Here is a 93730-nt window from a genome sequence, read left to right on the forward strand (position 1 = left end):
CACGTTCAAAACACGACTGGCCTGAATGAAATCGGCGGGTGAGAGTTCGTCGTCCATACGAAAGGCCCCCAAAATGTCGTTTTCAAATATCATAGGTAATAATCACATCAGGCGCGGACCAATTTAACCGGGCCATTTCCAGCATAAAACTAAGGTGGCCTCCCAAAAGGTCAAGGTCTTTGGTTGTATTTTAGAAAAAGAACAAAAAATATGGTTGCACAAATGAATTGAGCGAACGCATCCTTTGGAGTGATCCATCTCGACATTTTGTTGCGAAAACCCTCTGCCTTGTCAGAGTGATGGTGACGGCCGCATCCTCGAACGTTGGCAATACGTTTCATCTCTTGTTCTTGCTCGCGGCGCAGCTCAAGCGGATCTTTCCCATCATCGATAACGCCGCTTGCCGCTTACGGGTGAAACGAAGCGCAAGATTCACTTTCCGGAGCCGGGCGTTCCAATCGGAACGAGATACAAGCCGGACACCGTTCCATCGGAAACGGGTTTGTCGTTTGGTTCAGCTTCCGGGCTTTCGCGTCGCTCAGCACGTTTCAAATCCATTTTCATGTCGATGCAAATCGCCTTAGCCCGCCACAATAGATGAGATTTTCTGTTACGACATGAAATGAACTGAGAAGGATATTTCGAATAAAATATAATAAAATCAATTTATTAAACTTACAAAATGATCCGACATGAGATTGATTGAGATACTAATTATGGCAGACTTCCTCGCCGCCATTGTTTTTCAAATCATTCCTTATCAATAAATGGTCTAAACGCTCCGGCCGTGACGCCACTCTTGTGAGTTAAAGGGTGGATATAACTCCACCCTTATGAGAGAAGCTGCTTAAGGTCGCTTTGGGCATCGCGCAGCACGGCTTTTTCCGGGGTTTTGCCCATTTCCAGCAATTTTTTGCCCGTAACGTAAGCGCGCGCATCATTGATGGCGTCGACGGCGATGAATGTTTCGTTCCGGTAGTACCAGATCGATATGCTTCCCTCGCGAACGCCGGGGCGCAGGATGGTTTCGTCATAACCGAGGTTTAGGCCGGCGATTTGCAGCTTGAGATCATATTGGTCGGACCAGAACCAGGGCTTGGGCTGATACGGTTGATTGCCACCCGCGAGGATTGCGGCTACCGCCTCTGCCTGATCGACCGCATTTTGAACTGATTCGAGTCGAATCTCTGCGCCTTGCCATGGCTGCAGCGCACAATCGCCAACAGCAAAAATATCAGGATCGGAGGTTCTTGCGAACGTATCAACCAGAATGCCATTGCGAACCGAAAGGCCAGCACGCGCTGCCAGTGCATCATTTGGCGACACGCCAATGCCCACAATCACCATATCGATATCCAAACGGCTGCCATCAGACAATTCGGCGGCAACAACACGGCCATTGGCACCGATCAAGCGCAACAATCCCATGCCTTCGCGAATCATCACACCATGGCCGGTGTGGACAGCGCGAATAAAATCTGCCGTTTCCTTGGCCGCAACACGCGCCAAAATGCGCTCTGCCATCTCGATCAATGTCACCTCAAGGCCGAGGTGGCGGGCAACAGCCGCCGCTTCAAGTCCGATGTATCCGCCACCGATGATCAAAAGGCGACGGCCGGGCTTCATTTCAGCACTCAAGCGGTCTGCATCATCCTTATTGCGAACCGTGAAAACACCGGAGAGATCGCCGCCAATATCTTGTGGCAAATGGCGCGGTGTTGCGCCGGTTGCCAGAACCAGTTGATCGTAGGCCAGCGTCGATCCATTTTGCAAAACAAGCTGTTTCGCTTGCCGGTCTATCTCTTCCACCCAGGTCGAGTGGCGCAGTTCGACATTATTGTCCTGGTACCATTGCTCCGGGCGCAGCAGCAGTCGGTCAAAACTCATCTCGCCCAGCAGATATTTCTTGGAAAGCGGCGGACGTTGGTAAGGGGCATGTGCTTCCAAACCGACAATGGTAATCGGACGATCATCTTTGAGACTGCGCAGCTTTGACGCTGTTGAGAAAGCGGCCTGTCCCGCACCCACGATCACCAAACCCTGCACCAAATCTGCCTCCAACGTTACCAAACAATCCGTGCTTTTGATTATCCCATAACCTACAAGAACCCAACTCCCTTGAAACCCGCAGGCCTGAAAATCTATTTCACGCTTCCCAAAACTGACAGAATGCAACCGATGTTTCAGGCAAGAGGCCGGGAATGACACCGCTGCGGGTGCTGTGTGAAGACAACGCAATTTTACGTCACAATGGAACAATCCATTAGGGAAAATGCGCTAAAATGCGTCCATTAAAGACATAGAGAGGACGGGTGTCATGCCGTTGCAGAACATTCCCGACACAAAAAAAGGCCTGCCAGAGGAAAAAATCTATCAGAAATTCACGATAGACCGCCCCGGCAAAATTATATTTGTTGGACATCATCTCAGCACCAAAACCACGGTGCGCTGTCTTGTGCGTAAAATTTCGCTCCATGGTGCCGAGTTGGAGGTCAGCCGTTACCTTCCCGTTCCCAAGAATTTCTTTCTGGAGATTCTGGGCATTCGTGATGAAATCGGCTGCACGCTGATCAGGCGTGAGCAGGAAACCGCAGTGGTTGGCTTTAACATGCTGATCGACCCGGAATTTTTACACCATGTTGTGAAGTTGTCCTTCGAATTTGGCCATTGAGGACCGGACTTTAAGTGTGCGACAGGTAAGGCACCGGCAGAAGATTGAAAACATCTCCATAACAGACTTCAATCATGTCGATTGCTATCGGAAAATACTACTTTAAATTTCAAATCCAGCCATAAAAAAACAGATTATTTACAACTTTAGCAGATATATTAAGCGACAAGAAAGTTGCCCGTAGCAAAGTCGCAAAGCGTGAACCGCGCCGGAGCACAAGGAGTTGCAATGGAGTCTGGAAATCATCTGAGTGGCGTCACATCGGAGATGTATGAACGCCGTTGGGATCGCTTTCAAGTCAAGCGTCCGGCGCGCATTATGGCCGTGCGTCCGGGCTTGAGCGGAACTGTGTCGCGCAGTGCAACGGTGCTGGATATTTCGCGTGGCGGTGCGGGTATAGAAATTGATGGCACGATGGGCCTTGGCTCTCATTACTATCTTGAAATTTTAGGCCTTGGTACACGCATTGGATGTGCTGAGGCATTTCGAAAAGGAAATCGCGCCGGCGTCAAATTCATTTTGCCCATCTCGGAGCCGCTGTTGCAGCGCGTGGTGCGTGCCGATTTCATGATGGGCAACAATCTCGACGATGTCAGCAAATCCGTGCAGCCGGGCATGGGTCGCCTTGCGCGTTAACGTGCGTTTTTTGGTAGCACACGCTTTCTGTTTGAAATAAATCACAATGTGCTGCCCGTGGCAGGGCAGGACTGAGCCTTGCTCTGCCGCCTCGGCTTACCCAAGTGTTGTTATCACACATGTTGCTATCACACTTGGAAAGCAAGTTGTGTTCATCAATCCGCTTTCGACAGTTGTTTTCGCGCCGAATCGCGTTCAAAAGCAGTGGGTGGTCTTGGCCACACACTGTCATTTGTTCTCTATCCGCAAATTCGGCTCAGAAAGTGTTTGAATGTCCATGTTTTCACGGTTCACGCCGCTCATCAGCCGCCTGCCATCCACTGTGCCTTTTGTTGGCCCTGAAGCGATTGAGCGCGGCCGTGGTGCGGTTGTGGCAGCCCGCATTGGTGCCAACGAAAGCGGATTTGGCCCTTCCCCACACGCGCTGCAGGCGCTGAGAGAAGCGGCAACAGACATTTGGAAATATGCGGATCCGGAAAATTTTGATCTCAAGGCAGCGCTTGCCGCCCATTATCATCTCAAAGCCGAGAATTTCGCCATTGGCGAAGGGGTCGACGATCTCTTGGGACTGGTGGTGAGAATGATTGTCGAGCAGGACACGCCAGTCGTGACCTCGTTTGGCGGATACCCGACCTTTAATTTCCATGTCACTGGTTTTGGCGGAAAGCTGATCACCACGCCCTATGTCGATGATCGCGAGGATCTGGACGGTTTGCTGGCCTGTGTTGTGCGCGAAAATGCACCCTTGGTGTATCTGGCCAATCCCGATAACCCCATGGGCAGTTGGCACGAGGCCGATGCCATTGTGGCTTTTGCCAAGGCTTTGCCGCCCACATGCCTGCTGGTGCTGGACGAAGCCTATAGTGAAACGGCACCGAAAAGCGCCATACCAGCCATCGACGCGTTGATTGATCTGCCAAATGTGTTGCGTATGCGCACATTTTCCAAAGCCTACGGGCTGGCGGGCGCGCGGATTGGCTATGCCATTGGCGCGCCTGAGAACACAGCCGTTTTTGATCGAATCCGCAACCATTTTGGCATGGTGCGCACCTCGATTGCCGCAGCATGTGCGGCGCTTGCCGATCAGGCTTATCTGCAAAATGTACTTGAACAGATTGCCGGTGCCAAGGCGCGGATTGCCCGAATTGCGCGAGACAATGGCTTGCAACCCCTGCCATCGGCCACCAATTTTGTTGCCATCGATTGCGGACGCGATGCGCTGTATGCCCGCGCCATTGTTGACGGGTTAATGGAGCACGGTGTGTTTATTCGCATGCCCGGCGTGGCACCCCTGAACCGGTGCATCCGCGTCAGTGCTGGCGTGACAGCAGATCTCGACCTGTTTGAAAAGGCGCTTCCTGCCGTACTAAAGGGCATCGAATAAAAGAAAACCGCGCCAGCCTTGTGTCTGCTGGTCGCGGTTTCAATCTTTTGGAGATGCTGTTTTTTGGAAATGGTCGTCTTTTGGATGATTGCGGTGGATCAGTGACAGGTCATCCATTCACGCGCATCTCTCAGCGCTTCAGCAAGCTGCGATTTTGACATGGTCGCGGCCAGATTGGCGCGCAGGCCCACAGACCGGTCACATCCCTTGATCGCTGCAATGTTGAGCCATTTGTGGGCGGCAACAATGTTTTGATCGCAGCCGCGCCCTGTGGCATACATCAAGCCGAGGATGCGAAAGACATCAGTCTGTTTTTCGCCACTCATTGCGGCCATATCTGCTTCATGCGCGTCAAAATGTGCCATCGGTCTGTCCTGTTTCAACGTTTTCGTTTTTCACCTTCGCTTTTGCGCAGCACGCGGCGTTTCAAGCACAAAGGTCGTCTTTTTATCATCTCATCGTCTCACCGGCGGCTTGGTTCGCAGCCAATGAGACCATGCTTAAGTCCCTGTTTTCATATCTGAAACCTAAAACCCTTGTGAGCATCTGCGGCTTCTTTTCGGGCTTTCGGTCCGGCCAGTTTTCCCGGCTCGTTTGATGTCCCCACTATGCCAAAGGGAATTCAAAATCACCTTAAAAGGCGTGCTTAACGACAGGCAAACGCATTGAAAACCCTTTGTAAACTTGTCTTTCTGTTAAGCATCACAGGGGCTGATTTCCCGGCAATTTCAGGTTAATTTTACAGGATGTTTACGGATCACTTTTTACCAATCATTCACCATGATCCGGAAAGGCGAAAAAACAATGCCTTGTTTGGTGATGAGCCAGGGCCAAAAAGTCACTGTCGAAAGCCTATTTACCTTTACGTGCGCGTCACTTATTTTGGCTGTCGGAGACGGTGAATTTCACCGCACTTTCGGGGAGCGATCAGGAGGAAAGAATGAAGCGAATTTTGATGGTGGCGGGGGCCGTGGTTTTGTGTGCATCAAGCGTGCTTGCTGCCGAACCAATCGAAGGCAAATGGAAAACAGAAAGCGGCGAAACGGCCGACATCAGCAGTTGCGGCACAAACTTCTGCATCAGCCTTAAAACCGGCAAATACGCAGGTAAGCAGATTGGCAAGCTCAACGGTGAGGCTGACGCCTACACCGGCGAGGTCACGGATCCTGCCGCAGACAAAACCTATTCCGGCTCTGCAAAAATCAGTGGCAATACGCTCAAGCTCAAGGGCTGCGTTTTATCGATCTTCTGCAAAAGCCAGACCTGGCGGCGCATGTAATGGCTACATGACAGCGCCTTGCAGGGATATTGCAAGATAAAACCCAAGGCGCTGTCATGCGGATCGCCAGTACCTCAGACGAAAACCTCAGACCATGCCAGCACCATTCAGTCTGGGTTCAGGCAAATGTGCCATATTAAGGCATTCGCTCAGGTCGGGAGATAGTCATGGTCGATATTGCAAAACGCCTCACTGCAATCAGTGTCATTATGACCCTTTTTGCCATGCTGTTTCTTGCCATGATCAATGACCATAATCCTGCGATGCGCATGCGCCAGCAGAGTCAGATCTCGGCGACCTACAACCTCATTCCATCGGCATAAAAGACAAACAAGACGGCTTTGTTGCATCTGTCGTTTGCTTGTTAAAAAGAGCGCTCTATAATGTCTCATGAGCAATCGAATCGTTAGTCCAATCCCTATGAATTGCATCAGCCCGCCTGCCTACGAGGCTCGGTATTTTACTGACGCGGCCAAGGCCGTTGATGCCATTACAGAAATTTATGAACGCAACACCAGCTTTCTGATTGATGCGTTCACCGCCTTGGGCAAGGGTGCCGCCATAGAGGGACGCTACCGCGCTTTCTATCCGCAAGTCAGCCTTGAAACCAGCAGCTTCGGCCATTTGGATACCCGCCTTTCCTATGGGCATGTGACCTCTCCGGGCGTTTACACCACCACGCTGACAAGACCCGCGCTGTTTCGCCATTATCTGAAGGAACAGCTGAGCCTCTTGATGCGCAATCATCAGGTGCCGGTGCGGGTGAGCGAATCCACCACACCCATTCCCTTGCATTTTGCCTTTGGTGAAGGTGCGCATGTGGAAGCCGCAGCCAGCGGGCTTTCCGATATCCCGCTGCGGGATCTGTTTGATACGCCCGATCTTTCGACCACAGATGATGAAATTGCCAATGGCGAATACGAGCCACCGGCAGGCGAGCCTTTTCCTCTGGCCCCGTTTACGGCGCAGCGGATTGATTATTCCCTTGCACGGCTTTCCCATTACACCGCAACAGGTGCCAATCACTTCCAGAATTTTGTGATTTTCACCAATTACCAGTTCTATGTCGATGAATTCTGCGCCTACGCTCGCGCTCTGATGGCAAAGGGTGGCGACGACTATAGCGCGTTTGTCGAGCCCGGCAATGTGGTGACACGGGCGGGAGAAACCGCACCATCCTCTGGCACACCGCTGGGTCGTCTGCCGCAAATGCCTGCCTATCACTTGAAAAAGAAGGGGCACGCGGGGATTACCATGGTCAATATTGGCGTTGGTCCGTCGAATGCCAAAACCATAACAGACCATATTGCCGTGCTTCGACCACATGCTTGGTTGATGCTGGGCCATTGTGCTGGCCTTCGCAACAGCCAGCGGCTGGGCGATTACGTCTTGGCCCATGCCTATATGCGTGAAGACCACGTGCTGGATGACGACTTACCGGTTTGGGTGCCCATTCCGGCTCTGGCCGAAGTGCAGTTGGCGCTGGAAGATGCGGTGGAAGAAGTGACCGGCTATGAGGGCTTTGAGCTGAAACGCATCATGCGCACCGGCACCGTGGCCACCATTGACAACCGAAACTGGGAATTGCGCGACCAGCGCGGCCCGGTGAAACGGCTCTCACAAGCGCGCGCCATTGCGCTCGATATGGAATCAGCCACCATCGCCGCCAATGGTTTTCGCTTCCGTGTGCCTTATGGCACGCTGCTCTGCGTGTCTGACAAACCCTTGCATGGCGAGTTGAAGCTGCCGGGCATGGCGACAAACTTTTACAAAACGCAAGTGAGCCAACATTTGCAAATTGGCATTTGCGCCATGCAAAAGCTGGCGGCAATGCCACAGGAAAAGCTGCATTCGCGCAAACTTAGAAGCTTTTTTGAGACGGCGTTTCAATAGACAGGAGCGCATCGCTCTTAAAGCAATGTTCCTTTTTCAAATCATGCCCGGCCTTGTGTCGGGCATTTTGTTTTCAGGCACGGCCAAAAAAATCATCACGGCCCTCTTGATTCGAGTGTTATAAGATATATCTTAGACCCATCAAGAAACGTTGGAGATAATCAATGAGACATTTTCACAAAGAGCATGGCGATGACCATCACGGCCGCGGACGTCATCACATTCTTCACAGCATGATGCATGCGATGCGCGGTGGTGCCTTTGGCCCCGGCGGACCAGATGGCAGACGCGGGCGCGGCCGTGATGGCGAACGCCGCCGCATGTTTGAATCGGGCGAGTTGCGGCTTGTGCTGCTCAAGCTGATTTCAGAACAGCCACGCCATGGCTATGACCTGATCCGGGAAATCGAGAGCCTTTCTGGCGGCGCTTATGCGCCCAGCCCCGGCGTGGTCTATCCCACCATGACCCTTTTGATCGATATGGGTCTGGCGGAAGAACAGCAGAGTGAGGGTGCACGCAAGCTGTTGGGAATCACACCCGATGGCGTCATTCACCTGCAAGACAACGCGCAGGCGCTGGACGTTGCCATGGCGCGGCTGACCGCTCTTGCCAAAGTGTCTGAGCGCACAGATTCAGGCCCGGTTCGCCGCGCCATTCACAATATGCGCGCAGTCATCCACGACAGGCTCTCCCAAGAGGGCGTTTCGCGCGAAACCCAGCTTGAGGTCGCACGCATTCTCGATGAAGCCGCCAGCAAGATTGAAAGGCTGTAAGCATGAGCAAAACCATGGCCGTCGTGCCCACAGACCATGCCTGGAAATATATTCAACAGCTGTGCAAACACTGGAGCCACAAGCTCACCGTCGATCTCTCGGACAACAAGGGCATCGTATCCTTTGACAATGCCACAGCGGTTATGACCTCCGATGAAAAAGCGCTGACAGTGATCATTGAAGCACCATCGGACGAGGTGCTGGAGCGGCTCAAAGGCGTCGTCTCCAGCCATCTCGACCGTTTTGCTTTCCGCGAAGCGCCCCTGCCCTTTGCATGGCAGGATGCCTGATCACGCGTGATAATGATCCTTGAGCCAATCCAGTGCCTTGCCAAGGGTCTCCACCGCCTGATCAACCTCGGACCGTGAAATGATCAAGGGCGGCGAAAACAACATGCGATCACCAGTGGCGCGAACAATGACGCCATTGGTAACGCATTGATTGCGCACGGCCGCACCCGCATCATCGGGTTTGGCAAAACGGCGACGGCTGGCCTTGTCGGTTGTCAGCTGAACGGCACCAATCAGGCCCACGCTCACCACCTCACCCACCCTGTCATGATCTTTCAGCGTACCCAGCGCTTGCGCCATATAGGGGCCGATGTCATCGCGCACGCGCTCAACCAACCCTTCCTCTTCAATGATACGAATGTTTTCGAGCGCTGCTGCAGAGCAGACCGGATGGCCGGAATAGGTGTAGCCGTGGTTAAAGTCGCCGACCTCGTTGATCAGCACTTCGGCCACCCGATCCGACACCAGCACCCCGCCAATCGGCAGATAGCCCGATGACAGACCCTTGGCGATCGGGGCCATATCCGGCTCAAAGCCAAAATGCTGATAGCCGAACCAGCTTCCCAGACGGCCAAATCCGCAGATCACCTCATCCGACACCAAGAGAATATTATGCTGCTTGCAGATGCGGACAATCTCGGGCCAATAGGTCTCTGGAGGCACGATCACCCCACCCGCCCCTTGAATAGGCTCAGCCACAAAAGCCGCAACATTATCGGCACCAAGCTCAAGGATTTTGGATTCCAGCTCCTGCGCAATCTTGAGGCCAAACGCAGCTGGTGAAAGATCACCACCATCACCAAACCAGTAAGGCTGGTTGATGTGATGAATGCCTTCGATGGGCAGATTGCCCTGCTCATGCATATATTTCATGCCGCCCAGCGAGGCACCCGCCACTGTGGAGCCGTGGTAGCCATTTTTGCGGGCAATGATCTGGGTTTTGGTCGAATGCCCCAGTGCCTTCCAATAGACGCGCGCGAGACGAAACCATGTATCGGTCGCCTCAGAGCCGGAATTGGTGAAAAACACATGATTCATATGGGGACCGGCTTTGCTGGTCACTTTCTGCGCCAGCAGCGTGGCGGGCGGCGTCGTGGTGCCAAAAAACGTGTTGTAATAGGGCAGTTCCTGCATTTGCTCAAAAGCAGCCTTGGCAATCGAGGTGCGGCCATAGCCAACATTGACGCACCAAAGTCCTGCAAAGGCATCCAGATATTTCTTGCCGGTCGAATCCCAAATGTGCACGCCTTCGGCTCTTTGCATCACGCGCACGCCGTTTTCATTCAGCTTTTTCATGTCGTTGAAGGGATGCAGATGATGGGCGGCATCAATGGCGGCAAGATTCGAAACTGGGCTGGAAATGTCTGACATAAAGATCAATCCTATCACGGCGGCTGCACATTGAACGGCAGCAACTAATCCGCTACGAACATGACCTGAGCAATCTCATTTGGCAAGAATGGCCAAATGCCAACAACATCGGAAAGTCGCTTTCATGACGGACACGCAGGATGCCACGGTTGACCCACAGGCTCGAATTGAAGTGCTGCTGGTTGGCATGAATGGCGATTTGCGTGGCAAAATGATTCCACTCAGCGCCGAAGAAAAGGTCTGGAAAAATACTGTTCGTCTGCCTGCCTCAACCCAATCTCTGGACATCTGGGGCGATGACAATGATGACCTGACCGGCATTTCGCTCACCTTAGGCGACCCGGATGGCATTTGCATGCCAGATAAGCGCACATTGGCCGCCATGCCGTGGGCTCCGAATGGCTCAAAGCAGGTGTTGGCCACCATGCACACGCTGGAGGGCGAGCCACATTTTGTCTGCCCGCGCGCCATTCTCGCCCGTGTGCTCAAGCGGTTCGATGCCCTTGGCCTGACACCCGTGGTGGCAACCGAGCTAGAATTTTATGTGATGGACGGCGATTGGCGCAATATGGATCGCCCTATGCCGCCAAAAGCCCTGACCTATCGCGGTGAACCCAATGGCTATCAGCTCTATGACATGCGGGCAACGGCGGCCATGGAGGACTACCTGACCACCTTGAGACAGTATGCCGACGCCATGGGCCTGCCCGCAGATGCCACCACAGCCGAGTTTGGTGCCGGCCAATTCGAGGTCAATCTGCTGCACCGGCCCGATGCGCTGGCCGCTGCCGATGATTGCATCTACCTCAAGCGCGCGGCTGAGTTTGCGGCCCAAAAGCATGGATTGAAATCCACCTGCATGGCCAAGCCATACAGCGATCAGGCAGGCTCGGGCCTGCATGTGCACATCAGCATTATCGATCAAAACGGCCATAATATTCTGGATGCCAAGGGCGGCGAACCAACCAGGCTGAAATCGGTCACCGCAGGCATGCTGCAAACCATGCAAGAGGCACAGTTGATCTTTGCGCCCTTTGCCAATTCCTACCGTCGTTTTCAGCCCGGCTCGTTTGCGCCCGACAAGATCGATTGGGGCTTTGGCCATCGCGGCACAGCCGTGCGTATTCCGGATAAAGATGGCCCGGCGGCGCGCGTGGAACACCGCGTCGCGGGTGCAGACGCCAACCCCTACCTGTTGCTCGCAGCCATTCTGGGCGGCATGCTGTTAGGATTGGAGCAGGATCTCGACCCGGGTACGCCAGCCTCGCCAAATGCTCCAAGCACAACTGCCAATATTTTGACCCATGATTTTCTGACTGCGGTCGATCGGTTTAGCGCATCCCCCTTCATCGCCGATGTGTTCGGGGCGCAATATGCAAAGATCTATGGCGACACCAAACGCAAGGAAGCCATGACCTATTTGCGCACCGTGTCGGATTTCGACTATCGGACCTATCTGCCACGCTTGTGATGTGAACAATCATCCTAAGATTGCGATGTTTATTGAAAAATAAACCTTCATTTCAATTGTTTTCCAGAAACTTGAAATGGATCGTCGTCGTGCTAGATGTTGATTTGCGCGGATAATTCTCGGTCATCTTGGTATATGGAGCATACCAGGATCTGTGGAAAACCAAGGAAAACAGCTGATCCGACGTTTTTGCCGCATGCGGGAAAACGGCCGAAAAACCTTTTATTGTCGCAGGATAGGGCTTGATTACTCAAATGCGACAATGTTTTTTTTGAGGCAGGGGTTGTTTTTTGAGCAGCTTTGCAATTTGGTCGGCAATCGAACAAACTTCAACTTGGTGCGGAGACCATAATGACCCTGATGAAAACCCGTTTTGTTGCGACCTTGCTCGCTGGCAGCATGCTGCTTGGCGCAAGCGGCGCACTCGCTGAAGTTGTATTGAACCGTGGCAACAGCGGCGAACCAAAGTCGCTCGATCCGGCCCATATTTCGATCAACATCGAAGGCTTCATCATCCGCGATATGTTTGAAGGCCTGACCATCAATGACGCCAGCGGCAAGATTGTACCCGGTGCAGCCGAAAGCTGGAAAGTGTCTGATGATGGCACGGTTTACACCTTCAAAATCCGCGATAACGCCAAATGGTCGGATGGCTCGCCAGTGACGGCTGAAGACTTCCAGTTTGCCATGCGTCGTTTGGAAAATCCAAAGACGGCTGCCGAATATGCCAACCTGCTCTACCCCATCAAGAACGCCGAAAAGGTCAACACCGGCAAGCTGCCTGTTGAAGAGCTTGGCGTGAAGGTGATTGATGCCAAGACGCTCGAAATCACTTTGGAGCGGGCCACACCTTATTTCTTGCAGCTTATGTCGCATTACACAGCGCTGCCAATCAGCAAGGCCAATTATGAAAAGTTTGGCGATGCCTTCGTCAAGCCCGGCAACATGGTCAACAATGGCGCATTCAAGCTGGAATCCCACGTTCCAAACGACAAGTTGGTCGAAGTGAAGAACGACCAGTATTGGGATGCCAAGAATGTCAAGCTTGACAAGGTCGTGTTCTACCCAATCGAAGATGACGCCGCTGCCGTGCGCCGCTATGAAGCTGGTGAGCTGGACGTTGTCTACAACTTCTCTGCCGATCAACTCAAGCGTTTGCGCTCTGCTTATAACAGCCAGGTTCACGTTTCGCCATCTTTGGCAACCTATTACTATGCATTCGACACCCGTCAGGAACCTATGAGTGACGTGAAAGTCCGTCGTGCGCTTTCCATGGCCATCGACCGCGACTTCCTCTCCAGCGAAATCTATTCCGGTGCCCAGTTGCCACTCTACTCCATGGTGCCTCCGGGCATGGAAGGCTATGAAAAGCCTGCCGTTCCAGACTTTGCCTCCATGTCGCAGATCGACCGTGAAGACAAGGCTGTGGAGCTCATGAAGGAAGCCGGTTACGGCGCAGGCGGCAAGCCGCTGAACCTTGATATCCGCTACAACACCAACAGCAACCATGAGCGTGTTGCCACCGCGATTGCCGATATGTGGAAAACCACATTTGGTGCCAAGGTCACATTGACCAACCTCGACGTTGCTTCGCACTATTCCTACCTCAAGGAAGGTGGCAAGTTCTCGGTTGCGCGTGCTGGCTGGGCTGCTGACTATGCCGACCCGGAAAACTTTCTGGCTCTGACCTTGGGTGACAACACCACCTTCAACTATGCGCACTGGAAGAACCCAGAATTCGACGCATTGATGAAAAAGTCATACGATGAGAAGGACCAGAAGCTTCGCATGGAAGAAATGCACAAGGCTGAGCAGATCCTGGTGGATGCGCAGCCTGTCGCACCATTGATGAACTCGGCTGACCTTTGGCTGGTGTCGGACAAGGTGTCTGGTTGGGCTGACAATGCCGTAAACGAGCATCTGTCCAAGTATCTCAGCGTTTCCAAGTAACGTCGAACGGAGAATGATGCGCGATAGGCCAGACGTGGTCTGTCGCGCTTCTGTTATTTGACCATGATCAATTTTGTCCTTCGCCGACTGATGAGCGCCATCCCCACGGTGTTTCTCGTCATCACCATATCCTTCTTCCTGATGCGCTTCGCACCGGGCGGACCGTTTGACGTTGAACGCCCGTTCCCGCCGGACATCATGGCCAACCTGATGAAGACCTATCATCTGGATCAACCGCTGTGGCTGCAATATCTGCATTACCTCGCCAATGCGGTGCGCGGTGATTTTGGCCCATCCTTTATTTACAAGGATAGCACGGTTGCGCAGTTGATTGCGCAGGCCCTGCCCTATTCCATTCAGCTGGGTGGCACAGCACTTTTGATCGCGCTGGTTGGCGGCGTCATCCTTGGCACCATTGCCGCCCTTCGTCAGAATGGCATCATTGATTTTGCGCTGATGTCAGTGTCCACCATTGGCATTACCGTGCCGAACTTCGTGATGGGTCCAGTGCTCACCCTGATTTTTGCGCTGATGCTGTCGTGGCTGCCCGCCGGTGGCTGGGGTGATGGCTCTGCCTATTATCTGGCCCTGCCCATTGCCGTGCTGGCCTTGCCGCAAGTGGCCGTCATTGCCCGCCTTACACGCGGATCCATGATTGAAGCGCTGCACACCGACCATATCCGCACCGCTCGTGCCTATGGCCTGCCATCGCGCACCGTGGTGATTACGCACGCATTGCGCGGAGCCATGCTGCCTGTCGTGTCCTATCTGGCACCTGCCGCTGCCGCCCTATTGACCGGTTCCGCCGTGGTCGAGAGCATTTTCACCATTCCGGGCGTTGGCCGATTCTTTGTCATCGGCGCATTGAACCGCGATTATCCTTTGGTCATGGCAACCGTTGTTCTCGTTGCGGTTTTCGTGATCGTCTTCAACCTGCTGGTCGATGTCGCCTATGGCCTGCTCGATCCGAGGGTCCGTCATGACTGATACCACCATCACCTCCCCCACCATTACAGGCCGCAGCCTCGCCCAATTGGCTCTTCTGCGGTTTCGGCGCAACAAGGCCGCCATGGGTGGCAGCATCATGCTGCTGCTGATTGCGCTGTTTTCCTTCGTTGGCCCGCTGTTTTCGCCTCATAACTACGATCAGGTTTTTCCGTCTTACGTCTCAGTTGCGCCAAGCCTGAAACCGTTTCCTGATCCCGACTCGCTGCAACAAGTGGCCAATGGTGCCGCTGAGCGTGCACGCTTGAAGCTGGAAAGCTTTGAAGTGGCCAAAGGCACGTTTACCGCCAAGATCACCTCGGACAAGCCGATTGATCCGCGCTCGATCCGCTATTTTGATCGTGTCAACGAGTTTAAGAATACCCGCATCACCGACACCACCGCCGATCGATTGTCCATGGTGCTGAGCGGCAATGTTGCCCAGGAATATTTCCCCTTCGGCACAGATAGCAACGGTCGTGACCTACTGGTGCGCGTCATGCTCGGCGGGCAAATCTCCATTGCCGTCGGCATTGCGGCCAGCCTTGTGTCTCTTGGCATTGGCGTCATCTATGGGGCCACCTCGGGCTATCTGGGCGGGCGTGTTGACAACATCATGATGCGCGTCGTTGAAATTCTTTATTCGCTTCCCTTCGTTTTCCTCGTTGTGGTCATGGTGGTGTTTTTCGGACGCTCCATCGTGCTGATCTTCGTGGTGATCGGCGCTGTGCAATGGCTGGAAATGGCCCGCATCGTGCGAGGACAAACCTTGTCGCTCAAACGGCGCGAATTTGTGGGTGCCGCCCAAGCCCTGGGTCTCACCGATTGGCAGATTATTCGCCGTCACATCATTCCCAACACCATTGGGCCTGTGATTGTGTTTGTCACTGTGGTTGTTCCGCATGTGATCCTGACAGAAAGCTTCCTTTCCTTCCTGGGATTGGGTGTTCAGGCACCGCTGGCCAGTTGGGGCACGTTGATTTCCGAAGGGGCAAAGAACATGCAAAATGCACCCTGGTTGCTGATTTTCCCGGCTATTTTCTTTGTGCTCACCCTGTTTTCACTGAACTTCGTGGGCGATGGCCTGCGTGATGCACTTGATCCCAAGGACCGATGAGCATGGACAAGACCAAAAACGAAACCGTGCTGACCGTCAAAAATCTCAAGGTTGATTTCACCACGCCGGATGGCGATGTGAATGCGGTCAAGGGCATTTCATTTGATGTGAAAAAGGGCGAAACGCTGGCTATCGTTGGCGAATCGGGCTCTGGCAAAAGCCAGACCATGATGGCGCTGATGGGCCTTCTGGCCTCCAATGGCAAAGTCACCGGCTCCGCCCGGTATGGCGAAACCGAAATGGTGGGTGCCAGTCTTGCCACGCTCAACAGCGTGCGCGGCTCCAAGATCACCATGATCTTTCAGGAACCGATGACCTCGCTGGACCCGCTGTATAAGGTCGGCAAGCAGATTGCCGAAGCGCTGATTCATCACCGCAAGATGAGCAAGGCCAAAGCGCGTGAACGCGTGCTGGAACTGCTCAATCTGGTCGGGATTCCTGACCCGAACCGCCGCATTGACAGCTATCCGCACGAACTGTCAGGCGGCCAGCGTCAGCGCATCATGATTGCCATGGCATTGGCCAACGAGCCTGACATGCTGATTGCAGATGAGCCAACGACCGCGCTCGACGTCACCATTCAGGCCCAGATTCTGGATCTGCTGGCCGATCTGCAAAAGCGTTTTGGCATGGCCATCGTCCTGATCACCCACGATCTTGGCGTGGTCAAGCACGTTGCAGACCGGGTGGTGGTAATGCGGCGCGGCGAAGTGGTGGAGCATGGCAGCCGCGACGATATTTTTGAGCGCGCAACACAAGACTACACCAAAATGCTGCTGGCCTCCGAGCCAACTGGCACCAAAGCTGCACCGGCAGCCGATGCGCCCGTGATCTTGGAAGGCCGCAATGTTGTGGTCGATTTCAACATCAGCTCGGGCATGTTGTTCAAGGGCACGCGCAAATTCCGCGCCGTGGACCACGTCAATGTGCGGCTGCATCAGGGACAAACCATCGGCATCGTCGGCGAATCCGGCTCTGGCAAGTCCACCCTTGGCCGGGCGCTGTTGAAGCTTTTGGAGGCGGAAGGTCGTTTCAGCTTTGAAACAACCGACATCTCAGCGCTGGACCGCACCGGCATGCGACCGTTTCGCAAAAGCATGCAGCTGGTGTTTCAAGACCCCTACGGCTCACTTTCGCCCCGCCAAACGGTGGGAGAAATCATCACGGAAGGGCTTTATGTGCACGAGCCAACGCTGACCAAAGCGCAGCGTGACGCCCGCGCCGTTGCAGCCTTGAAAGAAGTGGGGCTGGACCCTGCTTCGCGCAATCGCTATCCGCATGAGTTTTCAGGCGGCCAGCGCCAGCGTATTGCCATTGCCCGCTCGATGATTCTGAAGCCCAAAGTGGTTATTCTGGATGAGCCAACATCTGCGCTCGACCGCACAGTCCAGCGGCAGGTGATCGAGCTTTTGCGCGATCTGCAGGAAAAGCACAATCTGTCCTACGTATTCATCAGCCATGACCTATCCGTGATCAGAGCGATTGCAGATCATGTTGTGGTGATGAAAGATGGCAAGATCGTTGAAGAAGGTCCAACGCAGGAGATTTTTGACAATCCTGCTCAGGACTACACCAAGACCTTGATTGCTGCAGCATTTACGCATTAAAAAGACATGGTCGGCCTAAGGGCCGGCCACCCTTCCCAAGGTTGAAATATCCAAGCAAACACTTCATAAGCCCTCCATGAAAAGCAGGAGCGCGATGATGTTGAGGTCATTCTTTCGCAAGCGGAAAACGCTGTTTCTGCATGTCGGAACACATAAGACCGGCACAACCTCGATCCAGGCCTTTTTGGAAACACATGCAGGTGAGCTGGCGCAGCAAGGTATTTACGTGCCAAAGGCCGGGCGGCCCGAGGGCTGTAGCGGCCACCATAAATTCATGTGGCAGATGCTGGAAGATCCGCGAATTGCGCCGAACGACGATGCTGTCGGTGCGCTGATTACGGAGTTGCAGACTGTCGATATGTCGACGGTGATTATTTCCGCTGAGGGTTTGCAATTCCTGTCAGCCCGGCCTGAGATCATGAAGGTTTTTTGTTCGAAGCTGCGCGCACTTGGCTATCGCATCGAACTAATGCTCTTCCTGCGGGAGCGGGAGAGCTATATTACAAGCCTTCACAAGCAGCATAGCAATAGCGGTCAGGGCCAAGGTCTTGCCTGGTATCATCGTGAGGCCGCACGGGCCAATGCCATTCGCCTCTCGCCGATCAAATATTTCGATCTCGATTACAGGCGTCTGGTTCGCAATCTGCGCCGTGGTACGGGCGGACATATCCATGTGCTGGATTACGATGTCTGCAAAGAACGCGGCGGCGTGCTCCCGGATTTTCTAAAATGTCTTGGTGCGAATGAAGCGCTCATCGAAAAAAGCCGCGCTGCCAGCTGGCACAATGTCAGCCGAAGGCGTTCAAAGCTCTGGCCGGACCAATCGGGCCAGGTTGTTACGGTGCCAGAACCTTCAACTCGCCGGGGTGAATTTTAATCTCCACATCGCGCGGCATATGCAGCAATTCACCATCAACAACGCAGACCACGCCCTTTTTATGCTTGGGAAAATGCAGCCGAACACTCTTTGTTTCGGCCGCCATCACCGATTGGTTTTCTGACAGGCGCCCCCGAACAATATCAATCGCCAACCCGGCCACACCAACGGTGTCCAACGGTGCCGCCAGATACACGCCCAGTTGGCCGGTGGTAAGGTCATCGGCGAAAAACAGCGGATTGGTACCAACAGGATTATTGCACACGGAAATGGCTGATACTTCGCGCTTTTCAGAGCGGCCATCACCATTCATGTCAAAGGCCACCTCAAAATGGGGTGGTTTGAACATCACGCTGAGAGCGGCGCTGGCACTGGCGCGCATTTTTCCAAGGCGCGACGCAAAATTCATTCGATTGCGCAGCCGCACCATGCGCGCATGCATGCCCGCAGAAAACTGATGAACATAAGGCTGGCCATTGACAGTTGCGATGTCAACAGAGCGAACCTGTGCCGCAGCCAGCACCTCCAACACCTGCCAGATATCCAAAGGCAGCTTTAAAGAGCGCGCAAACAGGTTCATTGTGCCGGCAGGAACCACGCCCAACGGCAGGCCGGCGCGCCAGGCAATGCCAGCCGCCGTCGAGATGGTGCCATCGCCACCACCCGCCACCAAGGCGTCATAGCCCCCATCTGCGGCAGACTGCATGGCTTCAACAATCTCCCGCCCTGGGACTGCAACACAAGTCAAATCGTGTCCCGCAGATTGAAAGACCTGCATTGCCCGTTGGCAATAGGCGTCCATGTCCGTGGTGCGAAATGTGCCGCCATCCTTGTTAAAGACTGCCTTGATCTTCATCTCTGTTCCTTCAGCTCACAAACGAGCCCCTCACACCTGCGTAGCCCAAGACAATGCATGGAAGCGCAGAAGGTTTCACTTGCGCTTTGCAATTTCACTTGCACCATGCAAATCGCAATTGCGATGAACAAGTTCAAGAGGTCTACAAAATTCCCCTACCGCAGCGCACAATCATGATATAATCGTTTTTTCACGCGAAAGCGGCAGTATTGCAGCGACTCGCTGCAAAGTTATCCATCTGAAAACATCCCCATAAGCGCTATTGCGCCCGGCTAAAGGTAAAACCATGAACGACACCACCCGTTTTGCAAACGCTGGGGGCCATGACAGCATGGCAAGGACTCATTCCAGCCTTCCAGCAAAAACGGTCCTGCTGATCGAGATTGCGCTGGCGGTGGGCGGTTTTGGTATCGGCACCGGGGAGTTTGCCATCATGGGCTTGTTGCCCAATGTGGCGCAGGGGTTTGGTGTCAGCGTGCCAGATGCCGGGCGTGTCATCAGCGCCTATGCTTTGGGTGTGGTGGTGGGTGCCCCGATTATCGCGGTGCTTTCAGCGAAATTGCCGCGCAAAACCTTGCTGCTTTTGCTGATGGGGCTTTTTTCTGTTGGCAATATTGCCAGCGCTTTTGCACCGGGTTTTGCCAGTTTCACAGCACTTCGTTTCATCACCGGCCTGCCGCACGGTGCTTACTTCGGTGTCGCCGCCCTTGTGGCCGCTTCGATGGTGCCGCCCCATAAGCGGGCGCGGGCCGTTGGCCGGGTTATGCTCGGTCTTACCATTGCAACACTGCTTGGCACCCCGATCGCCACGTTCCTTGGGCAAATGATGAGCTGGCGGGCCGCATTTTTGATGGTGGGAGGCGTGGCGGCGCTGACGGTGGCGCTGATTGCTCTTTACCTGCATAAGGATAAGGTGAGCGAAGGGGCCAGCATCAAGCGCGAATTGGGTGCCTTTGCCCGTCTGCAAGTGTGGCTGGCCTTGGCCGTGGCCGCTGTTGGCTTTGGCGGCATGTTTGCCATTTTCAGCTATATCGCCAAAACCACCACGGATACCGCGGGTCTGCCTGCATCAATGGTTGCCGTGATTCTCGCGCTGTTTGGCGTCGGCATGAATGTTGGCAATGTGCTTGGTTCACGCTTGGCCGATTACTCACTCAATGGCACGATTGGCGGCATGCTGGCCTTTAACGTCGTGTTGATGGCGGTGTTTTCACTCACGGCGGCAAATCCTGTGATGCTGTGTATTTGCGTCTTCCTTACCGGCTGCGGTTTTGCCGCCTGCCCTGCCGTTCAGACCCGATTGATGGATGTGGCAGCAGATGCACAAACGCTGGCTGCCGCCTCCAACCACTCGGCGTTCAACATTGCCAACGCGCTTGGCGCGTGGCTGGGCGGCATGGTGATCAGCATGGGCTACGGCTATGGCGCAACCGGCTATGTGGGGTCAGCCCTGTCTTTGGCCGGGCTGATCATATTCCTGATTTCAGTGGCCCTGGAAAAGCGCACCACAGCCACGCATCGCCCTTAGAACACAACATCTGCTCAGGCCTGCAACACGACCACGCGATCACCCACTTTAACGCGATCATAGAGATCAATGACATCATGGTTCATCATGCGGACGCAGCCCGATGACATGGCTTGCCCAATCGACCACGGCTGGTTGGTGCCGTGCAGGCGAAACATGGTGTCATTGCCAGCCCGATAAAGATACATGGCGCGCGCACCCAGCGGATTGTTGGGTCCACCCGGCAAACCGCCAGCATATTTCATGTTCTTTTCGGGGTCTCTGCGCAGCATATTGGGCGTAGGCGTCCAGGTTGGCCATTCTGCTTTGCGGCCCACATAGGCATTCCCTGCCAGCGCATAGCCATTGCGACCCACACCAACGCCGTAGCGGATGGCGCGACCATTGCCCAACACGTAATAGAGCCTGCGGGCGGGCGTATCGACCACCACAGTGCCTGGCGCTTCATGGGTCTCATAGGCCACTTCCTGACGACGCAGTTCTGGCGCAATCTTATCCAGCGCCACGCGCGGCAATGGATGCCGCTCATCCAGCTTATCGCCGTAGAGCGCTTGCTGGGCCTCCTGATTGGTCTTGCAGCCGGCAAGAAACAAGGGCATGCCGAAGATCAAACCGCGCCGAGATAATGTCATGATCTTGCCTTTTTCGAGTCGTTTTCGTGGCAAGAAAATATTGAGTTTATGGTTAACAGACCGTTAAACGCTGTTTCTTTTTTCGGATATCCGAATGTTCACGCTTTTGTGTTTTTCGGCGGGCTGCTGCATTGCAACATCACCATCGGCGCGCCTTGACATTTTCGAAAAACAGGAGCAGCTATCAGAAACGCGCACGACGTCTCGTGGCGCGGATATCAACGGAGTCATCGTCAAGATGCCAAGCGACAGTACCAGTCGATTGTGTTTGCCGTACGCGGCCGCCTTGCTCTGACGTCGTCAGCTTGCCAGGTCGGTTGCGCTACGGCGGATCGACGGAAAGGCGAGCATATGAATATCCAACGCTTTCCCATGAATGCGGGCAATAAAGCTCGCCACCTTCTCAATGACAGCCTCAACGTTGTCAGCGTATCTGAGCGCATCGAGCAAATGAACCGGCTGGATGTGGAAGAGGCCGCACGCCTGCTTGATAGTCTGCCGCAGCCAAAGGCCCTGCGCATCATTGCTCGGCCTGAGCTCAATGACGCGGCAGATATTATTGCCGCTTTGCCATCCGAGCACGCCGTACGTCTCTTGAAAGCCACCGCCCACGACCGCGTGGCCGATATTTTTCAAGACATGAATGAGCGCTGCCGCGTGGCAATTTTTGCCCGCCTCGACCCCGCAACAGCGCATGCCGTTGAGCATTTGATGGCCTATCCGCAGCGCACGGCTGGCTCGATCATGACCACCGAATTTGTCAGCGTCACGGATAATTTCACGGTTGGCGAAACGCTGGCGCATGTGCGCAAGGTGGAAAATGCCAGTGAGACTGTTTACGCCATCTATGTGCTGGACCAGATCAGCAAGCGGTTGATTGGCGTGGTGTCGCTGCGCCGTCTGATCACCGTACCATCAGAAGCTTCGATTCTGTCGGTTGCCCAGCGCGATGGCGTGGTCACGGCAACCGGCCTCACGCCGCAGGAAGAAGTTGCCCGAATGATCCGCCGCAACAACCTTCTGGCTCTGCCCATTGTCGATGAAAATTTTATGATGCTGGGCATTGTCACGGTTGATGACGTGATCGACACCATGATTGCCGACACAACCGAAGACGCCCAGAAATTTGGCGGCATGGAAGCGCTGGGCAAGCCTTACATGCAGATCAGCTTTGCCGGCATGATCAAGAAACGCGCTGGCTGGCTGGCCGCTCTGTTTCTGGGCGAAATGCTCACGGCCAGCGCCATGCAGTATTTTGAAGGTGAGCTGGAAAAGGCAGTGGTGCTGACACTGTTTATTCCGCTGATCATGAGCTCCGGCGGCAATTCCGGCTCGCAGGCCACATCCCTGATCATCAGGGCCTTGGCGGTTGGTGAGTTGAAACTCTCTGACTGGTGGCGGGTGGCGCTGCGCGAATTGCCAACAGGTGTCACGCTTGGCGCTATTCTCGGCTTGGTCGGCTTTGTGCGCATTGCCGTATGGCAGCACATGGGGCTCTATAACTATGGTGACCACTGGTTGCTCGTCGGCTTCACCGTGTTTGCTGCCCTGATCGGCATTGTTACCTTCGGCTCCATGGCAGGCTCCATGTTGCCGTTTTTGCTGCAACGCCTGCGCCTCGACCCTGCCAGCGCCTCAGCCCCGGCTGTGGCAACCTTGGTAGACGTGAGTGGATTGGTGATTTACTTCACCGTGGCGCTGGTGATTTTGAGCGGAACCTTGCTGTAAGCACCGCCTATCCACCTTGAAAAACCGCCCGATCTAGAGTTTGGCAGAGAAAAGTGGAACCGGGTTTTCCCGAAAAGACAAACGAAAACAAAGAAGTTTAGAGACTGTCTGGTTCAATCTGAACCTGACAGTCTCTAAAGCCGGGCGGTCAGCTTTGATCGGCAAGATCAGTATCCCACCAGCGTATTCTTTCCCACATCCTCCTCAACACCTAAAAGAGGTGCCGCACGGGCGATAATGTCGTGGACCATGGGCGCTGCCGTCTCGGTTGCGAGGTTCAAATTGTGCAGGCCCGTCAGCGGCTGGTCAATAATGGCCAGCACCACGTATTTCGGATTGTTTATGGGAAAAGCACCCAAGAAGGAGTTGAAGCTGAGCTTGTGCGAATAGACGCCGTTGATAACCTTATTCGCGGTACCTGTCTTGCCACCCACGTGAAAGCCCATGACATCCGCCGTTCTGCCGGTGCCTTGCTCTCCATTCAATTTGAACAGATAGCGTATGGTGTCGCTGGTGGTTTTCCTGACAATGCTTGTCTCGGTCTTTTCTGCTTCTGCGGCGGTGCGTGGCAGAAATGTTGGCTCAATCAATTCGCCGCCATCCATCAGGGCCGCCCCAGCCACAGCAACTTGCAGGGGTGTGGTTGCCACACCATGGCCGAATGAAACGGTGATCGAGGTTAACTTGCTCCATACACGCGGCAGACTCGGCGTTTTCACCTCCGGCAACTCAGTCTTGAGGCGCGTGAGCAGCCCGAGGCGCGTCAGATACTCCTTCTGCGCATCAATCCCCACAACCTCAATGATCTTTGCCGTGCCAATATTGGAAGAATAGCGAAACACCTCTGGAACGGTCAGGAAACGCCGCGGCACATCGCGGTCATCATGGATGGTGAAACGGCCAATATGCAGCGGACTCGTTGCATCAAACGTATCCGTCAGTTTTACAGAATTGGTGTCAAAGGCCATCGCCATGGAAAAGGTCTTGAAGGTCGAGCCCATCTCAAACGTGCCGTTCGACATGCGATTCAGCCACCCTTGACCGCCCGTTCCTTGCGGATCATTCGGATCAAAGTCCGGCACAGATGCCATCGCCAGCACCTCTCCCGTATGAATATCGAGAACCACTGCCCCCGCAGCCTGTGCCTTATAGGTGGTCAGGGCGTTGCTAATGACATCGTGAACGATATTCTGGACGCGAAGATCAATGGATAGCCGAAACGGCTCAAGGGTGTTTGGTGTTGCAAGGCCCGTCGCAGCCAGATCGGACAATCCTTGAGAATCGATATATTTCTCCATGCCGGAGACGCCATGATTGTCGATATCCACATAACCCAAAACATGCGCAGCCGTTCTGCCACCCGGATAAAAGCGCTTCACCTCCGGGCGAAAGCCGATGGCCGGAAGCCCCAGTTTCATCACCTGATTTTGCTGTTCTGGCGTTAACTGGCGCTCCAGCCAGGCAAAGTGGGATTTTCGGTCAGACAGCTTCTTGTAGAGTGATTTTCGATCCAGGTCTGGAAACAACCCGCAGATTTTCTCCACCGCTTCATCAACATCCACAATGCGATGGGGGTCGGCGAACATCGAAACCGTGCGGATATCGGTGGCCAGGATCTGGCCATTGCGATCCACAATATCCGGCCGCCAGGCAATCTGCACAGGAGGTAGAATTTTTGATATATCGGGCAATGTCTCGGCCCCCATATATCCCAGCTTGGCAAACAGGGCCGCGTAAAACAGCAAGACACCAACCGAAATCACCGCGATCCGAGACTTGGCCTGCCGGTGACGTTTGCGCTCCTCCATGAATTGACGCTTGGTTGATCTCACACTGAACTTAAGTTCCCGGAGGCGACCCGCTTTTGAGCTAAAATGTTGAACAATCGACATCGGCCAGCGCTTCTTGAGAAAACTTAATGCAACGTTAAAATTATAGAGATCGACTTAATGAAGTGTTACTATTTGCCACCCGTGTAAAGCCAATCCCTGGGATGGCATCAACTTTACGTGAAAAGGCACCACATGGGATTGCACTGAAATTTCGCCTGAGCGGGCCGCGTCAAAGCCAAAAATGAAGGCTGAACGGTTTCATAAAAAAGGCCGGGATTTCTCCCGGCCTTCTTCATTCAAATTCCGTCAATCGTTCTGACCCAACCATGGGGATCATTGCTTTTGCCGCGCTGAATGCTGACAAGCTGCTCACGGATTTTGGTCGTCACGGGGCCGGTTTCGCCGGTGCCAATCTGGAAATTCCCTTGGGTGAATTTCACCTCGCCAATACCCGCCACCACAGCGGCGGTGCCGCAGGCGAAGGCTTCCTTGAGCTTGCCGCTCTTGGCGTCTGCCTGCCATTCCGCAAAGGAATAGGGCCGCTCGTTGACTGTCATGCCCTGATCACGCAGCAATGACAGCAGGGAGTTGCGGGTAATGCCGGGCAGGATGGTGCCGCCCAGCGGCGGGGTGACCAGCGAACCATCGTCCATGACGAAAAACACGTTCATGCCGCCCAGTTCTTCCACCCACTTATGCTCGGCAGCATCCAGAAACGCCACCTGATCACAACCGTGCTCGACCGCTTCCTGCTGGGCAATGAGGCTGGCCGCGTAATTGCCACCGCATTTGGCAGCACCGGTGCCACCGGGGGCTGCGCGGGTGTAGTTTTCCGACACCCAAATTTTCACCGCCTTGGCCCCGCCCTTGAAATAGGGACCAACAGGCGACGCGATCACGCAGAAGATATAATCGCGGGCCGGGCGAACGCCCAGGAAAGCTTCCGTGGCAAACATGAAGGGACGCAGATACAGACTGCCCTCGCCTTCTGGAATCCACTTGGCATCGGCTTTAACCAGATGATCAATCGCGCCCAGAAACAGCTCTTGCGGAATTTCCGGCATGGCCATGCGCTTGGCCGATTCGTTAAATCGACGAGCGTTTTCATCCGGACGAAACAACACAACTTTGCCTTCGCCAGTGCGATAGGCCTTCATGCCTTCAAAGATTTCCTGCGCGTAATGCAATACGGCAGCAGCGGGATCAATGGCAAAGGGGCCGCGTGCGGTCACCTCGGCAGAATGCCAGCCCTTCACCACATTCCAGTGAATGACCGCCATGTGGTCGGAAAACAGTGTACCAAAGCCCAGGCTCTGAAACGCTTGCAAGCGCTCATCTTCTGGCATGGGGTTTGGGTTGGGCTTAATGGTAAATTCTGATGGCACGACTTCGGCAGACATGACGGGTGACCTCTTGAAATCAATCGATAGGTCAGCAATGCTGACCTATCTCATTTTATCTATAGAGGAACATCACCTTTCACAAGCCATTTCAAGGCCAAACCGTGTATTTTCATCGAAACATTCTATATTTGGATAGACCGGCCCTTCGCCTCCTTTTTTGAACGGAGGTCCGTGCGGCCCAATTCATCCAAACATTACATATTTGGATAAACTGGTCCTTCGCCTCCTTGTGGCGGCACCCAGGTGATGTTCTGGTTCGGGTCTTTGATATCGCAGGTTTTACAATGAACGCAGTTCTGAGCGTTGATGACAAAGCTTTCCTCGCCATCCTTCTCCACCCACTCATAGACGCCTGCAGGACAATAACGACTGGATGGCCCACCATACACGCCAAGCTCAGACGATTTCTGCAAGGCCATATCCTTGACCTTCAAATGCACCGGCTGATCTTCTTCGTGGTTGGTGTTGGACAAAAACACCGACGACAGACGATCAAATGTCAGCACACCATCGGGCTTGGGGTAGTCGATCTTCTTGTGCTTGGCTGCTGGCTCCAGGCTTTGCGCATCGGTTTTTCCATGCTTGAGCGTGCCGAGGAATGAGAAGCCAAACAACTGGTTGGTCCACATATCCAACCCGCCCAAGCCGACGCCAATGGCTGTGCCAAACTTCGACCACAACGGCTTCACATTGCGCACCCGCTTCAGATCCTTGCCAATATCGCCATCGCGCCAGCTGTTTTCAATTTCAATCGGCTCGTCATTGGCACGGCCAGCGTTGATCGCCTCGGCAATCTTTTCAGCGGCCAGCATGCCCGACAAGACGGCGTTGTGGCTGCCCTTGATGCGGGGCACGTTGACCATGCCCGCCGAGCAGCCCAGCAGCGCGCCGCCGGGGAAGGACAGTTTCGGCACTGACTGATAGCCACCTTCGGTAATTGCGCGCGCGCCATAAGAAATGCGCTTCGCCCCTTCAAATGTGTCGCGAATAGCCGGATGCGTCTTAAAGCGCTGGAACTCCTCAAAAGGGAACAGATACGGATTTTTGTAATTCAGGTGCGTCACAAAGCCGACCGCCACCTGATTATCCTCCAGATGATAGAGGAAGGAACCACCGCCCGTTTTCATGTCCAGCGGCCAGCCAAAGGAATGCTGCACCAGACCCGGCTTATGATGCTCTGGCTTGACCTGCCAGAGCTCCTTGATGCCAAGACCAAACTTCTGCACATCGCTGTCACGCGAGAGATCGAACTTGGCAATAAGCTGCTTGGCCAGTGAGCCGCGCACGCCTTCGCCGATCAGCACATATTTGCCCAGCAGTTCCATGCCGCGGGTATAGTTGGGGCCGGGTTCGCCATTTTTCTCAATACCCATATCACCGGTGGCAACACCAATCACCGCACCGGCGTCATTATAGAGCACTTCGGTAGCGGCAAAGCCTGGATAAATATCCACGCCCAGAGCTTCCGCGTGGCCCGCCAGCCAGCGACAGACATTGCCCAGCGAGACAATGTAATTGCCGTGATTGTTCATCAACGGCGGCATCAGCACGTTGGGCAGACGAACAGACCCCGCTGGCCCCAGAAACAGGAAATGATCGGCAGTCACTTCGGTCTTGAAGGGATGATCAGCCTCGCTGCGCCAATCGGGCAAGAGCCTGTCAACACCAATCGGGTCCACCACGGCACCGGAGAGGATATGCGCGCCAACTTCCGCCCCCTTCTCCAACACCACGACGGACAGCTCAGGGTTCACCTGTTTCAGCCGAATGGCGGCAGAAAGACCCGCTGGCCCCGCCCCGACAATCACCACATCAAATTCCATGCTCTCGCGCTCTGGCAGCTCTTGTTCGTTCATTTTTTCTCTCCGCTCGGCGTGGTCCCAGTGTTGTACTCTTACTTGTCAAATCGTGCTTAGCTTGTCGAGCCACGACACCGACGACAGGTTCGCGAAATTTTCGCACGCTACTATGAGCTAAGAGAATAGCTAACTCTTACGTGCACGTAAACTATTTGATCGTAATCCCGCGTAATTGCCAAAATTGACACCTTTGTCCATTCCATGCAAATCGAGGCGAGCGGATCTTGGGGGCCAAAATGACGAAATACACGAGTGAAGATGTAGCAGAACTGGCGAATACCATTCAGCAAGCTGAAGGGCGTTTCATTTTCCTGACGGGTGCCGGGATGTCTGTTTCGGCTGGAATTCCAACGGCAAATGGCATCATTCAAGAGATCCATCAGAAATTTCCGCAGCGTTTTGATCGCATGGATGCCAAATCCAAATGGGATTATTATCTCTGCATGCAAAAGCTACCGCCGAGCGAGAGAAAGCGTCTGCTGAGTGCGCATCTCGCGGCCTCAAAAATCAATTGGGCGCATATTGCCTTGGCAGGGATGATCAAGGCCAATCTGGTCAAGCGGGTCGTGACCTTCAATTTTGACAATATTCTGGCCCGCGCCTGCGGCCTACTGGGCCAATATCTGGCAACCTATGACTATGGTGTTGCGCCAAACGAGCGCACGGATTTCATTGCCGACCCTTCCATTGTTCACCTTCACGGCCAGGGTGCAGCGCAGGTGATGAAGAATACGGTGGCTGAAGCAGAGGCGCACGCCCATAAAGTGGAGCCTCTGATCTCGGATCTGTTTTCCGACAACCACCTGATTGTGTTGGGCTATAGCGGCCGGACCGATCATATTTTCCCGCTGCTTGAAAAATACTACACCGGCGAGACGCACATCTATTGGATCGGCCACAGCGAAGAGCCAGATGCGCATCTGACATCGCTTCTCAAGCAGAATTATTGCCACTATCTCGGTGGCGCTGACGCTGACCGCTTCATGATTGATCTGGCACAGGAGCTTTATTGCTTCCCGCCTGAAGTCATTGCCGATCCTGCTGGCCACCTGATCTCCGAATTGAGCGATATTACCGCGTTTCCGCTGGAAAAGATCGACGCCGCCAAGGATATTCTCGGCAGCACAATTGAGCGCCTGCGCGAAAATCAAGGCGCTTTGCAGCTCAGCTTTGTGCAAAATGCCGTTTTGCAAGGCCGTCCAGAAGACATCATTACCCAGAATGAAAGTTCGCTGGAGTATGGAGACCGCAAACTCTTTGAATCAAAGAACGATAGCGACATCCATGCTTGGGCACATTTCTCCAAAGGCTATCGCCTGAGCAAAAGCTCCGAAAAGGCCGATGATCTCGAACTGCTGATCAATGCGACAGCCGAGTACAGCAAGGCTGTCAGCCTTAAGCCGGACTTTTCCGAAGCCTTGAACAATTGGGGCATTGTTTTGGCAAAACAGGCTTGGATTCAGCAAGATGCCAGCCTGTTTACCCAAGCCATCGACAAATTCCAGCGTGCCAACCAAATCAAGCAGGATGATCCGGGCACTCTTAACAATTGGGGCAACACCCTGTCTGATCTGGCAAAGATGAAGCAGGACGAGAACCTATTCGTGCAGGCCTGCGAGAAATACCAGCGCGCCAATCAATTGCGGCCCGATTCGGCTGGCACGTTCAACAACTGGGGCAATTCGCTGGCCAATCTCGCTTCGTTGCAGCAGGACGAAAGCCTGTTCATTCAGTCTATCGAGAAATACGAGCGTGCTAACCAGCGCCGGGAAAACCATCCTGGCACCTTTAACAACTGGGGTAACGCACTGACAAATCTCGCTAAACTGATGCAGGATGAAGAACTGTTCCGTCAGGCCATCGAGAAATTTGAACGCGCCAATGATCTCAGCCCGGAAGATCCAGATACATTCCAGAACTGGGGCAATGCGCTGACAAACCTCGCCAAGCTCAAACAAGATGAAGAGCTTTTCAAGCTGGCCATCGAGAAGTTTGAACATGCGAATCAGTTGACGCTCAATCGCAGCAGCGCGCTAGCGGCTTGAGTTTTCTGTTGCAATTTGGCACGATAGTATAATCAATGTAGAGGCCTTCGTTCATCATGAGCGGAGGTCTCAGTTTATAACCTCTGTTTTTGACTCACAAATTTTAAGCTAATTGCGCATTTTGCGGATGCCGTCTGTGAGCGAGATAGAGCAATTTTGCATAACTCGCGCATGGATGGCTCTCTTTTCCATCACACTGCGCCATAGACAAAGGACACGTCCCCATGGATCTTGGCATTTCCGGTAAACGCGCTCTGGTTCTCGCTGCATCACGCGGCTTGGGCCTTGGGATTGCCAAGGCATTGGCAGCCGAGGGCGCCCATGTGTTGATCTGTGGTCGGACGGAAGAAAAGCTCAAAGCCAATTGCGCAGAGATCACAGCGGCTGGCGGCACGGCGCATTATGTTGTGGCCGATCTTGCCGACGCCCATTTTGTCGACACCATGGTCACGGCGGTCTCCGACAAGCTCGGTGGCATTGATATTTTGGTCAACAACACCGGCGGTCCAACACCCGGCACAGCAGAAGACATGAATGCCGAGAAGCTCTACAGCTTCTTCCAATCCATGGTGGTCCGGGTCATCACACTCACCAATGCGCTGCTGCCGCAGATGAAAAGCCAAGGCTTTGGTCGCATCCTCACGGTTGCATCATCGGGCGTTATTGAGCCGATTGGCAATCTGGCGCTTTCCAATACGTTGCGTGGAGCCTTGGTGGGGTGGAACAAAACCCTGTCAACGGAGGTCGCAGGGTTCGGCATTACCGCCAATCTGTTGCTGCCCGGACGGATCCATACGGACCGCATCGATGAGCTGGATGGTGCCAATGCAAAACGGCAGGGCAAGTCCTTGGAAGAGGTGCGGACAGCCTCGGTCAAAACCATTCCGGCCGGGCGGCTTGGCACTGTGGATGAATTTGCGGCTGCCGGGGCATTCCTGTGTTCAACCCCTGCCAGCTACATAACGGGCACCATGCTGCGGGTTGATGGCGGCGCTGCCAAATCCCTTTAAAGTCGATTTAAACGGGTGATGAATTGTAAAATTCATCACCAAATCGGTTACATTACAATATTGTAAGGAAAAATCACCGCTTCTTGATGGAAAAGCGGGCATCCTGTTATTTTTGTATTGCACAATTTGATTGATGATAGAGCGTTGAACACTCACTCGCGTCATCAGGCTTTCAAAAATGAAAAAATTCTGGACTGCTTCCAGCATCATAGCAATCCTTGCCGTTGGCGGCTGGCTTTACCGCGATCATATTCCCTTCCTTGCAAAACTGGACTCCCACCAGGAACAGACCAAGGCGGCTTCCGGTCAAAAGCCAGAGTCGAGCCAGGGCACCAACCGCGGCGGCGGCAAACGCAACGGCGGCCCAACATCTGTAAAAACCGTTGCCGCTACACTGGGCGACTTACCAATGGACGCAACGGCAACAGGCTGGGCCGAAGCGGAAGACACAACCACCATTGCAGCCCTGCAAGCAGGCTTGATCGAAGATATCGTGGCGCAGGATGGCCAGGACGTTAAGGCGGGCGATTTGATTGCCCGTATGGACGACCGTGTCGCGCGCGCCACCGTCGATAAGGATCGCGCCAATATTGTCAGCGATCAGGCAAGTCTCGTTGAAGCTGAAACAGCACTTCAGCGGGCCGAGAGCCTGGTTAAGCAAAATGCGCAATCACAACAGACCTACGATCAGGCAAAGGCGGCGCGCGATTCTGCCGTGGGCAAGGTGGATGCCGACAAGGCAACACTTGCTTCCGATCTTGTGGCACTGGACCATATGAAAATCCGAGCCCCTTACGATGGCCGTCTCGGCAGCATCCAATTGAGCAATGGGGCCTATGTCAGCGCAGGCACGGCTATTGTTACCATCACACGTTACAACCCGATCTATATCAAGTTCCCTATGCCTCAACGCTATCTGCCGCAGCTTCATCAGGCGTTTTCATCCGGCAATCAGGTTGCTGTGGATGTGGACCCCGCTGCGACGGGTGGTGTGCCAGTGCGCGGAAAATTATCGTTCTTTGACAATAGTGTCGACAGCTCCTCGGGCACGATTACAGTCAAGGCCGAGTTTGAAAACAACAAGGGTATACTCTGGCCGGGCCAGAGCGCCAATGTGACTGTGCGCTTTGTCAGCAATGAAAAGAACATCATTGTACCAACAGTGGCCGTGCGCCCCGGTGCCGATGGATATTTCGTCTACACCGTCGATGACAAAAGCAAAGTGCATGCCACAAAGGTGGAAGTTGCCCGCACCAATGGCGACAGCACGGCAATTGCATCCGGCCTGAAAGAAGGCCAGCATGTGATCGTTGAAGGTCAGGTGCAATTGGCGGATGGGCAAACCGTGCTGGAGCAGTTTGGTGATCAAACGGCCAGCACCGGCAAGGCTGGCGGCAAACATCAACAGACAGCTGAAAACATGCAGAAGGAAGCGTCACAATGATACCTGCATTCTGCATCAACCGCCCGGTCGCGACAATCCTTCTTGCTATTGGCATTGTTCTCGCCGGGCTTGCGGGCTATCGGCTTTTGCCGGTTGCAGCGCTTCCAAAGGTTGACTTTCCCACCATCAACGTCACGGCTTCGCTCTCTGGTGCATCTCCGGAAACCATGGCAACATCGGTTGCAACGCCGCTGATAAAACAGTTTGAAACCATCCCCGGCATCAGCGAAATCAGCGCCAGCAACTCGTTGGGCAATAGCTCCATCGTCATTCAATTTGACCTGAACCGCGATATTGATGCGGCTGCTGCCGATGTGCAGGCGGCAATTTCGCGCTCCACGCGTCAGCTGCCCAGCAATATGACGACAGCGCCAAGCTATCGCAAAAGCAACCCTGCCGATGCGCCTGTGCTGCTTTTGGCCGTTAACAGCGATGAAATGCCACGAAGCCAAGTGGATTCCATTGCGGAAAACATCATTTCGCCGCTGCTCTCCACACTCAATGGTGTTGCTCAGGTCAGCATTTACGGCTCGCAAACCTATGCAGTGCGCATTGGTGTTGACCCGTCGAAGCTGCAGGCACGGGGCCTTGGCGTCGATACGCTGACAACAGCCATTGCCAACGCCAACAATCAGGTTCCCGTCGGGGCGCTCGCCAGCGATCAACAACAAATCACCATTGATGCCAATACCCAGCGCACCAATGCAGCCGAGTTCAAAACGCTGGTTGTTGCCAACAGCAATGGTGCCCCTATCCACCTGTCCGATGTTGCAACTGTCACCGACAGCGTCGCCAATCTTGATGCTGGCAGCTGGTTTGACGGAAAACAGGCTATTATTCTGGCAGTTCAGCGCCAACCCGATGCCAATACCGTTGATGTGGTGGATTCAATTCTGGCAAAGCTGCCTGCGTTGAAACAACAATTGCCGCCATCGCTGAAGATCAATGTCATGAACGACACATCAAAATCGATCCGCGAGTCGATCCATGATGTGCAGTTCACCCTGTTTCTCACCATCGGCCTGGTGATTCTGGTGATCTATCTGTTCACCGGCCATCTCACCGCAACACTCATTCCCGGTCTTGCCGTTCCATTGTCGCTGATTGCGACGTTTGGGGGCATGTATGTGCTTGGGTACAGTATCGACAACATCTCGCTCCTCGGCCTTACCCTTTCGGTCGGTCTGGTGGTGGATGACGCTATTGTTATGCTGGAAAATATTCTGCGCTACCGGGAACAGGGAATGCCCGCACGCGAGGCGGCCCTGAAAGGTGCTGCCGAAGTCAGCTACACCATTGTCTCCATGTCGATTTCTCTGGTGGCGGTGTTTATTCCCATTTTGCTGATGGGCGGCGTTGTGGGACGCCTGTTTAATGAGTTTGGCATGGTGGTCACACTGGCCATTATGGCATCCGTGCTGGTATCGCTGACTGTAACGCCCATGCTGGCGGCACGCCTGTCAGGCCATTCCAGCAACCCGCCATTTTTGGTGCGGTGGTTTGATATTGGCTTTGCCAAAACATTGTCTGGCTACGATGCCGCAGTCATTTGGTGCCTGAAGCATCGCTTTTCCGTGCTGATGGTGTTTTTGGCGTCGGTGGCCAGCTCGATCTTTTTGTTTGAAACCTTGCCTTCCAGCTTCTTTCCGCAGGAAGACACCGGGCGCCTGACGATTTCGACCCGGGCGCGCGAAGATATTTCCTATGGGGCCATGCGTGCCTTGCAAGATCAAGTGGCTGCTGTGGTCAAGGCTGATCCCGCTGTTGACCATGTGACGTCCATTGTCGGCGGCAGCAGCCGCAGCCCTCTCAACAATGGAACGCTTTTTGTTCAGCTCAAGGATAAGGACCAACGGCCGCTCTTGAACGACACGGTCAACAGTCTGCGCCAGAAGCTTTCCAAGATTGCCGGTATCAAGAGCTACATCTCGCCTCAGCAAAACCTGCGCTTCGGCGGGCGCAGCACGGCCAGCCAATATCAGTTGGTGATTCAAGCATTGAATGCGGCAACCACCAACGAGTGGTCCTCCAAAATTCAGACGGCCATGCGTCGTGATCCAGAGTTCACGGATGTGACCAGTGATGCGCAAAATAATGCCATTGCTGCCACCATCAACATTGATAACAGCAAGGCCGCCGCCTTTGGCATTACCAACGACCAATTGCGCAAAACGCTGGAAATGGCGTTTAGCGGTTATACGGCCGCCCAGATTCAATCGACCGGCGACAGCTATAACGTCATTGTGGAATTCGACCGTGCCAGACAATGGGACGATCAGTTCCTGCGTGACATCCGCGTGAGGTCGTCCTCCACAGGCACGCTGGTGCCATTGTCAAACTTCGCAACGGTTCAGCGCAAATCGGCACCGGTCACCATCAACCAAACCGGCCAGCTGGTTTCAACAACGGTCTCGTTCAATCTTCCTGATGGCGTATCACTCAGTGATGCGACCGCAAAAATTGACGCGATCAAACAGGAGCTTGGCGTTCCCAATGACGTTTTCACCTCCTATGGCGGCACGGCAGCTATCTTCAAACAATCGCAGGGCAATACCGGCCTGCTGATTTTGGCGGCCGTGATTACCATCTACGTCGTGCTGGGTGTCTTGTATGAAAGCTTCATTCATCCGCTCACCATTCTATCCGGTCTTCCAGCCGCGGCCCTTGGTGCGCTGCTGGCGTTGAAGGTGATGAATTTCGACATGTCGGTCATTGCCCTGATCGGCTTGCTGATGCTGATCGGTATCGTCAAGAAAAACGCGATCATGATGATCGACGTGGCGGTGGAGCTCATTCGAGAGCATGGCGAAACACCGGCAAAGGCCATTCACGAGGCTTGTGTTCGACGGTTCCGCCCGATCATGATGACCACATTCTGTGCACTTCTTGGCGCTTTGCCAATTGCCCTTGGCCAGGGCGCCAGCTCTGAATTGCGGCAACCTCTGGGTATTGCCGTCGTTGGCGGTCTGCTGGTGTCGCAGCTTTTGACGTTGTTCATCACGCCTGTGATCTTTGTGGAAATGGATCGTATGGGGAAATTCCTCACACGCCTGTTCTCTCGCAAAGATGATCACCATCCGGCCAACACCGAAGACGGACCGTCAAAACCCGCCATGGCCGCAGAATAACCAAACCGGAGAGAAGACCATGATTGCCTTGCGCCGTATATTGACAGTGGTTGGTGTTATTGCCGTCGCCATCGGCTTATTGTGGATGGCGCAAGGTGCTGGTCTTTTCCCCTACCCATCCTCCAGCTTCATGATCAACCAGACGCCCTGGATACTCTGGGGCGGCTTACTGGCCGTGTTCGGCCTTGCGTTGACATGGGGATCTGGTCGGCTCATCCGCTGAGTCCACTTATTCACAAGAATAAACAAAACAACGGCTTGTAAACCCGCTTGCCCATCTCGATGCATAGCGGGTTTCAAAATGCTTGCATCATGCGCTGCGTCATGTCATCACGCCGCTCCTGCACCGCAACCGGACCAATTGTCCCACCGCGCCACTCACATTCAAAACGCCGGCGTCATTGATACGCTTAACGGGCGTTCAAGACCAGATATATGAGGAGCAATAACCATGGCCAAAGCGCTAGGGCTTGATTTCGGCACGACAAACACGGTTCTTGCCCTTACAAATGATGGGATCACCAGCGATTCCGTGAGTTTCACATCGGCTGCGGGCACAGCAGACAGCATGCGCACAGCGCTTTCTTTCATGAAGGATGCCAAGCTGGGTGCGGGAGCTTTGAAGGTTGAAGCAGGCCACGCCGCCATCCGCCAATTTATCGACAATCCCGGCGATGCGCGGTTTTTGCAGTCCATCAAGACCTTTGCCGCTTCAGCCCTGTTTCAGGGCACTTTGGTGCATGCCCGCCGCTTTCAATTTGAAGACCTGATGGAAGTCTTCTTGAAACGGTTGGAGGTGTATGCAGGGGACGGATGGCCCACGCAAGCGCAGCGCATTGTCACAGGTCGCCCGGTCCATTTTGCCGGTGCCTCGCCCAATCCGGATCTGGCGATTGAGCGCTATAACACGGCGCTGACAAGGCTGGGTTTCCCAGAGATCCATTACGTCTACGAGCCGGTGGCGGCGGCCTTCTATTTTGCCCAACACCTCACGCAGGATGCCACTGTATTGGTGGCCGACTTTGGCGGCGGCACCACCGACTATTCAATCATTCGGTTTGAGAAAAATGCGGGCAAGCTGTCTGCCGTGCCGGTTGGCCATTCGGGCGTTGGTATTGCCGGCGATCAGTTCGATGCCCGCATCGTTGACCATCTTGTTGCGCCCGAAATCGGCAAGGGCAGCAAATTCAAAAGCTTTGACAAGATTCTGGATGTTCCGAGCAATTACTACACGAGCTTCTCGCGCTGGAACCAGCTCTCCGTTTTCAAATCATCAAAAGAGTTCGCCGATCTGAAACAGTTGGTACGTCAGAGCCTGGAGCCTGAAAAGCTGGAGCTGTTTATCGATCTCGTTGATCATGATGAGGGCTATCCGCTCTATCAGGCTGTGTCCGCCACCAAGATGGCACTGTCGTCACAGGACGAGGCTGAGTTCTCTTTCTCGCCTCTCGGCGCTGCGGGTCGGACAAGCGTCAAGCGCCGTGATTTTGAAAGCTGGATTGCCGCGGATCTCGCGAAAATTGAAGACGCGCTGGACGATGTCCTGACAAAAACCAATACCTCTGCCGATCAGGTCGACAAGGTGTTTCTCACCGGCGGCACATCCTTTGTGCCCGCTGTCAGGCGCATCTTCACGGAACGCTTCGCCACGGATCGCATCGAGTCCGGTGGTGAAATGGTGTCCATCGCCCACGGTCTTGCCTTGATCGGCGAGCGCGACGATATCGCAATGTGGACCGCGTAACCGGGGGACGGAGTGGATTCCAGTTTGCGCTGCGTGTTCGGCTTCGATAAGAAAAGGACATGATCTCCGTCCGCGACATGTCCGCTGCCGAACTCTCCGCCCTTCTGGCATTTCATGCCGATGCTGGTGTGGACTGGCTTGTGGAAGATCAGCCGGTTGACCGGATCGCACAATTTGCGTCCGAGCGTGCGGCAAAGGCGATACCAGCAGCAAGCCAAGCCACAACAAGCCAGACAGCAGGCGGCAGCTTGCAGGCAGGACCACAGACCACCACGCGTGAGCGGACAGCACCGCCTGCCCCACGGCCAGCCTCTTCCACTCCGGTGGTAATTCCCGACGAAACAGCCATTGCCGATGCGCGCTTGGCAGCGGCTGGTGCAAACTCGCTTGCGGAACTCAAGAACGCGCTCGCGAATTTTGCCAGCTGCAATCTAAAAACCAGTGCGCGCTCCACCATTTTCACGGAGGGATCTGGCGAGAGCGGCATCATGATTATCGGTCCCAACCCTTCAGCCGACGATGATCGGGAAGGCCTTGCATTTTCAGGGCGGGCGGGTGGATTGCTCGATCGCATGCTGAGTGCAATTGATCTGTCGCGGGAAACGCTGTTTCTGACCACAGCGATGCCTTGGCGGGCTCCGGGAGACCGCATGCCAACAAAAACCGAGGCAGAAATTTGCCGCCCTTTCATAGAGAGACAAATCGCGCTGGCCCAACCGCGCGCGGTTTTGCTGCTGGGCAATTTCACGGCGCGCTTCTTCTTTGGTGGTCAGGGAACCATTCATTCCATGCGGGGCGATTGGCGCAAAATAGCAGCAGGTGACCAAAGCGTCCCCGCTTTGGCCACGTTCCATCCGCAGGAACTGCTGTTGGCGCCCGCAACAAAAGCGATTGCCTGGCGTGATATGCTCACGTTCAAAGCGGCACTGCACGTTTGAAAGTGAGAATAACAGCCGACTATGCAAAAAATGCAGGTCAGGCAGGATTTTAAGTCCATTGAAATAAAAATGCTGCAATGCAATATGTATAATCAGTCTTGGGAGGATTGCAGCAGGAATCAAAACCATGACCCGCAACAAGCGTACCATTCATAGCAATTTCGAGACCTTGCGCTCAGCTATTCGCAGCGCTGCACGTCCGCATAGCTATTTTCGTTTTGGCTACGGCGCATTCGAGCAATTGGCAACGCGGCCTTGGCAGCAGCACGAAACACGCACGCGCTAGAGGGTCGGCCGAAAAGTGGAACCCGGTTTTTCTGATCAGACAAACGAAACCAAGGTCTGATCTATGATCTCTCGATCATGCTGGCGTCTTGATGCGCTCTTGAGCATGACTGCAAACGCCCGTGTTTTCCAGCGCAACCACGCTTTCAAAAACCTCATCCAAAACGGCGGATTTAACCGCCAGCCAAGCGCAATATTCTTGAAAGAACTGGGCGGACAGCAAAGTACGGCTTCCCCGTCGAGGGCCACTCCGGGCCATACACCCCTTTTCCTCGGCCTTTTTGAGGGTTCTCTGCAAATGTGTGCGCGACATTAAAAAACGTTCCGCCATGGCTGGTACACTCAAGACGCCAAGGTCATAAAATCCGTCTTTCAAAGGAGCCCGAACAGCCAGTTCCAAAAAATGATCCATCACCAACGCACCACACTCAGTCCATTGCAGCAAGCCAATGCGCTCAGATGGTTCGCGCCATACGGTATCGGCAATGCAGCGACGCGCAAACTCCGGTTGCACGCGAAAAAGCAAATCAGGCTTCACACGGTGACGCTCAGAACGATTGCCGCCATCGACATAATCGAGAACGGCAAGATTTGCCCCAAACCACATGTGCATCGCGGCAAGACTCTGATCACCAATATCATAGCGCACAGGGCGGCGTGGGCTGGCTGCATCAACATGGATGAAGTGATAGGCTCGCAGATTCTCGACAAAATGATGGGCCGTATTCCGGCTGGCGATACCCGCCGCAGCCACCCAATCACTCAAGCTGGTTGCCGTTAGCCCTGTTCCACTCCCGTCAAGCGCATAATCGGCGTAGAGAGCAAAGGAAGCCTGCGTTAGAAGCCAGCGTTGGTGACAAACAAGAGCGCGCGACAAGCGAGGATTAGACTGAAACTGCATCGCAAATCGACCAGCCATCGCGGCCATGGCTTCCACAAAACGTGGAGAAGATGCTAAAGAATTGACTGAGAGCGCCATGGAATACCTGAATTCAGTACCTACTTAAAATGCAACAAAAGTGCATTGAAAATAACGTAATATTTCGTCGCACAGATAAAACATGAATATACATAAAACAATTGATATTTACAAATTATATAAAATTATTCCGAAATGGACTTTTGATCAAAATAGAAATATACATTTAAAAACCAGACAAATATATTTCACATCAAACACATTCACCCGCCGAAATATAAAAAAATTAATTGGAACGCCCTTAGTGGGCAAAAAATGGCACATTATAAATACGCGCCTCACACATTTCTTTGTGCAAATTCTTATAGCACAAATGAAAATTCGCCTCAAGCGCACGCCTCATTGACGACAAATGAAGGCGCGAGGAGATGTCGCAGTCGACACTGGAAGCGTATTTCTATAGTGCCTGTCACGTATCGAGCCCTCCCGTATTGGACGACAGACATGTTTGGCAATCTCGCATCTGTAGCAACCTTGATGCTATCAACCCTGCTGATGATGGCAGGCTACGGCTTGATGAACTATATGCTGCCCATTCGCGGGATTGCCGAGGGCTGGTCGACTTTCACCATCTCGATCATTGCAACGGGCTACACGTTTGGATTCACCAGTTCCTGTGTGATCACGCCGACGCTGGTGCAACGCGTGGGGCATGTTCGGGTATTTTCCGCCTTGATCACGCTTCTGACCGTGTCAATCTTGTTGTGTGCACTGGTGCTTGATTGGCGAGCCTGGATTTTGTTTCGTGCAATAGCGGGCTTTGCCGTTGCCGGCTGCTATTTGATCATTGAAAGCTGGCTCAATGAGCGCAGCAACAATGAAAACAGAGGGGCTTTCTTCTCGGTCTATATGATCACGACACTCGCAGGCTCGATTGGCGGACAATTTATCGTTCCTCTGGGCGATACCCATAGTCAGACATTGTTCATTGTCTGCGCCCTTATTTTCTCTGCGGCCTTGCTTCCAACCGCGCTTTCGACAGCCCAGTCACCTGCGCCTTTGCAACAGGCGCGTTTCGATCTCAAGAAACTCTACCGCCGCTCGCCGGTGGCTTTCATCGGCTCGCTGTTGTCCGGCGCTTTATCCGGCACATGGAGCAGTCTTGGTGGCGTTTACAGCCAGCGCATTGGCCTTTCCACCGCCGAAGGTGCGACGCTTCTGGCCTGCGTTCTCGCCGGTGGTGCCTTGGCGCAATTGCCCATTGGCCGCCTTTCTGACCGAATGGATCGACGTAAAGTGATGGTGGGCGCTGGTCTGTTTGGCACCATCTGCTGTATCGCCATGATCACGCTAAGTGGTGTCTCACCGCTTGCCCTTTACATATGCAGCTTTTTGGTTGGCACCGTGCTCTATCCAGTCTATTCGCTCAATGTTGCGCATGCCAACGACCTTGCCGAGCCTGACGAATATGTCACGATTTCCAGCGGTATCATGATCTTGTACGGCTTGGGAACGGTGACAGGCCCGTTGATGACCGGTGCCATCATGGAGGAGGTTGGGCCGCCTGGCCTGCTCTGGAGCCTGGCCCTCAGCTTTCTCATTTATGCCGGCTACGCTGCCTGGCGTATGACCCAGCGCATCGCGCCAGATGACGACCAGGGCAAAACCGAGTTTCAGGCTTTGCCGCTTCCCCTGCGAGGAACCGATGTGGCGGCCGGTACGCGAACGGACACCCCGACACCATAGCCCGCAGCATTAGCCCGAAATAGGCGACGACGCTTTTCTCGCCGCTTTGCGCTCCAAACCCAATTGGTGTTCGCGAAAAATGATGAATATGCCCGCTCCGGCCACAATGATTGTACCAATCAAGGTGTGGATGCTCGGTAAATCATCAAACAAAACATAGCCTATCGCGGAGCCAAACAAAATTGAGCTGTACTCAAAGGGGGCGATGGTGGAAATATCGGCGTGGCGATAGCTTTCCGTCAATAAAATCTGCGCGGCACCACCGCACACGCCCGCAAGGGCCAAAAGAAAAAGCTGGCTTGTGGAAAGACCGCTCCATCCGAAGGGAAGAGACACAAGGGATATCAGCGTCGCAATAATGGAAAAATAGAGCACGATTGTTGCGGTCTTTTCCGTCTGCACCAATTGGCGCACCTGCAACATGGCAGCAGCCCCCAACGCCGCGGAGGCCAGCACCGCAAGGGCTCCAGTTCCTGCCACAGATGCCATCCCCCCGTCCCTGAGCAGGGTCAATTTAGGCCATGAAATGATAACAACGCCAAAAAGTCCCACTGCGACAGCCGACCAGCGATAAAGGCGCACGGTTTCGCCCATAAAAACGGCCGCGAACACAACGGCTATCAAAGGCATGGCATAACCAATGGCAATTGCATCGGGCATAGGCAGATGCACCAACCCATAGAAGCCACAGGCCATGGCGCAAATTCCAATGAGACCCCGCTTCACATGGCCAAAAACATTGGCTGTCTTGAAGGCCGTTTCAAGCTGGCGGATAACAATCAGATAGGCGAAAATTGGGATGAGCGCAAAAGCAGAACGATAGAAGGTGATCTGTCCGGCAGGGATGGTGTCGCCAGCAAGCTTGATCGCGGTCTGCATAACCACAAACACCGTGACAGACGCGATCTTGAACATGATACCCCTGAGTGGGTTTACCGATGTCTCACTATCCATGTGCGAAACTCATAAAATAACAAACAAACTCAAGAATCGCTCTACCGCGTCTCGTTTGGGCAACTCATATCCTCTCTATCATCCTGCCAAGAGATGCAAGCAATAAGCCTTTCTGGAAATAATCACGACCCTTGAGGTAAAAACAATCTCACCAGATCCCAAAACACCCGTTTAAATTAAAGGAATTGAGCAATGGAAGCATAAACATCCATAAGTTCCAATTGCGTTGTCTTTTCTAAAAAAAATCGCACAAAAAAATTTGATTTTAGCAATCGTTCAGAAATTGCTGCCATATTCTTCCCAGTTGCGCTCGCAAAACAGGTTGCGATGCTTGCATCTACTGGGTTTGCAATAGGACGATCGGGATAAATTTATGCGAACAGAAACAGGCCAGGTGACCAGCTTGGCAGACTATCGCCCTACAGACTTCGTTCTGGAGAGAGTAGACCTCACCTTCGAGCTCGATCCCACAGAAACAAAAGTCGAAGCCCGCCTGATCTTCCATCGACGCGAAGAAGCGAACCCAAACGCGCCGCTGGTGCTTGATGGTGACGAACTTGTTCTATCAAGCGTGCTGTTCGATCAGATCGAGATTGACAGCGAGCGCTACACAGCAACGCCTGATTCCTTGACGATCCGTGATCTTCCCGCTTCTGAGCCCTTCGAAATCACCATCACAACCCTGATTAATCCGGAAGCCAACACCCAGTTGATGGGACTTTATCGCTCCAACGGGATCTATTGCACCCAATGTGAAGCCGAAGGTTTTCGCCGCATCACCTATTTCCCCGATCGGCCTGACGTCCTTGCCGTCTACACGGTCAACATTATCGCCGACAAAGCCGCCAATCCGCTGCTTCTCTCCAATGGCAATTTTCTTGGTGGCGCTGGCTACGGCGAAGGCAAGCATTTCGCAGCGTGGTTCGATCCCCATCCCAAACCAAGCTATTTGTTTGCTTTGGTGGCTGGCGATCTCGGCTTGGTTGAAGACACATTCACCACCGTCTCCGGCCGTGAGGTCGCTCTTAAAATCTATGTCGAGCATGGCAAAGAACCACGAGCCACTTACGCCATGGATGCGCTGAAGCGCTCGATGACATGGGATGAAGAGACATTTGGTCGCGAATACGACCTCGACATTTTCATGATTGTCGCCGTATCCGACTTCAACATGGGGGCCATGGAAAACAAGGGCCTGAATATCTTCAACGATAAATACGTCCTTGCCGATCCCGAAACTGCAACCGATGCCGATTATGCCAATATCGAAGCCATCATTGCGCACGAATATTTTCACAATTGGACAGGCAATCGTATCACCTGCCGCGACTGGTTCCAGCTTTGCCTCAAGGAAGGCCTGACGGTCTACCGCGATCACGAATTTTCGGCCGACCAGCGTTCCCGTGCCGTCAAGCGCATTGGCGAAGTTCGCCACTTGCGCAGCGAACAGTTTGTTGAGGATTCCGGGCCGCTGGCGCATCCGGTTCGACCATCACAATACAAAGAAATCAACAACTTCTACACCACCACAGTCTACGAAAAAGGCTCGGAAGTCACCCGGATGATTGCCTCAATTCTGGGCAAGGATCTGTTCAAACAGGGCATGGACCTCTATTTTGAACGCCATGACGGTGATGCGGCAACGGTCGAAGATTTCGTGCAGTGCTTCGCCGATGTTTCGAACCGGAATCTGTCGCAATTCTCTTTGTGGTATCATCAGGCCGGCACGCCCCATGTCACTGTGTCGTGCGACTATGATACAAACGCGCAGACGTTTACCGTGAAGCTTGCACAAACCATTGCTGCAACGCCGGGTCAGCCTGATAAAAAGCCAATGCATATCCCGCTGTCCTTTGCTCTTCTGGCAAACGATGGTGCTATGATCGCACCGGCCTCGGCAAGCGGCGGCGAAGTGAGTGAAAATCTCTTGCATCTAACGGAGGCTGCACAGAGTTTTGTGTTTCATGGCGTTCCAGAGCGGCCCGTTCTTTCGCTCAACCGCAGCTTTTCTGCACCCGTTATTTTGAATTTCACCCAGTCCAGTGATGATCTGGCTCTGATTGCGCGCTATGAAAGCGATTTGTTCAGTCGTTGGCAGGCATTGACAGATCTTGCCCTCCCCGTGTTGTGTGAAGGCGTAAAGCAAGTGCGCGCAGCACAGCCCGTCCTTTTCAACGATGCGCTGAAACGGAGCCTTCTTGCGATCGTTGCCGACGATACCTTGGAGCCGGCCTTTCGTGCTCAGGCCCTCGCCCTGCCAAGCGAAGCCGACATAGCACGCGAACTCGGCGGTGATATTGACCCGGACGCCATCTATGCAGCACGCAAGGCCATCATCCACGACATCGCCGTCGCGGGCCTGGATATTTTCAAAGGCCTTCTTGCGCAAATGGCAACGGATGCCGCCTACACACCTGATGCCAAAGCGGCCGGGCAACGCGCATTGAAAAACGCAGCCCTCGCCTATGTCGTGCAAGCCGAGAATGATCCACTCAAAGCAGCCGAGGCTTATGCCAAGGCAAATAATATGACCGATCTGTCTCATAGCTTGTCAATTCTTGCCCATCATTTCCCGGGCACGACAGAGACCAAAGCCGCATTGAGTGATTTCGAAAGCCGTTTCGCTAACAATGCCTTGGTGCTGGACAAATGGTTCTCCATTCAGGCGACGATTCCGGGCGAAGACGGGTTGGTGCGCATTAAAACGCTGATGCAAAGTCCAAAATTCAATGCTGCCAACCCCAATCGGGTTCGTGCACTGATTGGCAGCTTCGCATTCGCCAATCCGACTGGCTTTCACCGGGCAGATGGTGCCTCGTACAGCGTTGTCACCGAGGAAATTCTCGCGATCGATAAGCGGAACCCGCAGTTGGCGGCGAGATTGCTGACCTCAATGCGCACATGGAAACTTTTAGAGCCGCAGCGCGCAGGAAAAGCCCGTGCAGCATTGACAACCATCGCCAATGCCAACGACCTGTCCAATGACGTGAGAGACATCATCGATCGCATCCTGACGGCGTAAAGCATCAAAATCTGATCAAAGGCGGCAGAGCAAAACTCTGTCGCCTTTTTTGCTGCGCGTGATTTTCACGAATCAATGTCAATTTTGTCTTGGTCTCACCTGTCAAACGGGATCTGACCTTCAAAAACACGATTCTTCGCAATGGGTTAACGATCTCTTAATTTTCGACTGGACAGGAAGAATCGCAAATGATTCATTAGGTTAGATTCGGGCGAGCGGCGCGTTGAATCAGACGATGGATCAAGGCGGGGAATATGGTGAACGTGCAGCGGGCAACCGCAGCCGATGATCGGTTGCGACTCAAATTATATGGATTTGCGTCTCTTCTGAAATCTGTCACGCAACGAAAAAACCCATTCTCCGGAACAACCAGTCTATCTGCGACCAATACGGATGCAGCACTCAGGCAAATCATTCCAGTGCTGGTTGTTGCTTTTCTCATCGTTGTTGCTTTGGCACGTGGCTTGGGTCTTGTCTCGGAATACGGTCGAATGGAAAGTGCCATTCGCCACTCCACCGCAATGATGGCTTCAACTGCTGCGGCAGCCCTCTCTTCAGGGCCAACCAGTCCGGCAACCATGGATCGGAAAAGTGCCGAGGCTTTGATCGCGCGCTTTCTCCCGGCTGATCTGATTGACGATGAGAGTTTTGTGTTGCTGCTCAATCCGAACGGATTGGTGGTTGCTGGCTCCCCAAAAGGGGCAGCGTTCGTCGGCTTGCATATGATGGATCTGTTTCCAGAAGTTGCCACGCTGAGGCGGTTTGCTGACAAAACCGGCGCGATTGAAACCAATATTGATGGCTCACGCCATATCGCGGTTTTGACGCCCACCGGCGAAGATGGTGCCTTGGTGCTGGCAGCCCATTCGCTCAAATCGGCGGCCGATTATTGGCAGGCCGAAATTGCGCTCAATGTGACGCTGTTTTCAGCCATTTCGCTCATTCTCATGGGTGTACTCTACGCTTATTTTTCGCAAGCCAAACGTGCGCGCGAGACCTCCGATGTGTTTGTTGAATCCAACCATCGGGTGGAAACCGCGCTTTCGCGCGGCCGTTGCGGCTTGTGGGATTTCGATCTCGCCACCCGCAAGTTGGTCTGGTCACAGTCGATGTTTGAAATCCTTGGACAAGAGCCGTCCAGCGAACCTTTCGCCTTCACGGATGCCGCAAAGATGATGCATCCGGACGATGGCAATCTCTATGCCTTGGCACGCACCATAGGCCGCAATGTCGATCGCCATATCGATCAGGTCTTTCGCATGCGCCATGCCAACGGTCATTATGTCTGGCTGCGCGCCCGCGCCCAGGTTATCCGCACCCATTCCGGTCGTCCACATGTGATTGGCATTGCCATGGACGTGACCGAACAGCACCGGCTTGCACAGCGCTACGCTGAAGCGGACCAGAGGCTGGCTGACGCGATTGAGAGCACATCTGAAGCCTTCGTTCTGTGGGACAAGAACGACCGTCTGGTCATGTGGAATGCTCACTTTCAAAAAGTCTACGGCCTGCCCGATAACATTCTGGTTCCCGGTGTTGAGCGCTCTAAAGTGGATGCCGCCGCCGCCAGACCGATTATTCAACGGCGCATTGCCGATCCGAGCGCCACGGGTAGCTCGCGAACAACAGAGTTGCAGTTGGCCGATGAGCGCTGGCTGCAGATCAACGAGCGCCGCACCCGCGATGGCGGCCTGGTTTCGGTCGGTACCGACATTACCTTGCTCAAACGCCATCAAGAGCGCCTGCGCGAGCAAGAACGCCGCCTGATGGCAACCATTGGCGATCTTTCCGCCTCTCAGAAAAAACTGGAACGCCAAAAATCCGAGTTGTCGGAAGCTAACGAGAAGTATCTCGCAGAAAAACAGCGCGCCGAGGCCGCCAACAAAGCAAAGTCAGAGTTTCTGGCCAATATGTCGCATGAGCTTCGCACGCCGCTCAACGCCATTCTGGGCTTTTCGGAGATCTTGTGCACCAACATGTTTGGGCCAATCGGCTCACCAAAATACGATGAATATGCAAGGGATATTCACGACAGTGGCCGTCACTTGTTGAATGTTATCAATGACATTTTGGATATGTCCAAGATTGAAGCGGGTCACATGATCCTGAAATGCGAAACCATTGATTTCGCCTCCCTGATTGATGAAACCCTGCGTCTCACCACCGTATCAGCCACGGGGAAAAATATTTCGGTTGAAAGACGTATTGCATCCGGGCTGACGCTCACCGCAGACCGGCGCGCCATGAAGCAAATCATGCTGAATATTCTCTCCAACTCGGTGAAATTCACCAATGCGGGCGGAAATATCTCGGTGCGCTCCTATAAAGTCGCAGGTGCGGTAAGACTGTTGATTGCCGATACCGGTATTGGCATTCCGAAAAAGGCGATTGGCAAGATCGGCCAACCGTTCGAGCAGGTTCAAAGCCAATATGCCAAGAGCAAAGGCGGCTCCGGTCTTGGTCTGGCCATTTCGCGATCCCTCACCATGCTGCACGGCGGCACTTTGACCGTGCGGTCTCGCGAGGGTGTTGGCACCGTCGTGGTCATTACGGTGCCAGATTCTGTGCCCTTAAAGGAAGATGCACCGGCAGTGGCTTATGCTTCATGACAAAGAATTAATCCAATGTCACTTGCTGTTGTATTGGATGTGAACGGACAAAGCGCGACAATAGCCTTGACCGGCTAACTATTTTTCATGCCGGTTTATTCGAGGAGGAGCGAATTATGTCTTACATGATCAAAGTCTCTGTAGCCGCCGTTCTCGCAACCGCCGCCATGACCGGCATGAGCCATGCTGCCATGTCTGCCGCTGACAAGGCGCTGGCCACCGATCACAATCCCCGCTTTGTCATCAGCTCGCCGGATGAGATCGAAAAGCACGACACATTCCAGGATTTTCTGGGATCGCTGTCACCCACCAGCCCGCAAGCACGCGCGGTTCAGGCAGCCATTCGGGAAAACCCGGTTCTGCGCAAACAATTCCTGTCGCAGAATATCGAAATCAAGAATGTGATTTTTGCCGATGAAGCCTCCGATGGCAGCTTCGTGCTGTATGTTCGCTGACATGTCGGTCAAGAAAAGGGCCGGACATGTCTGCCCGGCCTGAAATCTGATGAGCGACGCTCTGTGGCGTTGCAACTTATGCCCTAACGACAGCTTGAAAAATCCGGCGTACCGCTTTTGAAACTCGTTTCAGCTCCACCTCGAGGGATTTGACATCGGGACAATCTGTGACGCGCAGCAGCAGATCCATCAAACCCGCTGGCGCTTCGGCAGGGTGGAAATGACCATCAACACAGGTGCGGGTGACTTGCGCAATGTCGCTATAGAGCTTTAATGCGGCAAGGCATGTCTCCAGATCGTCCTTGGAGATCATAAGGGTTCCCAGAGCCTTCAAGCTTTCTGCGGTGGTAAGACCTCGCTGAACAGGAATGCCCTCACCCGGCGCAATCAGGGCCAAATACTGCGCCATGAATTCGAGATCAATCAGACCACCCGGAATAAGTTTGACGTCGAATGCGTCCTTTGGCGGTTTTTCTGCATCAATCAAGCTGCGCATCTCGGTCACGGCGGTCGCAACCTCGCTTTTATCACGGCGCGTTTGCAAAATCCCGGCAATGCTGGCCTCACCCTGTTTCATCAACCCGGCATCGCCGGTCACCAAGCGCGCCCGGGTTAGCGCCATATGCTCCCACGTCCATGCCTCTTGTGCCTGATAGCGCTCAAACGCCTTTAACCGTGTGGCCACAGGACCTTTGTTGCCGGACGGGCGAAGCCGCATATCGACTTCATACAGCACGCCTTCCGCCGTCGGCGCGGAAAGCGCTGCAATCAGTCGCTGGGTAAAGCGAGTGTAATAGCGCACCGGGTCCAAGGGCCTCTCACCATCACTATCGCCCGCATCCTCCGGATATTCATAGAGAACAATCAGATCAACGTCCGAACCTGCGGTGAGTTCATAGGAACCAAGTTTTCCCATCCCCACGAGTGCGGCTTCAGCACCGTCAATACGGCCATGGCTGGCTTCCATTTCCCGCTGCACCGCTTGAAATGCCTGATCGATCACCAGATCCGCCAAATCAGTAAAGGCGCGACCTGCGGTATCCGCCGTGATCGAGGCGGTCAGCAATCGAATGCCAATTAAAAACCGCTGCTCGGCTGCAAAGATGCGCAAGCGATCCAGCATGTCTTCATAATGGCCAACCCCCATCAAGAAGGCATCCAACCGCTTGGAAAGATAGCTTCGGGTTGGCAATTCCTCCAAAATGGCGGGGTCCAGCATGCCATCAAACACATGGGGTCGGCTGGCAATAATATTTGCAAGGCGTGGAGCTGCCGCCATGATGGTCACGAGAAGATCCAGCAGAGCCGCATTATTGGCCAGCAAGGAAAACAGTTGAATCCCCGCCGGCAACCCCGCCAAGAAGGCATCGAACCGCAAGAGCGCTTCATCTGCCCGGCTGCTTTCGCCAAAACTCTTGAGCAGGCGCGGGGTCAACTCTGTCAGTCTTTCGCGCGCTTCCACCGATTGCGTGGCGCGATAACGACCATAGTGCCAGGTGCGAATAACCCGCGATATGTCCTCTGGCCGCTTAAAGCCAAGTTTTTGCAAGGTTACCAGCGTGTCGGGATCATCCTTCTGGCCCGTGAAAACCAAATTGCCATCAATCGACAATTCGCCTTCCTGCTCAAACAACTGCGCATAGCGGCGCTCAACCGTCTTCAAGCGTTTTTGCAAGGCTTCCGAAAAACTCGGGACACTTGAAAAGCCCATCATAAAAGCAATGCGCTTGAGCTCCGCCTCGGTTGTCGGCAGCGTGTGAGTTTGCTCATCATGCACCATCTGGATACGGTGTTCGACATCGCGCAAAAACCAGTAAGCTTCGGTCAGTTCATCGCGGGTGTCAGCGTCAATCCAGCGGGCCTGCGCCAGTGCTGCCAGCGCTGCCTCGGTGGCTTTCGTGCGCAATTCCAACATGCGCCCGCCCGCGATCAATTGCTGCGTCTGGGCAAAAAATTCGATTTCACGAATGCCACCACGCCCAAGTTTGACGTTATGGCCTTTCACGGCAATGGTGCTATGGCCCTTGTGGCTATGGATCTGGCGTTTGATGGAATGAATATCGGCAATGGCCGCATAATCGAGATATTTGCGAAAGACAAAAGGCGAAAGCTCTTTCAGAAAAGCCTCTCCCGCCGCGACATCGCCCGCAACCGGCCGCGCCTTGATAAAGGCTGCCCGCTCCCAGTTTTGCCCGCGACCTTCATAATAGTTGAGGGCCGCCTCCACCGGCACCGCCAGCGGTGTCGCACCGGGGTCTGGCCGCAAGCGCAGATCGGTGCGAAACACATAGCCATCTGCCGTGCGTTCTTGCAGAATGCGGATCAACCGGCGCATCATCCGGCCATAGGTTTCCGTGCCGTCTTCAGGCTGGTTCAAAATGCCTGCTTCAGCATCGAAAAACACCACAAGATCAATGTCAGACGAATAGTTCAGCTCGAAAGCACCCAGCTTGCCCATGCCCAGCACAATCAAACCACTGCCTTTGGCGGGTGCCGTCACGTCCTTCAGATGCAATTTTCCCGTCTCGGACCCCACCAGCAAGAGATGGTCAATGGCGGCGGCGATTGCAGCATCAGCCATGCGGCTGAGCCAAAACGTTACCTCTCTTGCATCCAAAATCCGGCCAAGATCGGCCAGCGCCAGAAAAAAAGACAAGCCGCGTTTGGCTTGGCGCAGGCACGTCATCACTGCCGCTTCCGAGGGCGATGGGCTGTCTGCTTGCGGCTGCCACGCCTGTCGCGCTTGCTGCACAAGCCCTTCAAGGCTTTCATCAAGCGGCGTGCTAAGAGCCTGCGCGATCAAATTGGGTTGGCGGGCAACAATCTCGCGCAAATGGGGCGAAAGCGTCAGCGCCGCAATCAGAAAGTCTTTTACAGCGCTTTCACCGAGCAACAGATCCGCAACAACAGGCTCTTGTCGACCCAAGTCTTTCAATTGCGAGACAACCACCCGTGTTTCGGTCTTGTTGAGCGGCTTTATCACGTCAGCGGACACATCCACTAAACGCTTCGTTCGTTGATCTGCCATGTTTCCTCCCAGCCCGCTTTTGTTTGAGTGTTTCTGACAAACACTCACAAAGGGTTGCAAAGAGTTTATGCCGTTGCGCGCGGAAAAACCATGGTGACGGTGAGGCCCGGTGCCTGTCCGTCCCCATCGTTGGTATCACTCAACTCCATCCGTCCACCGTGCAGCGCCATCACGGCGGCCACCAGCGACAGCCCAAGGCCGGTGCCCGGCTTGCTGCGGCTTTCATCGAGCCTCACGAACCGTTTCACGGCATCATCACGCCGCTCCGCAGGAATGCCCGGTCCATGATCGGCAATGCTCAAGCGAACGTCTTGGTCACCGGCTTTGAGGCTGACGCGGATTTCACTGCCATCATCACCGGCATATTTGATAGCATTGTCGAGCAGATTGAAAATGGCCTGACCAATGAGTTCTCGGTTGCCGCGTACCCGACCTTCTTGCACAACATCACTGACCAGCACATAGCCCGCCTCCTCGGCCACCGGCTCGTAAAGCTCCGCCGTATCGGTGGCAATGACTGAGAGATCGAGATCAGACAGTTCCGCGGCAATATTGCCTGCCTCCACCCTAGAGATCATCAAAAGCGCGTTGAACGTGCGGATCAATTGATCCGATTCACCGATAATGCCTTCAAGGGCGGCCCTGCGCCTTTCCTCATTGCCATCATCCAGGGCATCCGAGGCCTTATTGCGCAAGCGCGTCAGCGGCGTTTTCAAATCATGGGCAATATTGTCCGACACCTGCCGCAGGCCTTCGTTCAGCTTTTCAATGCGCTCCAGCATCTGGTTCAGCGACACGGACAGCCGATCAAACTCATCTCCGGAGCCAGACACCGGCAAGCGCTGGGCCAGATCTCCGGCCATGATCTTTTTGCCAGCCTCCGACATGCGGTCAATTCGCTTCAGGGCATTGCGACCAATGGCAAACCAGATCAGCAAAGCCCCCGCACCCATAATAGCCAAAGCCACCATCAGCGCCTTGCGCACCAAAATCCGAAATTTTGTCGGCTCACCCAGATCGCGGCCCACCAGAATGCGCAAACCATTATCGAGGAAAAACACTTTGGCCAGAGCCAGATGTTGGCGGTCATTGCTGGTTTCGAGATAGCGGTTATAGCCGAAGGGAAAATCGGTCCAACCCTCGTGGTCCAGAACGCCCGGCTGCACCGAGCTGACATTGCCTGCCAAAAACTGACCATTCGGGCCAGCGATCACATAGAGATTGGCACCGGGCTGGCGCATGCGCCGTTCCATCAGCTTCAGCAGGCTGTTAACGCCACCACGATCATAAACCCGTTGAATTTCAGTAATTTCCTGCTGCAAACTGTCGCGGGTTTGCTGATCCAGCAGCCGTTCAGAAAGGGCTGTGACATAAAACACCAAAAATGCCGCACACAGGGCAAACAGTAAAATATAGAGCGCCGAAAGCCGCACAGCGGTTGACCGCATCAGTAAACCAAGGCGATTCATAAGGTCATACCATCCGTGTCAGTGTTACAAACCGCGGCCATTCGAGCAGCATTAATTAGCCTTCGTCCTTGATCATATAGCCCGCACCGCGCACGGTTTTTAAAAGCGGCTTATCAAAATCGCGCTCAATCTTGGAGCGCAGGCGAGAGACATGCACATCGATCACGTTGGTTTGGGGATCGAAGTGGTAGTCCCACACGTGCTCCAGCAGCATGGTGCGCGTGACCACCTGACCCGCATTTTTCATCAAATATTCCAGCAATCTAAACTCGCGCGGCTGGAGCAGGATTTCCTTGCCCTCGCGGCGCACTTCATGGGACAGCCGGTCCAGCTCCAGATCGCCAACCCGGTAGATCATATCCTGTTCTGGTGCGCCTTTGCGCCTGCCCAGAACCTCCACCCGCGCCAGCAATTCCGAAAAAGCATAGGGCTTTGGCAAATAATCATCACCGCCGGCACGCAGACCCGTCACCCGGTCATCTACCTGACCCAAGGCCGACAAAATGAGCACAGGCGTGTTGATGGCACGTTTGCGCAGCTCCGAAATCACCGACAAGCCATCGCGGCGCGGCAACATCCGATCGATGATCATCACGTCATAAGTATTTTCCGTGCCCATAAACAGGCCAGCTTCGCCATCGCTGGCGTGATCGGCCAAAATCCCGGCCTCTCGAAATGCCTTGGTCATGTAGGCCGCAGCTTCGAGATCATCTTCAATAACAAGTATTTTCATGTGCATGACATTACTGCCAGCCGCGCCCCGTGCAAAACCCGAATTGCCGCTTTCCACGCTTTGTCCCGTTTCAATTGTCATGATCCGCTCCTTCAAGCATTTCCTGAAGCAAAACCGCCATCGTGTTTAAGAAAACACGGCGGTTGGCAACATGCCAACCGCCGCATCAGCAATGAGAGTTTGTCAGGGAAAAGTGGCATCCGGTTTTCCCGAAAAGACAAACGTAATTCACACTCCAAAAGTGAGATCAGCCCTGACTGATTGGCAGAGCCACAAAGCGGCTGCCGTTATCGGTCTGGATCTGGAAGAGCGCCTTGGTGCGACCGCTCTTCTTGGCTTGGTCGATGATCTTGGTAATATCATCGGCCTTGGCAACCTCCTGATTGTTCACAGAGGTGATTGTCTGACCAACCTTCAGGCCCTTGTCGGCAGCATCCGAATTCTGATCGACATTGGTGATCGCCAGACCCTTGCCATCGTCAGAAGGCTTGACCGTGATACCCAGATTGGCAAGAGCCTTCTCGGTTGCAGGGCCTGCATTATCCGACTGACCCTGATCGCTGTCATTGCTGGCCACATCCTTGGCCGCAGGCAGGTTTCCAAGGTCAACCTTGACTGACTTCGAGGCACCATCCCGCCACAAGGACACATCAACCTTTGTTCCCGGTGCAAAGCCAGCAATGCGCTTGGCCAAATCGCGAGGATCCTTCACCGGATCACCATTGACGGCGGTGATCACATCGCCCTGCTTAATGCCAGCCTTTTCGCCTGGTGAGCCAGCCTGTGGCTCGGCCACAAGCGCGCCCTTGGCATCGGCCAGACCCAAAGATTCAGCAATGTCCTTGGTGACCGGCTGGATCTGCACGCCCAACCAGCCGCGCTTGACCTCACCATTCTTGATCAACTCATTCACCACCGACTTGGCCGTGGATGCAGGGATCGCAAAGGCAATACCGACGCTGCCACCCGATGGCGAGAAGATCGCCGTGTTGATACCAACCACCTGACCATTGAGATTGAAGTCAGGACCGCCAGAATTGCCACGGTTTACCGGCGCGTCAATCTGGATGTAATCGTCGTAAGGACCAGAGCCAATATCACGCCCAAAGGCCGAAACGATACCGGAGGTCACAGTGCCGCCAAGACCAAAGGGATTGCCGACTGCAACAACCCAATCCCCAACGCGCACCTTGCTGTCATCAGCCCAGTTCACATAGGTGAATTTCTTCTTCGGTGCATCGACCTTCAGCACGGCCAGATCGGTGCGCTGATCCTTGCCAACCAGTTTGGCATCATATTCGGTGCCATCATTCATCACGACCGTATAGGCCTGACCATCGGAAACAACGTGATTGTTGGTGACCAGATAGCCATCTTCCGAGATGAAGAAGCCCGAGCCTTGCGCAACGGGACGCAGTTTGCCGTGGCGCTCTGCGCGTGGGCCATGTTTGTCAGGACCGCCCTGTCCAGGCATGCCCCATTCCTTGAAAAAGCGCTTCAGCGGATCAGGAAGCTGGTCGAGATCGCGGCCGTTAAAGGAGAAGCCATTGCTGTCGTCGCTGGCCTGCTGCACATCCGACTTAACCCGGATCGACACAACGGCTGGTGACACAGCGCTCACCAGATCGGCAAAACTTGGCACCTGCGGAGCCTGCACATTCACGGCTTCTGCATAAGCAGGCGTGAGCATCGCTGGCAAAGAACCGGTCATCATCAGGGCAGCCAGGCCCGCAATTGTGCCGGTGCGCAGGATGGTCTTGGTTGTGTTAGACGTTGTGGTGTTAGACATGGGATCTATACCTTTATCTTCGTTGGGCATCTGAATTCTTGACGTCGTCTTCAAAACTTGACTGTCAGGCGGTGGATGACAAAGATATAGGTGCTCACACCTTACAAAGAACTGTCCGCAAGATGAAACTTTGGTAATGCAATTTTTCATGCAATGGACAGGTTACAGCGCGGTGCGCCATATATGACGCACCGCGCTGTAACACTTTTAATCTGTTGCATAATTTTCCCGAAAACCGGAGCCCACTTTTCGGTCCGAGGCTTTATTCGCCCAGAATCCGTTTCAGCCTGGCCTCTTCCTCAGGGCTCAATTTTGCAACGGCATTCTGCGATGCCCGGCGACGGCTGTAAGCAAAGGCAACACCTCCCCCCACCAGCAACAACAGGCCGGGTGCGGTCCAAAGCACAATCGTTTCCTTGGTCAATCTTGGCTTCAAAAGCACAAACTCGCCATAACGCGACACCAGATAGCGCAAGACATCCTCATCGCTGTCGCCTTTGACGATTCGCTCGCGCACCAGCACGCGCAGATCATGCGCAAGCTCTGCGTTGCTATCGTCAATCGACTGGTTTTGACAGACCATACAGCGCAGTTGCGAAGACAGATGGCGGGCGCGCGCCTCCAGCGCCGGGTCTTTCAACACTTCGTCGGGATTCACGGCAAAAGCGGCAGAAAATGACAGAAAAAACAGCACAACGCTTGTAAAAAGCCGACCCATCATTCTGCCGCCGCCACGTGTTTTGCCTGCACAGGTGCTGCTTTGCGCCGTGGCGCGCCAACCCGCAAGCGTCGGTCACTCAAGGAGACAAAGCCGCCCAGCATCATCACCAGCGCTCCACCCCAGATGCACAGAATATACGGCTTCCACCAGATGCGCACCACCATGCCGCCACCATCCATCGGATCGCCCAGCGACACATAAAGCTGGCTGAGACCAAAGGTGAGAATACCCGCCTCCGTGGTTGGCATACGCCGGGCGGTATAGAGGCGCTTGGATGACCACACATCGGCGATCTCAACCCCGCCCCGACGAACCGTGAAATGCCCGCGATCTTCTGTATAATTCGGCCCCTTACCGGAGCGCAGACCATCAAAGGTCAGCGAATAGCCACCCGCCTCGGTGGTCTTGCCGGGGGTCATTTCCACCACTTTTTCGCTCTGGAATGTGGTGACAGCAACAATACCGAGCACCGTTACGCCAAAGCCAAAATGCGCCAGCGCTGTGCCAAAGGCAGACCGCGGTAAACCAATCAATCGGCGAAAGGCAATGTTGAGCCTCTGCTTGCCAAAGGCTGCGCGATACCAAAGATCGGCAATCGCTCCAAGCATGATGAAAAAGCCTGCCGCAAGGCCGAGCACCGCCATCACCGGCCCGCCATTTTTGGCATAAAACAGTGCAAGACCCGCAAGAAATGCAACGCCAGCCACCAGATAAAGCCTTTGCAAAGCGCCCAGCAGATCACCACGCTTCCACGCCATCATTGGACCAAAGGGGATGGCCACAATCAGCGGAATCATCAACAGTCCGAAGGTGAGATTGAAAAAAGGTGGGCCGACCGAAATCTTGTCACCGGTCAATGTCTCCAGCAGCAAGGGATAGAGCGTGCCGATCAGCACCGTTGCAGTGGAGACGGTGAGGATCAGATTGTTCAGCACCAGCGCGCCTTCACGCGAAATCGGCTGAAACAAGCCGCCGGTTTTCAGCATGGGCGCGCGCAGCATGAACAGAAACAGCGCCCCACCGATGAAGAAAATCAAAATGCACAGAATGAAAATGCCGCGCGTCGGATCCGTGGCAAAAGCGTGAACCGAGGTCAACACGCCGGATCGCACCAGGAATGTGCCCAGCAGCGACAGTGAAAAGGTGAGAATGGCGAGCAATACCGTCCAGATTTTCAGCGCATCGCGCTTTTCCATCACCAAGGCAGAGTGCAACAGCGCTGTTCCGGCAAGCCATGGCATGAAGGATGCGTTTTCAACCGGATCCCAAAACCACCAGCCGCCCCAGCCCAGCTCATAATAGGCCCAATAAGACCCCATGGCGATGCCGGCCGTGAGAAAGGTCCAGGCCGCCAATGTCCATGGCCGCACCCACCGTGCCCATGCGGCGTCAATGCGGCCATCCATCAAAGCCGCAATGGCAAAGGAAAAACAGACCGAGAAACCAACATAGCCGAGGTAAAGCAGCGGTGGATGGATGGCGAGGCCCGGATCCTGCAACACCGGATTAAGGTCCTGCCCTTCGGCAGGAGCCGGAAAGAGGCGAATGAAGGGATTGGAGGTCAGGAGAATAAACAGCAAGAACGCCGTGGTGATCCAGGCCTGCACCGCCAGCACATTGGCCCGCAGGCGATCTGGCAGATTGCGCCCAAACAGGGCCACCATGGCGCTGAACAGCGTCAAAATCAGCAACCACAGCATCATGGAGCCTTCGTGGTTGCCCCACACGGCGGCAAACCGGTAGACGGTCGGCATCAACGAATGCGAATTCTGATAGACATTCAGCAACGAAAAATCCGACACCAGATAGGCGTGGGTGAGAACACCAAAGGCCAACAGCACAAGGCCAAACAGGGCAAACGTGCCATTCACAGCCGTTTGCATCAAGGCGGTATCACCGCGCCGCGCGCCAATCACCGGCAGGATGGAAACGATAAGGGCGGCAGCCAGTGCCAGAACCAAAGCGTAATGGCCAATCTCGATGATCATTTCGCTGGCTCCTCTTCTTTCCAGACTCCGTCTTTTTTCAAACGGTCAGCCACTTCCTTCGGCATGTATTTTTCATCATGCTTGGCCAACACCGTATCGGCATTAAATGGCCCATTCCCCTGACCAACCACCCCTTCAGTGACCACGCCCTGCCCTTCGCGAAACAGATCAGGCAGAATGCCCGTATAGGTCACCGGCACCGTCGCCTTGCCATCGGTCACCGCAAAACTCACAGTAGACCCATTGCCGCGCTGGACCGATCCTTCAGCCACGAGGCCGCCAAGGCGAATGCGGGTTCCCGGGCCAACAGGGCTTTTGGCCAGATCAGACGGCATATAAAAATAAGCAACAGATTGGCCAAAGGCGAAGAGGATCAGCAACACGGCAACCATGATGAAGCCGACACCACCGGCAATCACGGCAAGGCGTTTTTGTTTGCGCGTCATTTCATCACCTCGTCCACCGACAGACCAAGCGCCTTGGCGGCATCGATCAATTGTTTGCCTTCATTGCTATCAGCCGGGAAGGTTTTGAGAGCGGTTTTCAGCGCAGCCATAGCCTTGGCTTGATCTTTCAGCATGACATATGACCGCACCAGCCGCATCCAGCCTTCAAAATTATGAGGATCGGCTTGCAGCTTGGCATCAAGGCTCGCCACCATGCCCGCAATCATCTTTTGGCGGTCTGCATCCGACATGGATTGGGCAGCCGCGACCGCGGCGGCATCCGGATTGCCAGGCGGTGCAGGCCCGGAATTTCTGCTGGCATTTGGATTGACCGGAGCACCGCCATTTTGGGCGATATGGCGCGCGACAAGCGGTTGCCACGGCGCATCAGCCGGAGAGTCCGCCGCGATTTTCTTGAACGCGGCCAGAGCCTCTTCCCGCTTGCCGGATTGCTCCAATGCCAAGGCGAGATAATATTGTGCGCGGGGATTATTGGCTTGCAACACCTGCGAGCGTTGAAAAAGATCACGGGCGTCGTCGGTGATGACACCATCATTTTGCAACACCATTGCTTCCGCCAACCCGTTCAACCGCTCCGGCGTCTCGCCACTCAAGCGAATCGCGTTTTGATAGGCCAGTTGCGCATCGCCAATCCGGTTTTGGCGCAGATAAATCGGGGCAAGAACATCCCAACCCGGACCATCATCGGGGTTCTCCATCAAATGGCGTTCGGCCTTGGCAATCAACAGGTTGATGTCATTGCCGGGCTCGGCCAGTCTGGCCGTCAGCGGTTGAGACGGAAGACCGGGACTGCCGAGCAAGAGATACAGTCCAAGCCCCAGCACGGGCACCAGCAACACAACAAAACCTTGAGCCCAGATGTGTCGCGACGATTGTTGCGTTTGGGAAACTTCAAGACCGCTCTCCGCAGACAGCAGCCTGCGGGCAATTTCCGTGCGGGCGTAATCGGCTTCTTGCGCTGTGATCAAGGAGGCCGCCTTATCGCGCTCCAGCTCTTGCAATTGATCGCGATAGACCGCCATGGCCCCATCACGCGCCTGCACCTCGGCACGAAGACCGCTGCGAATAAGCGGCAGCAGAAAGCTTGCGGCCACAGCGAAGGTTAAGAGGGCAATCACAATCCAGAACAGCATAGGGTCCAATGACTTTATCGAGAGACGCACTTCACACGGCAGGAATAGCAGTATCCATGCCGCGCTCTTTGACATAGGGCAATTCACAATTGATCAGCGGCTAGTCTTTACACGAATTCACTAGGGAAGATACACGATAATTTCTATCTTAAATTGCATTAAGAGAAAAATTCACCCAAACTTAATTGAGCGGTGTCCAGGTGCCGTCATCATTGCGGCAGGCGGCCCCGCGCCCTTGATAGCTTTTGCCGTCCATTGTCACCGTGTGTCTATACTGACGACAGTTCTGATTGCCGACCTGATAAGGGGCTGCAGCCATCACTTCGCCGGCGGCATCATCATCGCGCCACGTCACTTTCAGGCCGGATGGTGAGGTTTCCAGCGCTCTATATTCCGCTTCAAGTGCGCGCTGCTTTTGCCCATTGGAGAGATCGGCACCGGACTTAGACACAACACCGCCTTGCAAGGCGCGGATATAAACCGACGCGCTCGCGGATGAGCCAAACACTCCTCTTTGCAGACCACCCGGCTGTGTCGTCTGGCAGGAGGCAAGGGCGAAGGTGCACACTAAAAGGGCAACGAGACCTGTGTTGGAGATCATCATGACGTGCGACTTACCCTTTCATGTTCATATCGTCTGACTGCATACATAAACTGTTACAGCACCCCTGAAGCGGATCGCAGTGAACAGGATATGCCACCCGCTTTATCTCTCATTGTCTAGCATGTCCGTTCTCGTTTCATTGAAAACACTGAAACGCGACATGCTTTATGCGCGCTTGATAAAACGCTGGGCGCTTTCAAGCATGACAACCCGTTTTGTGTGCTCACGCATCAGCAAAGCGGACTGTAATCCTCTCTATCTATTGCATAAATTTCCCCTCCCGTCGCGTCGGATATGAGGAATTGCGCAATAAAGTCTACCGCCATGTTAAGCCTGACCCATTCCTGTTTTGCAAGCCACGATTTCGAAGCGGCAATGTCTTTCTTCACAGCCGCTCATCCACTTTAGGCAATGTCACGCGACACGGCAGGCAACACAAGCCGCGCCAGCAAGCCGCCGCTCACGCCCCGCGACAATCCAAGCTTTCCCTGATATTCCGAAGTGATCTCTTTGACAATCGACAGGCCAAGCCCCGTGCCGGGCTTGCTTTCATCCAGCCTGCGCCCACGCTTCAGCGCCTCGCCAATCTGATCAGGCGCAAGACCCGGCCCGTCATCTTCAACGATGATTTCCAGCCACGCCTTGCGGCTGGGATCAACGCCGACCTCACCGGCGGGGGCCAATCTGGCTGTGACCGTCACCAGATGCTCGCTGTAGCGGGCAGCATTTTCCAGCAGATTACCGAGAGTTTCCTCGAAATCCTGACTTTCCATGGCCAGCGTCAGCCCGGTGCCTTCCATATGCAGCTCAAACTGCTTTTCCGGGTTCAGCTTGCGCATCACGCGCACCAGCCGCTCCAACACCGGCTCAACCTCGGTGCGCGACAAAATGGAATCGCGCTGGGCGGCAATGCGCGCACGATTGAGATAGGAGCTGACCTGGCTCTGCATGGCGCTGGCCTGCACCTTGATCACCTCATCATGGGGGGCATGCACGGCCCGTGCCTCATTCAACAGCACGGCAATGGGCGTTTTGAGCGAGTGGGCCAGATTGCCCACCTGCATGCGGGCGCGCTCGACAATGCGCCGGTTACTCTCAATCAAAGCGTTGATTTCATTGGCCAACGGCTCAATTTCGCGGGGGAATTCACCCTCGATCTTTTCTGCCTCGCCACCACGGATACGCTCCAGCGCCCGCCGCGCCCGATCCAGCGGTTTGAGGCCCAGCACAACGGTCACGGCATTGACCAGCAGGCCACCAAAGCCAAAGGCCACCAGAACGGCATAGAGCCTGCGCGAAAAAGCGGTGATTTCATCTTCCACCACTTTCAGATTGCCCGACACACGAAAACGCGCCGCCCGGCCGGATTCATCCAGAATAACCTCGGTTTCCGCAACCCGCAGCCGATTGCCGAAACTATCGGTCATTCCGTAAAAACGCTCATAATTCTGATCAAACGGGCTTTCTTCAAAGCTCGGCACCGGCAAATTGGTCAAGCCCAGCGAAGTCGATGCCAAGGGCGCGGCATTAAAACTGCCCAGTGGCTCCACCAGCCAATACCAGCCGGTTCCCGGCTGCGAAAAGCGCAAATCCCCCAGCGCCGGGCTGCCCACCAGGCTCTCACCATCGCCAACCGAGACGGAATTCACCACATTATAGAGCTGGGCGCGCAAAAGGTCATTGAAAGACCGTTCTGCGCCCGTCCGATAGAGTGCCGAAATGACCAAAGCCATGGTCACCAACGCAATAACATACCAAAGAGTGGCAAACAGCAAAACGCGTAAGGTGAGCGATTTGACCTTGAACACCTAAGCAGACTTTCGTTGGCAGGCCCAAGCAATGCCTGCTTCGTTTCTTGTTTTACCGCTGGTTTTCATCGAAAAACCGTGGCGCACGTTTGCAAGCCGGCTTACCCCTCAACGCGATCAGGCGCTTTGATGCGATAGCCAAGCCCGCGCACCGTCTCGATCATATCCAGCCCGATTTTCTTGCGAAGCCGCCCGACAAACACTTCAATCGTGTTGGAATCGCGGTCAAAATCCTGATCATACATATGTTCGACCAGCTCGGTGCGCGACACAACCTCACCCATGTGATGCATGAGATAAGACAGCAGACGAAACTCGTGCGAGGTCAGCTTCAGCGCCTTGCCATCCACCGTGACCTTGGAGCTTTTGGTATCCAGCCGCACCGGACCACAGCCGATTTCAGACGAGGCATGACCTGCAGCGCGGCGAATCAGGGCGCGAATGCGCGCCAGAACTTCTTCAACATGAAAGGGCTTGGTGACGTAATCATCAGCGCCTGCATCAATGCCGGAGACCTTATCGCTCCAGCGGTCGCGGGCAGTCAAAATCAGCACCGGCATGACCCGGCCTGCCGAGCGCCAGCGCTCCAGAACGGTAATGCCGTCCATGGACGGCAGGCCGATATCCAGAATCACGGCGTCATAGGGTTCGGTATCGCCCAGAAAATGACCTTCTTCACCGTCTTGCGCCTGATCAACGACATAGCCAGCTTCCTGAAGCGCCTCAACCAGTTGCCGGTTTAGGTTTACATCGTCCTCGACGACAAGAATTCGCATTCTCAAGCTCTCCGTTTCGATCCGTCCTGACAGACAGTCTTTTTGTGAAAACCGTCTTACAATGCTCAGCGCGAAATCTGAACGGTCTTTTTGCGTGGACGCGCATTATCACCCGATCCAGGCACAAGAATGGTCACAACGCATTGATCGCCCGATGTGCGCACCGACAAAAGCTGCCCGCCAGATTGATCCACAGCGCGCAAAGCCGCATTGCGGCAATCAACGCGCCCCGTTTGCGGGCTGTCACCGTTGCCGTTTTGCTCATTTTGCGCTTGCGCACCAACGGGGGATAACGCAACAACGAGCACGGATGCAGCCGAAATCAACAAGCATGAAAGCTTGGTTGATATGCCGCCTATGGTCCACTGTACTGCCATTATCTTCCACTCTGCCGCAATCGGATTCGATAGTCAATTTGTAGCGAAGAGCGGCTGAATGGCAAATGAATGCTCTTTAAAGCACTGCCGGAAGCGTGATTGCTTGCGGCAGCGCCTTCACGCAAAACTGAAGCCACCCACTCCCACTCACACTTCCATTGCCATCACATCTCGGTTGTCTGGCCTTTCGGTGCCCTCAATGCATGGCTTGCGACAATTCGGCCATAGAGCGCCACAAGCGCGCCAACAGAGCCAACCAGACTGACCACCCCATCAACCAATTGGCCTTGTTCCAAAAGGCCCAGTTCGTAGCCGCCGAGATGTAAAATGGAGGCCAGAATGGCAATGACTGCACCCCAAACTGCCTTTGATTCATACCACGCCTTGCTGTCTGTCATGCTCTTGTCCTTTCTTCGGGTTGAACACATCATCGCGAACGCCGGAAAACCGGCGTTTGGGGAGATCGACTAAAGGTGAAATTCCACGATCTTTGGAATGCCCATGGCAACACGCCCCACCTGCCGCAGCCTCACCATGAGGTTCCGGGTCGCCTTGCCAAAATCGGCTGCCTGCTGGGCGGCAGTGTAAAGATAGACTGACTCGGACAGGCGGAGCGTGCGCAGCACGGTAAGGGTCTGCCCGTTCAAGATCTCCAACTGATAGGTCTCGGCATCTTCATCCGGGGGAATATCGGCAAGCGCCCAGTTATCGGCATTGATGCGTCCGCGCCGCAGCCATGTCAGGGCAATATCGCCGCTCACCATCCTTTGCGCACGCATATGTACCGGCGATAGCGGCGTCTCTGCCCGCATGCCACCGGCAAAGGTGAAAGGCCCGCTGGGCGCGAACGCGGTGCCTGCGGCCTCTGCAATCCAATTCAACGTCAGGCCAATTTCGGAGCTGGCGATATCCAGCGCCGTCACCGCAGCGTTGAGCGCGACAATTTCCGCGCCAGCACTTGCGCCCGCCATCATCGCATCCTCCGTGCCAAACAGCCCGCGCAACAGGCCAGTCAAGGACCAGCGGCCCGATGACACTTCCTCTGCACGCTCAAAGCCAACCACCTCCCAAACGCCATTGCTGGCCTTGATGGCCAGGCGGTTATCGCCGTTCAAAACCGCAAGCTTTGAGGCTGACGAAAAACTGCCGCTGACAAGCGTCACATCCAGCCGGTTGGCCCGATCAAACCGGCCAGAAACACCCTCCGCAAGCGGGCTATTGAGTTGGCCCACCGTGGCTGGCCCCTGCACCACCGCACGGGTGGCGTAGTTTTCGCGCTCGGCAGAGGAGGACAGCACAATCTTGCGCCATGGCTTGGCATAGGCGGCGACGCGCGCAAAGGTGCCCACATCGCCATCACTATAGCGCGGCAAATCCATCAACTGGATCAGAGGTGCAAACCCATCGGATGCCCGGCTGGACTGGACTTTCGCAGGAACCGCCACCGATGTCTGCACCGACACAGGAGCCGCCATTTCGCGCAGCTCAACGGATCGCCGGTCACTGTCGTCGATCCGGGTAATCAAAAAGCGCCCCGAAGGCCCGTTTGGCACATGCATGACATCGCCGGGCTGAAGGAAGAGATGATTGGGGCTGAGGGCCAATGTCACGCTTCGGCGCGACATGCGATGATCCCGCAACCGGCTTTCCACCAGCGCCAGACCTTGCGCCTCTTCCATCACGGCGGGCAGGCTGGTGGAAAGAAGCCTCGCGGATGCGCCCAGCACATGGCGTGAGCGGGCGCTGACCTCCTGAAAATCATTGCCGGGATCATAAAAGGTCAGCACCGCCTGCCCGGCATAATCCGTGCGGTCGCCTCTGCTTTCCACCCACAATGGTTCTCCATCCGCATCGACCAGCACCTCCGCAGGCGTTGCCACAAGACTTGCTGCATTGCGCGAGCGAAATTTGAGCTGCCCGCCATCTTCGATCACGTCAATCAGATAGGTGTCTAGCAGCGGCTCAATCAGCTGTCGCGCTGACGAAATATCGCCTTGCACATAGCCAGACAAATCACCTGTCACCGCCGAGACATCGTAATCATCAAAGCCGCAATCGTCCAAAATGGCGGCAATCACTTCGGCAACAGTGCCTGCCCCCAACCTGCCGTTCAGCCAATGGCCGGTGCGCCAATTGCTGCCATCGGCAAACAGATTGGTATCATAAGGAAAAGCCGGAAAGGGCCTGCTATCCCATGTCCAGACAAAAATGTGATTGGCATCCACCATGCCAGCCGGTGCGTTGCCCCCTTGCCAATAGCCAAGATGCGCGCTCAAAAACCTGCGCTGCATGGCATCCGAGCGCATGCCGGAAGAGAAATAGGGCAAGGCATTTTCCGATGATTTCGGATCGGGAAACACATTGGGTTGGTTGCCGGCCCGCTCCACAGCGGCGCAGCCCAGCTCGGTAAACCAGATGGGCTTGGCGCGGGGCCGCCATGCGGTGGGTGTGGAAAGCTCAGCGCCATTGATGCGGTTATAATGGGTGTTTTCCCACCAGCCCTGAATATCCTTATAGCGAAACACCCATGGCTTGCCCGCCAGCCCATCCGAAATGGCGGAGCGCTTGCGCAGCTTTCGATCGGCGGCGCTGGCATAATACCAGTCATAGCCCTCGCCTGCGGTGATCTGACGTTGCATGCCGCTCAGATCATCGGCAATGGCAAAACCATCGGGATTGGTGGCGGTAAAATCCGCATCATTCCAATCGGAGAGCGGCATATAATTGTCGATCCCCACCGCATCAATGGCGCTGGAGGCCCACAGCGGATCAAGGTGAAAGAACACATCGCCCGAACCATCAGCGGGATGGTAGCCAAAATATTCGCTCCAGTCGGCTCCATAGGTCAGCTTGGTGGCTGGGCCTAAAATGGCACGCACATCGGCTGCCAATTGCACCAGTGCCTCCACAAAGGGAAAGCGGTTCCACGTTCCGCGCAATGTGGTCAGCCCCACCAGTTCCGAGCCAATGATGAAGCCATCCACCCCGCCCGCCGCTTTGACCAGCAGCGCATAATGCAGCACAAGGCGGCGATAGCCCGTATCTGTTCCATGATAGGTAACGTTTGTGCCAGACACGCTGAAATCACTGGCCTGCGCGCTGCCCATGAAAGACGCAACAATGGCGTTCATATGTGCTGTTTTGTCGGGTGTTCCAGACTGGCCCGGTGCCGGAAAACAGGTGATGCGCCCCCGCCAGGGATAGGCCGCCTGCTGGCTTGCGCCATAAGGGTCCGGCAGGCCGTTGTTGGCCGCAATATCCATCATCAAAAACGGATAGAGACAGGTTTTGATGCCGCGTTTTTTTAGATCAACAATGGCCTCGACCACGCTTGCATCGTCCGGTGTACCGCCATAGGCCGGGCCACCTTGATTGCGGCTGACCAGCCGCGCCGCATCTCTAGCCATGCCCGACACGCTCCAGCTGCGGCTTTCGCCATCGCGCGCCACAACTTCCACCCCCGGCACCACCGCGCAATGATCGGCACGCAGGTCGGTGCCAAACCAGCTGACCACCAGCGCCACGGAAGACAGATTGGGACACAGCGCCTGCAATTCGTTCAGCGACGCTTCCCAATCGGTGGCAGCGACAAGCGTGTTGCGATTAAGCGAGCGGGCCGCTCCGGCACTGGTGCTTTCTGTTATCGCTGTTGTCGCATAGCCATGCTCGGTGGCACCCGGAATAATAGTGATAGCACGGATCTGGCTCTCAAGGGTTCCGCGCGGGCGCATGACCTCAAATTGCAACACCGGAATGCGATTGCCGTAAGTGTCGAGCGGCAGCCGCTCAAACACCACATAGGCCACGCCGCGATAGGCGGGCGCGTTGGCGCCACCTTGCTTGGCCGCAATCAGCGGATCAATGCCCTGACTTTCCGAGCCGGGGTAGAACCGCATGTCCACCGCGCTCAGATCCATCTCCTCGCCATCGGCCCACACCCGGCGAAGGCCCGCCACCGGCCCCTCGCACAGCGCCAGCGCAATATTGGCATAGTAATGATAGGTTTTGCTTTGGTTGCCGCTGGATTTGCTGCCCGAGCGCTCAGACGTCAGCGCTTCCTCAAAGCGAGTCGCCCAGATCAGTGAGCCGCCAATACGGGCGGTGCCATAGAGCCGGTTGAGGGCGGCCCCTTCGCTGGCCCCGCCAATCCGGGCAGTGGCAAGGCGCGCGCCCGTAACCGTTTTGCCGCCCAGCAACATGGTGTCCACCGCATTGCCCGCAAGCGCGCCAACAGCACGCCCCAGCATGGTGCCAACCGGGCCGAAAAGACTGCCAACGGCCGCACCTGCCGCCTGAAATACCACTGTGGCCATGTTTATCTCTCCGGAAAACGAAAACAGCCCGCGATGCGCCGCCGCCAGGCGGGCACCAGAGGTGAGCGGATCACCGCCGCCTGCTCATAGGCATGAATAAAATGCTGATCGGGGGCCAAAACCCCCAGATGCTTGGCGGCAAAATGAGGTTGAAAGCGAAACACCAGCAGATCACCTGGCTCTGCCACCTGCAGGTTTTCCAGCGGAATAAAATGCCGCTGTGCCGCCTCAAGCAAGCGCTCCTGCCCGGCGCGCTCGGCCCAATCGGGTGCATAGGCTGGCAGGTCTTCCGGTTCCTGGCCATACAATCCGCGCCATATACCGCGCACCAGACCAAGACAGTCGCAGCCAACCCCTTGCCTTGATGCCTGATGCCGATAGGGCGTGCCAATCCAGCCTTGCGCGAGGGCAAGGACGCGTGCGTTGATAGGGGTCATGGAACCTCAAGGACTGATCATCATGGGGGAAATGCTGGTGCGCAAACTACAGGTGCGCCTGTCATTTTGCGCAGGCCGCAGAGGAAAGCACTGAAATTAACCTTACACGTTAAATAGAAATCAATATTCTATTGATGTTCGCAAGTGTTACTTGACCCCACATTTGAATTGGTGGACAAACAATCGCGCAACGAAGAGCTGTGTTGCTATCATTTTGAGAACGCTGACATTCGGTGTGATCACGTCCAAGAAAAACAGGAGACAGTCGTGCTCAAAACGGCAATTCGGGCGATCCTGCCTGAACAGGTCTATGATACACTGCGGCGCGCCAAGCAGAATTTTATGACGCGCCGTTTTTCAAGCTATGTCAGCGAACACAATTACGGCGGCTATCGGCTGAAAGTGCTGATCGCCGATCCCATCGGTGCCGAATGGTATGACCATGACGAAAGCGCCATGCCCGAGATTGACGAGCTGAAACGCTTTGACCTGACGGGCAAGACCGTTTTTGATCTTGGCGCGCATCAATGCGTTATCGCCATGCTTTTGGCCCAACTGACGGGAAAAGCTGGCCGGGTGATTGCGGTGGAAGCAAACGCCCATAACCACAAAGTCTCCTTGCAAAACCTGGCCACCAACCAGTTTGACAATGTCACCTGCGTGCATGGTCTTGTCTCTTCTGGCAAGTTGGACATCGCCATTGACGGCGGTTTGAATGGCCGCGCGCGACGGGCCGATAGCACAACGCCGAAGCTGAAAGTGCTGACCATTGATGATATGACACAGCTCTATGGCGCGCCCGGCCTTGTGCTGCTCGACATTGAGGGCCACGAAATCGAGGCTCTGAGCGCCGCCACAGAAACCCTGAAAGATCCCCACTGCCATTGGCTGGTGGAGCTGCATGGCGATGCGGATCTGGCAGATTATGGCCACAAGAACAGCGACATTTTCAAATTCTTCCCCACCACGCTGTTCAAGCCGGTTATTCTCGACACCAAGGCGGGCCATTTTCTGCCATTGGCACCGCAAGACCTGCCGCACGAGCGCTGCCATATCGTTTTTGAACGCATCGCGTGAGCTTAGGAACAAGCAAAGTCTGATCACGGCATAGAGAAAGGTGTCGATGCCATTTACAAATTTCGCTTACCGTTCTTTGGTTCCCTGCACATTATACGGTCTGGATACCATCAGAGAAAGTTACCCTGATGACAAGAGCTGTTGAAATATTGCTTTATACTCTTCATCCAGGAACCAGCGACGCGTTCCATACGCTCATGACGAACGTGAGCGTTCCGTTGCACGAGAGCGCTGGTATTGATGTGGTCACTTACGGAAAGTCCGAGCACGACCCCGATGCTTATTATCTGATCCGGGCTTATGATAACTTGCATCACCTTGAAGCGACACAAGAGGCTTTCTACAAGAGCGATGCTTGGAGAAATGGACCACGCAGCGAGATTATAGCCCGCATTGCCACCAGTCTCAAATCGGTCATAGACATGCGTGCCGAGGCCGTTGACGCACTCCGCCGGAATAGAGATTTGAAGCTTATTTAAACAGCGGCGAGCCATCATGCGCCACTTGTCCGCTGACATAGGAATAGGCAAAGTCTGATCCCGGCATATGGGGAAAGCCGCGAAAATTGGCGGCGTTAGTGAAGGTGTCGCGACAGGTGGCAAAGCTTTTGTCGCAACCGATGCTGAGGGTCAGCCTGTCGCCCGCAGCAAGGGCAACATCCAGCGGCAGCCAAAGGCTCAAGATGGTGGTGCCAGCACTTGTGCGGCTGGTTTCGATATCGGCGACAACGCCCGTCTCGGCTCCGCTTGTCACCGTGAGCCCGCCATAGCGGAAATGATCGTCGCTATAACCCTCGATGCCGGATACCGTGATGCGGTCGCCACTCTCCATGGTCACAACGGTTGCGCTGACGCGCCGGCCCGCCACGCTCATATTCACGCCGCAGCGGGCATCGCCCAGGCTGGCATCGCAGCGGCGGCCAAAGGTGCGGCCCTGCTCCTGATTGAGCTTGGCGGTAAAGCTGCGCAATTCTGCGGTAAATTGGCCCGTCTGGCGTTTGACCTCGCCCATTTCCTGCACTTTCAGCAGCAGATATTGGCTGGGGTCTTGCCAGTTGACGCGGTAGACCTCAATGCGCGCGCCATCATAGCGCCCGGCCATCAAATCCACTTCCGTGATGACCTCAGAGGAAAATGCCCCCGCCACCTCGGAGGATGGGGCTGCAAGACCGGTTTCGGCTTCCGCATCGCTGGCCGAAAAGCCACTGGCGGCGTGACATTGCGTGCCCAGCAGGGTCAAATCCCGATCATGATCGGTAAAGCCTAACACCATTTGATCGGTGCGGATCACCCGCCAGCAGGTGCACAGCGTTGTGGCATCCCCTGCGAGATGGGCGGCCAAAGCATCGGGGATCACTCTCATGTAACAATCTCCAGCAGCGGAATGGAGGGAATGCGACCAGCGTTAAAGGCTTCCAGGTTGATCTCGATCCGGTCAGTGTCAAAGCGCACCGGTACGTCAAACTCAAAGCCCGCCCGGATCACAGAACCGGACGTAGGAATATTGTCCTGAGAAAACGTCACCACGCCGGTTGTCGCATCACAGGCGAAGGCAGCGCTTGGCACAGCAACGCCATTGACCGACAATGTCACCGTGCCTGCCACGGGCTTGGTGATGGTGCGGCTCCAACCGGCCGCCTCATCCCCATAGGTTTTGAGCAATTGGAACCGCGCGTTCACGCCATTGCCGATACCAAGGGCCTGATCAAACGCGGTGATGGCCCGGCCCGGTCGAGAGGAGGTAAAATCCAGCGGATCACGAAAGCGAAACCCTCTGAGTTGGCCGCTACGCGCTTCAAAAAACTCCAGCACCGTATAGAGATCGCTCAAGGATTTGACGCCGGAGCCTGCATCATAGCTGCGGCGTGAATTGGCCCAGCGCTGGTTTCGTGCCTCGCGGCCATTGGACAGGTTGACAATATCGGTGCGCCGCACCGGCCCGCCGCTGGTGGACAGCGACACACGCAGCGGAAAGCGCACCTCGTGAAAGGCTGCGGTCATAACATCTCCTCATAGATTGCGCTGGCCGCCTCTGACCGTGCGGGCCAGCATGGCCGAGATCTGGCCCTGGCTTTTCTTGAAGCTTGCGGCATCCTGCGCCGTGACATTGAAATTCACTTGTGTCGCACCACCGCCGCCTTGGGTGGCAACGCCCAGGGAGCCATCCGCCCCGCGTTTTAGCGGCAAAATCGCCTCGCTGCCCGCCTCGCCCATCAGCCCGGTGTTGCCGCCATTCATGCCAAAATAGGTCGGGCTGGAGACAATGCCGCCATTGGCAAAGGGCGTAACAGACCCCGGCACCCCGCCCTTCTCAAAGGCAAACAGCGAGCTGATGCCAGACGACAGGCCGGAGGTAGCGCTTGATGTCAGCGATGACAGCGCCGATTGCAAAGGCTGCAAACCAGATGAGAGCGAGATATTGGCAAGCTGGGTGCCAAGTGATTTCAGTGTGCTTTCCAGCCCGTCACCACCGGTTGTGGCACTTTTCAAGGCGCTGGTGAGGGCCGAGCCAAAGCTTTTCGAGCGCGTTTCCAGATCATCCAGCACCTTGGTGGCGCTGGTGGCATCCAGATTGAGAGACATAGACAGGCTTTCATCATCAGCCATCAGCTTCCTCTTTCTGATCAGGGTAAAGCGCCATCAAGGCGGCAAGGTCAGCGCGGCCAAGTCCTGCGGGTGCGGGTTTAAACGCTCCGCTCATGGCTGCGAATTCACGGGGGGTTAGCGCCCAAAACAATCTGGGGTCCAGCCGCAGCAGGCAAAGGCCCACGTGCATCACCATCTCCCACGGAAAGGGAGAGGGCTCTGACAGGCATTTGTGACCGGCTGCGGGTTTAGAAGCATCGGAGCGATGCTCTGGGGTTTGAGATGTGCATCGGATTGCTCCGAAAACCGGTTCCCACTTTTCGGTCCGATGCACTACGGGTTTGCGGGGGCCGCCTCCTGCGCCGCCCCAAAGGTCACCAACAGCAGCGAGCGGACAACATCAATGCTGGCCGCAAGCCCGCCTTCCATGCACATATCGCTCACATCATCATCGGAGCACTCATTGCCGCCACCGCGCAGGGCGGCCGCCAGAATGCGGATCAGGTCGCGGCTGGAAAGCTTGCCCCGTGAGAACCGATCGGCCAAATCCGCCAGACTGTCGGCGGCAAAGGCCGTTTCCAGCTCTGCCAAAGCGCCGAGCGTGAGGCATAAAATACGGCGTTCGCCGTCAATCACCGCTTCCACTTCGCCACGGCGGCGGTTGGCGCGGGCAATCGCGGCTCCGGTCATCACACGCCCCCTCATGCTGACACCTGAAAGCTGATTTCACCCGCCGATTCCAACGCGATGTCGAATTTCAACTCACCATCATGCTCGCCGGAATAATCCAGCGCCGTGACCTGAAACAGGCCGGAGACCAAACCAAACCCCGGAATCACCACCTGCCATGTCAAAATGGAGCCCGCAAAAAACGCCGCCCGCACCAGTTCATCAGACGCCTGATCCTTGAACAAACCCGCGCCCGACAAAGACGCCCGCTTGGTTCCAGAGCCAGCCAAAAGCTCGCGCCAGCGCCCGGCGCTCTCCGCATCGGTCACATCCACCGTCTGGGTGTTGAAAGCCAGCTTGCGTGAACGCAAACCCGCAACCGTTTGATAATTTGGGCCATTTTCGATCTTCAACAGAAGATCCTTACCCCGTTGGGCAACCATAATGATGCTCCTTTTGATTATTAATGTTTGAAAGTGCGCTGATGGCCTGCATGGGATAAAGCTTAACCCTGACCGTCACCCAATCTTCACAAAACAAGCCTTGGCAAACGATCGAATACAGTACAAAACATGAACTATTGCCGCAGGAATAGCTTCATGACACCAGCACGCGTGCGCCTGATTTTCATGCTGTCGATCAGCCAGATTTTTGGCTGGGGCACATCGTTTGACATGCTGGGCGTGCTTGGTCGCACCATCGCCGCAGACCTTGGCATGACCACCGAGATCGGCTTTCTCGGCATGACGGTGATGATGTTGATCATGGGCTTTGCCGGCCCTCTCAGCGGTCGTCTTTTGGAAAAATATGGAGCCGCCAGCGTTATGGCCGCAGGCTCCGTGGTGTTTGCCAGCGGCTTGGCGGTGTTGTCGCAAGCCCATGAACCCGTGGCGTATTTTGCCGCTTGGGTCACGCTCGGCATCGCTGGTACGCTATCCCTCAGCGTGCCCTGCTATACCGCTGTGGTGGAACGCGAAGGCGCATCAGCCAAAAGTACGATTGGCCTCTTGATGATTTTCACCGGCCTGTCTCCCACCATCTGCTGGCCCCTGGCCAGTTGGCTGAACGGCCTGTTTGGCTGGCGCGAAACGCTGCTGATGGCCGCCGGTTTTCATCTGCTGGTGCTGGCCCCTCTGCATCGGTTTGGGCTGCCTTTGATCGAGACAAGATCACACGCGGCACAGGCCGCTGCCGATCAGGAACCCCTGCAGCTCAGCGCCGGACAACAGCGGCTAGCCGTGCTTGCCCTTGCGGTGATTAGCGTTGGCTTCAGTGGCCTCACCTTTGGCATTTCCTCTTCCCTGATTGAAATGATGAAACAGGCCGGGGCAAGCCCGGCGCTGGCACTGCAATTGGGCTCTTTTCGGTCTGTACTGGGCATTTCTGCTCGCGCCGCCGATACGTTTGCGGGCAAGAGGACCTCGCCTATGGCCTCTGGCCTTGCCGCAACCGGGCTGATCATTCTTGGCTTTCTGGCACTGGCCCTTGGCAATGGCTCAACGGTGATGCTGGGTCTGTTCATTGGCGCTTATGGCCTTGGGTCCGGCCTGTCTGCCATTTCGCGCACCGTGCTGCCGCTCAGCTTTTTCTCGGCCAGCCGCTATGCAGGGATTTCCGCAAGGCTTGCGCTGCCCAGCAATATCAGCACCGCCCTTTCACCCGTGCTGGTGGCGGCTCTTCTCGATCGCGGTGGCCTGCCAATGGTTCTTGTCCTGACGTTGATGGTCGGGGCAACTGTGCTTGTGGCATTGATCACGCTGGTGATGATTGCCAAAAGCAGCAACCATGCGGTGGCATGTCGCGCTCAATTGGGCTCCGTTGAACGATAACGCGCATGCTTGAACTGAGAATAAAGCTTAGGTCCCGATAACCACCCGAAACTGCACCTCCGCCAGATAAAGCGCGGTCTTGACCTCGCGGCGGCTAACCGTTTTGACATGCACGATGGACACAAGACTGGCTTGAGCCAGCGCCAGATCCGCATCGTGCAGCAGATTGCGCAGCAGATCGGCCAAGACTTCCACCTCGCGGCGGCTGGTGGATGACCACGCCTGGAGTGTGACGAAACATTCCAGCAAACCATCGCCATCGGTGGAGAGATCCTTGCTCTCCACATCGCCCACCATCAGATAGGGCTGAGCGGTGCGGTGCAGGTGGCGATCCTTCATGCCGTCATTGCCGATGATGCCCAGCACAGTGGTATTTTGCAGCAACGTGCCGGTGATGGCGCGCAGCAGGCTATTGACCGGACTGGTCATCGGCACCCTCCTCATTTTGGTTTTCCTGCGCGCGTTTTGCCAAGGCGCGCTTGGCGGCCTCTTCAGCCATGCGCCGCAAGGTAGCCGCGAGATCGGCACCGGTGAGGGAAAACGTCATGCTCATGCCAGCTCCTCCGCGCATTCCAGCAGCATAAACCGCTGGCTTTCATCCGGGTCGCGCCAGCTTTGCAGGGTGAAAATCCGCGTGCCCTTCGCAAGCCGCCATCCCCGCGCCAAATCCGGGCGATAGCGGATGGTGATCGTGTGGGTGACGGTGGCAATCTCCGCAGGCCCCTGCTCATCACGGCGGGTGGTTTGCGGCTCGACATGTGCCCAGAGTGTCGCCACATTCTGCCAGCTGCGCTCAACACCGCCCTGCCCATCGCTGCCCTCCACCGGCTGTTGCAGGATAAGCCGCGCACGGAGTTTCCCCGGATCGGGCATGGTGAAAGCTGCCATCACAGTCTCCTTCGGCAGAAGGGGGCAATCAGCCGTTCATAGCCGAGCGGCAAAACGGCGGGCTGATCGGCAATTGAGACCACACCGCGATAGGCATACATGGCCGCCACATGCAGGCTTAATGCCCGGCGCAAGGTATCGGGTACCTCGGTTACGGTGCGGTAGCCTGCGGTAAAATCAATCTCGATGCCATTGATGGGACGCCCCGGCAGCGGTGGATTGCGCAGCCACAGCCGGGCTGGCCGCGCCTGCCCATCCAGCAGATGATCTTGAAGCGATGCCTGAACAGGCTGGCCGTTTTCATCGTAAACCGTGACAGTATCAATGGTTTGCACCGGAGTTTTCGCAAGCTGAATCACCTCGCTGTCTGGCCAGTCATCCAGGTAAAGCCGCAATGTCTGCGTCATCAGGCAAAGGCCGGTCTCGGCTTCCAGATGTTGGCGCGCAGTAGTGATCAGGCTGGCGAGAAGGTCGTCTTCGTCATTGGTATCGATTTTCAGCTGGGCTTTGACTTCAGTGAGCGTCAGCGGCTCCGCCGTTGGCGGCGTGAGGGTGGTCGTGGTCATGGTGGTCTCCGGGAACGTTGGAGCGCGTGATTCACCCCCTCTGCCTTGCCAGGCAGAGGGGGTACCCCAGCGAATGCCTTAAATTATTGAAACAAATTAATTGGCCGCAAACTTGATCAGCTTGATCGCTTCAAAATTCTGCACACCGCCGCCCACGCGTTTGGTGGTGTAAAACAGCACATAAGGCTTGGCCGAATAGGGGTCGCGCAGCACCCGCACGCCTGTGCGATCCACCACCAGATAACCCGCCTTGAAATCGCCAAAAGCAATGGAAAAGGCGTTCGCGGCAATATCGGGCATGTCCTCGGCTTCCGCGATGGGAAAGCCCATCAGCGATGCCTGCTGGCCGGGGCCTGCTGGGGGTAGCCAGAGATAATTGCCATCCGCATCCTTGAACTTGCGGATTTCGCCCTGGGTTTTGCGGTTCATCACAAAGGTGCCGTTCTGGCGGTGAGCAGCCTTGAGCGCATAGACGGTATCCAGCAACACATCGGATGGACCGGAGCTGGCAAAGGCACCCGCCGCACCCGAGGCCTTATAGCCAAGACTGCCCCAGGCCCAAGCATTATCGGCAACCGTGTTATAGGCCAAAAAGCCCTTGGGCTTGTTGGTGCCATCGCCCAACACAAAGGCTGTGCCTTCCTGCTCGGCAAAGGCAATGTCCACCTCGCCGGCAATCCACGCTTCCACATCCACCGCCGCATCATCCAGCAGTGATTGCGTGGCGGCGGGCATGGCGTAAAGTTCCATGGTGGGGAAGGACAGTTCGGTGAGTTGCGGCGTGTCGGTCTGTGGGCGGGCCGCCGTGTCCGCTACCCAGCCGGAGGCCATGCCTGCCGGGGCAAAGGGCTTTTTCAACACCGCCCCAGACACCTGCCGCACGGTGGCCAGGCCACGAATGGGCGAGATGGAGGCAAGGCGACGGCCAATTTCGCTATCGGTTTCATCCGGCACCAGATAGCCGCCATCGCTGGATGTGGCCATGGCCTTGGCTTCCAGATCCCGCAGTGCCGTCTCATCACCCCGGCGGATATAGGCGTCAAAGGCGGCCTTACGCTCTGCCGTTTCAAGGCTCACGGCCCCGCCCCGGCCCAGAGCGGGTCGCAGCTTTTTCAGCGCCAGTTGGTCAATCACGCGAGCCTGTTCATCCATGGCCTTGTTGATGCGCTCCACCTTGTCGCGGGTGATGACATCAGAGGTTAATTTCTGCTCGATTTCACCGAGACGTTGATCATTGGCCTGTTTGAACTCGCTGAACGCCTCCATGAACTCGTCAAAGGCGGCGGTCATGGTTTCCGGGATTGCTTTGATTTCTGGTGCTGGATTTTCATGTGTGCTCATAGACTTATCCTCTTTTGAAGTTTGCGGTTGCCATTGCCTTCGCTGCCCGGCGCATTGCACGGATCAGCTCGGTTTCCTTGTCGCGGTAAAACCGCTGGTTTTTGACGTTTGAGACCCGCGCCGAGGGGGCCATGGGAAAGGTGACCACCGAGATTTCCCAGAGATCCGCCTCCAGAATGCGGCGAATGCCGGTCTTGCCCTCTTGCCGGGCCTTGACCGTTTGAAAGCCGATGGACAGGCCATCGAGTGCGCCGCTTTTCATCAGCGCCCGCACCTCTTCGGCGCGTTTGACACCGGGCGACAGACGGCCCTCAACATAAAGACCGCGCGCATCTTCCTTCAGCGTGGTCCACACGCCAATCGGTTGGCTGGGGTCGTGCTGGTAGAGCATACGAATGCCCGCCGCCCCGCGTGTTGTCAGCGAATTGTGAAAGGCCCCCGGCTCGATCATGTCGCGGCCCAGATCGACCTCGCCGAACACGCTGGCATAGCCGCTGAACGTGCCATCACCGCCCATATCGGCCAGTGTCAGATCTGCAAATTTGCGCACAAGCCGTCCCGGCCCGCGGTAAGCGTGCATGACATTCTCCTTGATATTTGAGATAATTAGAGGCCGCTCTTGGAGCCGTATTTGCCCGCCAGCCGCGACAGCGCGCCCAGCACCCACCAAGCCATCAGGCTGGCCATGGTGGCTCCGGCCAAGATGATCTCAGCGCCAGACAAGCCCTCGACAACATCCAGCTGGCGCGCCAGCCATTGGCCGGTGGGGGCTGCAAAAATCAGCCCGAAGGCAAGGCCGGTGAAAAACCGGCTGGCCGCTTCGCGCCGACTGTGCGGCAAAAGATAAATCAGCGAGATGGCAGCCCCCGCCACGGCCCCGCAAACCCGCGCCCCCCACAAAGGTGCTTCGGGGGTGAAGTCACTCATTTTATTAACCTTTTCTCGCTATGATTGCTGAAGATGCAATTTGCAATTGTTCTGAAATGCACGGAATGTGAATCAAATGAATCCCTTGAGAGCGAATGCTCGCAGAGTGATTCAATAGGTTGATGTTTTGGGTGAAGGACTTGAGAAATTGAGTCAGGTGGTGGTGGATGTGTTTGGCATCGATGTGTGCCGCTCACCCCCTCGTAAAATGCCCCTACCCCACCCCATAGCCCACAGCCTGCCGCTTTTCCTCATCACTGAGAAAGCTCGCCGCCCCCACCCGCGCCCACAGCGCATCGCGCTCCGACGACAGGCCTTCCACCTGATCGAGATCCGGCCGCAATTCCAGCGCCTCGCCAAAAGCATCCGCCAAAAAGCCCGACAGGCTGGCAGCCGTGCGGCGCAACAGCGGCAGCACGGTGAGGCGATAGAGCGCCCGGTTGGCCTCCTGATAATTGGCATAGGTATTGTCGCCGGGAATGCCGAGCAGCATGGGCGGTACGCCGAGCGAGAGGGCAATGTCGCGCGCAGCCCCGTTTCTCGCATCGACAAAATCCATATCGCGCGGCGTCAGGCTCATGGCTTTCCAATCCAGCCCGCCTTCCAGCAACATCGGGCGGCCTGCTTGCATGGGACCGGAATAGCCCTGTTCCAGCTCTTCTTTCAGCCGCTCATATTGCTCGGGCGGCAGGTTGCCGCCCTCTTTGGGCTGGTAGACCAAGGCGCCGGAAGGACGGGCTGAATTGTCCAAAAGCGCCTTGTTCCAGCTGGCTGCTGCATTGTGCAGATCGAGTGCGGCATGGGCAGACGCCAGCGGCGCATAGCCAATATTATCATCGAGCGGATGGAACAGCCTGAAATGCAGGATCGGTAATGGTTCACCATCGGCTGGAATGCGCTGGCTGGTGCCATTGGCGCGATAATCATAGGCAACCGGCCAGCCATCCGGCCCTTCCACTACGCTCACCCGATCTGGCCGCAGCAGATGCAGTTCCATCAACCGCCCGCCCAGCCACAGGGGCCGAAGGTACGCATTGCCCGACAACAACAGATGCCCATAGAGCATTTCCAGAAAATCCACCCCGGTTGCGCGGGCATTGGGTTTAGTCAACAGGGCAAGCGCCGGATGGGTGCTCAGTTCCCGATCACCATCATAGGCCAGAAGCGGCACAGCCGCCGCCGCTTCAGTCACCAACCGCACGGCCCGGTGCGCCACCGGATTGCCCATAAACCCGCCGCGCGACAACGCCGCATAAGACCGGCCCATGCCGGACCCTGTGACACCCGACATCAGCATGGCCAAACCACCACGCGACGGCTTGGTGCCTTTGCTCTGCGGGAGCGCAGCATCGGCCCGCCTGAGGCCTGAAAAAGCACGCGGCAGACGAAAAGAAGACAGCATGATGTTCTCCTGAAAATGATAGTCTTGAAGCAATAATGGCAAGGCTTACGCCTGCAACGCCGCCAAAATTACCTTGGCATGTCCGGCCACTACGTCAGCGCGGTCCAGCCCATTGACGATGCGTCGGGCATTTTGCCAATCAGCGCGCTCGCCTTGAAAATAGTGGCCAAGCTTGCGGCCTGAAAACAGGCCATCGCGCATGCCCACCACCAGAATATCGGCAGAGATAGCAAGCTCCATGGCCTGCGCCGGATCGGTGATCAGGTCTATCCCCAGCGCATCGCTCATCACCTGATAATTGCGCTTGAAGGTCAGCTGCACAAAGCCGCGACCAAACCAGCTTTTGCCGTCTGCATCCTTGCGCCAATAGGGTTTGCTCACCTGCGGCAAACGTCCGGCCTGAAACGCATGGTCCAGCCGCGCAATGGCCTGATCATCGCTTGCCGCCAAGGTTTCGCGCACCGGCGTTAATCGCCCCGCCGTTTCATGGAAAGCCGTGGCCAGCACATAAGCCAATTGCTGTTTGTCGTCGGTGTTGCCCAGCTTGTTCCAGCTGGCCACAATGGCATTGATGCCATCCACCTGGGCTTGGCTGATCTTGCCGCCCAGAAGCGTGCGGCGAAGATGGTTGAAAAAGTCCTGCTGTATCGTTGCATTCATAAACACATCGCTCTTCATATATGAGGGGGAGTGAGGCGCGCTTGCTGTCGCAAAACTGAAATGAACCCGAAAAAAACTTGGAATTTAAATCGGTTAAACAAAATTCAATCGTTTAACGAAGCCAAGGTCGATATTTACAAAAGTTTAAGCCTGTGGAACTTATCGGCGCGACGCCAGTTATAGGCAGCGCAACAGATAACCTTGCCATGATGGCAATGATGACAGGAGACGTGAGATGGACGCCAAGAGCAGCACCCACATCAGCAATGTGATCGTAGAAGCCAAGAAGACCATTCCGAGCCATATCGTTGAGCGCCTTGAATCCGAATGGCGGCAGATGCGCCAACCGGCACCTCAGCCCGCTCAGGCTTCCAAATAATCAGGCTGGCAAGGATTTTAGGGCGTTTTCTGCAAATGCCCGGCCATCGCAAATACCCGGCCATCAAAGTGTGCGAATGCGCGGCTCACCAGTGCCTTCCAAAAGCAAGGCCGTGAGCGCCCAGACCAGGGCATCCAGCCGGTCGGGTGAGCGGCCACTGGACAGGCCATCCGGGCCAAAGTCGCACATTTGATCTTCGAGATCGCTCATGCGGGCCGCGTGTAAAACGCGGCCCTGCTCATACAAAGCCGCCACCGGTTCGGCCCGCAAAAACTTGCCGCGCGTGGCCCGCACCATGCGAATGGGCAGATTGGCATCCACGCTTTTCAACAGTGCCCCCACCATTTCGCCGCCCTGATTGACCTCGGCCACAATGCGATCTGCCTCAAACCGTCGATAGGCCCGCACCACCGCTGTCGCCCAGCCAGCAGGGCTTTCACCCGTCACCGAGCAATCGGCCAGCACCACGGCACGCCCCACGCGGTCTAGCCCCGCCACCACAATGCCGCAGACAGAATGCGCGCCCGCACCGGACGGCGGATCAACTCCGATGACAATGCGACCCAGCGGTTCTTTTTGCCGCACGGTCAGCGCCTCCAACTGATCGCGCCGCCAAAGCGCATCGTCGCGATCCTCGATCAGCTCGCCATCCAGCTCTTGCCGCCCTAGCCGCGTGCCGCCATAGCGCACTTGCAACGCCTCGATAAAACCGGGGGCCAGATTGCCGGCATTGCCAAAGGTGGAGAGCTTTGACAATCGCGTGCCGGGATCACTCAACAGGCGTTTCAAAATCGGCACCGGGCGCGGCGTGGTGGTGATCACCTGCCGGATATCGGTGCCCAATCGGAGCGCAAATTGCAACATGTCATAGGTTTCTTCAGCGTGTTTCCATTTGGCAATCTCATCGCACCAGGCATAGTGAAATTGTGGTCCGCGCAGGCTTTCCGGGTCTTCCGAGGAAAACATTTGCGCAACGGCACCATTGGGCCACACCAGCCTGCGCCGCGAAATCTCCACCTCTGGCCGCTTATGGCGGGCAATGCGGGCAATGCCCGAAAGCCCATCCACCATCACCTCACGGGCATCGCCCAGAGTTTCGGCCACCAGCGCAATGCGCAAATCCGATTTCTCACCGCGTGAGGCAATGGCGTGAATCCACTCTGCCCCGGCCCGCGTTTTGCCAGAGCCGCGCCCGCCCATCAGCAACCAATTACGCCACGCCCCGTCTGGCGGGGCCTGTAGCGGATGGCGCAGCAGCGCCCAGCTTTGCGCCAGCCGACGCAGGGCGGTCAGTTCCAGCGCATCGAAAACATCCATGGCCGCCGCCGGGGCATGAGATGCAACCTCTATCGCCTCTGGCCGCACGCCAATGTGCTGCACCAGATCGGCCCCGACATCGCGTATCGCCAGCACCGTCTGGCGCAAGTTTTCAATCTCGCTGCGCAGCCCCTGCAAACTTGCGCCGCCCTCTTGTACACGTGCCAAAAGGGCCGAGGGAGCCGTGCCCGAATTCAGGTTTTTTCGTTTTCCGCTCACACCATCCCCCTTCGCTTCATCGTGCAACGCAGATCACGAGGGCGGCGGATCGCAGCCCGCCGTCTGTGCCGCGCGCGTCCACTCCGCCAACAGCATTTGCGCTTTGGCATCTGCCTGCTGATCCACCAGCGCCAGCAGCCGGGACTGTGCCCGCTCCAGGGTTTCATGGTCGCCCTCTGCCCGCTCCTCCTCCGCTTCACGGTCGCGCATCAACTGGCGCTGCAGTGCATCGACTTTCTCAAGTGTGCGCACAATCACCGACATGGCGTCCGAGGCGGCCTTCAAATCGGCCCGTGCCAGCTTGACTGCTGCATCATCATCGCCGCGCATCAGGGCTTCTGCCCCCTCGCGCAACAATCGAAACTGCTCAAACTGGGCGCGCATTTCCTGCGTCAGATCGTTCAAGAGTGCTGCGAAATGGGCGTTCAGGCGGGCCAGATCAGCGGATTTGATTTCCAGTCCCTCAACAGCACCGTGCAAAGCGGGTGTCGGCCAAAAGCCAAACAGGGAAAGATCAACCGGGTTCATGCCCCAACCTCCTCAACGAAGACATAAAAAAAGGCCCACAAAGTGGACCTTTCAAAACTGTCATTGTGTCCGTCATCTGCTGCAAACTTGCCGTTTGCCGCAGTTTTCCGACTGTATAGAAACTCTATCAAACCACCGTGACGCCGTCAAGGACTTTTTTCCTAAAAAGGAATATTTCCTTATTAAGCCGCACCGCCGAATTGTTCCCACGCTCCCATGGCGTCGGCAGCATACATGGCAGAAGGCCCGCCGCCCATGTAAATCGCCGTTCCCAAAGTCTCGACAAATTCAGCCCGTGTGGCTCCCAGCTTGATCAGCGCTTCGGTGTGAAAGCCAATGCAGCCATCGCAACGGGTGGCAATGGCAATGCCGAGAGCCACCAACTCCTTGGTCTTTTTATCCAGCGCGCCCGGCTTGGACGCTCCTTGCGCCAAAGCAGAGAAACCCTGCATCACATCAGGAATATCTTTACGCAAGGTGCGCAAATGGCCGCTGATCCGGCGGGTGGTATCGGGATAGGACTTGCTCATGATTCAGGTCTCCACAGACAGGTTCGCGTGTAACACTGAAAACATATAGGAAACGCTATGAAACAGAATGCAAGCGAAACAACCGCCTTGCGACAAAATGGATCAGGCTGATTTGATGAGTGTCAAGAAGATAGCCAGATCAATGGCTTGCCGTTGTCTCCCTCGCCTCGGAAAGACCAAAGCAGATAAAGCTTTGGTCTGAAAACTGGGAACCGGTTTACGGAAAATTCGATGCGCAAACACCAATCTAAAGCTTCACGGCAGAATGTGCGCACGCCACAACCAAAAGGTGAACCTGCGGGCCGATGCCAAGATAAGGAAGCAGATTTATGAAGGATTATACGGCAACAGGGGTGTAGCCAGCCTCGCGAATGGCGGTTTGCGCCTTTTCAGCGTCACCTTCCACACGCACGTGGTGCCGGGGCAGATCAATCGTAACGGCTGCTCCGGGCAGGTTTTCAGCCAAGGCCTCGCGCACCGCGCGCTCGCAATGACCACAGGTCATATCTTCAACGTAAAATTCGCTGACATCAGCCATGGGACAACAAACTCCTTTTGCGCATTGTCGCCCTTTTGCGCAAGATCCGCCGCAGAAGGTCTGCTTGACAAGAACAAAGTCAAGCGTCCAACGGAAGCGGGCGGACCGCCATCACAAGGTTACAAACTGCGCACAACTTCCAAAACAGCCCCACCCTCATCGGTATTGGTGCCATGATCAGCCGTTCCCGACAGATTATCAAGAATTGGGCATTCTGGCCGATTGCCGGTCTGGCAATGATCCACAAGGTTTTTCAAGGTGTCGGCCATGGCGCGCATGGCTTCCATCTTTTCCTCAAGCTCCTTGAGATGGTCCAGCGCAACAGCGCGGACATCGTCATTCTTGCGCGAGGTATCGCTCCACAGTCCAAGGAGTCGTTCTGTTTCTTCCAACGAAAATCCAAGAGTACGCGCTCTGCGGACAAACCGTAGGCGGTGCACTTCGTTATCCCCATAAACCCGGTAGTTACTAGAGGTGCGTCGCTCAGGCATAACCAGCCCGATTTCCTCATAATAACGGATCATTTTCGCGGAAACGCCGGATGCCGCTGCGGCCTCTCCGATATTCATTGCACGTCCTTCCTGCACAGCAACCAAAGATAGTAAATGCCTTAAATCTGCACTTTTAATTCTTTGCCACAATTAGTGTTAACTATCAATATATCCGACCCGAATGAGCCTAAAAAACATTCATCAACTTCACAATATATTGAATAAAAATTAAGCTATATAAAACAGCTAGCCAGATTTTGCCCAAAAACGGGCAGTGCCCGCCTTATTTTGTGGATCAATAGCAACATTCCGCAAACAAACAGTTTATGTCTTCCAATTTGGCAGCACATTGCAACCTGAACAAAATCAGGATGTCGACGCGCATGGATCGCAATTGAGAAAACTGATTCTTTTCTCGCCTGCCCCGCTATCGACCTGTGTTCACGCCAGGCACAACCCTGCCTATGGTGTGTGTCCGGCACTGTCATCCAATACGGTCAGCGGCCAATCACAGAGATAGTCTTCAAACTCATCCACCGAGACATCATCTTCGCTGACGGTGCGGCCTTTGGCCGAAATTCCGGCCTGATGCACGGTATCGGGATCGCCTGACACCAAAGGGTGCCACCAATAGAGATCGTGCCCTTCATGCACCAGCCGATAGCCACAGCTTGGCGGCAACCAGGAGAGGGTTTCCACCTGATCGGGAGTCAACTGAATGCAATCGGGCACGGTTGCCTTGCGGTTGGGATAATCCTTGCACTGACAGGTTTCGCCATCCAGCAGCGTGCAGGCAACGGAAGTGAAAAACACCTCACCGCTTTCCCAATCCTCCAGCTTGTTGAGACAACAGAGACCACAGCCGTCACAGAGATTTTCCCACTCCACGGTGGTCATCTCGGCCAGACTCTTGGTTTTCCAATAAGGTTCGGTGCTCATCATTATCCTCAGCGGGCCGATCCCGCCTCTCTTCTCACTATAGCCCAAATTGGTTGCAATCTGGAATGTTTCACGACGTGGCCGTTGATCGCGCCTATGATGGACCCACGCCATGAGCGTTGAGAGATTTTAAGTCAAGCTTTGCAGTTTAAAGCATGGTGGGATAAAGACTGACTTCCGGCTTATGTCGGCAGCCTGCAACGGACAGCGCAGAAACGATGAAAAAGCGGCATATTTTCCTCAAGATCGATGCGTGGCTCGATTCGACCCTTTATAACACCCGCTTTCGGCTGGCCGAGTTCTGGGAAGAGCTGACGATTTTCTTTCGCCGTTTTCGCATGCGTGGCTGGAAGAAGATGCTGTTTGAAGTGCTTGGCGAATGCATGACATGGGGCACTGTCGGGGCCGTTTTGCTGCTGGCTCTGGCCATGCCCGCCTTTCAGGAAACGGTGAAAGACTGGCGCAATCGCGGTGATTTTGCCGTCACCTTTCTTGATCGTTACGGCAATGTCATTGGCCATCGCGGCATTATCCATGAAAATTCCGTGGCTTTTGCCGATCTGCCGGACAATCTGATCAAGGCGGTGCTGGCCACGGAAGATCGGCGGTTTTTCAGCCATTTCGGCATCGATTTCATTGGCCTTTTCAGAGCCTTGAGCGAAAATGCGCGTGCTGGCGGCGTGGTGCAAGGCGGCTCCACCCTCACCCAGCAATTGGCAAAGAACCTGTTTTTGACCAATGAGCGCTCCATTGAGCGCAAGATCAAGGAAGCTTTTCTCTCGCTGTGGCTTGAGGCAAACCTGTCCAAAAAGGAGATCCTGTCGCTCTATCTTGACCGCGCCTATATGGGCGGCGGCACGTTTGGCGCAGCCGCTGCCTCGCAATTTTACTTTGGCAAGAGTGTGCGCGACATCAATCTGGCCGAGGCCGCCATGCTGGCGGGTCTGTTCAAGGCACCAGCCAAATATGCACCCCACGTGAACTTGCCCGCCGCCCGTGGCCGCGCCAATGAAGTGCTGAGCAATCTGGTGCAAAGCGGCTTTATGAGCGAAGGACAGGTGATTGCCGCCAGACGCAACCCGGCCACCGTGGTGGACCGCGCCGAGCAGGAATCGCCGGATTTCTTTCTGGATTGGGCCTTTGATGAAGTGCAGCGGCTTGGTACCCGCTTTCCTGAGCGCTCGTTGATTGTGCGCACCACCATCGATCCCGGCCTGCAAAAAGTGGCTGAAACAGCAGTCAGCAACACGCTGCGCGACTATGGTGAGCAGTATAATGTCAAGCAAGGTGCCTTGGTGACCCTTGAAAACGGCGGTGCGGTGCGCGCCATGGTGGGCGGCAGCGATTATGGTGAAAGCCAGTTCAACCGTGCCACTCGCGCCCTGCGCCAACCCGGCTCGTCCTTCAAGATCTATACCTATGCGGTGGCCATGGAAGCCGGATTGACACCCGACAGCACCATTGTCGATGGCCCTCTCAGCTGGGGCAACTGGAGCCCGCACAATTACGGCAACAGCTATGCGGGCAAGGTGACACTGACCACAGCGCTGGCCAAATCGATCAACACGGTTCCGGTACGGCTAGTCAAAGACCGCCTCGGCATTGATTCCGTTATCCGCATGGCCAAGCTGATGGGGGTTGAAACCCCCATTCGCAAGGATGCCACCATTCCGCTGGGCACCTCCGAAGTCACTATCATGGATCAGGCCACCGCCTATGCCGTGCTGCCCGCAGGCGGCATGCAATCGCGCCGCCATGGCATTGATGAAATTCTCGATTATCGTGGCGATGTGCTCTACAATTTCGAGCGCGATGCCGAGCCTGCACGACGCGTGCTGACCCAGCAGGCTGATGATTACATGAACCAGATGCTGACCAAAGTGCCCTATATCGGCACGGGCAGAAAAGCTGCCCTAGACGGCATTCTCACAGCCGGAAAAAGCGGCACCACCCAAGCCTATCGCGATGCATGGTTTGTGGGTTTTACCGGCAATTTCACCACCGCCGTGTGGTTTGGCAATGATAATTACACCTCCACCAACAATATGACGGGCGGATCGCTTCCCGCCATGACCTTCAAAACCGTGATGGATTATGCCCACCAAGGCATTGCCATCCGCCCGATTCCCGGGGTGCTGGAGCCTGCTGTTACCGTGGTCAAGCCGGTCAAACCAACCAAGGATATGGAGCAAAACACCGAAACCACAGCCTTTGTGCGGCCTCGTAGCCTCTCGGTTCAAACAACGGCCTTGTTGCGCGATCTTGCCACCATGTTCACCGAAGCCAAGCCATTTTCAGCGCCAGAAAAGCAGCAGACGTTAAACTGATCGCATCTTTGCCCTATTGGGCCCACAAAGCCCTGTTGGAATGCAGCATGCAAGCCATTTCAATCAAGGTTTAGGGGTGCTATCGCATTCTGGTACAGGTGTTTACAACGGCGCAAGCGCCGTCACAGTGTCAAAAGGTCATAATTAGCGCGTGTTCAGGGTTCCCCTTCTTGTCCTCCTTGCTCTTGTCATCGCCTTTGGCCTTGGGATTCAATCCACATTGGTGGCGTTGAATGCCACCGTTGGCTTTGGCGAAATCTCGATTGATGGCTGGCGAGCCTTTCCCGAAGCGCAGACGGCCTCCGCCGATCCCTACGCTCGCTCACACCGCGCCCGCGCCGGGCGTCTGCTGCTGGGCAGCGCCGAAGGGCTGACCTTTATTGCCACCACCGACACCAGCGGCCAGCGGCTCACTGGCCTGTGCCGCTACAAACTCGCAGGCAGCGTGCCGACAACGCGGTTCTGGACGCTTTACGCCACCCGCCCCAATGGTGAGCCGCTCAACGTGTCGCAGGATTTGCCAACGGCCCTTAACTCGATCATCACGTTGAAAAACCCTGACGGCACCATGAACATCACCATCGGTGCCAAAGCCACGGCCAACAATTGGCTGGCCATTGCGCCCGATGGTGGGCCTATCATGCTCAATCTGACCCTTCTGGACACGCCTGCGGCAGGCAACTCCGGCCTGGTTGCCCTGACCATGCCACGCATCGAGCGCATTGGGTGCGGCAATGTTTAAACTGCTGTTTGCTGTTGCGATTGGCCTGATTGGTGCGGTTTTTCTGCACATCATCATCATTTTGGCCCTGCCGCATTTTACCGGCAAGGATGCATTCACACGCATTACCTTTGAGGGTCCGCTCAATCGTTTTTATAGTCTTGGCAATCAGATGGACAAAGCGGGCCTCACCATTGGCGATCCGTTTTTGAAAGTCGCAGCCTGCGCCTTTGATGTCAGCGAAAATCCCGTGCGCATCACTGCATCAGGCGCGGTCCCCTTCTGGTCGATTGGCGTGTTTGACCGCAATGCCAACGAGTCCTACAGCATGAATGACAGCACATCGGTGGAAGGCAAGCTGGATATTATTGCTGCCACCTCAGCCCAGATCGCGGTTTTGCGCGCCGAACAATCCGACGCCCTGACTCAGACGATCTTTGTCGAAATGCCCACGCACAAAGGTTATGCCGTGCTGCGCGCCATGGTGCCACAAGATAGCTTCAAGCCAGATGCCGAGGCCTTTTTGAAAGGCGCAAGCTGCAAACCGATTGCCAATCCGTGAAGGGATGCTGCGTTATTCTACCCTTCGTAGGGATGGGAATCGTGCACAGGACGCTTGCCGGTTAATGACGCGGCACCAATGAGCAAAGGCTCTGTGCGCGCATAACGAACGCCCGTAAACAGCAAAATGCGCGCCTGCACGCCCTCTGGCGGACGCTTTGCCGGTTTATGCTCAAAATGATCTTTCAGTCTTACGATGTCGGCCATGCTCGTCTCCAATTTTAACGTTTGAGACGGATGAAGAGATCGATTTCATCCTACCCCCGTGTGAGGGCCAACACATCCCAACCAAAGCGCATCGCGCTGTTTGACCGGGCATTCTGTGCCATTCTCCAGACTTTCCCAGCGGCATATCTCATGCGCTGTCACCATGTGATTGCATCATCAATCGAAACACGCCGTGATATTACGCCTATTCGATTGTTCTTATTAAACACCATTGATGGTTAACAGCTTGCTAACGATTACCCTGTATCTTGAGGGAATTAGTATCGCGTTGGGACGGGTAATGTCGTGAATGATCAATTTAGGGCGTTGGAAAACACACGGAACGATCGCAACAAGGACGTGGTTTTGATGGCCACCGTCTCGAGTTTTGAATCCATTGAACGCCCCGCCAAGGCAGACCTCAAGCAATTCGCGCTGTTGTTTCAACCGCTATTTCAATCCTCAACGCTGGAGGCAAGGCGCGCAGCTGTGGCTGCTCTTTCCCAATCACCAAATGTGCCGGAGCCAGTGGCGTTTTTTATTGCCTGCCAACCCATTTCGATCTCGGCACCCTTTCTCACCGCATCTCCCTGTCTGACGGACGAGCTGATGCTGACCATTGCCCGCACCCAGGGCAAAGCCCACACCCGCGCCATTGTGCGCCGCGAAGCGCTCTCCCCCGCCATGATTGACGCGCTCGTCGGCTTGCGATTTTCCCTGCAAGACAATGCCGCCCATTCGACCGACCAGGACGGTGTTGCTCATGACATGATGGAAGCACCACCGCGCGCTATTCCCGTGCGTGAAGACCCCGCCCCCATCAAGAAAATCGAGCTTGCAGAAATCCCCACTGAGACAGAGGCGGCCACCGTGGCAGAAGCCGCCAAGCGCAAACGCGAAGAAGCGCTGCGCCAGACCTTGATTGCGCTGGACCAGCACCTGCACCGCCCTCAACATGACCGGCAGGGTCTGCGCAGCATAAACCCCGTGCAAGAGGCATTGCTGGTGCGCTTTGCCCGCACGCGCGAGGCCAGCGCCTTTGCCACGGCCCTTTCCGATACGCTATCCTCCAGCCGCTGGCTGGCAGAGCGCATTTTGCTCGACCTGTCCGGACGCCAGCTTGCCACGGCCCTTCTGGGGCTTGCCATGACCCTTCCCGACATCACATTTGTGCTGAGCCGCTTCTATCCGCATTTGACCGAGCTGGAGCAAAACGAGCCACGCATCGCCCGCCTCATTGCCTCGCTGGATGGGCGCGAATGCCAACGGCAGATCGAAGCCTGGTTGCGCGCCGACCAGCAAACCTATCAAACCCACCGCGACGACCCCAAACCGGGCCAAGACGCACACCAGGAAGAAGGCAATGATATTATTGCCTATTTAAAGCAGCACCGCGGCTAGAGTTTGTCAGGGAAAAGTGGAATCCGGTTTTCCCGAATAGACAAACGAAAACAAGGGACTCTATATGACAGAGAAAATCGGCATCGAGCCGCGATGCTGTCCGATTTTCTGATACCCAGAGGCATTGCCAATTTCCCGTGGTGTAACACCAGATAGCGACGCCCAACGCATCATGGCTGCTCAACAACAAACAGCCCATCAATGGTATCGATCTCCAACTCGACCAGCCAGAGATCCGGATCCCATTTGGTTTCGCGCGCCATCAACGCCGCCACATCTTCGGGCTCAGCCAGGTCCAATCGCTGCTCAAAGCGCCGATCCATGGCCCCCTCGTCATCAACAAGGCTTTGCGGAGCCGGACCAAACAACGTCTCGAAACCATCACGAAAGCGCTGCCGAATAAAAATCGCCCCCGCCTGATCCATACCCTTGCGCTCCACAGCCGCATAACCACCGCGCGAAAACACGGTGCGGATCAGGGCGGACACAAACATATCGGAACGAAGACGCATGCGTATGGATTAGCGCAAGGTGCCGACGCTGTCAGGCAAAATCAACGCTCTCTCAACATATTCAAGCATTCTCATCCAAAAACACATTCCCCGACCCTTCCGCCGCCGCACCACCACAATCAATAGCATCACCAATGCGCCCCGCAGGCCTGCCATTGATAAACACGGTGGGCGACCCAGCCGCCAATGCGCGGCCATGGCTGGGCTCCGGGCAGGACGAGCAGGCATGCGCCCCATAGGCATCCCCAACCCGCACGGCACCACGCCCATTGATAAACACATCACCACTCGCTTCAACGGCGGTTGTGGGTGGAAAATGGCAGGCGTGGCCGGAACCTATATCGCCGAGGCGGGTGATGGCGGGCATGGTGACTCTCTTTTTATTGTCGGCGAAAACATTCTTTTAAAAGCGCAAATTCGACACATGGAATCAAATTCAGATCAAACACGATAACGCCCGGGCAACGCGATCAGTCCTCACCAGCCCACCATTCTCCATCGCCGTCGAACCAGCGACCAGCCGCCGCACGCGCCTTTCTGACATAGTCAACCATATCGGGATTATTATTGATCCTATCATCGACCCATTGACTCTGCGGTAACGGAATGTGTTCGCGCACGCGTTGACTGTAGGAACCGTACGGATTTCGCTTCGTATGCAGAGCATTCCACGCCTCCCGCGTTTTTGCGCCAATACCAAGATCATTGGCGGCACCTGCACCGGTGAAATCTACGACAACCCGCACGTTTACCGCTGCCCCAAAACTGTCATCAGGCTGCCAATCAACATCCAATGACGTGTTGCTCATCGGAATCTGGCGGTTACCCGGCAATTGAGCGACGGCAGTTCCCGTCCGAACATGGCTTGCCAAAAAAAGAACTTTGCTGGAACCATCGATGATAAAACTTTCGCAATTGGGAAAACCGTCTCCCGTAATAGCACAGGACACATCAACCCTTTTGAGGTCTCTGTTGATCCGCAACGACACATTGTTCATCACATCAAGGTCAGGAACCATTCCACTCCAGCGCTCATCGGTGTGCTTCACTGGAGACCTTACGCCAAAGCCGTCTTGTTTGTCATATGTCACTGGCGACTGGACTTCATAAGGAAGAATGCTGGTCGGTCCCGTGTAGTTGCTTTTGCCGTCGGAGACCTGTCCGCCAAGCACATCATGTGGCGTTTCACTCGACACCCAAGGCTTCATCCCGATAGCCTCTTGGGCATCTCCAATTTTTTGTGTAACGACACCGGCCTCGTCAGTCGGAAAAGCAAAATTCTTACCCGCATAGACGATACGGATATTGATGTTTTGATTTCCATCTGGACGATAAGGCGTGATGTTTTTTGGCGTCTCACTATGTCTCGGCTGCGTTTCTGGCCGAGTATAATCATTACTGAACTTCAAGCCTGTCGCATTGATTAATCTCGGGTTTGAACTCGGATCTGAGCGGCACACCGCTACTCCGAACTCCGCAGTTTTTAAATTAACTTGAATCCAATGGTAAATGCGGGAAGTCACACCAGTCGACGCACTGAATCCACGATTATCCCCGTGGAAGAACATTCCACCCGTTCTAAAATCCTCACGGGGATGGAATGATCGAGTATATATTTTCAGTATGCTCATGTTAATTCCCTCAGTGCGGAACCTTGACGATGACCTGTTCCAATTGCTCGTCCGTAGGTGCCGAGACCGTTACTCCTTCATATGTCGTTTTCTTGGGAGGCAAGTTCATGATTTCTGCTTCAGCCACGCTGGCGCTACGGCTGTCTCCTTCCGTGGCCTCAGGTCCAACCACATGAATCGTCGAAACGCTCTCCCAAATATACTCTTTGCCTGTCTTCCAGTCCTTATATCCGCCATCACCAACAAGAACGCGCTTCGTCATAAGTGCTGGGGCAGTTGCAGCGCGGCCACTCGCAGTCGGCAAGGGCACCAGATTAAAGCCGAACGTACCTCCCTCCGGATAAACGAACTCAATGATCGACACTTTTTTCGATACAACAGCACCGAACAGGCGATCCCCGGGTTGGAGATTTTTCTTTTTCTCATTGTGCGGATCGTCCCGGGCAGGGTTATCTCCTTGCGATAGATCACGCCATTCAGCGAGTGCCACCGGATTTGATACAACAATCACGGTTCCGCCTTTCTCAAGCAAAGGCGGTGCCACATAGATCGTTAATTGAGAACGCATATCGCCATTTTCCTTATTATCATCCGCAAAACCGGCGTCCGCGAGGACGCCTAAGTAAAAAAAAGAAATGAAAGCAGAAAATATTCTTCTTCTCATCAATTTAACTCTATCTTGGTAGCGGTCGCCTTCACGGTTTCTTCTTGCTCAATGATCATCCTTACACCCTTCACCGTGATTGTTCCGTCCGCGTCCAATCGTAATTCGGATTTCCCGCTGCGAAAGTATATGGCTTCATGAGCTTCAACCGTCTTTATCCCGTGGATCACCTCCTCGGAATTTTGCCCTGAAGCGAGGCGCACACTTCCACCGACGTTTTGAATATGATCCATACCGACCGTCACGAGGCTGGTTCCACCGGTTGTGTGAACGGAGTTTAAAGCCGCGTTTAACATAATGGTCGACGCGGCATTCACCGAGTAAGTGCCGCTTCCCGACATGGATGAAAACATGCTCTTGAGGAAATAGGCGGCTCCGCGAATACCGAAAATGTCCTGCGTCAACGCGCCCCGAACCATGTCGCCAGCTGGTCCTGTCCCTACGTTTATACTCATGCTCTGGCCGATATTTTGAATATCCATGCGCTCAATCTCACGCACCGAAGCTCCACCGACCGACTGGACATAATTGACGTCCACCCTCTCGGTCTTGTGATTCAAAACCTTGAGAGTGTAATCCTTCTGAGCGTGAATATAAATCTCTTCACGCCCAGCCTCGTCTTCGAACGTTAACTCATTAAACTTATAGGCTGATTGCCCCTTATGCGTATTGGTCCGAAACACGCTCTTGGTCTTATTCGCAGGCAAATCATACGGCACGGGGTTTAGCGGATTGGGC

Annotated in this window: 89 protein-coding genes; 37 read left to right on the forward strand and 52 right to left on the reverse strand. The window is 55.2% G+C overall.

The window, feature by feature from the left end; genetic code table 11:
* Positions 1 to 831 precede the first annotated feature (831 nt).
* Complete coding sequence (locus BJF95_RS00820) at positions 832 to 2049, reverse strand: NAD(P)/FAD-dependent oxidoreductase (RefSeq protein WP_075637629.1); 1218 nt, start codon at positions 2047 to 2049, stop codon at positions 832 to 834.
* A 268-nt stretch (positions 2050 to 2317) separates the two neighbouring features.
* Here BJF95_RS00820 and BJF95_RS00825 point away from each other — a divergent pair, with 268 nt between their 5' ends.
* The 3 genes from BJF95_RS00825 to BJF95_RS00835 all read left to right on the forward strand — a co-directional run bounded on the left by BJF95_RS00825 (position 2318) and on the right by BJF95_RS00835 (position 4691).
* Positions 2318 to 2671 carry a hypothetical protein gene (locus BJF95_RS00825; RefSeq protein ID WP_075637551.1) on the forward strand — a complete coding sequence of 118 codons (354 nt, stop codon included), beginning with the start codon at positions 2318 to 2320 and terminating at the stop codon, positions 2669 to 2671.
* Between the two features lie 228 nt (positions 2672 to 2899).
* Positions 2900 to 3307 (forward strand): PilZ domain-containing protein, encoded by a 408-nt coding sequence (locus BJF95_RS00830; RefSeq protein WP_075637552.1) that lies wholly within the window; start codon positions 2900 to 2902, stop codon positions 3305 to 3307.
* A 271-nt stretch (positions 3308 to 3578) separates the two neighbouring features.
* The gene (locus BJF95_RS00835) at positions 3579 to 4691 is read left to right on the forward strand and encodes a pyridoxal phosphate-dependent aminotransferase (RefSeq protein WP_075637553.1); all 1113 of its coding nucleotides are present in this window, start codon (positions 3579 to 3581) and stop codon (positions 4689 to 4691) included.
* 98 nt (positions 4692 to 4789) lie between these two features.
* Here the strand turns inward: BJF95_RS00835 and BJF95_RS00840 are convergent, their stop codons facing one another.
* Positions 4790 to 5056 (reverse strand): SEL1-like repeat protein, encoded by a 267-nt coding sequence (locus BJF95_RS00840; protein ID WP_075637554.1) that lies wholly within the window; start codon positions 5054 to 5056, stop codon positions 4790 to 4792.
* A 575-nt stretch (positions 5057 to 5631) separates the two neighbouring features.
* Between BJF95_RS00840 and BJF95_RS00845 the strand changes: the two genes are divergently transcribed.
* From BJF95_RS00845 to BJF95_RS00860, 5 genes are all read left to right on the forward strand, one after another.
* Positions 5632 to 5970: a DUF2147 domain-containing protein gene (locus tag BJF95_RS00845; protein ID WP_075637555.1), complete on the forward strand. Its 339-nt coding sequence runs from the start codon at positions 5632 to 5634 to the stop codon at positions 5968 to 5970.
* A 167-nt stretch (positions 5971 to 6137) separates the two neighbouring features.
* Positions 6138 to 6293 (forward strand): hypothetical protein, encoded by a 156-nt coding sequence (locus BJF95_RS23950; RefSeq protein ID WP_175577171.1) that lies wholly within the window; start codon positions 6138 to 6140, stop codon positions 6291 to 6293.
* 67 nt (positions 6294 to 6360) lie between these two features.
* Positions 6361 to 7863: an AMP nucleosidase gene (locus BJF95_RS00850; protein WP_075637556.1), complete on the forward strand. Its 1503-nt coding sequence runs from the start codon at positions 6361 to 6363 to the stop codon at positions 7861 to 7863.
* A gap of 164 nt (positions 7864 to 8027) precedes the next feature.
* Positions 8028 to 8636, forward strand: a complete 609-nt coding sequence (locus tag BJF95_RS00855) for a PadR family transcriptional regulator (protein ID WP_075637557.1) — start codon at positions 8028 to 8030, stop codon at positions 8634 to 8636.
* 2 nt (positions 8637 to 8638) lie between these two features.
* The gene (locus BJF95_RS00860; protein WP_075637558.1) at positions 8639 to 8926 is read left to right on the forward strand and encodes a DUF2218 domain-containing protein; all 288 of its coding nucleotides are present in this window, start codon (positions 8639 to 8641) and stop codon (positions 8924 to 8926) included.
* On the opposite strand, the gene BJF95_RS00865 is transcribed toward BJF95_RS00860, so the two are convergent.
* Positions 8927 to 10297 (reverse strand): aspartate aminotransferase family protein, encoded by a 1371-nt coding sequence (locus BJF95_RS00865; protein ID WP_075637559.1) that lies wholly within the window; start codon positions 10295 to 10297, stop codon positions 8927 to 8929.
* Between the two features lie 124 nt (positions 10298 to 10421).
* Between BJF95_RS00865 and BJF95_RS00870 the strand changes: the two genes are divergently transcribed.
* The 6 genes from BJF95_RS00870 (at position 10422) to BJF95_RS00895 (ending at position 18303) form a co-directional block, all read left to right on the forward strand.
* The gene (locus tag BJF95_RS00870; protein WP_075637560.1) at positions 10422 to 11768 is read left to right on the forward strand and encodes a glutamine synthetase family protein; all 1347 of its coding nucleotides are present in this window, start codon (positions 10422 to 10424) and stop codon (positions 11766 to 11768) included.
* 351 nt (positions 11769 to 12119) lie between these two features.
* Entirely contained in the window at positions 12120 to 13718 is a 1599-nt protein-coding gene (locus tag BJF95_RS00875; protein WP_075637561.1) for a peptide ABC transporter substrate-binding protein, read from the forward strand.
* 63 nt (positions 13719 to 13781) lie between these two features.
* The gene (gene oppB, locus BJF95_RS00880) at positions 13782 to 14705 is read left to right on the forward strand and encodes an oligopeptide ABC transporter permease OppB (protein WP_075637562.1); all 924 of its coding nucleotides are present in this window, start codon (positions 13782 to 13784) and stop codon (positions 14703 to 14705) included.
* Complete coding sequence (locus BJF95_RS00885) at positions 14698 to 15819, forward strand: ABC transporter permease (protein ID WP_075637563.1); 1122 nt, start codon at positions 14698 to 14700, stop codon at positions 15817 to 15819. The genes oppB and BJF95_RS00885 overlap by 8 nt, the downstream gene beginning before the upstream one ends.
* 2 nt (positions 15820 to 15821) lie before the next feature.
* Entirely contained in the window at positions 15822 to 17426 is a 1605-nt protein-coding gene (locus tag BJF95_RS00890; protein WP_075637630.1) for an ABC transporter ATP-binding protein, read from the forward strand.
* A 97-nt stretch (positions 17427 to 17523) separates the two neighbouring features.
* Positions 17524 to 18303: a hypothetical protein gene (locus BJF95_RS00895; RefSeq protein ID WP_139317350.1), complete on the forward strand. Its 780-nt coding sequence runs from the start codon at positions 17524 to 17526 to the stop codon at positions 18301 to 18303.
* Here the strand turns inward: BJF95_RS00895 and BJF95_RS00900 are convergent.
* Entirely contained in the window at positions 18263 to 19159 is an 897-nt protein-coding gene (locus BJF95_RS00900; RefSeq protein WP_075637565.1) for a diacylglycerol/lipid kinase family protein, read from the reverse strand. The genes BJF95_RS00895 and BJF95_RS00900 overlap by 41 nt on opposite strands.
* Positions 19160 to 19490: 331 nt before the next feature.
* On the opposite strand from BJF95_RS00900, the gene BJF95_RS00905 reads away from it, so the two are divergent.
* Positions 19491 to 20687 carry an MFS transporter gene (locus BJF95_RS00905; RefSeq protein ID WP_075637631.1) on the forward strand — a complete coding sequence of 399 codons (1197 nt, stop codon included), beginning with the start codon at positions 19491 to 19493 and terminating at the stop codon, positions 20685 to 20687.
* Between the two features lie 14 nt (positions 20688 to 20701).
* Here BJF95_RS00905 and BJF95_RS00910 read toward each other — a convergent pair whose 3' ends face one another.
* Positions 20702 to 21319, reverse strand: coding sequence for a L,D-transpeptidase (locus BJF95_RS00910; RefSeq protein WP_075637566.1), 618 nt, complete (start codon positions 21317 to 21319; stop codon positions 20702 to 20704).
* Between the two features lie 94 nt (positions 21320 to 21413).
* On the opposite strand from BJF95_RS00910, the gene BJF95_RS23735 reads away from it, so the two are divergent.
* Both BJF95_RS23735 and mgtE read left to right on the forward strand, forming a co-directional pair.
* Complete coding sequence (locus BJF95_RS23735; RefSeq protein ID WP_139317351.1) at positions 21414 to 21614, forward strand: hypothetical protein; 201 nt, start codon at positions 21414 to 21416, stop codon at positions 21612 to 21614.
* Between the two features lie 56 nt (positions 21615 to 21670).
* Positions 21671 to 23047, forward strand: a complete 1377-nt coding sequence (gene mgtE / locus BJF95_RS00915) for a magnesium transporter (protein ID WP_075637567.1) — start codon at positions 21671 to 21673, stop codon at positions 23045 to 23047.
* 167 nt (positions 23048 to 23214) lie between these two features.
* Here the strand turns inward: mgtE and BJF95_RS00920 are convergent, their stop codons facing one another.
* The 3 genes from BJF95_RS00920 to BJF95_RS00930 all read right to left on the reverse strand — a co-directional run bounded on the left by BJF95_RS00920 (position 23215) and on the right by BJF95_RS00930 (position 28138).
* Positions 23215 to 24855, reverse strand: coding sequence for a peptidoglycan D,D-transpeptidase FtsI family protein (locus BJF95_RS00920; protein WP_245297204.1), 1641 nt, complete (start codon positions 24853 to 24855; stop codon positions 23215 to 23217).
* 320 nt (positions 24856 to 25175) lie between these two features.
* Complete coding sequence (locus BJF95_RS00925; RefSeq protein ID WP_075637569.1) at positions 25176 to 26279, reverse strand: branched-chain amino acid aminotransferase; 1104 nt, start codon at positions 26277 to 26279, stop codon at positions 25176 to 25178.
* A 197-nt stretch (positions 26280 to 26476) separates the two neighbouring features.
* Positions 26477 to 28138, reverse strand: a complete 1662-nt coding sequence (locus BJF95_RS00930; RefSeq protein ID WP_075637570.1) for an electron transfer flavoprotein-ubiquinone oxidoreductase — start codon at positions 28136 to 28138, stop codon at positions 26477 to 26479.
* A gap of 239 nt (positions 28139 to 28377) precedes the next feature.
* Here BJF95_RS00930 and BJF95_RS00935 point away from each other — a divergent pair, with 239 nt between their 5' ends.
* The 8 genes from BJF95_RS00935 (at position 28378) to BJF95_RS23955 (ending at position 38736) form a co-directional block, all read left to right on the forward strand.
* On the forward strand, positions 28378 to 30186 hold the full coding sequence (locus BJF95_RS00935) for an SIR2 family protein (RefSeq protein ID WP_075637571.1): 1809 nt from the start codon (positions 28378 to 28380) through the stop codon (positions 30184 to 30186).
* Between the two features lie 224 nt (positions 30187 to 30410).
* Positions 30411 to 31196, forward strand: a complete 786-nt coding sequence (locus BJF95_RS00940; protein WP_075637572.1) for an SDR family oxidoreductase — start codon at positions 30411 to 30413, stop codon at positions 31194 to 31196.
* Positions 31197 to 31374: 178 nt separating this feature from the next.
* Positions 31375 to 32640 carry an efflux RND transporter periplasmic adaptor subunit gene (locus BJF95_RS00945; protein WP_075637573.1) on the forward strand — a complete coding sequence of 422 codons (1266 nt, stop codon included), beginning with the start codon at positions 31375 to 31377 and terminating at the stop codon, positions 32638 to 32640.
* Positions 32637 to 35768, forward strand: coding sequence for an efflux RND transporter permease subunit (locus BJF95_RS00950; protein WP_075637574.1), 3132 nt, complete (start codon positions 32637 to 32639; stop codon positions 35766 to 35768). Before BJF95_RS00945 ends, BJF95_RS00950 begins: the two co-directional genes overlap by 4 nt.
* Positions 35769 to 35787: 19 nt before the next feature.
* Positions 35788 to 35991: a hypothetical protein gene (locus BJF95_RS00955; protein WP_075637575.1), complete on the forward strand. Its 204-nt coding sequence runs from the start codon at positions 35788 to 35790 to the stop codon at positions 35989 to 35991.
* Between the two features lie 228 nt (positions 35992 to 36219).
* Positions 36220 to 37512 carry an Hsp70 family protein gene (locus BJF95_RS00960; RefSeq protein ID WP_075637576.1) on the forward strand — a complete coding sequence of 431 codons (1293 nt, stop codon included), beginning with the start codon at positions 36220 to 36222 and terminating at the stop codon, positions 37510 to 37512.
* Positions 37513 to 37571: 59 nt separating this feature from the next.
* Positions 37572 to 38450 (forward strand): uracil-DNA glycosylase, encoded by an 879-nt coding sequence (locus tag BJF95_RS00965; RefSeq protein WP_075637577.1) that lies wholly within the window; start codon positions 37572 to 37574, stop codon positions 38448 to 38450.
* Between the two features lie 127 nt (positions 38451 to 38577).
* Complete coding sequence (locus BJF95_RS23955) at positions 38578 to 38736, forward strand: hypothetical protein (protein ID WP_175577172.1); 159 nt, start codon at positions 38578 to 38580, stop codon at positions 38734 to 38736.
* A gap of 75 nt (positions 38737 to 38811) precedes the next feature.
* Here BJF95_RS23955 and BJF95_RS00970 read toward each other — a convergent pair whose 3' ends face one another.
* Positions 38812 to 39654 (reverse strand): hypothetical protein, encoded by an 843-nt coding sequence (locus tag BJF95_RS00970; RefSeq protein WP_175577173.1) that lies wholly within the window; start codon positions 39652 to 39654, stop codon positions 38812 to 38814.
* A 504-nt stretch (positions 39655 to 40158) separates the two neighbouring features.
* On the opposite strand from BJF95_RS00970, the gene BJF95_RS00980 reads away from it, so the two are divergent.
* A complete protein-coding gene (locus BJF95_RS00980) occupies positions 40159 to 41400 on the forward strand; it encodes an MFS transporter (protein ID WP_075637580.1) in 1242 nt (413 codons plus the stop codon).
* 9 nt (positions 41401 to 41409) lie between these two features.
* Here the strand turns inward: BJF95_RS00980 and BJF95_RS00985 are convergent, their stop codons facing one another.
* Positions 41410 to 42354 (reverse strand): DMT family transporter, encoded by a 945-nt coding sequence (locus tag BJF95_RS00985; RefSeq protein WP_075637581.1) that lies wholly within the window; start codon positions 42352 to 42354, stop codon positions 41410 to 41412.
* A gap of 373 nt (positions 42355 to 42727) precedes the next feature.
* On the opposite strand from BJF95_RS00985, the gene pepN reads away from it, so the two are divergent.
* The 3 genes from pepN to BJF95_RS01000 all read left to right on the forward strand — a co-directional run bounded on the left by pepN (position 42728) and on the right by BJF95_RS01000 (position 48440).
* Positions 42728 to 45376, forward strand: coding sequence for an aminopeptidase N (gene pepN, locus BJF95_RS00990; protein ID WP_075637582.1), 2649 nt, complete (start codon positions 42728 to 42730; stop codon positions 45374 to 45376).
* 254 nt (positions 45377 to 45630) lie between these two features.
* Positions 45631 to 47985 carry a PAS domain-containing sensor histidine kinase gene (locus tag BJF95_RS00995; protein ID WP_075637583.1) on the forward strand — a complete coding sequence of 785 codons (2355 nt, stop codon included), beginning with the start codon at positions 45631 to 45633 and terminating at the stop codon, positions 47983 to 47985.
* A 116-nt stretch (positions 47986 to 48101) separates the two neighbouring features.
* On the forward strand, positions 48102 to 48440 hold the full coding sequence (locus BJF95_RS01000; RefSeq protein ID WP_075637584.1) for a hypothetical protein: 339 nt from the start codon (positions 48102 to 48104) through the stop codon (positions 48438 to 48440).
* Between the two features lie 76 nt (positions 48441 to 48516).
* Here BJF95_RS01000 and BJF95_RS01005 read toward each other — a convergent pair whose 3' ends face one another.
* The 15 genes from BJF95_RS01005 to BJF95_RS01075 all read right to left on the reverse strand — a co-directional run bounded on the left by BJF95_RS01005 (position 48517) and on the right by BJF95_RS01075 (position 68083).
* Entirely contained in the window at positions 48517 to 51468 is a 2952-nt protein-coding gene (locus BJF95_RS01005; RefSeq protein ID WP_075637585.1) for a bifunctional [glutamine synthetase] adenylyltransferase/[glutamine synthetase]-adenylyl-L-tyrosine phosphorylase, read from the reverse strand.
* A gap of 65 nt (positions 51469 to 51533) precedes the next feature.
* Entirely contained in the window at positions 51534 to 52937 is a 1404-nt protein-coding gene (locus BJF95_RS01010) for a sensor histidine kinase (RefSeq protein ID WP_075637586.1), read from the reverse strand.
* Positions 52938 to 52992: 55 nt separating this feature from the next.
* Complete coding sequence (locus tag BJF95_RS01015; RefSeq protein WP_280950426.1) at positions 52993 to 53751, reverse strand: response regulator transcription factor; 759 nt, start codon at positions 53749 to 53751, stop codon at positions 52993 to 52995.
* 166 nt (positions 53752 to 53917) lie between these two features.
* Positions 53918 to 55459 carry a Do family serine endopeptidase gene (locus BJF95_RS01020; RefSeq protein ID WP_075637633.1) on the reverse strand — a complete coding sequence of 514 codons (1542 nt, stop codon included), beginning with the start codon at positions 55457 to 55459 and terminating at the stop codon, positions 53918 to 53920.
* Between the two features lie 262 nt (positions 55460 to 55721).
* Positions 55722 to 56180: a cytochrome c-type biogenesis protein gene (locus BJF95_RS01025; RefSeq protein WP_075637587.1), complete on the reverse strand. Its 459-nt coding sequence runs from the start codon at positions 56178 to 56180 to the stop codon at positions 55722 to 55724.
* Positions 56177 to 58168, reverse strand: coding sequence for a heme lyase CcmF/NrfE family subunit (locus BJF95_RS01030; protein ID WP_075637588.1), 1992 nt, complete (start codon positions 58166 to 58168; stop codon positions 56177 to 56179). The genes BJF95_RS01025 and BJF95_RS01030 overlap by 4 nt, the downstream gene beginning before the upstream one ends.
* Positions 58165 to 58614 carry a cytochrome c maturation protein CcmE gene (gene ccmE, locus BJF95_RS01035; RefSeq protein WP_075637589.1) on the reverse strand — a complete coding sequence of 150 codons (450 nt, stop codon included), beginning with the start codon at positions 58612 to 58614 and terminating at the stop codon, positions 58165 to 58167. The genes BJF95_RS01030 and ccmE overlap by 4 nt, the downstream gene beginning before the upstream one ends.
* On the reverse strand, positions 58611 to 59768 hold the full coding sequence (gene ccmI, locus BJF95_RS01040; RefSeq protein ID WP_075637590.1) for a c-type cytochrome biogenesis protein CcmI: 1158 nt from the start codon (positions 59766 to 59768) through the stop codon (positions 58611 to 58613). Before ccmI ends, ccmE begins: the two co-directional genes overlap by 4 nt.
* A 181-nt stretch (positions 59769 to 59949) precedes the next feature.
* Positions 59950 to 60372 carry a hypothetical protein gene (locus BJF95_RS01045; protein WP_075637591.1) on the reverse strand — a complete coding sequence of 141 codons (423 nt, stop codon included), beginning with the start codon at positions 60370 to 60372 and terminating at the stop codon, positions 59950 to 59952.
* A gap of 404 nt (positions 60373 to 60776) precedes the next feature.
* The gene (locus BJF95_RS01050; protein WP_075637592.1) at positions 60777 to 62180 is read right to left on the reverse strand and encodes an ATP-binding protein; all 1404 of its coding nucleotides are present in this window, start codon (positions 62178 to 62180) and stop codon (positions 60777 to 60779) included.
* Between the two features lie 101 nt (positions 62181 to 62281).
* Positions 62282 to 62956: a response regulator transcription factor gene (locus BJF95_RS01055; protein WP_075637593.1), complete on the reverse strand. Its 675-nt coding sequence runs from the start codon at positions 62954 to 62956 to the stop codon at positions 62282 to 62284.
* Between the two features lie 65 nt (positions 62957 to 63021).
* Complete coding sequence (locus BJF95_RS01060) at positions 63022 to 63333, reverse strand: hypothetical protein (RefSeq protein ID WP_139317353.1); 312 nt, start codon at positions 63331 to 63333, stop codon at positions 63022 to 63024.
* 164 nt (positions 63334 to 63497) lie between these two features.
* Positions 63498 to 63731: a hypothetical protein gene (locus tag BJF95_RS01065; protein ID WP_075637594.1), complete on the reverse strand. Its 234-nt coding sequence runs from the start codon at positions 63729 to 63731 to the stop codon at positions 63498 to 63500.
* 69 nt (positions 63732 to 63800) lie between these two features.
* Positions 63801 to 67646: a baseplate multidomain protein megatron gene (locus tag BJF95_RS01070; protein ID WP_075637595.1), complete on the reverse strand. Its 3846-nt coding sequence runs from the start codon at positions 67644 to 67646 to the stop codon at positions 63801 to 63803.
* Positions 67647 to 67648: 2 nt separating this feature from the next.
* Entirely contained in the window at positions 67649 to 68083 is a 435-nt protein-coding gene (locus tag BJF95_RS01075) for an NlpC/P60 family protein (protein WP_075637596.1), read from the reverse strand.
* A gap of 267 nt (positions 68084 to 68350) precedes the next feature.
* Between BJF95_RS01075 and BJF95_RS01080 the strand changes: the two genes are divergently transcribed.
* Together BJF95_RS01080 and BJF95_RS01085 are read left to right on the forward strand one after the other, a co-directional pair.
* Positions 68351 to 69160 (forward strand): FkbM family methyltransferase, encoded by an 810-nt coding sequence (locus BJF95_RS01080; protein ID WP_139317354.1) that lies wholly within the window; start codon positions 68351 to 68353, stop codon positions 69158 to 69160.
* A 128-nt stretch (positions 69161 to 69288) separates the two neighbouring features.
* A complete protein-coding gene (locus tag BJF95_RS01085; RefSeq protein ID WP_075637598.1) occupies positions 69289 to 69639 on the forward strand; it encodes an NIPSNAP family protein in 351 nt (116 codons plus the stop codon).
* On the opposite strand, the gene BJF95_RS01090 is transcribed toward BJF95_RS01085, so the two are convergent.
* The 6 genes from BJF95_RS01090 to BJF95_RS01115 form a co-directional block, all read right to left on the reverse strand.
* Positions 69632 to 70522 carry a DUF2163 domain-containing protein gene (locus tag BJF95_RS01090; protein ID WP_075637599.1) on the reverse strand — a complete coding sequence of 297 codons (891 nt, stop codon included), beginning with the start codon at positions 70520 to 70522 and terminating at the stop codon, positions 69632 to 69634. The genes BJF95_RS01085 and BJF95_RS01090 overlap by 8 nt on opposite strands.
* Positions 70519 to 71160, reverse strand: coding sequence for a DUF2460 domain-containing protein (locus tag BJF95_RS01095; RefSeq protein WP_075637600.1), 642 nt, complete (start codon positions 71158 to 71160; stop codon positions 70519 to 70521). The genes BJF95_RS01090 and BJF95_RS01095 overlap by 4 nt, the downstream gene beginning before the upstream one ends.
* A gap of 9 nt (positions 71161 to 71169) precedes the next feature.
* Positions 71170 to 71766, reverse strand: coding sequence for a phage tail tape measure protein (locus tag BJF95_RS01100; RefSeq protein WP_075637601.1), 597 nt, complete (start codon positions 71764 to 71766; stop codon positions 71170 to 71172).
* Complete coding sequence (locus BJF95_RS01105) at positions 71759 to 71971, reverse strand: rcc01693 family protein (RefSeq protein WP_280950428.1); 213 nt, start codon at positions 71969 to 71971, stop codon at positions 71759 to 71761. The genes BJF95_RS01100 and BJF95_RS01105 overlap by 8 nt, the downstream gene beginning before the upstream one ends.
* A gap of 107 nt (positions 71972 to 72078) precedes the next feature.
* The gene (locus tag BJF95_RS01110; RefSeq protein WP_139317355.1) at positions 72079 to 72435 is read right to left on the reverse strand and encodes a gene transfer agent family protein; all 357 of its coding nucleotides are present in this window, start codon (positions 72433 to 72435) and stop codon (positions 72079 to 72081) included.
* 11 nt (positions 72436 to 72446) lie between these two features.
* Entirely contained in the window at positions 72447 to 72857 is a 411-nt protein-coding gene (locus BJF95_RS01115) for a phage major tail protein, TP901-1 family (protein WP_075637604.1), read from the reverse strand.
* A 156-nt stretch (positions 72858 to 73013) separates the two neighbouring features.
* Between BJF95_RS01115 and BJF95_RS01120 the strand changes: the two genes are divergently transcribed.
* Positions 73014 to 74243 carry an MFS transporter gene (locus tag BJF95_RS01120; protein WP_175577174.1) on the forward strand — a complete coding sequence of 410 codons (1230 nt, stop codon included), beginning with the start codon at positions 73014 to 73016 and terminating at the stop codon, positions 74241 to 74243.
* A 27-nt stretch (positions 74244 to 74270) separates the two neighbouring features.
* Here BJF95_RS01120 and BJF95_RS01125 read toward each other — a convergent pair whose 3' ends face one another.
* The 9 genes from BJF95_RS01125 to BJF95_RS01160 all read right to left on the reverse strand — a co-directional run bounded on the left by BJF95_RS01125 (position 74271) and on the right by BJF95_RS01160 (position 80027).
* Positions 74271 to 74672 carry a DUF3168 domain-containing protein gene (locus BJF95_RS01125; RefSeq protein ID WP_075637606.1) on the reverse strand — a complete coding sequence of 134 codons (402 nt, stop codon included), beginning with the start codon at positions 74670 to 74672 and terminating at the stop codon, positions 74271 to 74273.
* Positions 74653 to 74796 (reverse strand): hypothetical protein, encoded by a 144-nt coding sequence (locus BJF95_RS23960; RefSeq protein ID WP_175577175.1) that lies wholly within the window; start codon positions 74794 to 74796, stop codon positions 74653 to 74655. The genes BJF95_RS01125 and BJF95_RS23960 overlap by 20 nt, the downstream gene beginning before the upstream one ends.
* Positions 74793 to 75131, reverse strand: coding sequence for a phage head closure protein (locus tag BJF95_RS01130; protein ID WP_075637607.1), 339 nt, complete (start codon positions 75129 to 75131; stop codon positions 74793 to 74795). Before BJF95_RS01130 ends, BJF95_RS23960 begins: the two co-directional genes overlap by 4 nt.
* On the reverse strand, positions 75131 to 75697 hold the full coding sequence (locus BJF95_RS01135) for a head-tail connector protein (RefSeq protein WP_075637608.1): 567 nt from the start codon (positions 75695 to 75697) through the stop codon (positions 75131 to 75133). Before BJF95_RS01135 ends, BJF95_RS01130 begins: the two co-directional genes overlap by 1 nt.
* 96 nt (positions 75698 to 75793) lie before the next feature.
* Positions 75794 to 77038 carry a phage major capsid protein gene (locus tag BJF95_RS01140; protein ID WP_075637609.1) on the reverse strand — a complete coding sequence of 415 codons (1245 nt, stop codon included), beginning with the start codon at positions 77036 to 77038 and terminating at the stop codon, positions 75794 to 75796.
* Positions 77039 to 77042: 4 nt separating this feature from the next.
* Positions 77043 to 77618, reverse strand: a complete 576-nt coding sequence (locus BJF95_RS01145; protein ID WP_075637610.1) for an HK97 family phage prohead protease — start codon at positions 77616 to 77618, stop codon at positions 77043 to 77045.
* Between the two features lie 26 nt (positions 77619 to 77644).
* Entirely contained in the window at positions 77645 to 77965 is a 321-nt protein-coding gene (locus tag BJF95_RS01150; RefSeq protein WP_075637611.1) for a DUF6107 family protein, read from the reverse strand.
* Between the two features lie 214 nt (positions 77966 to 78179).
* On the reverse strand, positions 78180 to 79367 hold the full coding sequence (locus BJF95_RS01155) for a phage portal protein (protein ID WP_075637612.1): 1188 nt from the start codon (positions 79365 to 79367) through the stop codon (positions 78180 to 78182).
* 45 nt (positions 79368 to 79412) lie between these two features.
* Positions 79413 to 80027, reverse strand: a complete 615-nt coding sequence (locus BJF95_RS01160; RefSeq protein WP_075637613.1) for a glycoside hydrolase family 19 protein — start codon at positions 80025 to 80027, stop codon at positions 79413 to 79415.
* 235 nt (positions 80028 to 80262) lie between these two features.
* Between BJF95_RS01160 and BJF95_RS23965 the strand changes: the two genes are divergently transcribed.
* Complete coding sequence (locus tag BJF95_RS23965; protein WP_175577176.1) at positions 80263 to 80406, forward strand: hypothetical protein; 144 nt, start codon at positions 80263 to 80265, stop codon at positions 80404 to 80406.
* 63 nt (positions 80407 to 80469) lie between these two features.
* Here BJF95_RS23965 and BJF95_RS01165 read toward each other — a convergent pair whose 3' ends face one another.
* The 6 genes from BJF95_RS01165 to BJF95_RS01190 form a co-directional block, all read right to left on the reverse strand.
* The gene (locus BJF95_RS01165; protein WP_075637635.1) at positions 80470 to 81723 is read right to left on the reverse strand and encodes a DNA-packaging protein; all 1254 of its coding nucleotides are present in this window, start codon (positions 81721 to 81723) and stop codon (positions 80470 to 80472) included.
* A 252-nt stretch (positions 81724 to 81975) separates the two neighbouring features.
* Complete coding sequence (locus tag BJF95_RS01170; RefSeq protein WP_075637614.1) at positions 81976 to 82470, reverse strand: hypothetical protein; 495 nt, start codon at positions 82468 to 82470, stop codon at positions 81976 to 81978.
* 182 nt (positions 82471 to 82652) lie between these two features.
* The gene (locus BJF95_RS01175) at positions 82653 to 83000 is read right to left on the reverse strand and encodes a carboxymuconolactone decarboxylase family protein (protein ID WP_075637615.1); all 348 of its coding nucleotides are present in this window, start codon (positions 82998 to 83000) and stop codon (positions 82653 to 82655) included.
* A 337-nt stretch (positions 83001 to 83337) separates the two neighbouring features.
* Positions 83338 to 83538, reverse strand: coding sequence for a heavy-metal-associated domain-containing protein (locus BJF95_RS01180; RefSeq protein ID WP_075637616.1), 201 nt, complete (start codon positions 83536 to 83538; stop codon positions 83338 to 83340).
* Positions 83539 to 83657: 119 nt separating this feature from the next.
* A complete protein-coding gene (gene cueR, locus BJF95_RS01185; RefSeq protein WP_075637617.1) occupies positions 83658 to 84107 on the reverse strand; it encodes a Cu(I)-responsive transcriptional regulator in 450 nt (149 codons plus the stop codon).
* A gap of 384 nt (positions 84108 to 84491) precedes the next feature.
* Positions 84492 to 84968 carry a YcgN family cysteine cluster protein gene (locus BJF95_RS01190; RefSeq protein WP_175577177.1) on the reverse strand — a complete coding sequence of 159 codons (477 nt, stop codon included), beginning with the start codon at positions 84966 to 84968 and terminating at the stop codon, positions 84492 to 84494.
* Between the two features lie 218 nt (positions 84969 to 85186).
* Between BJF95_RS01190 and BJF95_RS01195 the strand changes: the two genes are divergently transcribed.
* The 3 genes from BJF95_RS01195 (at position 85187) to BJF95_RS01205 (ending at position 88578) form a co-directional block, all read left to right on the forward strand.
* Positions 85187 to 87295: a transglycosylase domain-containing protein gene (locus tag BJF95_RS01195; protein WP_083638633.1), complete on the forward strand. Its 2109-nt coding sequence runs from the start codon at positions 85187 to 85189 to the stop codon at positions 87293 to 87295.
* Positions 87296 to 87446: 151 nt separating this feature from the next.
* Positions 87447 to 88037, forward strand: coding sequence for a DUF1214 domain-containing protein (locus BJF95_RS01200; protein ID WP_075637620.1), 591 nt, complete (start codon positions 87447 to 87449; stop codon positions 88035 to 88037).
* On the forward strand, positions 88030 to 88578 hold the full coding sequence (locus BJF95_RS01205; protein WP_075637621.1) for a DUF1254 domain-containing protein: 549 nt from the start codon (positions 88030 to 88032) through the stop codon (positions 88576 to 88578). Before BJF95_RS01200 ends, BJF95_RS01205 begins: the two co-directional genes overlap by 8 nt.
* A gap of 17 nt (positions 88579 to 88595) precedes the next feature.
* On the opposite strand, the gene BJF95_RS01210 is transcribed toward BJF95_RS01205, so the two are convergent.
* Positions 88596 to 88784, reverse strand: a complete 189-nt coding sequence (locus BJF95_RS01210) for a hypothetical protein (RefSeq protein ID WP_075637622.1) — start codon at positions 88782 to 88784, stop codon at positions 88596 to 88598.
* Between the two features lie 369 nt (positions 88785 to 89153).
* Between BJF95_RS01210 and BJF95_RS01215 the strand changes: the two genes are divergently transcribed.
* Positions 89154 to 90185, forward strand: a complete 1032-nt coding sequence (locus BJF95_RS01215) for a DUF2336 domain-containing protein (protein WP_139317356.1) — start codon at positions 89154 to 89156, stop codon at positions 90183 to 90185.
* A 170-nt stretch (positions 90186 to 90355) separates the two neighbouring features.
* Here the strand turns inward: BJF95_RS01215 and BJF95_RS01220 are convergent, their stop codons facing one another.
* The 5 genes from BJF95_RS01220 to BJF95_RS23970 form a co-directional block, all read right to left on the reverse strand.
* Positions 90356 to 90697, reverse strand: a complete 342-nt coding sequence (locus tag BJF95_RS01220) for a DUF1491 family protein (protein WP_075637624.1) — start codon at positions 90695 to 90697, stop codon at positions 90356 to 90358.
* Positions 90698 to 90758: 61 nt separating this feature from the next.
* Complete coding sequence (locus BJF95_RS01225) at positions 90759 to 91064, reverse strand: PAAR domain-containing protein (protein ID WP_075637625.1); 306 nt, start codon at positions 91062 to 91064, stop codon at positions 90759 to 90761.
* Positions 91065 to 91167: 103 nt separating this feature from the next.
* Positions 91168 to 92328, reverse strand: coding sequence for a hypothetical protein (locus BJF95_RS01230; protein WP_139317357.1), 1161 nt, complete (start codon positions 92326 to 92328; stop codon positions 91168 to 91170).
* A gap of 10 nt (positions 92329 to 92338) precedes the next feature.
* Positions 92339 to 92992: a hypothetical protein gene (locus BJF95_RS01235; protein ID WP_075637627.1), complete on the reverse strand. Its 654-nt coding sequence runs from the start codon at positions 92990 to 92992 to the stop codon at positions 92339 to 92341.
* The coding region (locus BJF95_RS23970) for a bacteriophage T4 gp5 trimerisation domain-containing protein (protein WP_425348665.1) at positions 92992 to 93730 on the reverse strand (739 nt) is incomplete at its 5' end. The genes BJF95_RS23970 and BJF95_RS01235, both read right to left, overlap by 1 nt.

The sequence above is a fragment of the Rhizobium oryziradicis genome (genome assembly GCF_001939045.1).
Taxonomy (GTDB): domain Bacteria; phylum Pseudomonadota; class Alphaproteobacteria; order Rhizobiales; family Rhizobiaceae; genus Allorhizobium; species Allorhizobium oryziradicis.

Excerpts from the sequence above, each read along its gene's own strand:
- BJF95_RS00825 (WP_075637551.1), top strand. The coding sequence starts at position 2,318 with ATGCCGTTGCAGAACATTCCCGACACAAAAAAAGGCCTGCCAGAGGAA.
- BJF95_RS00830 (WP_075637552.1), top strand. The coding sequence starts at position 2,900 with ATGGAGTCTGGAAATCATCTGAGTGGCGTCACATCGGAGATGTATGAA.
- BJF95_RS00835 (WP_075637553.1), top strand. The coding sequence starts at position 3,579 with ATGTCCATGTTTTCACGGTTCACGCCGCTCATCAGCCGCCTGCCATCC.
- BJF95_RS00840 (WP_075637554.1), bottom strand. The coding sequence starts at position 5,056 with ATGGCACATTTTGACGCGCATGAAGCAGATATGGCCGCAATGAGTGGC.
- BJF95_RS00845 (WP_075637555.1), top strand. The coding sequence starts at position 5,632 with ATGAAGCGAATTTTGATGGTGGCGGGGGCCGTGGTTTTGTGTGCATCA.
- BJF95_RS23950 (WP_175577171.1), top strand. The coding sequence starts at position 6,138 with ATGGTCGATATTGCAAAACGCCTCACTGCAATCAGTGTCATTATGACC.
- BJF95_RS00850 (WP_075637556.1), top strand. The coding sequence starts at position 6,361 with ATGAGCAATCGAATCGTTAGTCCAATCCCTATGAATTGCATCAGCCCG.
- BJF95_RS00855 (WP_075637557.1), top strand. The coding sequence starts at position 8,028 with ATGAGACATTTTCACAAAGAGCATGGCGATGACCATCACGGCCGCGGA.
- BJF95_RS00860 (WP_075637558.1), top strand. The coding sequence starts at position 8,639 with ATGAGCAAAACCATGGCCGTCGTGCCCACAGACCATGCCTGGAAATAT.
- BJF95_RS00865 (WP_075637559.1), bottom strand. The coding sequence starts at position 10,297 with ATGTCAGACATTTCCAGCCCAGTTTCGAATCTTGCCGCCATTGATGCC.
- BJF95_RS00870 (WP_075637560.1), top strand. The coding sequence starts at position 10,422 with ATGACGGACACGCAGGATGCCACGGTTGACCCACAGGCTCGAATTGAA.
- BJF95_RS00875 (WP_075637561.1), top strand. The coding sequence starts at position 12,120 with ATGACCCTGATGAAAACCCGTTTTGTTGCGACCTTGCTCGCTGGCAGC.
- oppB (WP_075637562.1), top strand. The coding sequence starts at position 13,782 with ATGATCAATTTTGTCCTTCGCCGACTGATGAGCGCCATCCCCACGGTG.
- BJF95_RS00885 (WP_075637563.1), top strand. The coding sequence starts at position 14,698 with ATGACTGATACCACCATCACCTCCCCCACCATTACAGGCCGCAGCCTC.
- BJF95_RS00890 (WP_075637630.1), top strand. The coding sequence starts at position 15,822 with ATGGACAAGACCAAAAACGAAACCGTGCTGACCGTCAAAAATCTCAAG.
- BJF95_RS00895 (WP_139317350.1), top strand. The coding sequence starts at position 17,524 with ATGTTGAGGTCATTCTTTCGCAAGCGGAAAACGCTGTTTCTGCATGTC.
- BJF95_RS00900 (WP_075637565.1), bottom strand. The coding sequence starts at position 19,159 with ATGAAGATCAAGGCAGTCTTTAACAAGGATGGCGGCACATTTCGCACC.
- BJF95_RS00905 (WP_075637631.1), top strand. The coding sequence starts at position 19,491 with ATGGCAAGGACTCATTCCAGCCTTCCAGCAAAAACGGTCCTGCTGATC.
- BJF95_RS00910 (WP_075637566.1), bottom strand. The coding sequence starts at position 21,319 with ATGACATTATCTCGGCGCGGTTTGATCTTCGGCATGCCCTTGTTTCTT.
- BJF95_RS23735 (WP_139317351.1), top strand. The coding sequence starts at position 21,414 with ATGTTCACGCTTTTGTGTTTTTCGGCGGGCTGCTGCATTGCAACATCA.
- mgtE (WP_075637567.1), top strand. The coding sequence starts at position 21,671 with ATGAATATCCAACGCTTTCCCATGAATGCGGGCAATAAAGCTCGCCAC.
- BJF95_RS00920 (WP_245297204.1), bottom strand. The coding sequence starts at position 24,855 with ATGGAGGAGCGCAAACGTCACCGGCAGGCCAAGTCTCGGATCGCGGTG.
- BJF95_RS00925 (WP_075637569.1), bottom strand. The coding sequence starts at position 26,279 with ATGTCTGCCGAAGTCGTGCCATCAGAATTTACCATTAAGCCCAACCCA.
- BJF95_RS00930 (WP_075637570.1), bottom strand. The coding sequence starts at position 28,138 with ATGAACGAACAAGAGCTGCCAGAGCGCGAGAGCATGGAATTTGATGTG.
- BJF95_RS00935 (WP_075637571.1), top strand. The coding sequence starts at position 28,378 with ATGACGAAATACACGAGTGAAGATGTAGCAGAACTGGCGAATACCATT.
- BJF95_RS00940 (WP_075637572.1), top strand. The coding sequence starts at position 30,411 with ATGGATCTTGGCATTTCCGGTAAACGCGCTCTGGTTCTCGCTGCATCA.
- BJF95_RS00945 (WP_075637573.1), top strand. The coding sequence starts at position 31,375 with ATGAAAAAATTCTGGACTGCTTCCAGCATCATAGCAATCCTTGCCGTT.
- BJF95_RS00950 (WP_075637574.1), top strand. The coding sequence starts at position 32,637 with ATGATACCTGCATTCTGCATCAACCGCCCGGTCGCGACAATCCTTCTT.
- BJF95_RS00955 (WP_075637575.1), top strand. The coding sequence starts at position 35,788 with ATGATTGCCTTGCGCCGTATATTGACAGTGGTTGGTGTTATTGCCGTC.
- BJF95_RS00960 (WP_075637576.1), top strand. The coding sequence starts at position 36,220 with ATGGCCAAAGCGCTAGGGCTTGATTTCGGCACGACAAACACGGTTCTT.
- BJF95_RS00965 (WP_075637577.1), top strand. The coding sequence starts at position 37,572 with ATGATCTCCGTCCGCGACATGTCCGCTGCCGAACTCTCCGCCCTTCTG.
- BJF95_RS23955 (WP_175577172.1), top strand. The coding sequence starts at position 38,578 with ATGACCCGCAACAAGCGTACCATTCATAGCAATTTCGAGACCTTGCGC.
- BJF95_RS00970 (WP_175577173.1), bottom strand. The coding sequence starts at position 39,654 with ATGGCTGGTCGATTTGCGATGCAGTTTCAGTCTAATCCTCGCTTGTCG.
- BJF95_RS00980 (WP_075637580.1), top strand. The coding sequence starts at position 40,159 with ATGTTTGGCAATCTCGCATCTGTAGCAACCTTGATGCTATCAACCCTG.
- BJF95_RS00985 (WP_075637581.1), bottom strand. The coding sequence starts at position 42,354 with ATGGATAGTGAGACATCGGTAAACCCACTCAGGGGTATCATGTTCAAG.
- pepN (WP_075637582.1), top strand. The coding sequence starts at position 42,728 with ATGCGAACAGAAACAGGCCAGGTGACCAGCTTGGCAGACTATCGCCCT.
- BJF95_RS00995 (WP_075637583.1), top strand. The coding sequence starts at position 45,631 with ATGGTGAACGTGCAGCGGGCAACCGCAGCCGATGATCGGTTGCGACTC.
- BJF95_RS01000 (WP_075637584.1), top strand. The coding sequence starts at position 48,102 with ATGTCTTACATGATCAAAGTCTCTGTAGCCGCCGTTCTCGCAACCGCC.
- BJF95_RS01005 (WP_075637585.1), bottom strand. The coding sequence starts at position 51,468 with ATGGCAGATCAACGAACGAAGCGTTTAGTGGATGTGTCCGCTGACGTG.
- BJF95_RS01010 (WP_075637586.1), bottom strand. The coding sequence starts at position 52,937 with ATGAATCGCCTTGGTTTACTGATGCGGTCAACCGCTGTGCGGCTTTCG.
- BJF95_RS01015 (WP_280950426.1), bottom strand. The coding sequence starts at position 53,751 with ATGACAATTGAAACGGGACAAAGCGTGGAAAGCGGCAATTCGGGTTTT.
- BJF95_RS01020 (WP_075637633.1), bottom strand. The coding sequence starts at position 55,459 with ATGTCTAACACCACAACGTCTAACACAACCAAGACCATCCTGCGCACC.
- BJF95_RS01025 (WP_075637587.1), bottom strand. The coding sequence starts at position 56,180 with ATGATGGGTCGGCTTTTTACAAGCGTTGTGCTGTTTTTTCTGTCATTT.
- BJF95_RS01030 (WP_075637588.1), bottom strand. The coding sequence starts at position 58,168 with ATGATCATCGAGATTGGCCATTACGCTTTGGTTCTGGCACTGGCTGCC.
- ccmE (WP_075637589.1), bottom strand. The coding sequence starts at position 58,614 with ATGACGCGCAAACAAAAACGCCTTGCCGTGATTGCCGGTGGTGTCGGC.
- ccmI (WP_075637590.1), bottom strand. The coding sequence starts at position 59,768 with ATGCTGTTCTGGATTGTGATTGCCCTCTTAACCTTCGCTGTGGCCGCA.
- BJF95_RS01045 (WP_075637591.1), bottom strand. The coding sequence starts at position 60,372 with ATGATGATCTCCAACACAGGTCTCGTTGCCCTTTTAGTGTGCACCTTC.
- BJF95_RS01055 (WP_075637593.1), bottom strand. The coding sequence starts at position 62,956 with ATGCGAATTCTTGTCGTCGAGGACGATGTAAACCTAAACCGGCAACTG.
- BJF95_RS01060 (WP_139317353.1), bottom strand. The coding sequence starts at position 63,333 with ATGGCAGTACAGTGGACCATAGGCGGCATATCAACCAAGCTTTCATGC.
- BJF95_RS01065 (WP_075637594.1), bottom strand. The coding sequence starts at position 63,731 with ATGACAGACAGCAAGGCGTGGTATGAATCAAAGGCAGTTTGGGGTGCA.
- BJF95_RS01070 (WP_075637595.1), bottom strand. The coding sequence starts at position 67,646 with ATGGCCACAGTGGTATTTCAGGCGGCAGGTGCGGCCGTTGGCAGTCTT.
- BJF95_RS01075 (WP_075637596.1), bottom strand. The coding sequence starts at position 68,083 with ATGACCCCTATCAACGCACGCGTCCTTGCCCTCGCGCAAGGCTGGATT.
- BJF95_RS01085 (WP_075637598.1), top strand. The coding sequence starts at position 69,289 with ATGACAAGAGCTGTTGAAATATTGCTTTATACTCTTCATCCAGGAACC.
- BJF95_RS01090 (WP_075637599.1), bottom strand. The coding sequence starts at position 70,522 with ATGAGAGTGATCCCCGATGCTTTGGCCGCCCATCTCGCAGGGGATGCC.
- BJF95_RS01095 (WP_075637600.1), bottom strand. The coding sequence starts at position 71,160 with ATGACCGCAGCCTTTCACGAGGTGCGCTTTCCGCTGCGTGTGTCGCTG.
- BJF95_RS01100 (WP_075637601.1), bottom strand. The coding sequence starts at position 71,766 with ATGGCTGATGATGAAAGCCTGTCTATGTCTCTCAATCTGGATGCCACC.
- BJF95_RS01110 (WP_139317355.1), bottom strand. The coding sequence starts at position 72,435 with ATGACCGGAGCCGCGATTGCCCGCGCCAACCGCCGCCGTGGCGAAGTG.
- BJF95_RS01115 (WP_075637604.1), bottom strand. The coding sequence starts at position 72,857 with ATGGTTGCCCAACGGGGTAAGGATCTTCTGTTGAAGATCGAAAATGGC.
- BJF95_RS01120 (WP_175577174.1), top strand. The coding sequence starts at position 73,014 with ATGACACCAGCACGCGTGCGCCTGATTTTCATGCTGTCGATCAGCCAG.
- BJF95_RS01125 (WP_075637606.1), bottom strand. The coding sequence starts at position 74,672 with ATGACCAGTCCGGTCAATAGCCTGCTGCGCGCCATCACCGGCACGTTG.
- BJF95_RS23960 (WP_175577175.1), bottom strand. The coding sequence starts at position 74,796 with ATGAGCATGACGTTTTCCCTCACCGGTGCCGATCTCGCGGCTACCTTG.
- BJF95_RS01130 (WP_075637607.1), bottom strand. The coding sequence starts at position 75,131 with ATGGCAGCTTTCACCATGCCCGATCCGGGGAAACTCCGTGCGCGGCTT.
- BJF95_RS01135 (WP_075637608.1), bottom strand. The coding sequence starts at position 75,697 with ATGACCACGACCACCCTCACGCCGCCAACGGCGGAGCCGCTGACGCTC.
- BJF95_RS01140 (WP_075637609.1), bottom strand. The coding sequence starts at position 77,038 with ATGAGCACACATGAAAATCCAGCACCAGAAATCAAAGCAATCCCGGAA.
- BJF95_RS01145 (WP_075637610.1), bottom strand. The coding sequence starts at position 77,618 with ATGCACGCTTACCGCGGGCCGGGACGGCTTGTGCGCAAATTTGCAGAT.
- BJF95_RS01150 (WP_075637611.1), bottom strand. The coding sequence starts at position 77,965 with ATGAGTGACTTCACCCCCGAAGCACCTTTGTGGGGGGCGCGGGTTTGC.
- BJF95_RS01155 (WP_075637612.1), bottom strand. The coding sequence starts at position 79,367 with ATGCTGTCTTCTTTTCGTCTGCCGCGTGCTTTTTCAGGCCTCAGGCGG.
- BJF95_RS01160 (WP_075637613.1), bottom strand. The coding sequence starts at position 80,027 with ATGAATGCAACGATACAGCAGGACTTTTTCAACCATCTTCGCCGCACG.
- BJF95_RS23965 (WP_175577176.1), top strand. The coding sequence starts at position 80,263 with ATGGACGCCAAGAGCAGCACCCACATCAGCAATGTGATCGTAGAAGCC.
- BJF95_RS01165 (WP_075637635.1), bottom strand. The coding sequence starts at position 81,723 with ATGGATGTTTTCGATGCGCTGGAACTGACCGCCCTGCGTCGGCTGGCG.
- BJF95_RS01170 (WP_075637614.1), bottom strand. The coding sequence starts at position 82,470 with ATGAACCCGGTTGATCTTTCCCTGTTTGGCTTTTGGCCGACACCCGCT.
- BJF95_RS01175 (WP_075637615.1), bottom strand. The coding sequence starts at position 83,000 with ATGAGCAAGTCCTATCCCGATACCACCCGCCGGATCAGCGGCCATTTG.
- BJF95_RS01180 (WP_075637616.1), bottom strand. The coding sequence starts at position 83,538 with ATGGCTGATGTCAGCGAATTTTACGTTGAAGATATGACCTGTGGTCAT.
- cueR (WP_075637617.1), bottom strand. The coding sequence starts at position 84,107 with ATGAATATCGGAGAGGCCGCAGCGGCATCCGGCGTTTCCGCGAAAATG.
- BJF95_RS01190 (WP_175577177.1), bottom strand. The coding sequence starts at position 84,968 with ATGAGCACCGAACCTTATTGGAAAACCAAGAGTCTGGCCGAGATGACC.
- BJF95_RS01195 (WP_083638633.1), top strand. The coding sequence starts at position 85,187 with ATGAAAAAGCGGCATATTTTCCTCAAGATCGATGCGTGGCTCGATTCG.
- BJF95_RS01205 (WP_075637621.1), top strand. The coding sequence starts at position 88,030 with ATGTTTAAACTGCTGTTTGCTGTTGCGATTGGCCTGATTGGTGCGGTT.
- BJF95_RS01210 (WP_075637622.1), bottom strand. The coding sequence starts at position 88,784 with ATGGCCGACATCGTAAGACTGAAAGATCATTTTGAGCATAAACCGGCA.
- BJF95_RS01215 (WP_139317356.1), top strand. The coding sequence starts at position 89,154 with ATGGCCACCGTCTCGAGTTTTGAATCCATTGAACGCCCCGCCAAGGCA.
- BJF95_RS01220 (WP_075637624.1), bottom strand. The coding sequence starts at position 90,697 with ATGCGTCTTCGTTCCGATATGTTTGTGTCCGCCCTGATCCGCACCGTG.
- BJF95_RS01225 (WP_075637625.1), bottom strand. The coding sequence starts at position 91,064 with ATGCCCGCCATCACCCGCCTCGGCGATATAGGTTCCGGCCACGCCTGC.
- BJF95_RS01230 (WP_139317357.1), bottom strand. The coding sequence starts at position 92,328 with ATGAGCATACTGAAAATATATACTCGATCATTCCATCCCCGTGAGGAT.
- BJF95_RS01235 (WP_075637627.1), bottom strand. The coding sequence starts at position 92,992 with ATGAGAAGAAGAATATTTTCTGCTTTCATTTCTTTTTTTTACTTAGGC.